Source organism: Iodidimonas gelatinilytica, assembly GCF_008579125.1.
Taxonomy (GTDB): domain Bacteria; phylum Pseudomonadota; class Alphaproteobacteria; order Sphingomonadales; family Rhodothalassiaceae; genus Iodidimonas; species Iodidimonas muriae.
In genome coordinates, this window is record NZ_BKCL01000006.1 from 1 (window position 1) to 115343 (window position 115343).

The 115343-nt window shown below is 54.1% G+C and carries 102 protein-coding genes, 2 tRNA genes and 10 pseudogenes; 43 read left to right on the top strand and 71 right to left on the bottom strand.

Annotation, left to right across the window (positions count from 1 at the left end; translation table 11 throughout):
* Window positions 1–353: pseudogene (locus JCM17844_RS14965) on the top strand (hypothetical protein); the annotation flags it as partial.
* On the opposite strand, the gene JCM17844_RS09170 reads toward JCM17844_RS14965, so the two are convergent.
* Together JCM17844_RS09170 and JCM17844_RS09175 are read right to left on the bottom strand one after the other, a co-directional pair.
* Complete coding sequence (locus tag JCM17844_RS09170; RefSeq protein WP_150000687.1) at window positions 304–1644, bottom strand: hypothetical protein; 1341 nt, start codon at window positions 1642–1644, stop codon at window positions 304–306. The pseudogene JCM17844_RS14965 and the gene JCM17844_RS09170 sit on opposite strands and share 50 nt — an antisense overlap.
* Window positions 1645–2542: 898 nt before the next feature.
* Window positions 2543–3367 (bottom strand): hypothetical protein, encoded by an 825-nt coding sequence (locus tag JCM17844_RS09175; RefSeq protein WP_150000688.1) that lies wholly within the window; start codon window positions 3365–3367, stop codon window positions 2543–2545.
* A gap of 332 nt (window positions 3368–3699) precedes the next feature.
* Here JCM17844_RS09175 and JCM17844_RS09180 point away from each other — a divergent pair, with 332 nt between their 5' ends.
* Together JCM17844_RS09180 and JCM17844_RS09185 are read left to right on the top strand one after the other, a co-directional pair.
* Window positions 3700–4938 (top strand): tyrosine-type recombinase/integrase, encoded by a 1239-nt coding sequence (locus JCM17844_RS09180; protein ID WP_150000689.1) that lies wholly within the window; start codon window positions 3700–3702, stop codon window positions 4936–4938.
* A 611-nt stretch (window positions 4939–5549) separates the two neighbouring features.
* Window positions 5550–5957 (top strand): hypothetical protein, encoded by a 408-nt coding sequence (locus JCM17844_RS09185; RefSeq protein WP_150000690.1) that lies wholly within the window; start codon window positions 5550–5552, stop codon window positions 5955–5957.
* On the opposite strand, the gene JCM17844_RS09190 is transcribed toward JCM17844_RS09185, so the two are convergent.
* From JCM17844_RS09190 to JCM17844_RS09215, 7 genes and pseudogenes are all read right to left on the bottom strand, one after another.
* Window positions 5958–6881, bottom strand: a complete 924-nt coding sequence (locus tag JCM17844_RS09190; protein WP_210431705.1) for a nucleotidyl transferase AbiEii/AbiGii toxin family protein — start codon at window positions 6879–6881, stop codon at window positions 5958–5960.
* Window positions 6874–7137 (bottom strand): type IV toxin-antitoxin system AbiEi family antitoxin domain-containing protein, encoded by a 264-nt coding sequence (locus JCM17844_RS14970; protein WP_235898967.1) that lies wholly within the window; start codon window positions 7135–7137, stop codon window positions 6874–6876. The genes JCM17844_RS09190 and JCM17844_RS14970 overlap by 8 nt, the downstream gene beginning before the upstream one ends.
* Window positions 7110–7703: an AbiEi antitoxin N-terminal domain-containing protein gene (locus JCM17844_RS09195; protein ID WP_210431707.1), complete on the bottom strand. Its 594-nt coding sequence runs from the start codon at window positions 7701–7703 to the stop codon at window positions 7110–7112. The genes JCM17844_RS14970 and JCM17844_RS09195 overlap by 28 nt, the downstream gene beginning before the upstream one ends.
* A 142-nt stretch (window positions 7704–7845) precedes the next feature.
* Complete coding sequence (locus tag JCM17844_RS09200; protein ID WP_150000692.1) at window positions 7846–10158, bottom strand: AAA family ATPase; 2313 nt, start codon at window positions 10156–10158, stop codon at window positions 7846–7848.
* A 2-nt stretch (window positions 10159–10160) separates the two neighbouring features.
* Window positions 10161–10760, bottom strand: a pseudogene (locus JCM17844_RS09205) (GIY-YIG nuclease family protein); the annotation flags it as partial.
* A gap of 530 nt (window positions 10761–11290) precedes the next feature.
* Window positions 11291–11380 (bottom strand) — tRNA-Ser (locus JCM17844_RS09210).
* Between the two features lie 112 nt (window positions 11381–11492).
* Window positions 11493–14072, bottom strand: a complete 2580-nt coding sequence (locus tag JCM17844_RS09215; RefSeq protein WP_150000694.1) for a TonB-dependent receptor plug domain-containing protein — start codon at window positions 14070–14072, stop codon at window positions 11493–11495.
* Window positions 14073–14525: 453 nt separating this feature from the next.
* On the opposite strand from JCM17844_RS09215, the gene rplU reads away from it, so the two are divergent.
* The 7 genes from rplU (at window position 14526) to JCM17844_RS09250 (ending at window position 19532) form a co-directional block, all read left to right on the top strand.
* Window positions 14526–14933, top strand: a complete 408-nt coding sequence (gene rplU / locus JCM17844_RS09220) for a 50S ribosomal protein L21 (RefSeq protein WP_371864754.1) — start codon at window positions 14526–14528, stop codon at window positions 14931–14933.
* Between the two features lie 28 nt (window positions 14934–14961).
* Complete coding sequence (gene rpmA, locus JCM17844_RS09225; RefSeq protein ID WP_150000695.1) at window positions 14962–15222, top strand: 50S ribosomal protein L27; 261 nt, start codon at window positions 14962–14964, stop codon at window positions 15220–15222.
* 94 nt (window positions 15223–15316) lie between these two features.
* Window positions 15317–16399: a GTPase ObgE gene (gene obgE / locus JCM17844_RS09230; protein WP_150000696.1), complete on the top strand. Its 1083-nt coding sequence runs from the start codon at window positions 15317–15319 to the stop codon at window positions 16397–16399.
* Window positions 16399–17115 (top strand): nicotinate-nucleotide adenylyltransferase, encoded by a 717-nt coding sequence (locus JCM17844_RS09235; protein ID WP_210431708.1) that lies wholly within the window; start codon window positions 16399–16401, stop codon window positions 17113–17115. The genes obgE and JCM17844_RS09235 overlap by 1 nt, the downstream gene beginning before the upstream one ends.
* 45 nt (window positions 17116–17160) lie before the next feature.
* Window positions 17161–17514 carry a ribosome silencing factor gene (rsfS, locus tag JCM17844_RS09240; protein WP_150000798.1) on the top strand — a complete coding sequence of 118 codons (354 nt, stop codon included), beginning with the start codon at window positions 17161–17163 and terminating at the stop codon, window positions 17512–17514.
* A 231-nt stretch (window positions 17515–17745) separates the two neighbouring features.
* Complete coding sequence (locus tag JCM17844_RS09245; RefSeq protein ID WP_150000697.1) at window positions 17746–18585, top strand: DMT family transporter; 840 nt, start codon at window positions 17746–17748, stop codon at window positions 18583–18585.
* 188 nt (window positions 18586–18773) lie between these two features.
* Entirely contained in the window at window positions 18774–19532 is a 759-nt protein-coding gene (locus tag JCM17844_RS09250) for an SDR family NAD(P)-dependent oxidoreductase (RefSeq protein ID WP_150000698.1), read from the top strand.
* 23 nt (window positions 19533–19555) lie between these two features.
* Here the strand turns inward: JCM17844_RS09250 and JCM17844_RS09255 are convergent, their stop codons facing one another.
* Both JCM17844_RS09255 and JCM17844_RS09260 read right to left on the bottom strand, forming a co-directional pair.
* On the bottom strand, window positions 19556–20362 hold the full coding sequence (locus JCM17844_RS09255; protein ID WP_150000699.1) for an SDR family oxidoreductase: 807 nt from the start codon (window positions 20360–20362) through the stop codon (window positions 19556–19558).
* A gap of 9 nt (window positions 20363–20371) precedes the next feature.
* A complete protein-coding gene (locus JCM17844_RS09260) occupies window positions 20372–21592 on the bottom strand; it encodes a CaiB/BaiF CoA transferase family protein (RefSeq protein ID WP_150000700.1) in 1221 nt (406 codons plus the stop codon).
* A gap of 213 nt (window positions 21593–21805) precedes the next feature.
* Between JCM17844_RS09260 and JCM17844_RS09265 the strand changes: the two genes are divergently transcribed.
* The 3 genes from JCM17844_RS09265 (at window position 21806) to JCM17844_RS09275 (ending at window position 24917) form a co-directional block, all read left to right on the top strand.
* Entirely contained in the window at window positions 21806–22312 is a 507-nt protein-coding gene (locus tag JCM17844_RS09265; RefSeq protein ID WP_150000701.1) for a MaoC family dehydratase, read from the top strand.
* 88 nt (window positions 22313–22400) lie between these two features.
* Window positions 22401–23111 (top strand): flavodoxin family protein, encoded by a 711-nt coding sequence (locus tag JCM17844_RS09270; RefSeq protein ID WP_210431709.1) that lies wholly within the window; start codon window positions 22401–22403, stop codon window positions 23109–23111.
* 93 nt (window positions 23112–23204) lie between these two features.
* On the top strand, window positions 23205–24917 hold the full coding sequence (locus JCM17844_RS09275) for a Na/Pi cotransporter family protein (protein ID WP_150000703.1): 1713 nt from the start codon (window positions 23205–23207) through the stop codon (window positions 24915–24917).
* A gap of 10 nt (window positions 24918–24927) precedes the next feature.
* Here JCM17844_RS09275 and msrA read toward each other — a convergent pair whose 3' ends face one another.
* The 11 genes and pseudogenes from msrA to flgB form a co-directional block, all read right to left on the bottom strand.
* Window positions 24928–25458, bottom strand: coding sequence for a peptide-methionine (S)-S-oxide reductase MsrA (gene msrA, locus JCM17844_RS09280; protein WP_210431710.1), 531 nt, complete (start codon window positions 25456–25458; stop codon window positions 24928–24930).
* 26 nt (window positions 25459–25484) lie between these two features.
* Window positions 25485–28159, bottom strand: a pseudogene (gene alaS, locus JCM17844_RS09285) (alanine--tRNA ligase).
* Window positions 28160–28325: 166 nt separating this feature from the next.
* A pseudogene (recA, locus tag JCM17844_RS09290) lies at window positions 28326–29389 on the bottom strand (recombinase RecA).
* A gap of 133 nt (window positions 29390–29522) precedes the next feature.
* Window positions 29523–30701: an ATP-binding protein gene (locus JCM17844_RS09295; RefSeq protein ID WP_210431711.1), complete on the bottom strand. Its 1179-nt coding sequence runs from the start codon at window positions 30699–30701 to the stop codon at window positions 29523–29525.
* Window positions 30698–31852 (bottom strand): PAS domain-containing protein, encoded by a 1155-nt coding sequence (locus JCM17844_RS09300; protein WP_210431712.1) that lies wholly within the window; start codon window positions 31850–31852, stop codon window positions 30698–30700. Before JCM17844_RS09300 ends, JCM17844_RS09295 begins: the two co-directional genes overlap by 4 nt.
* A gap of 48 nt (window positions 31853–31900) precedes the next feature.
* Complete coding sequence (gene flhB, locus JCM17844_RS09305; protein WP_150000706.1) at window positions 31901–32995, bottom strand: flagellar biosynthesis protein FlhB; 1095 nt, start codon at window positions 32993–32995, stop codon at window positions 31901–31903.
* Window positions 32996–33005: 10 nt separating this feature from the next.
* A complete protein-coding gene (gene fliR, locus JCM17844_RS09310; RefSeq protein ID WP_150000707.1) occupies window positions 33006–33764 on the bottom strand; it encodes a flagellar biosynthetic protein FliR in 759 nt (252 codons plus the stop codon).
* Window positions 33765–33770: 6 nt separating this feature from the next.
* Window positions 33771–34037: a flagellar biosynthesis protein FliQ gene (gene fliQ, locus JCM17844_RS09315; protein WP_150000708.1), complete on the bottom strand. Its 267-nt coding sequence runs from the start codon at window positions 34035–34037 to the stop codon at window positions 33771–33773.
* Between the two features lie 98 nt (window positions 34038–34135).
* On the bottom strand, window positions 34136–34441 hold the full coding sequence (fliE, locus tag JCM17844_RS09320) for a flagellar hook-basal body complex protein FliE (RefSeq protein ID WP_150000800.1): 306 nt from the start codon (window positions 34439–34441) through the stop codon (window positions 34136–34138).
* A 22-nt stretch (window positions 34442–34463) separates the two neighbouring features.
* Window positions 34464–34862 carry a flagellar basal body rod protein FlgC gene (gene flgC, locus JCM17844_RS09325; protein WP_150000801.1) on the bottom strand — a complete coding sequence of 133 codons (399 nt, stop codon included), beginning with the start codon at window positions 34860–34862 and terminating at the stop codon, window positions 34464–34466.
* A 35-nt stretch (window positions 34863–34897) separates the two neighbouring features.
* Complete coding sequence (flgB, locus tag JCM17844_RS09330) at window positions 34898–35329, bottom strand: flagellar basal body rod protein FlgB (protein WP_150000709.1); 432 nt, start codon at window positions 35327–35329, stop codon at window positions 34898–34900.
* Between the two features lie 231 nt (window positions 35330–35560).
* Between flgB and JCM17844_RS09335 the strand changes: the two genes are divergently transcribed.
* Complete coding sequence (locus JCM17844_RS09335; RefSeq protein WP_150000710.1) at window positions 35561–35911, top strand: flagellar biosynthetic protein FliO; 351 nt, start codon at window positions 35561–35563, stop codon at window positions 35909–35911.
* A 71-nt stretch (window positions 35912–35982) separates the two neighbouring features.
* Window positions 35983–36681: a flagellar type III secretion system pore protein FliP gene (gene fliP, locus JCM17844_RS09340; RefSeq protein ID WP_150000802.1), complete on the top strand. Its 699-nt coding sequence runs from the start codon at window positions 35983–35985 to the stop codon at window positions 36679–36681.
* Here the strand turns inward: fliP and JCM17844_RS09345 are convergent.
* The 4 genes from JCM17844_RS09345 to JCM17844_RS09360 form a co-directional block, all read right to left on the bottom strand.
* Window positions 36678–37700, bottom strand: a complete 1023-nt coding sequence (locus JCM17844_RS09345) for an adenosine deaminase (protein WP_150000711.1) — start codon at window positions 37698–37700, stop codon at window positions 36678–36680. The genes fliP and JCM17844_RS09345 overlap by 4 nt on opposite strands.
* 189 nt (window positions 37701–37889) lie before the next feature.
* Window positions 37890–40157 (bottom strand): TonB-dependent receptor, encoded by a 2268-nt coding sequence (locus JCM17844_RS09350; RefSeq protein ID WP_210431715.1) that lies wholly within the window; start codon window positions 40155–40157, stop codon window positions 37890–37892.
* Between the two features lie 241 nt (window positions 40158–40398).
* Entirely contained in the window at window positions 40399–41433 is a 1035-nt protein-coding gene (gene add / locus JCM17844_RS09355; protein WP_210431716.1) for an adenosine deaminase, read from the bottom strand.
* Entirely contained in the window at window positions 41423–42841 is a 1419-nt protein-coding gene (locus JCM17844_RS09360; protein WP_150000713.1) for an amidohydrolase family protein, read from the bottom strand. Before JCM17844_RS09360 ends, add begins: the two co-directional genes overlap by 11 nt.
* Before the next feature lie 111 nt (window positions 42842–42952).
* Between JCM17844_RS09360 and JCM17844_RS09365 the strand changes: the two genes are divergently transcribed.
* Window positions 42953–43780, top strand: coding sequence for a phytanoyl-CoA dioxygenase family protein (locus JCM17844_RS09365; RefSeq protein ID WP_150000714.1), 828 nt, complete (start codon window positions 42953–42955; stop codon window positions 43778–43780).
* Here the strand turns inward: JCM17844_RS09365 and guaD are convergent.
* The 7 genes and pseudogenes from guaD to uraH all read right to left on the bottom strand — a co-directional run bounded on the left by guaD (window position 43762) and on the right by uraH (window position 52009).
* Window positions 43762–45082 (bottom strand): annotated as a pseudogene (guaD, locus tag JCM17844_RS09370) (guanine deaminase). The gene JCM17844_RS09365 and the pseudogene guaD sit on opposite strands and share 19 nt — an antisense overlap.
* Complete coding sequence (locus tag JCM17844_RS09375; RefSeq protein ID WP_150000715.1) at window positions 45079–45603, bottom strand: ureidoglycolate lyase; 525 nt, start codon at window positions 45601–45603, stop codon at window positions 45079–45081. The pseudogene guaD and the gene JCM17844_RS09375 overlap by 4 nt, the downstream one beginning before the upstream one ends.
* On the bottom strand, window positions 45603–46808 hold the full coding sequence (locus JCM17844_RS09380; protein WP_210431719.1) for a urate hydroxylase PuuD: 1206 nt from the start codon (window positions 46806–46808) through the stop codon (window positions 45603–45605). The genes JCM17844_RS09375 and JCM17844_RS09380 overlap by 1 nt, the downstream gene beginning before the upstream one ends.
* Before the next feature lie 10 nt (window positions 46809–46818).
* Window positions 46819–47835 carry a xanthine dehydrogenase accessory protein XdhC gene (xdhC, locus tag JCM17844_RS09385; RefSeq protein WP_210431720.1) on the bottom strand — a complete coding sequence of 339 codons (1017 nt, stop codon included), beginning with the start codon at window positions 47833–47835 and terminating at the stop codon, window positions 46819–46821.
* Window positions 47828–50187, bottom strand: a pseudogene (gene xdhB / locus JCM17844_RS17280) (xanthine dehydrogenase molybdopterin binding subunit). The gene xdhC and the pseudogene xdhB overlap by 8 nt, the downstream one beginning before the upstream one ends.
* The gene (gene xdhA / locus JCM17844_RS09395) at window positions 50180–51652 is read right to left on the bottom strand and encodes a xanthine dehydrogenase small subunit (RefSeq protein WP_150000717.1); all 1473 of its coding nucleotides are present in this window, start codon (window positions 51650–51652) and stop codon (window positions 50180–50182) included. Before xdhA ends, xdhB begins: the two are co-directional and overlap by 8 nt.
* A 3-nt stretch (window positions 51653–51655) precedes the next feature.
* Window positions 51656–52009 (bottom strand): hydroxyisourate hydrolase, encoded by a 354-nt coding sequence (gene uraH, locus JCM17844_RS09400; RefSeq protein ID WP_150000718.1) that lies wholly within the window; start codon window positions 52007–52009, stop codon window positions 51656–51658.
* Window positions 52010–52217: 208 nt separating this feature from the next.
* Here uraH and puuE point away from each other — a divergent pair, with 208 nt between their 5' ends.
* Genes puuE through alc form a run of 3 tightly spaced genes read left to right on the top strand, consistent with a single transcriptional unit; the run spans window position 52218 to window position 54672 of the window.
* Window positions 52218–53126, top strand: coding sequence for an allantoinase PuuE (gene puuE / locus JCM17844_RS09405; protein WP_150000804.1), 909 nt, complete (start codon window positions 52218–52220; stop codon window positions 53124–53126).
* A complete protein-coding gene (uraD, locus tag JCM17844_RS09410) occupies window positions 53123–53641 on the top strand; it encodes a 2-oxo-4-hydroxy-4-carboxy-5-ureidoimidazoline decarboxylase (RefSeq protein ID WP_150000719.1) in 519 nt (172 codons plus the stop codon). The genes puuE and uraD overlap by 4 nt, the downstream gene beginning before the upstream one ends.
* Before the next feature lie 20 nt (window positions 53642–53661).
* Window positions 53662–54672, top strand: coding sequence for an allantoicase (gene alc, locus JCM17844_RS09415; protein WP_150000720.1), 1011 nt, complete (start codon window positions 53662–53664; stop codon window positions 54670–54672).
* Between the two features lie 11 nt (window positions 54673–54683).
* On the opposite strand, the gene leuD is transcribed toward alc, so the two are convergent.
* From leuD to JCM17844_RS09440, 5 genes and pseudogenes are all read right to left on the bottom strand, one after another.
* The gene (gene leuD / locus JCM17844_RS09420; RefSeq protein ID WP_150000721.1) at window positions 54684–55295 is read right to left on the bottom strand and encodes a 3-isopropylmalate dehydratase small subunit; all 612 of its coding nucleotides are present in this window, start codon (window positions 55293–55295) and stop codon (window positions 54684–54686) included.
* Window positions 55295–56724, bottom strand: a pseudogene (gene leuC / locus JCM17844_RS09425) (3-isopropylmalate dehydratase large subunit). Before leuC ends, leuD begins: the two are co-directional and overlap by 1 nt.
* A gap of 136 nt (window positions 56725–56860) precedes the next feature.
* Entirely contained in the window at window positions 56861–57610 is a 750-nt protein-coding gene (locus tag JCM17844_RS09430) for a glycosyltransferase family 2 protein (RefSeq protein WP_150000722.1), read from the bottom strand.
* Window positions 57607–58533, bottom strand: coding sequence for a hypothetical protein (locus JCM17844_RS09435; protein WP_150000723.1), 927 nt, complete (start codon window positions 58531–58533; stop codon window positions 57607–57609). Before JCM17844_RS09435 ends, JCM17844_RS09430 begins: the two co-directional genes overlap by 4 nt.
* On the bottom strand, window positions 58472–58786 hold the full coding sequence (locus JCM17844_RS09440; RefSeq protein WP_150000724.1) for a hypothetical protein: 315 nt from the start codon (window positions 58784–58786) through the stop codon (window positions 58472–58474). Before JCM17844_RS09440 ends, JCM17844_RS09435 begins: the two co-directional genes overlap by 62 nt.
* 258 nt (window positions 58787–59044) lie before the next feature.
* Here JCM17844_RS09440 and JCM17844_RS09445 point away from each other — a divergent pair, with 258 nt between their 5' ends.
* A complete protein-coding gene (locus tag JCM17844_RS09445; protein WP_150000725.1) occupies window positions 59045–59869 on the top strand; it encodes a nucleotidyltransferase family protein in 825 nt (274 codons plus the stop codon).
* Window positions 59870–59915: 46 nt separating this feature from the next.
* On the opposite strand, the pseudogene queF reads toward JCM17844_RS09445, so the two are convergent.
* A pseudogene (queF, locus tag JCM17844_RS09450) lies at window positions 59916–60379 on the bottom strand (preQ(1) synthase).
* A gap of 216 nt (window positions 60380–60595) precedes the next feature.
* Between queF and hspQ the strand changes: the two are divergent.
* The 3 genes from hspQ to metC all read left to right on the top strand — a co-directional run bounded on the left by hspQ (window position 60596) and on the right by metC (window position 63144).
* Complete coding sequence (gene hspQ, locus JCM17844_RS09455) at window positions 60596–60940, top strand: heat shock protein HspQ (protein ID WP_210431724.1); 345 nt, start codon at window positions 60596–60598, stop codon at window positions 60938–60940.
* A gap of 121 nt (window positions 60941–61061) precedes the next feature.
* Window positions 61062–61919: a 3-mercaptopyruvate sulfurtransferase gene (sseA, locus tag JCM17844_RS09460; protein WP_150000727.1), complete on the top strand. Its 858-nt coding sequence runs from the start codon at window positions 61062–61064 to the stop codon at window positions 61917–61919.
* Window positions 61920–61971: 52 nt separating this feature from the next.
* Window positions 61972–63144 (top strand): cystathionine beta-lyase, encoded by a 1173-nt coding sequence (gene metC, locus JCM17844_RS09465; protein ID WP_150000728.1) that lies wholly within the window; start codon window positions 61972–61974, stop codon window positions 63142–63144.
* Here the strand turns inward: metC and JCM17844_RS09470 are convergent.
* From JCM17844_RS09470 to JCM17844_RS09495, 6 genes are read right to left on the bottom strand one after another with little or no spacing between them, the layout of a single operon-like run.
* Window positions 63141–63830, bottom strand: a complete 690-nt coding sequence (locus tag JCM17844_RS09470) for a DUF502 domain-containing protein (protein WP_150000729.1) — start codon at window positions 63828–63830, stop codon at window positions 63141–63143. The genes metC and JCM17844_RS09470 overlap by 4 nt on opposite strands.
* 53 nt (window positions 63831–63883) lie before the next feature.
* Window positions 63884–65032, bottom strand: a complete 1149-nt coding sequence (locus JCM17844_RS09475; protein ID WP_150000730.1) for a GNAT family N-acetyltransferase — start codon at window positions 65030–65032, stop codon at window positions 63884–63886.
* A gap of 60 nt (window positions 65033–65092) precedes the next feature.
* Window positions 65093–65299 (bottom strand): hypothetical protein, encoded by a 207-nt coding sequence (locus JCM17844_RS09480; RefSeq protein ID WP_150000731.1) that lies wholly within the window; start codon window positions 65297–65299, stop codon window positions 65093–65095.
* Window positions 65296–66642, bottom strand: coding sequence for a lipopolysaccharide biosynthesis protein (locus JCM17844_RS09485; protein ID WP_150000732.1), 1347 nt, complete (start codon window positions 66640–66642; stop codon window positions 65296–65298). Before JCM17844_RS09485 ends, JCM17844_RS09480 begins: the two co-directional genes overlap by 4 nt.
* A 2-nt stretch (window positions 66643–66644) precedes the next feature.
* Entirely contained in the window at window positions 66645–67763 is a 1119-nt protein-coding gene (gene lptG, locus JCM17844_RS09490) for an LPS export ABC transporter permease LptG (RefSeq protein ID WP_150000733.1), read from the bottom strand.
* On the bottom strand, window positions 67760–68965 hold the full coding sequence (locus JCM17844_RS09495; RefSeq protein ID WP_150000734.1) for an LptF/LptG family permease: 1206 nt from the start codon (window positions 68963–68965) through the stop codon (window positions 67760–67762). Before JCM17844_RS09495 ends, lptG begins: the two co-directional genes overlap by 4 nt.
* A gap of 250 nt (window positions 68966–69215) precedes the next feature.
* On the opposite strand from JCM17844_RS09495, the gene JCM17844_RS09500 reads away from it, so the two are divergent.
* The 3 genes from JCM17844_RS09500 to JCM17844_RS09510 are packed head-to-tail and all read left to right on the top strand — an operon-like array spanning window position 69216 to window position 70803.
* Window positions 69216–69809 (top strand): DUF2141 domain-containing protein, encoded by a 594-nt coding sequence (locus JCM17844_RS09500; protein WP_150000735.1) that lies wholly within the window; start codon window positions 69216–69218, stop codon window positions 69807–69809.
* Window positions 69809–70531, top strand: coding sequence for a diacylglycerol kinase family protein (locus tag JCM17844_RS09505; protein ID WP_150000736.1), 723 nt, complete (start codon window positions 69809–69811; stop codon window positions 70529–70531). Before JCM17844_RS09500 ends, JCM17844_RS09505 begins: the two co-directional genes overlap by 1 nt.
* Window positions 70531–70803 (top strand): hypothetical protein, encoded by a 273-nt coding sequence (locus tag JCM17844_RS09510; RefSeq protein WP_150000737.1) that lies wholly within the window; start codon window positions 70531–70533, stop codon window positions 70801–70803. The genes JCM17844_RS09505 and JCM17844_RS09510 overlap by 1 nt, the downstream gene beginning before the upstream one ends.
* A 65-nt stretch (window positions 70804–70868) precedes the next feature.
* On the opposite strand, the gene JCM17844_RS14990 is transcribed toward JCM17844_RS09510, so the two are convergent.
* On the bottom strand, window positions 70869–71036 hold the full coding sequence (locus tag JCM17844_RS14990; protein WP_210431725.1) for a hypothetical protein: 168 nt from the start codon (window positions 71034–71036) through the stop codon (window positions 70869–70871).
* Window positions 71037–71056: 20 nt separating this feature from the next.
* Here JCM17844_RS14990 and JCM17844_RS09515 point away from each other — a divergent pair, with 20 nt between their 5' ends.
* Complete coding sequence (locus JCM17844_RS09515) at window positions 71057–71782, top strand: hypothetical protein (RefSeq protein WP_150000738.1); 726 nt, start codon at window positions 71057–71059, stop codon at window positions 71780–71782.
* A 16-nt stretch (window positions 71783–71798) separates the two neighbouring features.
* Here the strand turns inward: JCM17844_RS09515 and spt are convergent.
* The 4 genes and pseudogenes from spt to JCM17844_RS17290 all read right to left on the bottom strand — a co-directional run.
* Window positions 71799–72967: pseudogene (gene spt / locus JCM17844_RS17285) on the bottom strand (serine palmitoyltransferase); the annotation flags it as partial.
* 6 nt (window positions 72968–72973) lie between these two features.
* On the bottom strand, window positions 72974–73222 hold the full coding sequence (locus JCM17844_RS09525) for an acyl carrier protein (protein WP_371863781.1): 249 nt from the start codon (window positions 73220–73222) through the stop codon (window positions 72974–72976).
* Window positions 73223–73370: 148 nt separating this feature from the next.
* Window positions 73371–74324 (bottom strand): NAD-dependent epimerase/dehydratase family protein, encoded by a 954-nt coding sequence (locus tag JCM17844_RS09530; protein ID WP_150000740.1) that lies wholly within the window; start codon window positions 74322–74324, stop codon window positions 73371–73373.
* 30 nt (window positions 74325–74354) lie between these two features.
* Window positions 74355–76152, bottom strand: a pseudogene (locus tag JCM17844_RS17290) (fatty acyl-AMP ligase).
* A 282-nt stretch (window positions 76153–76434) separates the two neighbouring features.
* Here JCM17844_RS17290 and JCM17844_RS09540 point away from each other — a divergent pair.
* Window positions 76435–77637, top strand: coding sequence for an aminotransferase class V-fold PLP-dependent enzyme (locus JCM17844_RS09540; RefSeq protein ID WP_210431730.1), 1203 nt, complete (start codon window positions 76435–76437; stop codon window positions 77635–77637).
* Window positions 77638–77660: 23 nt separating this feature from the next.
* On the opposite strand, the gene JCM17844_RS09545 is transcribed toward JCM17844_RS09540, so the two are convergent.
* Window positions 77661–78002 carry an EamA family transporter gene (locus JCM17844_RS09545; protein WP_210431731.1) on the bottom strand — a complete coding sequence of 114 codons (342 nt, stop codon included), beginning with the start codon at window positions 78000–78002 and terminating at the stop codon, window positions 77661–77663.
* 8 nt (window positions 78003–78010) lie between these two features.
* Window positions 78011–78613 carry a DMT family transporter gene (locus JCM17844_RS09550; RefSeq protein ID WP_210431732.1) on the bottom strand — a complete coding sequence of 201 codons (603 nt, stop codon included), beginning with the start codon at window positions 78611–78613 and terminating at the stop codon, window positions 78011–78013.
* 58 nt (window positions 78614–78671) lie between these two features.
* Here JCM17844_RS09550 and JCM17844_RS09555 point away from each other — a divergent pair, with 58 nt between their 5' ends.
* A complete protein-coding gene (locus tag JCM17844_RS09555) occupies window positions 78672–79346 on the top strand; it encodes a regulatory protein RecX (RefSeq protein ID WP_210431733.1) in 675 nt (224 codons plus the stop codon).
* A gap of 229 nt (window positions 79347–79575) precedes the next feature.
* Window positions 79576–80664: a fatty acid desaturase family protein gene (locus JCM17844_RS09560; protein ID WP_210431734.1), complete on the top strand. Its 1089-nt coding sequence runs from the start codon at window positions 79576–79578 to the stop codon at window positions 80662–80664.
* On the opposite strand, the gene JCM17844_RS09565 is transcribed toward JCM17844_RS09560, so the two are convergent.
* From JCM17844_RS09565 to JCM17844_RS09575, 3 genes are read right to left on the bottom strand one after another with little or no spacing between them, the layout of a single operon-like run.
* Window positions 80640–81290, bottom strand: coding sequence for a nucleotidyltransferase family protein (locus tag JCM17844_RS09565; RefSeq protein WP_150000746.1), 651 nt, complete (start codon window positions 81288–81290; stop codon window positions 80640–80642). The genes JCM17844_RS09560 and JCM17844_RS09565 overlap by 25 nt on opposite strands.
* Window positions 81291–81309: 19 nt before the next feature.
* Window positions 81310–82392, bottom strand: a complete 1083-nt coding sequence (locus JCM17844_RS09570) for an XdhC family protein (RefSeq protein ID WP_150000747.1) — start codon at window positions 82390–82392, stop codon at window positions 81310–81312.
* Window positions 82393–82396: 4 nt separating this feature from the next.
* A complete protein-coding gene (locus tag JCM17844_RS09575; RefSeq protein ID WP_150000748.1) occupies window positions 82397–83065 on the bottom strand; it encodes an SRPBCC family protein in 669 nt (222 codons plus the stop codon).
* Between the two features lie 203 nt (window positions 83066–83268).
* On the opposite strand from JCM17844_RS09575, the gene JCM17844_RS09580 reads away from it, so the two are divergent.
* Window positions 83269–83820, top strand: a complete 552-nt coding sequence (locus JCM17844_RS09580; protein WP_150000749.1) for a cold-shock protein — start codon at window positions 83269–83271, stop codon at window positions 83818–83820.
* A 39-nt stretch (window positions 83821–83859) separates the two neighbouring features.
* On the top strand, window positions 83860–84396 hold the full coding sequence (locus JCM17844_RS09585) for a DUF192 domain-containing protein (RefSeq protein WP_210431735.1): 537 nt from the start codon (window positions 83860–83862) through the stop codon (window positions 84394–84396).
* A 51-nt stretch (window positions 84397–84447) separates the two neighbouring features.
* On the opposite strand, the gene JCM17844_RS09590 is transcribed toward JCM17844_RS09585, so the two are convergent.
* The 4 genes from JCM17844_RS09590 to JCM17844_RS09600 all read right to left on the bottom strand — a co-directional run bounded on the left by JCM17844_RS09590 (window position 84448) and on the right by JCM17844_RS09600 (window position 90215).
* A complete protein-coding gene (locus tag JCM17844_RS09590) occupies window positions 84448–85467 on the bottom strand; it encodes a serine hydrolase domain-containing protein (protein ID WP_210431736.1) in 1020 nt (339 codons plus the stop codon).
* Window positions 85425–85907 carry a hypothetical protein gene (locus JCM17844_RS15010; protein WP_210431737.1) on the bottom strand — a complete coding sequence of 161 codons (483 nt, stop codon included), beginning with the start codon at window positions 85905–85907 and terminating at the stop codon, window positions 85425–85427. Before JCM17844_RS15010 ends, JCM17844_RS09590 begins: the two co-directional genes overlap by 43 nt.
* Before the next feature lie 40 nt (window positions 85908–85947).
* On the bottom strand, window positions 85948–87951 hold the full coding sequence (locus JCM17844_RS09595) for a TonB-dependent receptor (protein WP_210431738.1): 2004 nt from the start codon (window positions 87949–87951) through the stop codon (window positions 85948–85950).
* A gap of 80 nt (window positions 87952–88031) precedes the next feature.
* Entirely contained in the window at window positions 88032–90215 is a 2184-nt protein-coding gene (locus JCM17844_RS09600) for a malate synthase G (protein WP_150000752.1), read from the bottom strand.
* Between the two features lie 205 nt (window positions 90216–90420).
* Here JCM17844_RS09600 and JCM17844_RS09605 point away from each other — a divergent pair.
* The 3 genes from JCM17844_RS09605 (at window position 90421) to JCM17844_RS09615 (ending at window position 93594) form a co-directional block, all read left to right on the top strand.
* Window positions 90421–90494: transfer RNA gene (locus tag JCM17844_RS09605), tRNA-Pro, on the top strand.
* Window positions 90495–90797: 303 nt separating this feature from the next.
* Entirely contained in the window at window positions 90798–92237 is a 1440-nt protein-coding gene (locus tag JCM17844_RS09610) for a sigma-54 interaction domain-containing protein (protein ID WP_150000753.1), read from the top strand.
* Window positions 92215–93594: a transporter gene (locus JCM17844_RS09615; RefSeq protein WP_210431739.1), complete on the top strand. Its 1380-nt coding sequence runs from the start codon at window positions 92215–92217 to the stop codon at window positions 93592–93594. Before JCM17844_RS09610 ends, JCM17844_RS09615 begins: the two co-directional genes overlap by 23 nt.
* Window positions 93595–93650: 56 nt before the next feature.
* Here the strand turns inward: JCM17844_RS09615 and JCM17844_RS09620 are convergent, their stop codons facing one another.
* From JCM17844_RS09620 to JCM17844_RS09635, 4 genes are all read right to left on the bottom strand, one after another.
* Window positions 93651–94241: a hypothetical protein gene (locus JCM17844_RS09620; RefSeq protein ID WP_150000755.1), complete on the bottom strand. Its 591-nt coding sequence runs from the start codon at window positions 94239–94241 to the stop codon at window positions 93651–93653.
* A gap of 12 nt (window positions 94242–94253) precedes the next feature.
* The gene (locus JCM17844_RS09625; protein ID WP_210431740.1) at window positions 94254–94967 is read right to left on the bottom strand and encodes a C39 family peptidase; all 714 of its coding nucleotides are present in this window, start codon (window positions 94965–94967) and stop codon (window positions 94254–94256) included.
* A gap of 12 nt (window positions 94968–94979) precedes the next feature.
* On the bottom strand, window positions 94980–95435 hold the full coding sequence (locus JCM17844_RS09630) for a hypothetical protein (protein WP_150000756.1): 456 nt from the start codon (window positions 95433–95435) through the stop codon (window positions 94980–94982).
* A 73-nt stretch (window positions 95436–95508) separates the two neighbouring features.
* Window positions 95509–96786, bottom strand: coding sequence for a hypothetical protein (locus JCM17844_RS09635; RefSeq protein WP_150000757.1), 1278 nt, complete (start codon window positions 96784–96786; stop codon window positions 95509–95511).
* Between the two features lie 229 nt (window positions 96787–97015).
* Here JCM17844_RS09635 and JCM17844_RS09640 point away from each other — a divergent pair, with 229 nt between their 5' ends.
* Window positions 97016–97861, top strand: coding sequence for a hypothetical protein (locus JCM17844_RS09640; RefSeq protein ID WP_150000758.1), 846 nt, complete (start codon window positions 97016–97018; stop codon window positions 97859–97861).
* A 285-nt stretch (window positions 97862–98146) separates the two neighbouring features.
* Window positions 98147–101356 carry a TonB-dependent receptor domain-containing protein gene (locus JCM17844_RS09645; protein ID WP_150000759.1) on the top strand — a complete coding sequence of 1070 codons (3210 nt, stop codon included), beginning with the start codon at window positions 98147–98149 and terminating at the stop codon, window positions 101354–101356.
* A 316-nt stretch (window positions 101357–101672) separates the two neighbouring features.
* On the opposite strand, the gene JCM17844_RS15015 is transcribed toward JCM17844_RS09645, so the two are convergent.
* Entirely contained in the window at window positions 101673–101843 is a 171-nt protein-coding gene (locus JCM17844_RS15015) for a hypothetical protein (protein WP_210431741.1), read from the bottom strand.
* A gap of 173 nt (window positions 101844–102016) precedes the next feature.
* Window positions 102017–105199 (bottom strand): TonB-dependent receptor, encoded by a 3183-nt coding sequence (locus JCM17844_RS09650; RefSeq protein WP_210431742.1) that lies wholly within the window; start codon window positions 105197–105199, stop codon window positions 102017–102019.
* A 445-nt stretch (window positions 105200–105644) separates the two neighbouring features.
* Here JCM17844_RS09650 and JCM17844_RS09655 point away from each other — a divergent pair, with 445 nt between their 5' ends.
* Complete coding sequence (locus JCM17844_RS09655; RefSeq protein ID WP_371864755.1) at window positions 105645–107852, top strand: copper-transporting P-type ATPase; 2208 nt, start codon at window positions 105645–105647, stop codon at window positions 107850–107852.
* A gap of 6 nt (window positions 107853–107858) precedes the next feature.
* Here JCM17844_RS09655 and JCM17844_RS09660 read toward each other — a convergent pair whose 3' ends face one another.
* Genes JCM17844_RS09660 through JCM17844_RS09675 form a run of 4 tightly spaced genes read right to left on the bottom strand, consistent with a single transcriptional unit; the run spans window position 107859 to window position 109707 of the window.
* Window positions 107859–108272, bottom strand: coding sequence for a hypothetical protein (locus JCM17844_RS09660; RefSeq protein WP_210431743.1), 414 nt, complete (start codon window positions 108270–108272; stop codon window positions 107859–107861).
* On the bottom strand, window positions 108259–108474 hold the full coding sequence (locus JCM17844_RS16900; RefSeq protein WP_150000761.1) for a GDCCVxC domain-containing (seleno)protein: 216 nt from the start codon (window positions 108472–108474) through the stop codon (window positions 108259–108261). The genes JCM17844_RS09660 and JCM17844_RS16900 overlap by 14 nt, the downstream gene beginning before the upstream one ends.
* Window positions 108471–108776, bottom strand: a complete 306-nt coding sequence (locus JCM17844_RS09670; RefSeq protein ID WP_210431744.1) for a heavy-metal-associated domain-containing protein — start codon at window positions 108774–108776, stop codon at window positions 108471–108473. The genes JCM17844_RS16900 and JCM17844_RS09670 overlap by 4 nt, the downstream gene beginning before the upstream one ends.
* A gap of 16 nt (window positions 108777–108792) precedes the next feature.
* A complete protein-coding gene (locus JCM17844_RS09675) occupies window positions 108793–109707 on the bottom strand; it encodes a transporter (protein ID WP_150000763.1) in 915 nt (304 codons plus the stop codon).
* 100 nt (window positions 109708–109807) lie between these two features.
* On the opposite strand from JCM17844_RS09675, the gene JCM17844_RS09680 reads away from it, so the two are divergent.
* The 4 genes from JCM17844_RS09680 (at window position 109808) to JCM17844_RS09695 (ending at window position 111997) form a co-directional block, all read left to right on the top strand.
* Window positions 109808–110209 carry a MerR family transcriptional regulator gene (locus tag JCM17844_RS09680; protein ID WP_150000764.1) on the top strand — a complete coding sequence of 134 codons (402 nt, stop codon included), beginning with the start codon at window positions 109808–109810 and terminating at the stop codon, window positions 110207–110209.
* A 125-nt stretch (window positions 110210–110334) separates the two neighbouring features.
* Complete coding sequence (locus JCM17844_RS09685; RefSeq protein WP_150000765.1) at window positions 110335–110760, top strand: DUF5602 domain-containing protein; 426 nt, start codon at window positions 110335–110337, stop codon at window positions 110758–110760.
* On the top strand, window positions 110757–111278 hold the full coding sequence (locus JCM17844_RS09690) for a plastocyanin/azurin family copper-binding protein (protein WP_150000766.1): 522 nt from the start codon (window positions 110757–110759) through the stop codon (window positions 111276–111278). The genes JCM17844_RS09685 and JCM17844_RS09690 overlap by 4 nt, the downstream gene beginning before the upstream one ends.
* A complete protein-coding gene (locus JCM17844_RS09695) occupies window positions 111275–111997 on the top strand; it encodes an RNA polymerase sigma factor (RefSeq protein ID WP_150000767.1) in 723 nt (240 codons plus the stop codon). The genes JCM17844_RS09690 and JCM17844_RS09695 overlap by 4 nt, the downstream gene beginning before the upstream one ends.
* A 56-nt stretch (window positions 111998–112053) precedes the next feature.
* Here JCM17844_RS09695 and JCM17844_RS09700 read toward each other — a convergent pair whose 3' ends face one another.
* Window positions 112054–112593: a hypothetical protein gene (locus tag JCM17844_RS09700; RefSeq protein WP_150000768.1), complete on the bottom strand. Its 540-nt coding sequence runs from the start codon at window positions 112591–112593 to the stop codon at window positions 112054–112056.
* A gap of 244 nt (window positions 112594–112837) precedes the next feature.
* On the opposite strand from JCM17844_RS09700, the gene JCM17844_RS09705 reads away from it, so the two are divergent.
* Window positions 112838–113467 carry a glutathione S-transferase family protein gene (locus JCM17844_RS09705; RefSeq protein ID WP_150000769.1) on the top strand — a complete coding sequence of 210 codons (630 nt, stop codon included), beginning with the start codon at window positions 112838–112840 and terminating at the stop codon, window positions 113465–113467.
* A gap of 9 nt (window positions 113468–113476) precedes the next feature.
* On the opposite strand, the gene JCM17844_RS09710 is transcribed toward JCM17844_RS09705, so the two are convergent.
* Window positions 113477–115339, bottom strand: coding sequence for a hydantoinase B/oxoprolinase family protein (locus JCM17844_RS09710; RefSeq protein WP_150000770.1), 1863 nt, complete (start codon window positions 115337–115339; stop codon window positions 113477–113479).
* Between the last annotated feature and the right edge of the window lie 4 nt (window positions 115340–115343).

The following is a 115343-nucleotide window of genomic DNA, read 5'->3' on the forward strand; positions in this document are numbered from 1 at the left end:
CACTATTGCCATCCACTTGCGGCGGCTGGGAGCGCGGCGAGGTGACCACCATCGCCGATCTCGCCGCTGAGGAGGGCCTCTCCAATCGCTATGTCAGCCGTCTCCTGCGCCTCGCCTGGCTGGCGCCCGAAATGCTGGAACACCTCGTCGTCGTCCACCGCGAACCCTGCGCGATCACCATCTACCAGCTGTACCTCATCGCCTTGATGCCGTGGGAGGAACAGGTGGATATGGTGTTTGATGCCTGCCTTGATAAAAAGGCTGACTGGTTGCGTCCTCCGTGCTCGTCGACGTACAGGAACTTCATTCAGCGGACCTCTTGCTATCGTCGGCCGTATCGGACGCATGCTTGATGGCAATGGTGACGGTCTTGCCTGTTTCCAGCACCTTCCGAACAAGCTCCCCGAGCACGGCGGATTGCTCTATCGTGGTGCCCACCCACGATCCAGCGACGAGCCCCACAAACTCCGAGTTATTGATGCGACGACCCACATTGTCGAATGTGAGGACTTTGCCCCCACGCTTGCCGGTGAACCAGCCTGCTGCATCCGCACGTTTCCACAGGTCAAGCGGCAGGTAGATACCCTTGAAGAGGCCTTTGTCGTCGGGGTTGAAGACGACGCGGGGGCAGAACTTCAGAAAGAAGGGATTGTCCGAGAAACGGAAGCCGTCGGGTTGTTGGCCGCTCGGAAGTTTCCTGAGCTCTGCGAGCAGGCTCTCCATGCGATCGATCTCATCGCAGAACTGGTCCTTCGCCTGCCAGCGAAATTCCGTCTCACTGTCGCGCTTTTCCATGGCCTTGTATTGGACCAGCACGAAACTGCGGTAGGCTTCATTAAAGTAAACGAGGTCAGCGCCAGTTTGTTGTTCTAGGGGCAGACGGTTGGCCATGATCACGGTCAGCCGTTTCGACGGATCCCGCTCGCTTACGAAAACCTTCGAACCATAGTGAGTGGTTTCGCCGATCGCTTCAAATCCTGGGAGAGTCGAGAAGTCCGCCAGCAGCATTGCGTCTTCGCGGACCCGCGCGCCTGGCAGGCCATCAAGGAATGATTGCGGTTGATCATCGGTCGGAGTCCACGCCAGCAGTTCGTCCCGCGAAATGCCTGCGATCTCAAGCGCGAGGCCGAGCGACTCTTTCTGATAGGCGAGGTTTTCGCGCACACGGGGCTCAAGGCGCCGCAGCGCCTGCGCGCGATGCCCAGAGTAACGCGCGAGACGTGGGCTAATACTCGTGTCCAACTCGGTAATGCAGTCAACAAAGGCGTCCAGCGACTTCGAAGGGAGTAGACCGCCCGCTTTCAGGCGTTGCTCGACGTGCCACGCAACGCGAGCACTGATGCCTGCAAGGATTTCGTCGAAGCTCACGGGGCGTTTCAGAGGCTGGAGGTCTTCGAGATTGAGACGGACGAGACCGGTGGCGGCAAACTGGCCTTTCCTTCCGTCAGCGATATGGGTGATGAAGCCATCCTTGAATGATGCAAAGACGGCTAGCGGTGCGCGGCGGCTGTGATCGAAAGGCGAAACTGGCTCCGAGACGAGGGGCTTTGAACGATAGAACGAGCCACCGTGCTCGGCTTCCTGGAGAAGCAACTCCCTTCTGTCCTTCGGCACCTGAAGAATGTAACCGCCAGCCGCTACCAATATCAGCCCCCATCTTCACACTTGAACGACCGTCAAATCAAATAGTGTTCTGCCGTGTGGTGCAGTCGAGTTGCACAGCAGAATACCATCCTATCGCACCTACACGAAACTGCCTCGAATTTCACGGGAAAACGCCTACCGCGTGTTTCCCCGGCGGCCACGCCAACCGGAGGAACGCCCTCTGAATCCATTGTCGAGCGACCTACGAAAACCGTTGGAAACGCAGGCTTTCGCGACGCCGAACCGCTCGGCATGAGGTTCGTTCGATTAGAGACGGAGGACTGTTCAGAGACGGAAATTGGACCTAGCGCCAATCTCCGAGGTTCGGATGCATTGGCTAAACGACTTTGAGATAAAAAGAAAAAGGCCCGCGGATGGGGCCTCGTCTCGGGTTCGCGACAGGAAAATGGCGGAGGGAGAGGGCTCATCCTCTAACTCTCTGATAAGTCATAACGAATCGTCCATAACACCCGCCCACCTCTAAGCATTTCCTCGTATGCGCAGCTTTACGCAGTTCGCAAATGCGAGTGGCCTGCCGCGCTCATGCGGACATTTCACTTAGCCCTGCTCACCATTGCGCCACAATCTGACTGGTTTGTGCAAAGAATAGCGCTCACGAGTGAATCTAGGAAAATCATGGCGAATTGCTTCGAAAATCTGGAGAAAGAGGAACTGCGGTCAAACCCTTTCCGAGCCGGAGCCACTACGGAGGAGTTTAGTGGCCTTATCCCTCAGATTTTTGCAGTCTGTCGCGATGGCCGTTGCGTCAGAATCTTCGTAGGCCCAATTCGAAAGTGTCAAGACTGAGTCAAAAGAACTCAGCGCAATCTGAAGCGCGATATCCCCATTTATCTCGTAAAGCGCGACCAACCGATCACCCGGCTTGAGACCCTTTCTTTCAAATGGAGTCGTATGATGGATCGCATCTCGATAGTGTTTTCCGAAATCGATAAAGTATTTTGAAAGGCTCGTCGTTTACTGTTGCTCGATTCGCCGAAGCGAATTTTATTAGGTTATCAAGGCGATCTTTCAGTGGGGCGCTTTCCCTCTTTTCTGCGTACGATAAAAATTCTTTTGTGCAGGCTAGTTGGCCGAACGAACGTTTTTCTTTCGCCGTAAAGAAAATGCCGCTAAGAAAAGCCTCGACCAAACTAAAGCTGGCGCTAATGATGCTTCTGCTCAGAAATTTTTCTCGTGACATCAGATCAGCAGCATCACCGCGGCGCTCCTTTGGGGCGGTCTGACCGGACGGGTATTGAAATTTCAGTGACTTGATTTCATCCAGTTGGGTGAACGCTGATTCCAAATCTCTAAGGAAGTGGTGCTCGGGGAATTCGAACTTGAGACCATACGGCGATATCAAAACATGCGCGTAAAATGGACAGCAGATCTTGACTCTCGTTGCCAAGAGGAAAAACTTTTCCTCAAATTCATCGAGCCTCATATAGATGCCGCGTCCGCTCGGGACTTCGTCGCATAGTCTTGCTAGTTCGTCATAGTCGCAGCGGTCAAAATTTTTTGAAATAAAACTTTGCGTCTCTCTGGATAGGTCGCCGTACTTTCGATTTATTTGCGCGGATACGCTCCGGGCAATTCGGCGGTTGACAATCTGCCTCGCAATCTTGCGATCCTTCTCAAAGTCTTCCCAAGTGTCGAAGTCACCCATGAGAAGACGAGCCGCGACCATTGCCTTCATTTTCACTTGGGCGTTTTGCTTGACCATCTGCCGATAATCCCCACAGTTACTTCGTGCAAAGACTTTGCCGTCGCAGAGTAATCGAAAAGGCCAGCCCAGAACAGTTCAATCTTGGTATCTCTCGGGTGTAGTGGGAGACAGAACAGAAAGGTACAGCGGATGTCCGCGAGGTGCGGAGATCTTTCACGCACTTCTGCAAAATGGCGGAGAGACAGTCTGCATTTTTGGCATCCATATATGTCCATAAATGTTTATATTTTTAATTATTTTCAATGGCTTATTAATTTTTCTGGTTTATCGACATCCATAATGATCCACAGTAATCTGGCCCATATTAATGGGTAGATTTATGGGTATATATGGCGCGACCTATTCACAAACTCTCTGCGAGAAAAGCAGCATCAGAATCGAAACCCGGTCTCTATTCAGACGGGGGCGGCCTTTACCTGCAGGTGAGCAAGTCTGGCTCAAAGAGCTGGATTTACCGTTTCATGATGAACCGGAAAGTCCGGGACATGGGTCTGGGGTCGTTACGGGATTTCTCACTTTCCGAGGTTAGAGATAAGGTCCGGGAATGCAGACAATTGGTGCATGACGGAATCGACCCTATCGAACAAAGAAAGTCCGCTCGAAGCGCCCGCATGGCGGAAAACCGGAAGAGCCAATCGTTCAAAGACTGCGCGAACGACTATCTGAAGACCCATTCATCTGCCTGGAAGAACCCGAAGCATCGCCAGCAGTGGGAAAATACACTTTCCACTTATGTGTATCCGATCATCGGCAAACTGTCGGTGAAGGACATCAATACGCATCTCGTCAAAAAGGTTCTCGATCCTATCTGGACGACAAAGACAGAAACCGCAACGCGCGTGCGTGGTCGTATCGAGAGAATTCTGGATTGGGCAACCGTGCAAGAGTTGCGGCAAGGAGAAAACCCGGCGCGCTGGAAAGGACATCTGGACCATCTACTGCCAGCCCCCACCAAATTGAAACGCGTACAGCATCACAAGGCACTGCCTTACCAAGACATGTATGACCTGATGCAAGAACTGGCATCTGCCGATGGCACAAGTGCTCTTGGCCTGCGCTTTCTTATTCTAACGGCGGCCCGCAGCGGTGAAGTGCGGCTCGCCACCTGGAATGAGATCGACCTCGAGAAAAAGACCTGGACCATTCCTGCCGAACGGATGAAGGCCGGAAAGGAACACATTGTCCCGCTGTGTTCTCAGGCAATCGACATTCTCAAGACTATGGAGAAATATCGCGAAAGCGATCTGATATTCCCCGGCACCAAAAAAGACCGGCCCCTTTCAGACATGGCGTTCACGCAATTACTACGCCGCCTGGACAAAACGGACATCACCGCTCACGGTTTCCGTTCCAGCTTCCGTGACTGGGCAGGTGAAACAACTGCATTTCCCAGAGAAGTTATTGAAGCGGCCCTCGCGCATCAACTCAAGGATAAGACTGAGGCCGCTTATTTCAGAAGCAACTTGCTGGAAAAACGCCGCAAGCTAATGGACGCCTGGGATAAGCATTGCCGGACCATTTCCGGCAAAGCCATGAACATTATAAAGTTCGACACTGCAAAACTCTAGGGCCATGAACCAGAAGATGACGGTAGCTGCAATTACGATGTCGGACATGAAGACAGTGCGCACCGAACATTGAACATTTTCAAGAAATGGATAATATGCTGCCTACTTTATATATATTGGCAAAGCCATTCAGGATTATAAACTGCTATGATATTTAACTTTTCCTGATCATTAAGTTCAATTTTTTGATCTGTTTCGGCCAGAGCCTGAGCGCAACGGAAGTCCACAAAACCCAGGAACAGGAAATTGCACCGGTCCCGGATCAAGAGTCATTCCTTGAGCACGAGAAACAAGGACATAAACACGAGCCAGAATACGAACTGGAAAGAGTTATTGAGAAGACCATAGACTTCGAGCTGGAACTGTAACGGTGCCGGAATTGGTGGGAGCAACGCGCTATCTACGCTGCCACCAATCACCAGAAAACCCAAGCATATCAACAGTTAGCCAAATGATATCAGCTTTTTTTCATGCTCCCAATTTTGCATGTCATTGAAAAGAAAGAAGAACACCCGGTCGCTAGCCCTCTAGCATCGGGTGTGAAACTTTAACGACGCAGACGTAAAAAATATCTATCCGATATCCGGCATCAAACGCCATGATCGACGTTGTTGAAAAGAGCAAAGCTGGAACGCGAAGCCCTAAACAAGCAACGCAAACAGCGGAGCGGAGAGCACTGCAAGAACGTCACCGCAAGCGCACGATTATTGAAGCCCAAAGATGGCAAGGTCGCTGGCGTGTGGAATATGCTGCGCGGTGAGATGCGCCGGATTAGAAAGCAAAATGAATTTAAGGCTTGGCAGTGTCAGATTCGCGATCTTTCCGAACTGGATGCGCTCATCTTTGGGCACTTGGACCAGCGCCGCGAACTGAGCCACGAGCAAAAGCAACAGCATCAACGCCAGACCGACTTGAAACTTACTCTCACCGATGAGCAACGCAAATACGAGCAAATACGCAAACACCTGCAATGCTTCGCGAAATCACGGCCTTCGCGAAATTTGGATCGGGAACGGTAATCACTGCGCCGATGAGAATAACTCTTTGAGAGCCTTAAACTGTTCGGCATGGCGCTCTGGATCATTTACTTTGAACTTCTTCAGATTGAGAAGCTTCCAGCGCACGGCTGGTAAGTGAGCGGCTTGAGGCAGGCCAATCAGATCAAAATCCGGCTCACAGTTGTGGACACCTTCCAGAAAGGCGGCCGCATCGCCGGTTAACTTACGGCGTAGCTCCGAAACCAGCCTATCGCGTGCCTCATAGAGTGTTTCCAACGGCAAGGGTTTGGCGGTCATCCCTTCAAATTCTCGGGCGTAGATATCGTCGAGATCAATCTGGCCGGGATCGAGTAATTCATGAATCGGCCTGTTCGAGCTGATCAGATAGATCAGCGTCACTTGGAAGAGCGCGTCTGATATTCCCTCACCATGAAGAAGATGATGAACATCAAAAAGATCGCGTGGGTGCGATCGATCAAGTGCCGCGATGATCTTACCTGCGAAGAGTTCCTCGAAATCTATCACGAACATCTCCGCGAAGCCGAACGCCTCTTCGACTGACTCATGCACCATCATCGGCTTCGGCGGAAACAATGTGCCGCGCATGACAGGTGAAACCTCGATCTTCACCTGAGCATCTGGAGTCTGTGCAATGATACGCGTTTCCTGATTGCCGCCACCAGACACGATGGTTGCGCGGGCACCAGCAACGCTCTTTTCGATCTTCTTCGCTAACCGCTCCAACCCAGATGCGATTGCCCCCAAGCTCTTATCACGGTCTTCGATCGGTAGATAAATGAGATCAATATCGACGGAATAGCGCGGTAGTTCGCGATAAAAGAGGTTGATCGCCGTACCGCCCTTGAGGGCGAAGTCTGTTTCTTCCGCCACAAAGGGGATGAGGCGAACCAATAACCGGATCTGAGCGGCATAGCGTTCACGCATCATCGCTCCCTTGCCCCATGGTCACAAACTCGGTCGGCACCGTTATCCGATAGGTTGGGTGTATCTTGCCGCCTTTAACCAACTGACGATCGCCTTTGCCGAAATCAAGTTTACTCTTGTCGAGATGTTTCAGCCAAGCATGGCCATGGCGATCCGCGAACACGAAGAACAAGCGGATAACCTTCACCTTCCGGCAGTTTGATAGAAGAGCCATGAGCTTGCGCGGGCTTAGGCTCGCAAGCCCCTGGAACACCATATCGAGCTGATCAAATCCTGCACCTTCCGGCAATTCATCGAACGCTCCAAGATCGCACGCTCCGGGCTTGATACCGGGAACGACAAATCGCCCCCAAAGCTGAAGCCGGTGTTTTTCAGCGGCTCGACGCCAAGCTTGGGATCGGAGAATAGCTTCAAGCTCCTTTCCGAAAATTTGCCATCGACCTTGATCTTGAAAAGCCAGCTGGGAAGTTTTTCCGCATAAAGCGTGATATGCCCCGCACCACTCATTTGCGCATAATGACCTTGGCCATGAAGGCTGAGCGCAGTCATACTCCCGACATGGAATGGTATCTCCATGATCATGTGCATGGACACAGCGACAGCTTGCCAGCTCAGCGGCTGATCAGGATCATATGTGCTTGCCGGTCTCAGATAGACTCCGTGTGCAAGGCGCTTCAGCCAGCCGCGCTTCACATAGCCGTGTACAGTTGGCCGGGCCATGTTGTGGCGCGTCAACCACGCTGAATCGACGAGCCCGCCAGACGGCACTGAGGAAAGCAAGGCCTTTATTTTTGTAGATTTTTGTTCTATCATAGCAAACATTATTATATTTTTTTAAAGAGATGTCAAGATTACTCTTTAGATATCTCACAATACGTTCGCTATTATGAAATATTTTCGAGTTATCTTAAAGATCCGCTAAGGAGAACGAAAGTAATAGCTTTGGAAACAATCACCCTTACGGCTAAGATTGAATAATAGAGATTTGTCCAGAGGCATATTTCTCGACGACTGAGAGCGCTTCTTGGCAAGCCAGCTTTAGGTCATCGTCCGTCGGACACCCGTCATAATAGGTCCCATGACAAAGCGAGTTAATCATTATGCTTTTAATACTGAAGCCATCCTCTCCAGCAAGATAGGAAACAAAGTCCTCAAGGCTCTGGGATTTGTCAGGCCTGCAAAAACGCCCAACCGCTTCCAGTACAGACCGGATCGCATTGCCGGTGCCGTGATCGGGATTATTGCCATTCGCAACCTGGTAGACGTGCGCAAGCTGTTGCTCAAACGGAGCCACATAGCTCCTCAGGTGCGAAAGTTTATGCGTGACGCCATCAGTGGAAAGAGAGAACGTCGCTTCGTCTTTGACAACCCTGTTCGTCCGCGAAATATTGAAGAAATAGCTGCTGTGGGTGAGGATCAGAAGCTCAGGCCGTACACATCTGTTGCCGTCTATCTTGCTGGGCTTGATGGAAACCTCGCCCTTGTCTGAAATGCCAAGGTGCTTAAGCGTTTGCGCGATAGCAAACACAAAATCATACGACATCGAAGTCACCGGGTCGTCAAACACTAGAAACAGCTTCCTGTAATCGCTGTTCGAGGTCACTTTCCGATGAACGCAGGCTATGAAGTAGCAGAAGGCAATGGCTGCTTTCTCTCCATCACTTAACGTGCGGTGCGGACCGCGCATCATCTCGTGATCGCCGCGTTTGAGAACGAAATTGTCTTTGTCAAAGACATACTTGTTCGCAAAGAATTCCTTGAGAAGAAGCTCGAAGGTTTCCGCGACACGAACACGAGCGTCGGTAGACGGGCTTGATTTCTCAAGTGCCGTCAATTCGTCCTGCCTGCTTTTGGTGGCATCCCTGAGGGCCTTCAAGGCTGCAATATCCGACCAGTGGCTGATTGCAAACTCACGATCAAACACCCCGCACGCTTTACGTTGCAAAGCTTTGCGCTCCCCGTCGGATTTTTCGACAGCCCTGTTAAGCTCCGAGACCTTGGTGTTGTTTTCTTCGATGACCTTGTTGAGGTTGGCAATGCAGGCAGTTAGCTCACCACTTGGCAGCGAGTGCGGAGCGGACAGTGCGCCCGCCTTCTTCTGGATGGCGCTCTTAATAGAAGTGATGATCGTCCGAACCTCCTTGAACTCCAACTCTCCATCATTGATTTCGGTATCTTTCCTGGACGGAATAAAGCGTTTAAGCGCATCAAATCGCGACTTCTGTCTCGCGATCTGCGTTTCGACCTTTTGCAGCTCGGCCTCTTTTTGGTTAAGCTTACGGAAGAACTCTCGAAGCTCCGCTTTGTGCTTTTCCTCTTCGTCTTCAAAATATGCGATATAGGCATCGATTATTGCCTTGGGGCCGGGAGATGTAATTCCTTGCTCGCAAAGCGGACATGTCGTGCGGTGCTCGTCCTGAATGATTGTTGCACCGGTTTCATAGAAGTCGTGATGGGTATCGATCTTCTTCTTGATCTCTTCGGAGACACTTGACGGGGAAGTCACCCGTTGGAGCGAGGCTTCCAATGACCCAAGCTCTATATCGTCACTTTTGATCAAGCTCAGAATATCTGGATATACCGGTTCCGCCGGAATCGCTTTGAGGCGGTCCAAATCCTTGAGGATATCGGCAAAGCATTGCTCGGGAGGCTTCGGCTTCTCGGCAAAGCGCTCAAGCAGGCTGTCGAGGCTTAGAGCTTTATATTCCCTGAGCTGTTTGTTGATGCCCGCTTTCTCGCGAAGCTCAGCTAGCTTTTCCTTATCGTATTTTTCGCGAAGCGCTGAAATAGCATCCTGCTCTTCTGCTGCGGCCTTTTCCAGAGAGTCCTGGGCATCCTTGAGCTTAATGTTCTCGCTATCGACAGAGATCTGATTTTCGATTTTTCCATTAATTTTATATTCGTGCTCTCTCAGCTCTTCCTGCACGAAATCTTCGGAAAACACATGAAAGATAGTATCGGTCACGCTAGCAGATACGCTATCCGCTTGCTTTTCGAGGCATAGGGAACCCAATGCACTCTCTCCACGCGAGAATGAGAATATCCCTTTACCATCAGAAGCTTCATCTGAAACTAGATTTTTAGCAGCATCAGAGATGTCGCGGCCCTGCGCTTCTAAGTCCAAATAGCGCAGCGCGCGTGACAGGAAGGACTTGCCGGTCCCATTCCGGGCAAATATTAGATTTTGATTATGCTTTGTGAGGTCACCGCTAAGCGTGAATATCGGACCTAAGTAACTTGCTTGAATTGAAAAAGCGGGTTTGGGTGGTGTGGTCATATCTACCGCCTGTAAGTATTATTCGTCTGGACCAAGCGCGCCGCGTCAGGAGAGTAAAGATACTCACCAACTGTGCCGTCTTTGAATTTTTCGATCGCCTCGTCGATCACAAAGAGCGGGACCAGGAGCCACTCACGCGGCTCGACGGGGTTTCCAAAGCGGTCTTTGATGTCGATTTGCAATCTCGCGGGCTCAAAGACGCGGTGCATCAGCTGCTCGAACTTCTTTCGATTGATATTGAACAACTCGTAGGTTGCGACGACCTCGGCATCGGCCAGGAGATAGGTCACGTCCTTTGCTGCGTTGGCGATACGCTTCTCAACGCTGCCGCCTGTAACGCCGATTTTGTGCAGCACCTCACGATTTTCAGCTACGACCGGATGGCTGGATTTGCTCCTCAGCACGTAAATTGTGCCACTGGCCAGGTCTTTCTCTTCCTGTTCTCCGCCGAATAATGGTCCGGTGGAGAGTTCTAAGACGCTTCGACTTGTCTCGTCCTTATAGAGAGCGCGTTGAAGCGACCTCAGCAACAAGTTGCTTTCTGTTCCATTCGGCGCTTTGATCCGTTCTCTGACCGACCACAAGCGTTTCTCGATTTCTCCTACGTGCTCCATCATTCCTTCTCGAAGAATTCATCATCGACTCGCTTCGGTGCAGGACTTCTTCGTCCCGACACCCAATGTTGTAGCGGATCATAGGCTTAGAAAGCTGCACGCCATCAATCAAAGCAATGCACATGCTCACTAGCATTGCAATCTACAATTGATACTTTTTGCATTTTTCAACATATTGACCTGCGGGGCAGCGAAGTTTCAGACAGCCAAGCTGTTGCTGACTTGCTGGCCTTGCCTGTTCCCAGCCTCAGGGGCTTCCGACCGATAGGACTATGATGGGAGCCTGGGTGCGCTAAAAGCTTCTACTGCGCGGCATTCTGGCGGCGGCTGTAGCCACACCTGAGTGTAGGTTCGGCCTACACAAAAGCTCACACCACAAGACTCTGGACAAGAAATTTACTAATAGAACCCAATGCTAACACCCAATTTTTCATTGGCGCAAAGCAAAGCACATCTATGGGTAAATTAATGGGAAGATATCTCATCCTCCCTACAACTTATTGATTTTATTAAAATAATGGCGGAGAGACAGGGATTCGAACCCTGGGTACCCTTGCGGGCACAACGGTTTTCGAGACCGCCCCGTTCGACCACTCCGGCACCTCTCCACGGGCGGGGCGGAACCTAATCGAAGTTTTGCCCAAGGGCAAGATGCTATCTGGGAATTATTTTAGCCGGAAGGGCGCCCCCTTCCGGCCTGTCTTTTTTCTAGCGGCGCTCTTACCAGCTCAGGGTTGCCCGGCCATAAACATAGCGGCCGTTAAAACCAAAGGGAGAGAAGCTGGAGAAGGGCAGAATCTCGTTGAAAATCGAGAAATTTCCGCTGCCATCGGGAAGCGCGCCCGTGGGCGATGCATCGGGATAGACATCGAACAGATTGTTCGCACCGGCGGAAAGCTGCAGCCAATCATTGAAATCATAGCGCAGTTCCACATCGGTGACCCATTTCGCACCCAAAACCTCATCTGTGAGGGCCGTGGTGCCCGGATCCAGCACTTTGCCATACCGGTTGAAGCGCACCGTTGCGCCCACCTGCTCCATCAGCCAGTTCACGCCGAGATTGGTTTTGGTTTTGGGCTGGCCTTTTTCAAAGCGCAATTGCTCAAGCCGTCCAAACAGATCTTCACCGGTGAGATTGGCTTCCGCCAACGGGCCGGGAGCCGCTTTCAGCGATGTCACATCGGTTTCATTATAATTGAAACCTGCGGTAAAGCGGAACAAGCCGTAATCATCGGTGTCATAGCTATAGGTAGCCACCACATCAACGCCGCGGGTGCGTGTATCAACGCCATTGATGAAGAACCGTGCCCGCTGCACTCCGGTGATCCCGATCCCTTCAAGCAAGGGAACCACAACATCCGACGGCAGGTTTTCTGTCAAAACGATGCGGTCGTCGATCTTGATGCGGTAAAAATCCACCGCAATGTTCAAGCCCGGCAGCGGATCGATCACAAAACCCGCGGAAAGGTTGAAAGACTCTTCCGCATCCAGAGGTATTGCGCCAAGGGCCACCGCCACATCGCTTTCCACCGGGAATGTTCCCACTTCATTGGGAATACCGTCGATGAAGTTCGTCGCCGTCGAGGTGAAGAATTGCTGCGACAAAGACGGAGCGCGGAACCCTGAAGAAACAGCGCCGCGCAACGCCAAGCCTTGCATCACTTCATAACGGGTAGCCAGCTTGCCGTTCAATGTGCTGCCGAAATCGGAGAAATCCTCATAACGGCCCGCAATGGCCACATTCCACTTGCTGGTGATATCTGTATCCAGCTCCGCATAAAGCGCCCAGCTATTGCGGTCGCCTGTCACTTCATTGGAAGGCTGAAAGCCGGGGAAAACCTGCGAGCCGGCGGCGCCGGGGAAATCGCCCTGAAGGAAAGAGGCTGGCTCCCCTGCCCGCACCTGATAGCGCTCGTCACGATATTCCGCACCAAACGCCACAGACAGCGGATTATCAAGGAATCCCACATCCACAAGGCGCTGGACATCCGCATTGGCCACCATATGGCGGAACCGCAAAGAACCGGCGTCAAACTCTGTCGGGCTGGTCGGCCCAAGCGAGGTGTTGAGGCTATTTTCCACGCCGAAATTGAATTCGTCCATCCCCCAGACAAAGCTGGTGTCGAACTGCCATTCCCCCATAGAGCCGCGCACGCCCGCCGCCGCCGATTTATCGTTAATATCGGTCACGATAAACGGCAAAAAGCCATTGGGTTGCACTTCAGGGGTATTGCGGCTGTCATTGGGCCGCCGGAAAAAGCCGGCGCTTTCCCCTTGTCGGTCGCCAAGACTGGCAAAGGAATAGAACTCGATCTCGTCGCTCAGATCATAGCCCATATTATAAAAGAGAGAGATGTCTTCCACATCCGCATTGCCGAACCGATGGTTCAAGCGGTTCGCCGTAAGCTCACGCGGGTCATCCACCGAGAATTGCACCCGCGGATCAAAGCCCTGACGGTTGGTGGGATTGCGGTCACGATATTCACCGCTGACATTGAAAAAGCCACGCTCGCCAATGGAAAGGCCCAGATTGCCCTGAATGGTAAGCGTTTCCCCATCGTTCACCGAGCGATTCTTGCCCGTGGGGATCAACTGGACATTGCCATTGCCATCCAGCAAGGGCTGCCCGTTCGATCCCGTGGCAACGCCGGAAAATTCAGGAATACCGGGCAAGGTGGTCACATGCTGGCCATATGTCGCGGTGAGCGATCCCCCTTCCGGGCGGGATTTCAACACCACATTGATCACCCCTGCAATGGCATCCGAACCATATTGGGCGGCCGCGCCATCACGCAGGACCTCGATGCGTTCAATGGCGCTGGCGGGCACCATGTTCAAATCCACGGCACTGGAACCGCGCCCCACAGACCCGTTCACATTCAGCAATGCGCTGGTATGACGGCGCTTGCCATTCACCAGAACAAGCGTGTGATCCGGTGCCAATCCGCGCAGAGTGGCTGGGCGAGTGGTATCGGTGCCATCGGTGATGGAGGGCTGCGGAAAGTTGAAGCTGGGCAGCAAATTGCTCAACATCTGATTGGTTTCCGTAAAGCCTTGCTTGCTCAAATCCGACGCGCTCAACACATCGATGGGAACCGGGCTATCGGCAATGGTACGGTCAAGGCGGCGGGTGCCCGTAACCACAATCTGTTCCAAAGCCGGACGCGCCTCGTCAGCCGTTTCCGTTTGTGCCAAGGCGGCGCTTCCGGACAAGCCCTCAAGCCCAAGAGCCGGGCCAACAGCCAAAAGCGCACCAAGAGCCGTCGTACGGCTCAGTTTTGCCAATCTTGACGGTGTCATTTTTCTCTCCCTTTTTTGGCAGTCCCGATTTTCGACAAGATTGCCATCGGGTTTTACCTATCTTAACGTGTAACTGAAACAACCGGACATATTACATATTTGTGCAACGCACAATCTCTTAATTCAAAAAAACGACATATAAATGAAGTCTAGGCCATAAAAGGAAACATATTCCACTTAAATAGATCGGGTTTTTGAAATAAAACTCTTTTTATCGGAATTTTTTGCCTCCGCCCCCATCGGAAAGCATCGTGGGCTCCCAACAATTCTTGACATTGCGCCCCCCGATGGATACACACGCCCAACCGTGAGACATTCCCGTTGGGCTTGGCTCGCGGCTATTGTGCTTTATCAAAAGCTATTCGGTAACAGCCTGCGGACATCGACCTCCAAGCGCGAGACCCGGTTTCGGGAACAGCTCGCCCGGTGATTTGCGGCGTACAAGATGAGAGAATGATTATGTTCGCAGTCGTGAAAACCGGCGGCAAGCAATACAAGGTGTCGGAAGGTGACGTTGTCATCATCGAACGCCTTGAGGGCTCGGCCGGCGATACCATCACCCTTGACCATGTGTTGATGCTTGGTGATGGCAAGGATCTCAAAGTCGGAACGCCCACCCTTGAAGGGACGGTCGTGACCGCTGAGATCATTGAACAAGGTCGCGGTGACAAGGTCATCGTGTTCAAGAAAAAGCGCCGCCACAACTATCGCCGCAAGCGCGGCCATCGGCAGGATCTGACCGTTCTGCGTGTGAAGGCCATCGGCGCAGGGTCCGCTAAAAAGGCTGCGTCAACGGGCGCATCAAAGTCGGAGGCCAAAAAGCCTGCCGCCAAGAAAGCAGCCCCCAAGAAGGCCGAATAAGGCCTGCAGCCCTTAGGAGTAAGACAAAATGGCACATAAAAAAGCTGGCGGTTCCTCCCGCAACGGTCGCGATACCATTGGCAAACGCCTTGGTGTGAAGAAATTTGGTGGCCAGCATGTGGTCCCCGGCAATATCATCGTGCGTCAGCGCGGCACAAAATGGCATCCCGGCACCGGCGTTGGCCTTGGCAAGGATTACACCATTTTCGCCATTGTTGAAGGCGAAGTAGTTTTCCGCAAAACCCGCGGAAAAACCCTTGTGAATGTGGCTCCTGCCGCACAAAAATAACGAAACCTGCGTCATTTGGCGTAACGGCTTCGATGGAAAACATGCAAAAAGGGGATGGAATACCATTCCCTTTTTTCGTTGAAAGAATTGGACGATGAAGTTTCTCGATCAGGTAAAAATTCACGTTCTTTCCGGCGCCGGTGGACATGGTTGTATGTCGTTCCGTCGGGAGAAATATGTGGAATTCGGCGGCCCCGATGGCGGTGACGGCGGACGCGGCGGGCATGTGATCGTGGAAGCTGTGGAAGGCCTCAACACCCTGATCGATTATCGTTATCAGCCCCATATCAAGGCACAGCGCGGCGAACATGGTATGGGCAAAAACATGACCGGCGCCTCCGGCAAGGATATTGTACTAAGCGTGCCCGTAGGCACACAGATTTTCGATGGCGACGGGGCGTTCATGATCGCCGATCTGAAAAATTTGGGCGACCGCATCCTGTTGGCACGCGGCGGTCAGGGCGGCTTGGGAAACACTCATTTCAAATCCTCCACCAACCAGGCACCCCGGCGGATCACCAAAGGCGGCGAAGCGGAAGAACTTGAAGTCATTCTGCGGTTGAAGCTGTTGGCCGATGCGGGGCTCGTCGGGCTTCCCAATGCCGGAAAATCCACCTTTTTGGCGGCCACCACCCGCGCCAAACCGAAAATTGCCGATTATCCTTTCACCACTTTGGCACCACAGCTTGGCGTTGTCGGCCTGAATGATCGGGAATTTGTACTGGCCGACATCCCCGGCCTGATCGAAGGCGCCAGCGAAGGCCTTGGGCTTGGTGATCGCTTTTTGGGCCATGTGGAACGCTGCGGCGTGTTGCTTCATCTGGTGGATAGCACGTCAGAAACCGCTGCCGAAGATTACCAGACCATCCGGGCCGAGCTGGAAGCTTATGGCAATGGTCTGGCTGAAAAGTCTGAAATTCTTGCGCTCAGCAAATGCGATGCCCTTACCGATGAGGCCCGCGAAGAAAAACGCGCCGCTTTGGAAGCTGTCGCCCAAAAGCCGGTTACCATGCTGTCCAGCGCCAGTGGCGAAGGTGTGACCGATCTTCTGTCGCAGCTTTTGGCCCGTATCGATGCGGTACGCGATCCACACTCCGTAGATCCGGAAAAAATGGAAACACCGGATACTGAACCGCAAACTGCAACCGATAACTGGTCGCCTTTGGGAGACGACTGATGCCCATGACGGGGCCGACAGTTCGTACATCCAAGCCACCGCTCCAAGGGCGGTCAACGCCGCCCGCCCTCCGTTGCTTTCCGCAATTACCGGGGATGGATTTGTGGCGCGGCCAGCGGATCGGCTTGCTTGGCGGCTCTTTCAACCCCGCCCATGAAGGGCATCTTCATATCAGCCTCGAAGCCATAAAGCGCTTGGGCCTGGATCATGTCTGGTGGCTTGTTTCACCGCAAAACCCTTTAAAAAGCAGCAAAGACATGGCGCCACTTCAAGATCGGTTGCGCTATGCCAGATCACTGGTGCGCCATCCGCGAATCCATGTGAGCGATATCGAGCAACGCCTTGGCACAACCTACACAGCCAACACGCTTGAACGACTTAAAAGTTTATTGCCCAACAGCCGCCTTATCTGGCTGATGGGGGCCGATAATCTCCAGCAATTTCCGCATTGGAACCGCTGGACCGATATTGTGGCCTCCGTACCGCTTGCGGTTTTCGACCGTAATCACTATTCTTTAAGAGGTCTGACGGGGAAAATGGCAACCCGATTTCGTCATAGCCGCCTGTCCGTTCAAGCTGCGAAAGCGCTTGCAACCAAAACAGCACCGGCTTGGGTTTTCATTCCCCTTCGCAGACACCCTGCGTCTGCCACTGAAATCCGTGAAGCGCAAATCGCGAATTCGCCGTTTTCTGTGGCTGTGAAACCAAAGGAGTAAGGTTTGCACGCCAGTGAACCGACGCCCAGCGTCACATCCAAATCCATGCCGGCGGTATCCGGTAAGCTTTTGGAAACGGTTCTCGCCACGCTCGATGATAATAAAGCGGAAGAGATCGTCTCGATCCCGTTATCGGGCAAATCCAGCATCGCCGATCATATGGTCGTAGCAAATGGACGGTCTGGCCGTCAGGTTGCCGCGCTTGCCGATCACATTGTGCGCACACTGCGCGAGCAAGGCCTTGGCCATGCCCGTGTTGAGGGGTTGCCGCAAGCCGATTGGGTGTTGATCGATGCCGGCGATGTGATTGTCCATCTGTTCCGTCCGGAAGTCCGCAGCTTCTACAATCTCGAGAAGATGTGGGCAGCGGATTTGGGTGCGGAACCTGTGGCGCACTAAGTCCAGTTTGTGGCAGATCACTTTGAACCGGTGATCGCCCGACATTTTATATGCGCTTTGCTTATGCTTGTGCGCCATGCCATCATTATGACCGGCGTGGCGTTTCTTGTGCTTTTTCTTCCGGGCGATAGTGACTAAATACCGCTTTGATGGAAATGCCCAAGGCAATGCCCTCTCCCAGCAGGGGCAGGGACGGCCCCACCCATATCACCAATAAAAGAACCCCAAGGCATGCACGCCATTTCTCGCTTCAATCTTTTGCCGGGCCGGGTACGTGCCGTATGGTGGATGTTTGCAGCGGCCCTTTTGGTGACGATGATGGGGGCCATTGTCAAAGATATGGGCCAAACCATGCCGGTGTCCCAGATCGCCGCCATTCGGTCGGTCTTTCTGGTAGCCGCGATTTTACCCTTCATGTTGCGACAAAGCCGTCGGGTGTTTCACCCCGGCAATGTGGGGCTTTTGCTGGCCCGTTCCTCGACATTGGTGATCGTCAATGTGGTCGGTTTCTGGACGCTGACACGCCTACCCTTGGTGTATGTCACCGCCATTTCCTTTTCCAAACCCTTGTTCATTGCCCTTTTGGCGGTGATGTTTTTGGGGGAAGCCATGCGCTTGCGGCGCACCATCGCCACCCTGATCGGTTTTGCCGGTGTGCTGGTGATGCTCAACCCCACCGGTGTTGCCTTGGCCCAAGGTGAAATGTTGACCGCATTGGCGGCACTTGGCGTGGCCTTTACCATGGCTGTCGGTGTGATTCTGGTAAAGCAACTGGCCGCCAGCGATCATCCCAACACCATTATTTTTTACGGCAACCTTGCGGTTCTGATTTTGCTTACCGGTCCGGCCATTGTGTTTTGGGTTCCACCTACGTCAGAGCAATGGATCGCGCTGGTTGCTCTGGGCCTGATCGGTTTGGCCTCCCAAAGCAGCTTCATCCGCGCCTATCAAGCCGCAGATGCCAGTTTCGTTGCCCCCTTTGAATATATCCGGCTGCTGTCTGCCGCCGCTGTCGGCTATGTGATATTTGGCGAAAGCCCGATATCTGGACCGCCGTGGGAGCCTTGTTGATCGTTGGCTCCACCCTTTATATCGCCAGACGCGAAGCCCAGCTTGCGCGGCGCGAGGCCATAGAGAAAACACAAGCCACCCCGGCCCAGCCCCCGGCCCCCTTTGCCGATTGATGGCTGCTGGCTTGATCCCATGCGCCAGAAGTGGCATTGAGCAAGGCAATCAAATTCCATAGCAAAGAGGCTCCTATGCAGCTCAAGGATACAGCCGTCATCGTTACAGGAGGGGCATCCGGTTTGGGTGGTGCCACCAGCCGCCATTTCGCCGCCAAAGGTGCAAAGATCGCTATTTTCGATCTGAATGCTGAAAAAGGGGCCGCTTTGGCCGCAGAAATCGGCGGGCTTTATGCGCAGGTGGATGTAACGGATGAAGCCTCCGTCAGTGCGGCTCTCGATATGGCACAAAACGCCCATGGTACGGCGCGCATTCTGGTCAATTGCGCAGGCATTGGCGCGGCAGCCAAAACCGTCAGCCGCGGCGAACCGCATCCGCTGGATAGCTTCAAAAAGGTGATCGAGGTCAATCTGATCGGCACCTTCAACTGCATCCGGCTTGTGGCCGCCCGCATGATCTCCGCCGAGCTTATGGGGGAAGAACGGGGCGTTATCATCAATACTGCCTCCATCGCCGCCTTCGACGGTCAAATCGGACAAGTGGCCTATGCCGCATCGAAAGGCGGCATTGCCGGGCTGACATTGCCCGTGGCCCGCGATTTGGCGGACAAACAGATCCGTTGCACCACCATTGCACCGGGGCTGTTTCTCACCCCCTTGCTGATGGGTTTGCCAGAAGATGCACGCATCAGCCTTGGCAAATCAGTGCCCCACCCGGCCCGCTTGGGCGATCCTTCGGAATATGCCCTGCTTGCGGAACAGATTGTGCAAAACCCCATGCTGAATGGCGAAACCATCCGGCTCGACGGGGCATTGCGCATGGCTCCGCGCTAGAATCCGGCGGCAAAAGACGGGCGCTATTCAGCGCGTACGGATGCCATCATCTTAAACAGCAAATGGGGCGCGAGACGCTTGAGCCACAAAGCCTGCATCTCGCGGCCCTTCCCCACCGAAATCTCCGGCTTGCCGCGTTCAAATCCCCGCGCGATCACCTCAGCGGCAGCCATAACGTCCATGCCCCCTGCAATCGATTCCGTCTGGCGGCCAAAAGGGGTCGCATCCCCTTTCAAGGCGTATTTTGAAATATTGGTCTGGATGAAGCCCGGCACGATGGTGGTCACGGCGATATTCTCGGCAGCCAGTTCAGCCCGAAGCGCATCGAAATAGCCCATCACCGCATGTTTGGCAGCACAATAGCCGGTCCGCAATTGAACGCCGATCTTGCCCGCCACCGAAGCGGTTACCGCCACATGCCCGCTACCTTGCGCCAGCATGATGGGCAGCACCTTTTGCGTTAGCGCAATAGGCGCGAAAAAATCCAGCTCCATAACCTTGCGATAAACCGCCATATCGGTATCCACAGCCATAGAGCGCTGGCTGATCCCCGCATTATTCACCAGCAAATCAATATGCCCGAAAGCATCCTTGGCGCGGGCCACCACATCATCCAGAGCCGCTTCATCCAGGGCATCAAAAGGCAGCACCACATATTGGTCCCCGTCCCCGCCCGCCTTGATGATCTCGGTCCGCACGCGGTTCAGTTCATCTTCCCGCCGTGCCGACAAGATAAGCCGTGCTCCGCGCTTGGCCAAAACCTTGGCCAAAGCCTCGCCAATGCCCGATGATGCCCCGGTAATCCAGACGACTTTCTTCTCGAACTGCATATGCTGCCCTTATCCTATGGCGCCACTGTCTTTCAAACGCGCTCTATCTTCTGGATCTATTCCCAATTCATCAAGGATTTCATCGCCATGCTCCCCCAATAATGGCGGGGGACGGCGATAGCTGACGGGGGTTTTCGACAGATGGATGGGATTGGCCACAGTGGGAACAGAAACGCCCAAAGGGTGATCCATATCCACCCGCATTCCCCGATGGATGGCCTGCGGATCTGCAAAGGCTTCCCCCACAGAATTGATGGGGCCATGTGGAATATTCACATGGCTTAATATTTCAAGCCAGTGGGCCGTTGTGTGAAGCCGCATCCTGGCTGCGATGGCAGGCACCAGAACATCCCGATGGCGCACCCTTAAGGCATTGGTTTCATAACTGCGGTTTCGCGCCAGCTCCGGCGCTCCGATCGCTTCACAAAAACGCTGGAACTGACGATCATTGCCCACACAGACGATCACATGACCATCTTGCGTTTCAAAATCCTGATAGGGAACGATATTGAGATGCGCATTGCCAATGCGTTTGGGGCTTTCGCCACCGATCAGATAGTTCATATTCTGATTGGCCAGCCAGCTCATTTGCGTATCCAGCAAGGCCATATCCACATATTGCCCCTCACCGGTTTTTTCCCGGTGGCTCAAAGCGGCCAAAATCCCGATGACCCCATACATGGCGGTGGTGAGATCGGCCACCGCGGTTCCCACCTTTATGGGCGGTCCACCGGCCTCGCCGGTGATGCTCATCAGCCCCGAAAGCCCCTGCACGATAAAATCATAGCCTGCCTGTTTTGCACTGGGCCCGTCTTGGCCAAACCCGGTGATCGAGCAGTAAATCAGGCCCGGATGGTCCTTCGAGAGACTGGGATAATCCAGCCCGTATTTCGCCAGTCCACCCACCTTGAAATTCTCGATCACCACATCGCTTTGGGCCGCCAGCTTGCGAATGATCTTTTGCCCCTCCGCATGTGACAAATCCACGGCAATGGAGCGCTTATTGCGATTGGCCCCCAGATAATAGGCCGCTTCTTGGTCCACACCGTCCGCATCTTTCAAATAAGGCGGGCCCCAGGCGCGGGTGTCATCGCCAGTGCCGGGGCGTTCCACCTTGATTACATCGGCTCCCAGATCGCCCAATATCTGGCCCGCCCATGGCCCTGCCAATACCCGCGACAGATCCAGAACCCTGAGATGACTTAATGGCCCCCCGCTTGTTATCGCCATAACCGTTCCTTTTCATGCGTCCTGTTGGCGCCTCATTGGTCGATCACCTGATGGTACAGGTCAAGGATCGGAGCCTAACGAATAAGGGCAATTTTTCCAGAACTGCTTTTGCCTGCCCTCTGGATCAAGGCAAAGCCCCCGCAAAAAGCCGCCTTGCCGCACTGCAACAAGAGCGCTAGGCTGATTGTCTTATGTCAAAGTGGGAGAAAGTCCATGGTGCAAACACATGAAACGGTTGGCGAGCATCGGTATCGGGAAAGTTTCGGCCGTTGGTTTGATGAATTCCATGTAGGCGATATTTACGAACACCGCCCCGGACGCACCATCACCGAAAGTGACAATACGTGGTTTTCTTTGCTCACCATGAACACCCACCCGCTGCATTTCGATGCCGAATATGCCAGCAAAACTGAATTCAAACGGCCCTTGGTGGTGTCCTCTCTCACCGTTTCCCTTTTGTTGGGCATGAGCGTTTCGGATGTATCGCAAAAGGCCATTGCCAATTTGGGCTGGAAAGAAATCCGCATGACAGCCCCGGTGTTCGTGGGAGATACCCTTTATGCGGAAAGCGAAGTGTTGGAATGTCGCGAATCCAAATCACGCCCCGGTCAGGGGATTGTCACGGTGAAAACACGGGGTAAAAACCAGAATGGCACCATCGTGTGCGAATTCGAGCGTTCTGTGCTCATTCCCAAGAAGGGTTATGGATTGGAAGGATAACTATTAAGTTTGACGCACAAAAACCTTATTGACGGGAACTTTCCTGGCACCAGAGCATTTATTGAAGAGCAACCTTCAGGAGATGCTTGTGCCAAACCCAACCTATTCCGACCTTCATGCGCTGTTTTTGAACTGTACGCTAAAGACTAGCCCCAACACCTCCCATACCGAGGGGCTGATCCATGTGTCCCAGCACATCATGGAAGCGCAAGGGGTAAAGACCGAGATCTTGCGGCCGGTGGATTATCATCTGGCCCCCGGCGTTTATCCCGATATGCGTGAACACGGATTTGATCGCGACGATTGGCCCGCCATTCAAGACAAGGTTATGGCTGCCGATATTCTGGTGCTCTGTTCACCTATCTGGCTGGGCGATAAATCCAGCGTTTGCGCCCACAGCATCGAACGGCTTTATGGCTTTTCCGGCGAATTGAATGAGCAAGGGCAATATGCCTATTATGGCCGGGTTGGGGGATGTTTGATTACCGGCAATGAAGATGGCATCAAACATTGTGCCATGAATATTCTCTATTCATTGCAACATCTTGGCTACACAATCCCGCCACAGGCCGATGCCGGATGGATTGGCGAAGCGGGCCCCGGACCATCTTATCTGGACAAAGGCTCACACGGGCCGGACAATGATTTCACCAACCGCAACACCACCTTCATGACATGGAATCTGCTCCATCTGGCGCGGATGCTGAAAGATGCGGGCGGTATTCCGGCTCATGGCAATCAGCGCTCCAAATGGGAAGCCGGTTGCCGCTTTGATTTCGAAAATCCGGACTATCGGTGAATCATAATCTTCCTGCGCCCTGATTGCTTGGCCCGGTTATCGCTTTCACAGGCCGTAACAGCTGTTCCATAATCCGGCGTAAAGGACAGCCTCATGATGATATTGACATTAGAAACATTGGGCGGACTGGGGCTGTTCTTGCTCGCCATGACCATGCTGACCGATGGGCTAAAGGCCATGGCTGGCACCGGATTGCGCAACATGCTCAAAGAAGGTACCCACTCGAACCTGCGCGGGGCGTCCTTGGGAGCAATGATTACCGCCATCGTACAATCTTCCAGTGCCGTGACCGTTGCGACCATCGGCTTTGTCAATGCTGGTATTCTGGCAATGCCGCAAGCCCTGAGCATTGTTTTCGGGGCGAATTTGGGTACCACCATGACCGGCTGGTTGGTCAGTCTCACCGGCTTTGATTTCAGGATCGAAGCCCTTGCCTTGCCTCTTGTGGCCTTGGGGACGGCTTTTCGCATGCTGGCCGGGCGCAGCAGATTTCAGGGCCTTGGCACCGCTTTGATCGGCTTTGGCCTGTTTTTTCTTGGCCTGTCCATTTTGAAAGACAGCTTCACAGGCTTTGGCAGCCAGCTTGATCTGGCCGCCTTTGGCTCAGGAGATGTGCGCGGCATCGCAATCATGCTGGGCATCGGATTTGCGATCACGGCCATCACCCAATCATCCAGCGCCTCCATCGCCTTGATCATCACCGCTGCCAGTCAGGGGGCGCTGTCTTTGCCTGTTGCTGCGGCGGCCATTATCGGCGCAAATCTGGGCACCACCAGCACTGCATTTCTTGCCAGCTTTGGTGCCACCTCTGCCGCGCGGCGTGTTGCCGCCGGACATATTGTCTTTAACGGTATCACGGCTATTTTAGCACTGGCGATCCTGCCCTTGCTTATTTTGATGGTGCGTCATGCAGGGGACCTTTTAGGTCTGGGGGAAAGTACCGCCGCAACTTTGGCATTGTTCCACAGCCTTTTCAATTTGCTGGGGATCATCGTGCTTTTGCCCTTCACAAACCAGATAGCGCGGTTCCTCGATCGATTTTTCAAAACCGCAGAAGATGATGTGTCGCGCCCAAAATATTTGGACAACACGCTGATTTCCATGCCGGTTCTGGCACTTGATGCCCTTTATCAAGAAGTCACACGCATGCACATATTGACAGCAAAGCTTGCTCTTGCCGCCTTCACGCCCGGCGCTCAAAAGCCGGCAGGGCTCGTGGGGATGGCCCATGCCGTGACCACCCTTGGCGACAATATTTCCTATTATACCATCGAGATCAGCACCGGCAGCATGTCCAGAGCATCGGCACTGGAGTTTCCTTTGGTCTTGCGCACCATCCGCTATCTGGCGGAAACGGCTAATTTAACCCCCAGTGCCAGCCAATTGCGGGTTCTTTTGGATAATTTGGAAGATCCCCATGCAAAAATGGCTTTGCGGACCGTCCTGCAATCCGGGCATTACTGCGTCTCGTTAAGTGCAGAAAAGGCAGTTTTTGACCCTCAAGAGCTAGATCAGGCCCTAAGCCGTTTTCAAGGGGACTATGCGGCGGCCAAATCGGCCCTTTTAATATCAGGAAGCAACCGCACCATCGACATTGCAAAATTGGATCTTTTGCTAAACGATTTGAGCCAAATGCGCCGCATGATAGAGCAAATCACCAAGGCGGCGCGTACATTGCGCGATATGCTGGCCCGCGCCTCTACCCAATCACAAGATCAAGGCAAAGAACCGAAAAGTACCGGAACAACGCCGGATAGCACCGGAGAACCATCTCCGATGCCCGCATCCGGCCCGGCCCCGCAATAGGGGCGTTTCCTTAGCGCTTTGGTTTCATTTTGGACGCCCACATTTTGCGTGCTTTGACCACTTTCGGGGCCACCACTGCTGCGCAATAGGGTTGGTCCGGATTGTTGGCGAAATAATCCACATGATAATTTTCCGCTGCCCAAAAAGGCCCGGCGGGAACAATCTGTGTCACCACGGTCCCGTCCCAGATATCGGCGGCACGTTTGGCGGCGGCAAGAGCATCGCGTTCTTGTTCCGCATCATAGAAGAACACAGCGGAGCGATAATGTTCGCCCACATCATTGCCTTGGCGATTGATCTGGGTGGGGTCATGCATGGTGAAAAATACATCCAGAATATCGGAAAAGCTGATCAATGCCGGATCATAGGAAAAATGCGCCACCTCCGCATGCCCGGTACCGCCCGCACACACTTCTTGATAGCTGGGCCGTTCCACATGCCCACCCATAAAGCCGGGCTGCACACCCTCTACGCCAATCAGATCCTTGAACACCGCTTCTGTGCACCAGAAGCAGCCGCCCGCCAGTGTCGCCTTTTTCATGACCATGTCTCCAGCCGCCAAACCAATTATTCGGCAGGCGCGTTCACGCGTAAAATCATCTCACGGATATGTTCAAGGGCCGTTTCAGCCTTTGCCCCATCCGGTCCACCGGCCTGGGCCATATCGGCCCGACCGCCACCACCTTTTCCGCCCAAAGCCTTTGCAGCAACCTTCACCAGCTCGACCGCGCTTAGCTGATCGGTAAGATCATCGGTTACGCCAACCAGAACTGCGGCCTTGCCGTCATTCACCGCCACAAAAGCTGTCACACCGCTGCCCAGTTTTTTCTTGGCATCATCAGCCAGCCCCCGCAGATCCTTGGGGTTCACCCCATCCAGAACCTGCCCAAGGAACACCACATCCCCCAATGTTTCGGTATCCGCGCCCTTGGCCGTGCCGCCCCCCAAAGCCAGCGCCTTTTTAGCGTCCGACAACGCACGCTCCAGCTTTTTCACCTGATCCGCCAATTGGGAAACCCGTTCGGGCAAATCGGCTGGTGCCACTTTCAACTGTGCCGCAGCCGAACGCAAAAGAGCCTCTTCATCCAAAAGATAACGCCGGGCGGCCTCGCCGGTCAGGGCCTCGATCCGCCGCACCCCGGAGGCCACAGCGCCTTCGGAAACGATCTTGAACAGCGCGATATCGCCCAAACGATGCACATGGGTGCCGCCGCATAATTCCACGGAATATGCGGCATCATCCTGCGTGTCATTGCCCATGGACAGCACACGCACCTCATCGCCATATTTTTCGCCGAACAAAGCCACAGCCCCCGCTTCCAAGGCATCGTCATAGGACATCAGCCGGGTGGAAACATCGCCATTTTGCCGAATAAGCGCATTCACCTGCGCTTCAATCTGTGCAAGATCGTCAGCATCAAGGGCTTTGGGATGGGTGAAATCGAACCGCAGCCGGTCATCGCTGACCAACGATCCTTTTTGCGCCACATGTGGTCCCAAATGCTTGCGTAAGGCGGCATGCAGCAAATGGGTGGCGGAATGATTGGCGCGAATACGATTGCGCCGGTCGGCATCCACATGCAAATGCACCACATCACCAACACGCAGGCTGCCTGCGGTCACCTCAAGCTCATGGACCCAAAGAGCGCCGATCTGCTTTCGCGTGTCTAAAACCTTGCCTTCAAACCCGTTGTCACCGGAGACGGTGCCCCGGTCACCTGCCTGACCACCGGACTCCGCATAAAAGGGCGTTTGATTGACCACCAGTTGCACAACGGCGCCTGCATCAACGCCGTCAATCCGTTCGCCATCTTTCACCAGCGCCAGTGTTTTGCCTTCGGCATCAAGTGCGCTATAGCCCAAAAATTCCGTTCCGCCCGCTTCGTCGCGCAGGTCGAACCACAGTTTTTCCGTGGACTTCTGCCCAGAGCCGGACCAGGCAGCCCGCGCCTTCGCACGCTGTTCAGCCATGGCCGTTTCAAAGCCCGCACTATCCACCACGCGCCCGTCTTCGCGCAACGCATCTTGCGTCAAATCAAGGGGAAAGCCAAAGGTGTCATAAAGGCGGAATGCCACATCGCCGGGCAAAGCCTGGGAGGGGGACAATTTCCCCACCTCTTCGTCCAATAGCCGCAAGCCACGCTCCAGCATGGACCGGAAACGCTCCTCCTCGAGCTTCAAGGTTTCAGTGATCAAAGGCTGAGCCCGCCGCAGTTCGCCAAATGCTGTGCCCATTTCATCCACCAGTGCGGGCACCAAACGGTGCATCAAAGGCGCACGGGTTCCCAGCATATGGGCATGGCGCATGGCCCGGCGCATGATCCGCCGCAGCACATAGCCACGCCCTTCATTGGACGGCAAAACACCATCGGCAATCAAAAAGCTCATGGCGCGTAAATGGTCAGCAATAACCCGATGCGATGCCCGTTCTTTGCCTTCGGCTTTCACCCCCGTAAGATCGACCGAAGCGGCAATCAGCTTTTTAAACAGGTCGATATCATAATTATCATGCACGCCTTGCAGAACGGCTGCGATACGCTCCAGGCCCATGCCCGTATCGATAGAGGGTTTGGGCAGCGCATGGCGGGTTCCATCGCCCGGCTGTTCAAATTGCATGAACACCAGATTCCAGATTTCGATAAAGCGGTCGCCATCTTCATCAGGGCTGCCCGGCGGGCCACCCGGAATATCCGCCCCATGATCAAAGAAAATCTCGGAGCATGGCCCACAGGGCCCAGTATCGCCCATGGACCAGAAATTGTCCGACGTAGCGATGCGGATGATTCGCTCTTCCGGAAGGCCGGCGATTTTCCGCCAAAGATCGAAGGCTTCATCATCATCATGATAAACGGTGACCAGCAAACGATCACGATCAAGGCCGAAGGTGCCGGTTACCAGATCCCATGCAAAGCCAATGGCCTGATCCTTGAAATAATCCCCGAAGGAAAAATTCCCCAACATCTCGAAAAAAGTGTGATGCCGCGCCGTATAGCCCACATTATCGAGATCATTATGCTTGCCGCCCGCCCGCAAACATTTTTGCGATGAAACCGCCCGGCTATAATCGCGTGTTTCCGCACCGGTGAACACATTCTTGAAAGGCACCATCCCGGCATTGGTAAAAAGCAGGTCGGGTCGTTATTGGGCACCAGTGGCGCGGATGGCACCGGCTGATGCCCCCGCGCACCAAAAAATTCAAGAAAACTTTGACGGACAGAATTTGTATCTGAAGGACGGCTCATAACGGGATTCATTCTCAAACAGGCTGGCTAAGGAAATGACGGCATCAATACGCACATCATGTCTTTCATCACGGGGCTGCCGTCAAGGCCCACCCGCAGCGAAATTCCGGCCCACCTGTAAAAGAACGATCCAGACAGCCCCGCCAAAGAACGGGAAACGCACGAATTACGCCTCTGGCTTACCGTCTTCCGTCAGCATCTTTTGCGACACAAGACCCGATGCTTTTCTCACGGCTTGTTCAATGGTATCGGCGATTTCAGGATGCTCACGCAGGAAAGTCTTGGCATTTTCACGCCCCTGCCCGATGCGCTGGCTGTCATAAGAATACCATGAGCCGGATTTTTCAACCACGCCGGCCTTCACCCCCAGATCCAACACTTCCCCCATTTTGGAAATGCCAAGCCCGTACATGATATCGAATTCGACCTGTTTGAACGGCGGAGCCATCTTGTTTTTTACCACTTTCACCCGCGTGGCGTTGCCCACAATATCGTCTTTGTCTTTGATCTGGCCGGTGCGGCGAATATCCAGCCGGACAGAGGCATAGAATTTCAAGGCATTACCGCCAGTGGTGGTTTCGGGATTGCCATACATCACACCGATTTTCATACGAATTTGGTTGATGAAAATCACCATGCAGTGGGATTTGGAAATGGAGCCTGTCAGCTTACGCAAAGCCTGACTCATCAACCGCGCCTGCAGCCCCACATGGCTGTCGCCCATTTCTCCTTCCAGCTCGGCCCGTGGGGTAAGGGCGGCAACGGAATCCACCACCAGAACATCCACAGCCCCCGACCGCACCAATGTATCGGCGATTTCAAGCGCCTGCTCGCCGGTATCAGGCTGGGAAATCAGCAATTCATTCACATCCACACCCAGCTTTTTGGCATAGGATGGATCAAGCGCATGTTCGGCATCCACGAATGCCGCCACACCACCTGTTTTCTGAATTTCCGCAACGGTGTGAAGGGCCAATGTGGTTTTACCGGAGCTTTCCGGCCCATAGATTTCGATGATTCGGCCTTTTGGCAAACCACCAATCCCCAAGCAATATCAAGCCCCAAAGACCCCGTGGACACCACATCCGCTTCCATGCTGGGGCCGCGCTGCCCCAATTTCATCACCGAACCCTTACCGAATGCCCGATCAATCTGAGCCAAGGCGGCATCGAGCGCTTTTTGTTTATCCACGGATTGCTCCCCAACAACTTTCAAGGTGGCACCAGCCATTTCTTCGCTCCTTATTTCATGCCTTGGCATATGGATCAATCATGAGCGAATGTACCGTCTTTGTTCTTTTTCGGCAAGACAAAATATTCTACTTTTGTTCTCACCCCGCTTTTGAAGAAAATCCCAAGAAATTTCAGCTCAAAGCGGTCTTGACCGTTTCTGCCAACTGTTTGAGAGAAAAGGGCTTTGGCAAGAAATGAAAATCCTCACTGCCTTCGCCAACCCCTTTACGGAACACATCTTCCGCATAGCCGGAGATGAACACCACGCGCAAATCGGCGCGCAATTCCCGCGCCTTTGAAACCAGGGTGGGGCCATCCATATTGGGCATCACCACATCGGAAATCAGCAGATCAATATTGCCCACTTCTTCACGAACGATGGCCAGCCCTTCCTCACCAGAGGCCGCTTGCAACACTGTATATCCCTTATTGCCAAGGGCACGCGATGCAAACATCCGCACGGCATCTTCATCTTCCACCAGCAAGATGGTGCCTTTGCCTGTCAGGTCACGGGCAGCGGCGGAAACTTGCGGTTGCGATTCTGCCGGAACATGATCATGTACCGGCAAATAAACGCGGAAGGTGGAGCCTTCCCCTTCAGAGCTTTCCACGAAAATAAAGCCGCCAGTCTGCTTGATAATCCCATAAACCGTGGACAACCCCAAGCCCGTGCCCTTCCCCACATCCTTGGTCGTGAAGAACGGTTCGAAAATCTTGTTCACGATTTCAGACGGAATGCCGTGGCCATTATCTGACACTTCGATCAAGACATAATGCCCCAATGGCATCACCGAATAATTCTGAACCAGCGTATCATCTGGCCCGACGGCTTTAGTGCGAATGGTCAAGGTGCCGCCACCATCCATGGCATCGCGGGCATTAACCGCCAGATTCATAATCACTTGCTCGAACTGGCCTTGATCAACCCGCACCGCACCCACATCACGGCCATGGATCATATTCAGTTGGACTGTTTCACCGATCAAGCGCCGCAGGAGATTGGAAAGATCCGCCAGCACATCGGTGATCATCAAAACCTTTGGCCGCATGGTTTGCTGGCGTGAAAAAGCCAAAAGCTGCCGCACCAGATTCGAGGCCCGATTGGCATTTTGCTTGATCTGCATAATATCGGAGAACGAATGGTCCCCCGGCCCGTGGCGCACCAAAAGCAGATCACAAAATCCGATGATCGCCGTAAGAAGATTATTGAAATCATGGGCCACACCGCCCGCAAGCTGCCCCACAGCCTGCATTTTCTGAGCCTGTACAAATTGCCGTTCCAGGCTTTTCTGCTGGGTTGTATCGATCAAATGCACAAGGGCCGCCCGCCCTTCCACCGATCCAGCGGTGAAATAAACACCTGTCCGGTTCTGGGGGGCTGGGTATTGAACGCCACCTCTCGCGGGGAGGCAACGACAGCTTGATGAACAGTTTGGGCGATGTCACTTCTTAGGGACTCACGATCATCGGCGGCCAGATAATCGATCAGCATATCGCCGCGGCGTGGCATGCGGTTTGGTGCAAAGCGTTTGAAAGATTTATTGAATTCCGACAAACGCCCGTCACCATCCACAATCGCCAGCCCCACAGGGGCTGCATCGAACAGCGATTTCAGCAAGGAAGTATCGGCCTCGGCGGCAGCCCCCGTCGCCGCACCGGGTCGATGTACAAGGATCACCCGTCCAGAGGGCGTTTCATTGGAAGAAGGCGCGTCCGGCGGAAAATCGCCTTCCGAGAAGACTTTTTTCAACAAAGTACCGCCACCACCGGTTTTCAACTCGGCACGTTTGGGGTCAATCAGCAAACGTGCGGTCAGTAATGGTATTTCCGACGCATCGGCAATCCCCAGCCACAAAGCCAGTTGTTCATTGATATAGATCACCTTCCCCGAAGCATCGGCGCGGGCGCACCCAATCTCGATCTCGCTCAATCCTTGCCCTATGGAACCGACTGTCAGGTCGATATCCTTATTCCTATCGGGGGCCTGATCGGCAAAAGACCACAGGCGATATCCGCAACATATGGTGCCTGCGATGTCGCAGATATAAGAGCCATCATCCGCAGCCTTGTTCATGGCCTCTTCCGGCCCCAAAGCCCCGAACATGGCCCGATAGGCCACATTGGCAACAACCAGATCACCATGTGCATCGCCCAAAGCAGCAGGCTGCGGCAAAGCACCGATCAATTCCGATAATTGATCCAGATCCGGCATAGATTGGGTACGGCGCAATCCACGCAACAGAATCAGGATTCCGCCGCCCGCCGCAAACAACACGGTGGCCCCGATCGTCAGCCCTTTGGACCAATCCCCCTGCGCGCCAAATAACAAAACGCAGGCCAAAGACAAGGTGAAGGCCGCAATGGAAATAATCAGGATAGGACGCTGGCCGGTTTCATAAGGATCGGCCATATCGGTGAAAGGCATCGCCCGCGCCTCGTCTTTGATTGTCCCCTTTGCCAAGTGACGAAACCCCTTCATAAGCCACCCAATTCCCCCGCAGAGGCCCCCTTAATTGGTCGGACGATAGCTTGCCCGCCCGCTCTTTTTCAGGCGTAGCACGTAGCTGATGATCTGCGCCACTGCCTGATAATGATCGGGCGGAATATCATCATCAATTTCAACTGTGGCATAAAGAGCCCGTGCAAGGGGCGGATTTTCCACCATCGGGATATTATGCTCTTCCGCCACTTTGCGAATACGCATGGCCACATCGTCCACGCCTTTCGCCAACACTTTGGGAACTTCCATTTGCCCATGGCTGTATTTCAAGGCAATGGCATAATGGGTCGGGTTGGTTACCACCACGCTGGCTTCGGGCACCGCGGCCATCATCCGCTTACGGGATTTTTCCAGACGGATCTGGCGCAAGCGCTGCTTGACCATGGGATCGCCTTCCATCTGCTTGTGTTCGTCTTTCACTTCCTGTTTGGACATGCGCATTTTCTTGGTGTGCTGCATGCGTTGAAAGACCACATCGATCCCGGCCACCACTGTCATCGCCCCGATCACGCCGAACATCACTTTCAAGGATAAGGCGACCGTTGTTTCTGTCATGGATTGAACCGGCTGGCTGACCAGGGCCACAAGCAAGCCCCGTTCCGGCCAGACGATCATTCCCACCACAAGAGAGACAATCAGCAATTTCGCCAGACTTTTAAGGAAATCCGCGGCCCGCTGTGCGGAAAACATCCGCTTTGCCCCGGCCAAAGGGGAAATTTTATCCAGCTTGGGCATCAGCTTTTCGGTGGTGAACATGATCTTGTTCTGCACCAGATTTCCCGCCAAAGCCCCCAGCAGCAAAATTCCCATAGGCAGCAGCAAAACCAGAAGGATTTTGCCCCCCACCTCGCGCATCAGGCTCAAAATCGCATAGCCATCCATGGGAATGTCATAGGCGTGGGATAAAAACCCCGCCGTTTGCGTGCGCACCGTTGTCGTCGTGATATCCGCAGTAAGCAAAAAGGCGAACGCGCCAGCTACCAGCATCATCCAATGCTTCAGCTCCTGACTTTGTGGCACATCCCCTTTCTTCGCCGCTTCCTCCAGCTTTCGCGCAGAGGGGTCTTCCGTTTTTTGGGCGTCGTCTTCATTGCCCTCCGCCATGCGCCCCTCCTCAGGTCAGGAATACTGCCAATTGCTCTTCAAACGCGCTCAGGAACCACATCATCATCGCCGGAAAAGCGATCAGCAAAATCAGAAACCCCATAAAAATATTCAAAGGCATCGCAACAAAAAAGACGGGAAGCTGCGGCATCAGCCGGGCCGTCAGCCCAAGGCCGATATTAAACACCACACCGAATACGATAAATGGCGCAGAAATTTGCACACCCAGCAAGAATGTATCCGCCACTACATCCAGAACCGCTTGGGCAAAGCCCGACAGTACCGGCATTTGCCCCACGGGGAACAGGCTGTAACTGTCCACCATGGCATTCAGCATAAGCAAATGCAGATCGGTGGCGAACAAAAGCGCCACCCCCGTTACGGAAAAGAAGCTGGCGAAAATGGCGCTTTGCTGGCCCTGGGTCGGATCAAACTGCTGCGAGGCCGCCAAGCTGGTCTGAAACGCAACGATGGTCCCCGCCACATTAAGCGCATTCAGGATCAGCCGGGCGGTCATGGCGATCATCAAGCCAATCAGGAATTCAAGGATCAAAAGCGCCGCCAACAGGATCGGGCTGGATGGAATTTGCGGCATGTCGGCGCGGACCAGACCATAGACCATCCCAGCAACCCCGACCGCTGCGGCGATCCGGATGCGTGGCGGGATTTGCTGTTCGCCAAAGGCCGGCGCAAAACCAAACAAGGCTCCAATGCGGACCAGCACCAACAAGAATCCAAAGATTTCAACGGGCAGGATCTCTTGCAACACGGCCGGTTATCCTCCGCTGGCCACCCGATCCATCAACCGCATCATCAAATCCCCCATCTGCGCCCCCATAAGAGGAAGGAACAACAGCAGGGACAAAAAGATGGCGATAATTTTCGGAACGAAAGTCAGGGTCATTTCCTGAATTTGGGTCAGCGCCTGAAACAGCGCGATGATCAGCCCCACCCCAAGGCCCACCGCCATCACCGGACCGGACACGATCAACAGCGTGTAAATTGCATCCCGCGCCACATCCAGAATATCCGCACCGTTCACCGGGCCGCCCCTCTATGGTTAACGTGGTTGATTAAAAGAAAAGCCGCAGTCTTGAGCCTGCGGCACAAAAAATACGGCTAACCCATTCAGGTTCCCCGTTAAATCGGCATACGCATGATTTCCTGATACGCGGAAATTACCCGATCCCGTACCGTTGTCACCGTTTCAAGCACCATTTCCGCATTGGAAATGGCCGTTACCACATCCACCATATCCGCCTGACCTGCTACCGCCTGTGCGCTAACACTTTCCGCAGCCGATACGGCGTTTGTCGTCTCGGAAACCATGTTTTCCACCATGGCACCAAAACCGCTGCCTGTGCTGGCAACCTCGGCAGCGCCACCGCCCATACGGCCAAGAGACGCCCCATAAGCATTTGCAGCATCAAGCATTTTGGTATCCATCACATATCGCTCCGGTATAAATTTAACGCAGAATCTCTAAGGTACGCACGCTCATGGATTTAATGGCATCAATGACATTCAGATTGGCCTGATAGGTGCGCTGCGCCTGCCCCATATCCATGGCTTCCACCATGCCATTCACATTGGTCGTTTTCACATAGCCATTGGCATCGGCACCGGGATGGCCGGGGTCAAAGCGGGTTCCGAAATCGGCCTTGTCGAATTCCACTTTCTTTACTTCCACCATTTCCACATCCAGCGTGCGGTCCAGAACATTGGCGAAGGTAACGGTTTTGCGGCGATAAGGATCTTCATTGGGGCTCGATGCTTCCGACGCGGAATTGGCCAGATTTTCCGCGATGACACGCATCCGCGTGGTTTGGGCTTTCAAGCCCGATGCGGAAACCTGCATCGCCTTCATCAGATCATTGTCCACAGCCCTGTCTCCCCGTCCAATCAATTACCATTCGATCCGCGCAAGGCCGACCGCAAAAACCCGACCTGTTTGCGATAAAGTTCAACCATCATGCCGTGATCCATCTGGTTTTGGGCCACAGCAAGAAGTTGCTCTTCCAAATCCACCGCATTGCCATCCGGCGCCACTTCCGTGACCGGCGCATCCACCACGCGAAGCCCGTCAGAGCCATCACCGGCACCAGCAAAATGCCCGGCCTGGGTTGCCCGCAATCCCACAGAGCGCGGCCCCACCGTCCGGGAAGCGGACGTACTATCCACCAAAGCGCTGAAATCCTGTGCCGCAAGCGCCTGCGGCTTATATCCCGGCGTATCAGAATTGGCGATATTCTTGGCCAGCACAGTCTGATTGCGATTCAGCCACTGCATCCGGTCTTTGATCGCCGCCATCAATGGGATCTTCGAGAGATCCATGCTCTCAGTCCTTCCCGTCACATCATGGTGTCTTGGCCGTCAAACCGACCATGGGCCATGATTGCTCACACCAGAAACACAGGACATAATCAAACAAATCCGGTTAAGAGCAAGTTAAGATTTTCGCGCAGCCTGCCTTATTGCCAAGCCTTTGGCAAGTTTAAGGATATTTTTACCATAAAGGCGTTCCATGGCGCTTTACCTCTTGGCGTTTTTGTCGCAGAAAGCTTTATGACCAGCCTTGATGTCGCCAATGCCATATTCTCTTTGCTGATCGTCATCGGCCTGATTGCGGCGCTTGCCTTTTTGGTGCGCCGTTTGGGCAGGACGGACAGCATGGCCATCCTTGGGAAAAAGCGCGCCTCGCGGCGGCTGGTTATCAGGGAAAAGCTCAATGTGGATGCCCGTAATTACCTGGTTCTGGTCGCCTGCGACGATCAGGAACATCTTGTGATGGTCAATCAGTCCGGCGGCTTTGTGGTGGAAAAAAATATCCCGCAAAATCCTGTGCAAGCCAGCGACACACAGCCCAGTTCCGCACCCTATAACCAATCCGAAAGCCATCAAGGAGCCTCCCATTGAGCCAGGCAGCGCGCACATGGCCCCATAAATGGCTTCTGCCCTTTGCAGCGGTCAGTATCGCAGTGCTGCTCATGCTGGTTTGGCAAGCCCCGGCTTTCGCCCAGTCCCTGTCGATTGATATGGGGCAAGACGGCACCTTGACGGGCCGTGTGGTGCAATTATTGCTGCTGGTTACCGTTCTTACCCTTGCGCCCTCGATCCTTATTGTCATGACATCCTTCACCCGCATGGTGGTGGTGTTGTCGCTTTTGCGCTCGGCTTTGGGCACCCAGCAAACCCCGCCCAATGTGGTCTTGATCAGCCTCGCCTTGTTTCTGACCGGCTTTATCATGGCACCCACCTTGCAAGCCGCATGGCAACAAGGGGTTCAGCCGATGATCGACGAAGAAATCACCCCTGCAGAGGCGTTCCCCGCGGCCACCGGACCGTTCAAGGATTTCATGCTTGCCAATGTGCGTGAAAAGGATCTGGAGCTTTTCCTTGATGCGGCAGACACCGAACGCCCCGAAACACCACAAGCCGTGCCGCTGACCAGCCTGATCCCGGCCTTTGTAATCAGCGAATTGAAACGGGCCTTCGAGATCGGGTTTTTGATTTACATCCCGTTTATCGTGATCGATTTGGTAATTGCGTCGATCCTGATGTCCATGGGGATGATGATGCTGCCGCCGGTGCTGATCAGCCTGCCGTTCAAGCTGATCTTTTTCGTGTTGGTGGATGGCTGGCATCTGGTGGCCGGCAGCCTTCTCAAAAGTTTCAATGGCGGTTAGCCGGGATAAGCCGCCACATAGTCGTCAATGGCTGCCATATGGCGGGCTTTTGCCGTCCCGTCCAGAAATGACCCACGAAAGCTGTTTTTTGCCAACACCGCCAGATCATCGCGGCTGAGGTTCAAAGCTTGCGCCACTGCCAGATAATTGTCTGTCAGATAGCCGCCAAAATAAGCCGGATCGTCGGAATTCACCATCACATGAAGGCCACTCTCCATCATGCTTTTCAAAGGATGGTGGGCCATATCGTCGATCACACAAAGCTTCAGATTGGACAGCGGGCACAGGGTCAGTGTCATGCCGGAGCGGGCAAGCCGTGCGACCAATTCCGGATCATCAAGGCAGCGATTGCCGTGATCGATGCGGTCCACATGCAAAATATCCAGCGCTTCATGGATATAGGGCGCCGGGCCTTCTTCCCCCGCATGGGCAACGCGTTTCAGCCCCCGCGCGCCTGCCTCTTTGAATATCCGTGCGAATTTGGAAGGAGGATGGCCCAGTTCCGATGAATCCAGCCCCACGCCTAAAATGCGGTCCAGATAAGGATCGGCCATGGCCAAGACATCAAAGGCGGCTTCTTCGCTTAGATGCCGCAAAAAACACAGGATCAAGCCGGATGTGATGCCAAAATCGCGTTCGCCATCATCTAAAGCCGCCAATATCCCATCTGCCACGGCTTCAAAGGCAATGCCCCTGTCGGTATGGGTTTGCGGATCGAAAAACACTTCCACATGCTGCACATTTTCCTGAGCCATGCGCTTGAGATACGCCATGGTCAGATCATAAAAATCCCGTTCATCGCGCAGCACATCGGCGCCCGCATAATAAATATCCAGAAAATCCTGCAAATTGGAAAAGTCATAGGCAGCCCGAACGGCGTCCACAGTCTCATAAGGAATGGCGACAGCGTTTCGCTGTGCCAGTGCAAACATCAACTCCGGCTCCAAAGAGCCTTCCAGATGCAAATGCAACTCGGCCTTTGGCAGGCCTTTGACAAAATCTCTTAGCGCATCGTCCACGGCATGTCGCTCCTTGTTGAGCGAAAACCATAACCGCCCCGCCCTGCGCTTTCAATGGATGCGCCGCGCACCGCACGACGCCCGTTCGACCGCTAACGAACCATATGGCGTTTTCTATGAAGGCAAGCACGCAACAAAAAACCCGGGGACAAAATCCCCGGGCCTTTTTCCGAAACTTGGAAAGCTGCCTTAGAATTTGGCAGACAGTTCAACACCCCAAATCGGAGGTTCATTGACGAAACCGGTGAGATTGTTGAAATCAATCCCGCCCTTCAGTTCCGTTTCGTCGGTGATGTTGCGGCCATAAAGGGCAAAGTCATATTTGCCGTTTTCCAGAGCATAACCAACCCGCAGGCCACCGATCAGCTCTTTACCGCTGCGGAATTCCACCGAGTCATACAAGAAGAAGTTCTTTTCACTGGTGAAAGCCCAGTCGGTATAGGCATAAAGCTCACCATCATTCCCAACAGTGATGCCATAGCGTGCTGTCCAGTTGGCGATCCAACGTGGAGCCTGCGGCAGATCGTTGCCGTCAAGAGCTGCCAAACCATCGACAATGGGATCCAGCACCGTGCAGGCAGCACAGAACTGCGTCCGCAAATCAGGATCGTTGATTTCCGTGAAGTTATAGCTGGTACCGGCTGTCACGAACAGATTGCTCGTTACCGCCCATTCCAGATCCAGTTCCACACCGGCCAGATCGGTATCCGCCGCATTCACCAGACGGTTGAAATTGGCATCACCGCCCACGGCTGTCAGTTGTTGGCCATCCATGTCGCTGACATAGGCCGACAAATTGACACGGGCACGGCGTTCAAACAGTTCTGCCTTCACACCGGCTTCCACGGAGAAAATTTCTTCCGTATCGGCAACGGTCACTTCATCGCCGAACAGCAAACGGCCCTGAATGGACGGGGCGCGGAAGCCCTTGGCTGCACGGGTATAAACGCTCACATCATCATTGATGGTATAGGTTGCGCTCACATCCCAGCTCAGCACTTCGTCCGAAGGATTGGCTTCCAAAGGCCCGATAGGACCGACGCCAAGGAACGACAAAGGCGACAAGTCACGGGACGCCGTGAAATCCTTGTCGTCTTCGGTGTAGCGCACGCCGCCTTCGATCACCAGATCGGGGGTCACTTCGATATTCACATTGGCAAAAATGGCCCAGGATTCAGACTTCTGACGCTGCGCGGCAAAGCCGTTGGGAGCATTATTGTCCAGTGAATTGAAATTGGTGCTCTCGATTTTCAGATCTTCATTGAAATAGAAGAATCCGGCCTGGAAATCGACCATCCCCAGATCATTGCTGGCGATACGCAGTTCTTGCGTCCATTGATCCAGATCGGGCACGGCATCAGCAGTTGCCGCATTGAACGGAATAAAGCCGGGAGTGGAAGGCACGCCTTCAAACTCGCCACCAAAGCCGCCATCCACATCGCCCACAGAGAACACTTCGCCATGCTCAAAGCCGGTGATGGAGGTGATGGTGAAATCCCCCATATCATATTCCAGCTTGGCGGTAAGGCCGCGCTGATCCAACTCCTGATTGTTGACGCCATCCTGGGTGACGCTGCGGCGGTCGAAATCGTCCACCAGCCCACCAACGCCCGGCTCGATGATATTGGCACGGAACACACGCGACGAACCATCAAGCGAACGCGCATGGAAGTTCACCAAAGCACTGAAGCGATCCGTGGGCGTATAAAGCAACTGTACCCGGCCCGCGAAATCATCATAGCCTTCGGTCTGATCACGGTTTGCAAGGAAACCCGGGGCTTCATTGGTGACATAATCATCGCGGTGCTGATGGCGTACCGATGCACGAATGGCCAGCACGTCCTGAACGATCGGGCCACCAACGGCGCCTTCAAATTCGATGGTATCAAAGCGGCCATAATTGAACTTGGCATAGGCATCGAATTCTTGCGTGGGCTTTTTGGCGTCCAGCTTGACGATCCCGGCCGGGGTATTGCGGCCAAACAGTGTACCTTGCGGTCCGCGCAACACTTCCACACGGTCCAGATCGAAAGCGGGCATGCCTTTCAGGATCGGATTTTCCATGACGATTTCATCATAGATCAGCGATACCGGTTGCGACGCATTCAGATCGAAATCCGTATTCCCAAGACCGCGAATATAAAAGCGCGGAAAGGTGCGGCCAAAAGACGATTCAATAGTCAGGCTGGGGATACGGCCAGACAAAAAGCGGATATCGGACCCTGCGGAGTTCAGCACATCAAGCTTTTCCCCGGCAAGCGCCGCCACGGAACTGGGAACGTCTTGCAGGCTCTGCTCGCGCTTTTGCGCCGTCACAATAATTTCTTCCAGAACAAAGCCGCCGCTTTCGTCACGGCTTTGAGCGAAAGCAGGCACGGCAACACTGCTTGCAGCAATGGTGGCAAGGCTGGCACAAGCAAGCCATTTGGTCCGCATGGATGTCATTTCGAAACTCATGTCTTTCTCCACTCTGTCTGGTGGGATTTCATTGAAACGGCTGCCCAAATACGCACGATGGGATTTGCCAGCCTCATATCGGCGGATGTTGTGCACCATCCGCTCGGTGCTGTTAACAAGAATCCTGACTCTACGGTCCATTTTATGGCAATTTGTTGCAGCACGGCACCAGTATGGGATGGACAAACCATAACGGCCTCCCATGGCTCCAGACACAAATCGCCTCCCAAAAGAAAAATTTTCAGGCGTTCAATCTGCTCAACAGCTTTTCCTTGGTGTCTGCATCGCAAAAAGCACCTTCGATTGCCGTTCGCGTAAACCGCAGCAGATCCGCATCCTTGAAACCATGAACGCTTTGCGCCTGTTCATATTCCTGCTGCATATGCGTATGGAAAAAGGGCGGATCATCGGAACTGAGCGTCACCCGCAAACCATTGTCCACCAACGCCCGCAAGGGATGGGCCGCCAGATCGGGATGAACGCCCAATGCAATATTGGAACCGGGGCAGACCTCCAGAATAATCTCCCGATCACGCAGTTCAGCCATCAATGCGTCATCTTCGATGGCCCGCACCCCATGGCCAATACGCGACACCTTCAATGACTCAAGCGTATCGCGGATACTTTCAGGCCCGCACACCTCTCCGGCATGGGCGGTCAACCCCAGGCCCGCATCAGAGGCCATGGCATAGGCTTTGGCAAAATCATGGGGCCACAAAAACTGTTCATCCCCCCCCATCCCGAAGCCGGTGACAAAGGGATGCGGATGTTTATGGGCCAGATCCGCCAGCTTTTCCGCCTTTTCCACCCCATAATGGCGCACGGCAATCAGGATAATTCTGCAGACAATACCAAAATCGCGCTCGGCCTGCTGCATCGCCCGAGACACGCTATCAATCAATGTTTGATAGGAAATGCCATGCTGTATGGCATGATCGGGCGAGACGAAACTCTCCCCATAGATGACCCCGGATTGCGCCACCTTGCTGTAATAATCATAGGTGATGTCATAATAATCTTCCGGCGTGCAAATGGCCGCTGCCATCCGATCATAAATATCCAGGAATTCTGCAAAATTCGCCCAGCGATAATGGCCATCCCCATCAATCACATCCCCAAGATCAAGGCCATGCCGCGCCCCGATCCGCATCGCCATAACTGGCGATACGGTTCCTTCCAAATGGCAGTGCAATTCCGCCATCGGCACAGAGGATTTCGGTCGTTTTCGGGCGTTTTCCGGCGTGAACTCTGATCTCATCTGCGGATCAGCGCTCATTGCGAATGCCGCCCTCCAGGGTTTCGGCGAAGGCTTTTACCCGGTCTTTCACCGCTTTCCACTCGGCATCATGGCTTTCCACATCGATGGTAAGAATCTTCCGGTCTTCCATCACCCGCTGGCCATTGACGATGGTGGTCAGCACATTGCCCGGATAAGCGCCAAAAGCAATGGCGGCATATACATCATAGCCCGGCTGCATATTGGGGGCATCCCGGTCGATAATGATCAGATCGGCGCGTTTTCCGGCCTCCAAAGACCCGATATCATCTTGTTTATCAAGGGCGCGCGCGCCGCCAATGGTGGCCATTTCCACAAGTTCAAGGGGCGTATAAGGGCGGGCATCATGAAGCCGCAATCGCGCGACAGAAGCCACATAATGCATCACCGTCAGGATATCCATCTGGTTCGAGCTCATGGGACCATCGGTACCAAGGCCGATATCGACGCCTTTTTTCATCATTTCCCATGCGGGAGAAATGCCGCTGGCAGCCTTGGAATTGGCCTTGGGATTATGGGCAACGCCCACGCCGCGCTCTTTCAAAAGATCCATATCCGCATCATCCAGATGGATCACATGCTTGGCCAAAAGGCGCGGGCTCAAAAAGCCGATCTCGTCCAGATAAGCAATTTCGGAACGGGCATTTGCCATATCGGGATGGCGCTCAAGCACCATCTCATATTCATCGGGGAACTCGACCATGTGCATCAACATCGGCACTTCATATTTGTCGGAAATGGCCCTTGCCGCCAACAGATGCTCTTTATCCACCGTATAAGGCGCATGGGGGGCAATGGCCGGTGTAATCAGATCATCATCCTTGAAATCTTGGATGAATTTTTCCGCATAAGCCAAGCCACCATAAGGCTTTTTTGAATCAACAACGGGGAAGCCGATCACCGTTTCGCCCAGCACGCCGCGCAAGCCCACTTCTTTGGTCGCCCGCGCCACTTCATCCTCGTGATAATACATATCGGCAAATGTGGTCACACCACCCATGGCCAGTTCAATGGCCGATTGGCGGGCGGACACATGAATCAGATTGCGGTTCAACAGCTCTTTCTCGAGCGGGAACATCACATCGAACAGCAGATTTTCCACCTCATATTCACCAAGCCCGCGAAAGGCCACCATGGAAATATGATTGTGCAGATTGATCATGCCCGGCATCACAATGTCGCCCCCGGCATCAATCACATGATCCGCTTCATAAGACGCTGCCAGATCAGCCCCGCCAATGGCCACGATGTCACGCCCCTTGATGGCCAGCGCTCCCTTTTCAATCACCTGCCGTTCGGCATCCATGGTTACGATGGTGGCATCGGTAATCAGGATATCGACAGGCTCTGCCATGACAGGGGCAGCGATCGAGAGACACAGTCCAATGAGGCTTAAACGTCGCGACATATTTTTCATCCTTTTTTTTCAATTGTTGTCGGTGAAGCCGGTGGGATAGGCTTTGATATATGGCAGAGAAAAGGCCGTCATGGCTTTTTTCTTTAAAAACAGAGAGTCCCCATGCCTGAATTGACAGTAGACCCGCGCGCCTATGGCTTTGGATGGCAAAACAGACCCGCAAGCGACCTTCGCATAGCTTCGCCCGCCCAGATTGCACAGTTCAATCAGGATGGCTATTTTCTTTTGGAAAAAGCCATCAGCCCGCAATGGATAGAGAAACTTCTCGCCCAGATCGACCCCATTGAGGCCGGCATTACGGACACTACCCTCACTTTGGAAGGCGAGCGTTCCTTTACCTACAAGGCCGATGCCATCACCTTTGTGCGCAATCTGGTGGCCCATAGCGATATGGTGCGGGATTTGGTAAAAAGCCCGGTCTTTCGTGGCATTGGCCATGATCTTATCGGCCCGGATGTGCGGCTTTATTGGGATCAGGCGGTTTATAAAAAGCCGGAAAAGGCGCGCACATTTCCGTGGCATCAGGATAACGGCTATACGCTGACAGATCCGCAAGCCTATCTCACCTGCTGGCTGGCGCTGACCGATGCCACCATGGAAAATGGCTGTCCATGGGTGCTGCCGGGCCTTCATAAACACGGCACCCTGATCCATGACAGCACGCCCGATGGCATCCAGTTGCGTGGGGCCACGGCCCCGCTTATGGAAAAAACAGCGGTCTGTGTTCCGGCGAAAGCGGGGGACATGGTGGTGTTTTCCTCGCTTACCCCGCATAAAACCGGAGCCAATACCACATCCAGCATCCGGAAAGCGTTGATCATTCAACTGATGCCAGACGGACTGGCCTTCATCAATGAAGTCGGCACGCGCAGCATCAAGAACGATCCCGTGCTGAATATGCCAATCCTGTCTCATGGCGCCGCCTGTTGAGTTGCCGCAAAGGCATGGCCCGCAACGGGCTTGCCCGCCAGATAGGCATGACGCACGGCCCGATCATCACCCAGCATCATCAAAACGAACAAACGTTCCATGACATCACGGGCCACGGCCATGCGTCCGGCAATCACCGGCGTTGCCGCATAATCAAGCACCAGAAAATCCGCTTCCATGCCGGGCTTCAAACTGCCCACCCGATCCGCCATGTGAAGGGCGCGCGCGCCGCCCAATGTGGCATGATAAAAGGCCTGTTCAGCGGCAATCACCGTGCCTTTTATATGGGCAACCTTATAAGCCTCGGACATGGTGGCAAGCAGTGACAGGCTGGTTCCCGCGCCCACATCGCTGCCCAAGCCGATTTCAATCCCTGCCTTGCGTGCGGCTTCATAATCCATCAGCCGCTGCCCAAAACAGGTTCGAGCTTGGGCAAAAGGCAATGCTGGAACGGGCCTTGGCCAGCCGCGATAAAGCCCCCTCTTCCAGATGCACGCAATGGGCAAAGACCGAACGGTCCCCCACCATGCCGCTTTGCTCATAAACATCCAGATAATCATCCGCATCGGGGAATAATTCAGCAACCCTAGCGATTTCCGCATGGTTTTCCGACAGATGCGTTTGCAAAAGAATATCGGGATATTCAGCTAATAAACGGCCTGCGCTTTGCAGGCTTTCCTTGCTGCAAGTCGGCGCAAAACGCGGTGTCACCGCATAGCCAAGCCGTCCTTTGCCGTGCCAGCGCTCGATCAGCGCCTTGCTTTTCCGGTAGCCTTCCTCTGCTGGCTCCAACAAGGCATCCGGCGCATCCCGATCCATCAACACCTTGCCCGCCACCAAGCGCATATTGCGGGCGTGGGCGGCTTCAAACAAAGCCTCTACCGATTGTTCATGCACACTGGCAAAAACCAGAGCCGAGGTGGTGCCATGCGCCAATAACGCATCCAAAAACACCGGCGCAGCCGCCTTGCAATATTCCGGGTCGGCAAAGGCTTCTTCTGCAGGGAATGTATAGCTTTTCAGCCAATCCATCAGTTGCTTGCCGGGGCTGGCGATCATCGACAATTGCGGGAAATGCACATGCGCATCCACAAAGCCCGGCACCATCACGCCGTTTTTGTGATGGGTAACCGGTATATCGGGCGATAATGTCGGCCCCAGAATGTCCCACGCACCGCAAGCGGTGATGAGACCGTCTTCAATGACCATCACACCATCGGCATGATAGACCGTAGCCTCGGCCCCCTTGGCCGGATCATCTGTCAGGGTGAAAATCTCACCACGATGGGCGGATGCACTCATAGCTCTGCCTCTTCCAGATCAATGGTCATAGCCGGGTCAAGGCGCACTTCGTCCAGATTGGCACCGGCAGCGTCTTTTGGTCCTCCCCGATCGATCACCAGAAAATCGCTCACGCCGCCCAAGGCCAGCGAATAATGATGCCATGTGCCCGCATGATAATTCACGCCTTGGTCCGGGCGGGCCAAAAAGGCCACCATCGCCTTTTGGTCGAACGGCCCTTTGGGGGCCACCACCACCAGATATGGATTGCCGCTCAAGGGATAAAACGCCTGACTGCCAAGGGGATGACGTTCCATCAGCTCCAAGCGCAAGGGTCGGGCTTTTGGTGTGGACCGAAAAATACTGATCAAAGGATGCCCGCCTTCACGCCCCAGATCCAAAGCCGCCAGATCATGAAAGCGTGTGGTATGGCCTTCATTGATCGAGAGCGCCTCCTTGGCCGACGCACAGTCGATCACATCGCCATAAGGGGCGAAGGCCGCCGCTGTCAGCGGTTGCAGGGGAAGAATGCGGCTTGACATCACTGCCCTGCCCCATTGGCCGCTTTTTCCGCATCAAGGCTATTGATCCATGCCCCCAATATCGCGCGCTCTTCCATTGTCATGCCGGTTTCATTCCCCAAGGGCATCATATCTGCATCCACGGCCTGGGCCCGCACCCGGTCCGCATATTGCTGGATCTGCGCCTTTGTTTCCAGCATCACACCGGATGGCGCCACATCGAAATATTCATGTGTGGGCTGTGCCGCATGACAGGCCGTACAATGCTTCGAGATAAGCGGAGCCACATCCGCATAGGTTACCGCATTTTTCGGTGCCAGCGCCTGCGATTGACGATGCTGCATATCGGCAGCGAAGATCATGGTCAGCACAAAGATCAGCACTCCCAGAAAGATCAGCCCGGTCTTTACCTCGCCCCGATGACGCAGATTGAAGAAATGCCGGATCGTAATGCCTGAAAGTGCAATGCCCGCCAAAACCGCCCAGCCATAAGGGTTGGAAAAGGTCATGGGATAATGGTTGGATACCATGATGAACAACACCGGCAGCGTCATGTAATTATTGTGCAGGGATCGCTGCTTGGCGGCGATGCCCAAAGCCGGATCGGGACGTTTACCCGCCAGCATGGCTTTCACGGCTTTTTTCTGATTGGGAATGATGATGAAGAACACATTGGCCACCATGGCCGACCCCACCATCGCCCCCACATGGATATAGGCACCCCGGCCCGAAAAAATCTGGGACAAGCCATAGGCGGCGCCCGTCAAAATCCCAAACCACAAAATGCCCAAAAGCCGGTTGTTCCTGCCTACCGGAGATTTGCACAAGCCATCATAGACCAGCCAGCTTACCGCCAACGACCCAAGGCCAAGGCCAATGGCTTCCATTTGGCTAAGATCGGCTTTGGTGCGGTCGATCAAATAAAGCTCCGCCCCATAATAATAGACCACACCCAAAAGCAGAAACCCGCTGATCCAGGTGAAATAGGCTTCATATTTGAACCAGTGCAGATGATCGGGAAGATCGTCCGGTGCCACCAGATATTTCTTGTTGTGGTAAAATCCACCACCATGCACGGCCCATAATTCGCCCGCCTCGCCTTCTTTGGTGGCGGGGCCTTTGCGCAAATTATTATCCAGCCACACGAAATAAAAAGACGATCCGATCCAGCGATGCCCGTAATCAAGTGCAGCCACCTGATGGCAAGGCCGATCCAGCTTGCCCAATCAATACTCATCACAGCGCATTTTCCTCAGTTATCGGGCTCAAAGACCGAACCATATCCAAAAGTTCGGCCGCCACGGCAATGGCAATCACTTCCGGTTCTTTGCCTTGAGGGCCGCCCAATCCTATGGGGCAGGTCAGGCGTCCGATTTGTGTTTCATCAAGGCCCACATCATCGCGGAACCTTTTTAGAAATCTGGATCGTTTCGTTTCCGAACCGATCAATCCGCAATAGGCGGCATCGCCCCGTTTCAAGATGGCGGCGGTAATATCGAAATCCAATGGATGAGAATGTGTGAACACCAGATACAAAGCATTTTTCGGGGCGCTTTCTACCACAGCCACAAGATCTTCCATCACCAAGCGCCTGACCCCTTCGATGGGATTGGAGGGGAATGCCTCGGCCCGGCTGTCGATCCATGTCACATCAAAAGGCAAGGTGCTCAATATTCGTGCCACCGCCCGGCCCACATGGCCCGCACCAAACATATAAAGCGGCGCATAAGGCGACCCCAATACCTGCACCACAGCCCCCACATCGGCGACATCCACCCGCATGTCCCCATGCGGTTTACCTGCCTTATCCAGCAAGGCCACCACCTTGCCAGCCTTCAACAGTGCCTTGGCATCATCGGGCTGGCAATAAATATGGGGGGCATCACTGCCCAGTTTCGTAATCAGATGGGTAGAGCCATCCCCCTGCGTGGCCTTTATAGTGTGTGCTTCATCGGGTGTGAAAAGGTCGAACAGCAGCATCACACGGCCGCCGCAACACTGATCCAGCTTCGGCCCCAAGGCATAATCGCGGACAAAAGCAGCGCCGCCCGATTGCAACAAAGCCTTTGCATCGGCAATGGCTTGATATTCCAATGCGCCACCGCCAATGGTGCCACTCACGGCCTGCATCGTCACAACCATCCGCGCTCCGGGTTCACGCGGGGCAGAGCCGTAACTTGCCACCACGCTTACCATCACCGCCCGGTGCTGCACCAAATGCTGTGCAGCCAATGCGGTCAGCCACTCAGCCATCGCCTCTCTCATTTTGTGCGGTAACCGCCTCTACCGCCCGCAGGATCGCTTCCGGCGTTGCGGGCGCATCCAATGGCGGAAGCTGCGTTCCATCGCCAAGGCTTGCCACCGCATCCAAAAGAGCGGAATGCACCGATACCGCCAGCATGAAGGGCGGTTCCCCTACAGCTTTGGACCGATGAATGGTGGCTTCCCGATTGGCATTGGAAAACAGCGTGATACGAAAAGCGTCGGGGCGATCGCTGGCCACCGGAATTTTATAGGTCGAAGGCGCATGGGTGCGCAGCCGCCCCTCAGCATCGCTGACCAGTTCTTCCGTGGTCAGCCATCCCATGCCCTGAATAAAGCCGCCTTCGATTTGCCCCAGATCCACCGCCGGATTGAGCGACCGGCCCACATCATGCAAAATATCCACCGCCAGAACCCGGCTTTCGCCCGTGAGCACATCAATCACCACTTCAGACAGTGCCGCGCCATAAGCGAAATAATAAAAAGGTCTGCCCGTATGGCTGTCGCGGTCATAATGGATGTCGGGGGTTTTATAAAATCCGGTGGACGACAAGGAGATGCGCGCCAAATAGGCCTCATGAACCAGATCATCAAATGTCACGAAATCATTGCCAATAAACACTTTATTGGATTGAAAGCGAATTTGATCCTTGGGAAGCCCGCGGCTTTCGGCAACAAAATCAAGCAACCGTTCCTTGATGGTACGGGCCGCCGCCTGCGCGGCCATACCGTTCAGATCCGAGCCCGATGATGCCGCCGTGGCCGAGGTATTGGGCACCTTGCCGGTATGGGTGGCCGTTACCTTTACCCGATCCACATCGATCTGGAACTCTTCGGCCACCACTTGCGCCACCTTGACCATCAGGCCCTGGCCCATTTCCGTGCCGCCATGGTTAAGATGCACCGATCCATCGCTATAAACATGGACCAGCGCACCCGCTTGATTGAGATGCTTGGTGGTAAAAGAAATGCCGAACTTCACTGGCGTCAGGGCAAGGCCCTTTTTCTGCCAGCGATGGGCCGCATTGAACGCCTTGACCGCCGCCCGACGCTTTGCATAGTTCGTCTCTTTTTCCAGAGCCCCAATAATTTCAGGGATCACATTGTCGGTAACCTGCTGATGATAAGGCGTCACATCCCGGCCCGAACCGCCATAAAGATTGGCTTTCCGCACCTGCAAGGCATCAAGGCCCAAATGCAGGGCAATGGCATCCATCACCCGTTCAATACCGATCACCCTTGCGGGCCACCAAATCCGCGAAAAGCCGTGTTAGACACTGTATTGGTACGGCAGCGGAACGATTTGATATCCACATTCGGCAGATAATAGGCATTGTCCGCATGGAACATGGCGCGGTCCGATACCGCCAGCGACAGATCCGTCGCATAGCCGCATTTGATGAACTGTTCAAAGCGGATACCATCAATCCGGCCATCGGCATCGAAGCTTACATCATAAGCGATTTCCGCCTCGTGCCGTTTGCCGGTGATGATCATATCGTCATCCCGGTCGAGACGGAATTTCGCCGCCCGCCCGGTGCGCTTGGATACCACCGCGGCCAGTGCTGCGAAAATCGCCGCCTGGCTTTCCTTGCCGCCAAAACCGCCACCCATACGGCGCACTTCCACCGTCACAGAATGGCTGGCCACGCCCAACACCTCCGCAACCAGATGCTGAAGCTCGCTGGGATGCTGGGTGCTGGAATATACATGCACATCCCCATCTTCACCGGGAATGGCCAAAGATACATGGCCTTCCAGATAAAAATGATCCTGCCCATTGACCGACAAACGCCCCGACAAACGGTGCGGCGCACGGTTTAACGCGGTTTCCACATTGCCGCGCCCCATGCTTTGCGGCGGCTCCAGATAGGATTGGGCCTCATGGGCATCCTTGATGCCAAGGATCGCGGGCAGCACCTCATAATCGATCTTGGCAAGGGCAGCTGCGGCCCGAGCCTGCTCGATACTCTTTGCGGCCACCACGAACATCGGATGGCCGTTATAAAATACCTCGCCGTCGGCCAGCAAAGGTTCATCCTTGAACACCGCACCAATCTGGTTATGGCCGGGAATATCCGCCGCCCTGATCACAGCGACAACACCGGAGGCTTGGCGCACGGCATCCAGATTCATGGATGTGATGCGGGCATGGGCATGGGGGCTTTGCGCCGCATAAAGATGCAGCATGTCCTGTGGTTCGGGCAGATCATCCACATAAAAAGCCGCACCGGCCACATGCTTATGGGCGCTGTCATGGGTGATCGGCTGCGCCACGCCGCCATGGATCGGGTCACACAAGGATGCGGATGCAGTATCGGATGCCATGCTTTGATCAGACATGTGCGGCCTCCTTCCCCACAAGCCGCAATGGCCCTTCATCCCCTGCACTTTCAAGCCATGCCTTTAACAAAAGATTTTGCGCCACCTTCAAGCGATAGTCCGCACTGGCACGCATATCTGTGATGGGTGCAAAATCATCGGCCAGTTTTTTCATGGCTTGACGCATGGTCGCCTCTGTAAATTTTTGCCCCATCAAAGCGGATTCTGCGCGGCTGGCACGTTTGGGCGTTGCCGCCATGCCACCAAAGGCAATGCGCGCCTCGCACACCCGGTCCCCTTCAAGGCGGATAGAAAGGGCGGCACAAACGGCGGAAATATCCTGATCGAAGCGTTTGGAGATTTTATAGCATTTGAAGATCCGGTCCGCGATCGGCAAAGGCACATGCACGCTTTCCAGAAATTCACCGGCCTGGCGGTCTTGCTTGCCATAATCGATGAAGAAATCTTCCAAGGCCAATTCACGGCGCACATCGCCCCGCCGCAGCACAATTCTTGCGCCCAAGGCAATCAGCGGGGGTGGGCTATCGCCAATGGGAGAGCCATTGGCAATATTCCCCCCCAAAGTACCGGAATTGCGCACCTGCACCGAACCAAAGCGCCGCAGCAGCTCCCCGAAATCGGGATAAAGCGCTCCAAGCCGATCCATGGCGTCACTATGGCGCACGCCCGCGCCGATTTCCAGCCACCCATCACGCTCCTGCATGAACCGCAGATCCTCCACCGCGGTAAGCGAGATGACATGATCCAGCCGCTTATGCTGTTTGGTGACCCACAAGCCCACATCGGTGCCGCCCGCCAACAGCACGGCATCAGGCGCTTCCACCAGCATATGTGCCAGTTCATCGCTGCTGCGCGGGGCCTGATAGCGCTTGGGTTTGCCGTTTATCGGGCATGTGGCCACAATATCCAGGGGAATATCCCGCTTCAAAGCGGACAAACGCTTCACAGCGCCTTGATGGTCATGGTCGCTTGGCGCTTCTTTGCCGATGCGCTCTCCAGCGTCCAGAATCGGCCCATAGCCGGTACAGCGGCACAAATTACCCGCCACAACATCTTTCAGCACCGCACGCTCGAACGAGCCGCCATTCAAATAATGCGCATAAAGCGCCATCACGAAGCCGGGGGTGCAAAAGCCGCATTGCGAGGCATGAAGGTCCACCATGGCCTGCTGCACAGGATGCAAGGTCCCATCCGCACGACGCAAGCCTTCCACCGTATAAACATCTTTGCCATCCAGTTCAGGCAAGAACAAAATGCAGGCATTGACCGCCCGATAGCACAGCTTGCCACCTTCCAAAGAGCCCAGCACCAATGTACAGGCCCCGCAATCGCCTTCAGCGCAGCCTTCTTTGGTGCCTGTCAGACGCAGGTCATAACGCAAAGCGGACAAAACACTTTGGGTGCTATCGCTCACCGGCCGCTCGATCAAGGTGCCGTTGAGATAAAATCGTATAGAATCGGACATATATCAGCTTCCGCGATAGGTGCTGTAGCCAAAGGGCGACACAAGCAAAGGCACATGATAATGGGCCGTGCTGTCGGATACACCGAAATCGATGCACACCACATCCAGAAATGGCGGATCGGCCAGCACAACACCGCGTGCCTTGAAATAAGCCGCCACATCGAACGTCAATCGATAACGCCCGGATGTCATATCTTGCGCCGAAAGCAACGGTGCATCGGTGCGACCATCGGAATTGGTGCGCGTTTCAACAAGCAGCGTATCACCGACATCCGAGCGGCGATATAGGCGAAGCGCTACATCCGCTGCAGGTTGGCCGTGGCTGGTATCCAGAATATGAGTCGTCAAGCCGGCCATAAGCCGCCCTTTCTTCGGTCTGATTGTCGGTTTTTTCCTTATGACTTGCCAGTTTCGGGTGTGTCGAGGATGAATGCAAGGCAAATTGTTAGCAATTTTGCGTCGAGAAGTTTACAACTTGGCACAATATCGTAAACGGATATAGTAATCACAACCAAATCCAACCCTTGAGGCACCCACAGTGACGCACGCGCCCTATCCTCGTGACATGATCGGCTATGGCCCCACACCCCCCCAGGCAAACTGGCCGGGAAAAGCCCGTTTGGCGGTGCAGTTCGTGCTCAATTATGAAGAAGGCGGCGAACGCACCATATTGCATGGCGACCAGGAAGCAGAAATGTTTCTATCGGAAATCGTATCGGCCCCACATATCGAAAACGCCCGCCATATGAGCATGGAATCGCTTTATGAATATGGCAGCCGTGTCGGTGTCTGGCGTCTTTTTGATCTGTTTCGCAGCTACGACATCCCCCTCACGCTGTTTGCGGTGGCCATGGCCATGGAGCGCAATCCCGCCGTGGTAGAAGCCGCATTAAAAGATGGGCACGAGCTGTGCTCTCATGGCTATCGCTGGATCGATTATCAAACGATGCCCGAAGAGCAAGAACGCGAGCATCTGGAGCGGGCCATCGAAATCCACCGCCGTCTCACAGGGGCCCGGCCACTTGGCTGGTATACCGGACGCACCGGCCCCAATACCCGCCGTTTGGTCGCGGAAAATGGCGGTTTTTTATATGATGCCGATGATTATAACGACGACCTGCCTTTCTGGACCTATCCCGTGAGAAAACCGCATCTGGTTGTTCCTTATACGCTGGATGTGAATGATATGCGCTTTGCAACGGTGCAGGGCTTCAACTGTGGCGATCAGTTTTTCAGCTATCTGAAAGACAGCTTCGATACGCTTTATGCAGAAGGTGCGCACACCCCACGCATGTTGTCGGTGGGGCTACATTGCCGGATCGCTGGCAAGCCCGGACGCATAGCCGCCTTGCGCCGTTTTCTGGATTATATTCGCGGATTTGACGATATCTGGCTGTGCCGCCGCATTGATATCGCCCGTCATTGGAGACAGATGCACCCCGCCCCGAACCCCACCGGGGAGACAGCCCCATGAGCGTTCTTTCGCCCCGCCCTTCGGCATTAACCACCGACGCATTCATAGAGGCTTTTGGCGGCATTTATGAACATTCCCCATGGGTGGCCCAAGGCGTGGCACCCAAGGCGGCCAGCGGCGCACTGGATGCACCTGCCGATCTCCATAAAGCCATGCACGCCATTGTAGAAGCCGCAAGCGACGCGCAAAAGCTGGCGCTTATCAAAGCGCATCCCGATCTGGCCGGACGTGCCGCCCTTGCGGGAAATTTATCCAAGGAGTCCACAACGGAACAAACGGGCGCGGGGCTGGACCGTTTGACGCCGACACAGTTCGCGCGCTTTCAAAAGCTGAATGATGCCTATCAATCCCGCTTTGGCTTTCCTTTTGTGATTGCCGTTCGGGGCCTTGTGGCCGATGACATTCTCGCCGCCTTTGAAACCCGCCTGCAACAAGACAGTGCGGCCGAATTCAAAACCGCCCTTGCGGAAATTCACAAAATCGCCCGCCTGCGCCTCGATGCCATGGCGGCTTGACCCTTGAATGGATCTTAGCAATGACAGACACGCTTTCCATAAATCCTCGCTGGACCGATCTTGCAAGCCCGCGCCTTGGCAGTGACGTCATCTTTGCCAGTGACGATTTCTTCGCCGACAAGGCCCGCCTGATCGATCCCGATGACCCGGTGTTCATTCCCGGAAAATATGACGACAATGGCAAATGGATGGACGGATGGGAAACGCGGCGGCGACGTGCGGCGGGCCATGATCTGTGCATTATCCGCCTTGGTCACAAAGGCATCGTCAAAGCCTTTGAAATCGACACCCGCCATTTCACCGGCAATTTTCCGCCAGCTGCCTCCATTGATCTATGTGTGCGGGAAAGTGGCGATCCTGATGCCAATACCCTGTGGCGCGAAGCGGTTCCCATCACGGCCCTGAAAGGCAATGACCGCCTGCTGGTCACCCTGCCCGATGCCATGGAAGCCAGCCATATACGGCTCAATATCTATCCCGATGGCGGGGTGGCACGCTTGCGGGTTTATGGTCATGTAGCATTTGATCCCCAAAGCCTGACAGCCGGAGAAACCATCGACCTTCTGGCACTTGCACATGGCGGACGGGCCATCGCAGCCAATGATGCGCATTTCGGCAAGCCCGACAATCTGATCGCACCGGGGCGCGGCATCAATATGGGCGATGGATGGGAAACACGGCGCCGGCGCGAACCGGGCCATGACTGGGCCATTCTTGCCCTTGGCTGCCCCGGAATCGTGGACGAAGTGCTGATCGACACCGCCCATTTCAAGGGCAATTTCCCCGACCGTTTCTCCCTGCAGGCGGCTTATTGCCCCGACAGCCCCGATGAACTGGCCATTGTGCAATCGCAATTCTGGCCGGTTTTGCTAGAGGAGCAGACATTAAAAGCCGACGCGGAATTGCATATCCGCGATGGTCTGGCAGCACTTGGCCCCATCAGCCATGTGCGGTTGAACATCATCCCCGATGGCGGGGTCAGCCGCTTGCGTTTGTTCGGAAAGCCCGCTCAAGGCCAGACAAAGGGTTAAACAAAAACGCTTCAGCCCCGATAAAGCCAAGGCATTTCCAGCTTTTGCCGCTCTTCAAAGGCGGCAATGGCTGGGCCATGGTTTTGCAAGGTCAGCCCCACTTCATCCAACCCTTCCAGCAGGCACCGCCTGCGGAACGGATCAAGGGTGAAAGGATGGCATTGCCCATCAGCACGGGTAACGGTTTGCGCGTCCAGATCCACAACAAGCGCCCGGCCCGCTTCACCTTCGGCGGCCAGTTCCGCCACGATATCGGCATCCAGACTGATGGTAAGAATTCCGTTCTTGAAGGCATTGGACGCAAAAATATCCGCGAAATCCGGTGCGATGACACAGCGATAGCCCAAATCCGCCAAAGCCCATGCCGCATGTTCACGGCTGGAGCCGCAGCCAAAATTATCCCCGGCCACCAGAATTTGGCTGTCTTTATAGGCCCGCTGGTTAAACACGCTTTCCGGATCGGGATCGCCATTTTCCAATGTGCGTATGCTGGAAAATGCCCCCTTGCCCAAGCCACTGCGCGACACGGTTTTCAACCATTCAGCCGGAATGATCACATCCGTATCCACATTATCGCGCAAAAACGGCGTGGGGATCGACATTATACGTTGAAACGGCTCCATCAGGCGGCCCCTTCTTCTAAACGAGCAATGGTTCGAATATCGGTCAAATGGCCGGTAATGGCCGCTGCCGCTGCCATAGCAGGGGACAATAAATGCGTGCGCGATCCCGGCCCTTGCCGTCCGACAAAATTACGGTTCGAGGTGGAGGCACAACGGGCCCCCGGCGGCACTTTATCGGGATTCATGCCAAGGCACATGGAACAGCCCGGCTCCCGCCATTCGAACCCCGCATCCAGAAAGACTTTATCCAGCCCTTCCGCTTCTGCCTGATGCTTCACAAGGCCCGATCCCGGCACCACCAATGCCTGCTTGATGCCAGATGCGATCTTTTTACCGCGCAACACCGAGGCCGCCTCACGCAGATCCTCGATCCGGCTATTGGTGCATGATCCGATGAACACATGATCCACGGCAATGCTCTCAAGCGGCATACCGGGCCGAAGCCCCATATAGGCCAGCGCACGGCTGGCAGCCTCTTGTTTACCCGCATCTTCGAATGTGGCCGGATCAGGGACCACCGCGCCGATGGGGGCCACCTGTTCAGGACTGGTACCCCATGTGACCTGCGGTTCGATCTCGCTCGCATCCAGTGTCACATCTTTATCGAATACGGCATCATCATCGCTATACAGCGTTTTCCATACCGACAGCGCTTGCTCCCACTGGCCGGCTTTCGGGGTAAAGGCACGGCCCTTGAGATAGGCAAAAGTGGTCTCGTCAGGGGCAATCAACCGGCCCGCCCTCCAGCCTCGATGGACATATTGCACAGGGTCATGCGCCCTTCCATGCTTAGGCTGCGCACGGCATCACCCGTGAATTCGATCACATGCCCGGTGGCCCCTGCCGTTCCGATCTTGCCGATAATGGCCAGCGCCATATCTTTCGCCGTCACACCTTTCGGCAAGATGCCATTGACCGTCACCCGCATATTTCTGGATTTCTTCAAGGTCAGCGTCTGGGTGACCAGCACATGCTCCACCTCCGACGTTCCAATGCCAAACGCCAAGGCACCGAACGCCCCATGGGTAGAGGTATGGCTGTCGCCGCACACCAGTGTCAGCCCGGGCTGGGTAAAACCCTGCTCCGGCCCGATCACATGCACAATGCCTTGGCGGCTATCCAGCATGTCATAGAGTTCGATGTTCCAGCGTTTCACATTGTCACGCAAAAGATCGATCTGCTTTTTCGACAAGGGATCGGCAATCTTTTGCGACCGGTCCGTAGTGGGGACATTATGATCGGGAACCGCCAAAGTCGCATCGGGGCGGCGCACCTTGCGCCCATCCAGTTCCAGCTTTTCAAAAGCTTGTGGGCTGGTTACCTCATGCACCAGATGACGGTCGATATAAATCAGCGCCGACCCGTCATCCGATTTCGCCACTTCATGTCTGCGCCATATTTTATCATAAAGCGTCTCGGGGTTTGACATGAACATACTCCGCATTCAGCATTGAAGATATTATCTTTCCCTAAAGAGTGGGAAATTCTTTTGCAATGCAAAAAAGGCGAGCCCTTATAAGCGCCCGCCTTAATCATAGATCTGTTCGTCCAATAAGGATCATGCGTTACCGGGTCTGGGTTGGCCAATAGCCCGATAGAAGACGCTCGCCCGTATGGCCGCCACCAATTTCATCAATCACACGGCTGCCGATGCCGGACAAATTCTGGCCATGCATGCGGTAAGAGAACAAAGGTTCGGCAATATGTTTGCCGCGCCAACCATTCTCGATAATGCGCCGCCATTTATGATGCTTGGTCCCTTTGCGGATCGTTTCATCATAGGGGCTGGCTTCCATCACCGCAGCCATCAGCGTCACCGCGGGTTCAGGGATGAAGCTGAAACGTTCGATCAGGCTGGGATCAAAGGCTGTGGATTTACCGCGGCCAATATCAGCCCCATTTTCATCCACAAGCTGGCAATTGGAATAGATGAAGCCGAGCTGCGGATCGTCCTTGCGGCCTTCATTCAGTTCGTGAATGCACCGGCTGGCATAGCTATCCGTCAGCAGATCATCCGCATCGAGCACGATCACATATTCACCAACACAATATTTCAAGCCCGCATTCATCGCCGCCAACTTGCCCGAATTGGTGGGCATTTCCACCACTTCGATCCGGGACAATGAATTCGGGCGCTTTATGGCATCACGGATGGCCTCCAAAGAATGGTCCGTGCTCCCATCGTCAACGACCACCAGCTCGATAGAGCCATAGTCCTGACGGAACACACTTGCGATCGTTTCAGCGATGAAGCGACCGTAATTGTAATTAGGGATAATAACGGACAAGAGGCCCGGCGATGATAAAGATTTCATTGGTGCTGTCTCGCAAAAGTCTTCTGAGAATCTTCCCCCCCAAACGGGGCGTTTTTAGCGAAAAGATTTCGCTTCGAATGGTCGAGTCGTGCGATCAAGTCTGCGCAGGTTTCTTCAATCCGCGCACGCTCGTCTTCAGAGAGCGCAGCCTGCTTGGCCGCACGGTCATCTGAAAAAGTGCTGGAATTACTATCGTCTTTAGAGTGATAGCGGAACTGTTCAAGCATGGCTAGACGGTCGTCTTCCTTTAAACATAAATCTAACCCCTGTTCAGCAACTCTCGTGAAGCTGTGTGGACCCAAATCCCTATAATTCACAAGAGAAAGATTGCATTTTGCATCTTTAGCCACTTCAAAATATCGTGCATAGCACGCTGTCAGATAGTCCACATCACTCAATTCTGCGCCTTTTTCACGGGGTAAACCGGTTAAAAAAGCGCCTTGATCTGTGCCCCTTGTCAGAAGGGCGGCGGTGGTATCGCGTTTAACGGAAGCAATCACCTCAACGGGATCACGATACAGAAAAAGCGCCGGGACATCAGGAAAGGCCGCGGCGATCAGATCCACATAAACCACATTCCAGCTGATAAACTTCACAAAGGCACGGTGCTCGTCGCCACATCTGGGGCGTGTCATGGCCAAGACAAGTGTGCGCAATCGCCGCAGGGTTTTTTCGTCCGGTTCGGCGGGTCGGGTCCAGTCTTTGGTGATATGCGCCCAAAAACCACGCTGCAACGGCCCACCCTGGCTGATCATCATATGGCCATTGGGCCGTGCCAATGCTTTGGCGGTCAGCGTTGATCCGCAACGAGAGATATGGTGAATAAAGCCGGAAGGATAAAGACTGTCAGCAAACAGCTCCTCATGGTCGAGAATGTCTATCGGCGTTGAGAATGCGTCGCCAATGCTTTCCTGCGCTGCCAAATGCTGGATGGTGAAGATATATTGCCATTCCCGGAAGATGGACACCCAGATCGCCCCATATCACCCGGCCTTCCCCACGCGGATCAATGGCCAGTGGCACAAGACCGGTATGTGTGCGGATCAGACGCGCGGCCTCTTCCACCGCCACATGCCGTTCCACGGCACGGGGCAGCAATGCCTCCACCACCTCATGGTCCGGCAAGGCATAAAGCGCATGCTTTTGCGTGGTGTTATGGTGCGTGCGCATCGTCATCCGGTTTCAGACACCTCTTAATGATACAGGGACGCGTAGCCCCCATCGAGGCGCATCAGCAAATACGCCCATTCATATTGTCTCCAAGAATGAAGGACAACAGCCACCCAAACATGGCGGAAAAAGGGCAATGCGCCCAATTCTATGTGAGCGCCCCTTCCGATCTTGGAGAATCATCATGACAAATATCTGTTGACAGAGCGACAAGCAAGCAGCAGTTCAAAGCCCAGCCAAATCAATCGCCACGGAAAGCCTGACATGCCTCACAAAACCGCGCACGCCCAGCCTTTTACTGCTCTTGTTCTGGCCGCCAGCCGCCGCGGCCCGGATGATCCCGTTGCCCGCCTTCAACAAAAGTCACATAAATGTTTCGTGGACATTGCAGGCCAGGTAATGCTGGAACGGGTGATCGACACCTTGCTCGAAAGTCAACAATTCCGCACGGTTCTGGTCTCCATCGAACAAGAAGAACTGTTACATTCTACGGCGCGTTTGAAAGCGTGGATGGACGAAGGCCGCATTGCCTTTGTTCAAAGTGAAGGCACATTGGCCGACAGTGTTATGGCCGCAGCCAAGGCGATGGATGCGCCCTTCCCCATGGTGATCACCACCGGCGACAATTCCTTGCACACGCCGCAATTATTGCGCGATTTTTGCGAAAGCTGCCGCGATGGTACAAGCAGCATCGGCGTTGGCATCACCCCTGAAAAAATGGTGAAAGACGATTATCCCGATGCCCCCCTTGCCTATCATCGCTTTAGCGAAGGGGCCTATTCCAACTGCAATTTGTATATGCTGCGCGACAAACAGGCACTGGCGTCGGCAGAGGCCTTTCGGGGCGGCGGCCAATTTGGCAAAAAACATGCGCGGCTGATTAAAGCGTTCGGTTTTGCTTCTTTCCTTTATTACAAAATGCGGCTCAAAACCGCCGCGGACTTTCTGATGCATGTGGGCCGCCGCTTTGGCACCACTGCCGAGCCGATTATCGTGCCTTATGCCTTTGCGCCCATCGATGTGGATAATGCCGCCAGCTTCAAACTCAGCGAAGACATTCTGTTAAAACGCCAAAAGGCCGCCCGATAAGCGGCCTTTTCCTTCAAGGAACGTCAATCCGACAGCAACAGATGCCCTAACCTCGGCCGCGATAGGCTGAACGCCGTGATCGGGAATCCATAAATTTTGCGGCGGTTTTCCGCTTTGGAAAAACACATCAATGGGAATGCCGCCACGCGGATACCAATAACCGCCCAAACGCAACCATTTGGGCTGCAATTCCTCGATCAACCGCTCGGCAATGCCCACCGTGCAGTCTTCATGGAACCCCGGATGGTTACGAAAGCTGTGCAGATAAAGTTTGAGCGACTTGCTTTCCACCAATAACCGCGCAGGCACATAATCCAGCACAAGATGCGCAAAATCGGGCTGGCCTGTCACCGGGCATAAGCTGGTGAATTCAGGACAGGTGAAACGAACCAGATAATCCGAGCCGGGGCGCGGATTGGGAACAGTCTCAAGAGTTGCCTCTTCGGGGCTGGCGGGCATCGGGGAAGAGCCGCCAAGCTGAGACAGATTTTCATATATATCGTTGCTCATAAGAATGGCTTATGATGCGCTATCGGTCATTTGTCAAAAGCATATGGCGTTCGGGCTTTCCAGATGTTCAGATTCCGTTCAGCTTGGGTCCGATATAATTTCTATGTGGCGATTAGCTGTGAGCGTACTTTTTTCGATTTTCGCAAACGGCACATTTCACAAAGCTTGCTTCCAACCGACCAGATGCAGGGATTCCTGCCACCAAAGGAGTTTTCCATGGCCATGGCCGAACTACCAAAAGCACGCTTCTCGATCGGACAGGTCGTGCGCCACAGGGTGTTCGGATATCGCGGTCTGATTTTCGATGTGGACCCGTTTTTTTCCAGTAGCGCCGATTGGTATGAAGACGCGATGGCCGCCCGGCATCAAGATTGCGGACCGCAGAAAAACAGCCCCTGGTATCATGTTATGGTGGATGGGGCAGACCATGTGATTTATGTTGCGGAACGCAATTTGATGGTCAGTGAAAAATCGGACGATCCCATCCAGCATCCGCTGGTGCCAGAATTTTTCACATCCCGCCAGCCCGGCCAATATAGCCGCCGTTCTCCGCACAACTGAGCCGGTATGGCGCCGCCTTTGATGCGCTGCGACAAACAATCCCTTTCAAACGGTTTCGATTAATCCAAAAATGTCCTAGTCTGCGCCAAAGAACATCCATGGCAGGCGAAGGACCATCATTATGAACAGACATGCCCCCTCACCGCTTGTCTCGACCGATTGGCTGGCGCGGCATCTTTCGGCTCCCGATGTGCGTATTCTGGATGCTTCCTGGCATTTGCCCGATAGTGGCCGCAACGCCCATGCCGATTATGACAGCGCCCATATTCCGGGAGCCGTTTTTTTCGATATCGACGAGATTTGCGATGCCGACAGCCCCTTCCCCCATATGTTGCCATCCCCGGAAGCGTTTTCTTCACAAATGCGCAGGCTGGGCATTGGCGATGGCTCTACCATCATTGTTTATGATACCGGCGGCGTACATGGGGCAGCGCGGGCTTGGTGGATGTTGCGGGTATTTGGCCAGCGCGATGTAAAGGTTCTGGATGGCGGATTGGGCAAATGGCGTCACGAAGGGCGCCCCTTGGCCGATCTTCCCCCCGGCCCTCGTCTGCGGCATTTTTCAGCCCGCCGCCACGATCTGCTGGTGGCCGATCTGGATCATGTACGCGCCGCCTCGGAAAGTGGCAAAGCGCAAATTGTCGATGCCCGCGGCACGGCGCGGTTTCGCGGCGATGAGCCAGAACCCCGCGAAGGGGTGGAAGCGGGCCATATTCCCGGTGCCATCTCGGTTCCTTATAGCACGCTTTATGACCAACAAGAGTGCCTGAAACCCAAAGAGGCCCTGATCGCCCTGTTCCAAGAAGCCGGTGTCGATCTGTCAAAACCGGTCATCGCCAGTTGCGGTTCGGGAATTTCCGCCTGCTCTCTGGCTTTGGCGCTTGATGTTGTGGGCCATAATGACTGGTCGGTCTATGATGGCTCATGGGCGCAATGGGGCAATCTGCCCGATCTTCCCAAACGCAAGGGAACGGCCTAGAACATTTTTCACCTGCCCCCCACAGACTCTCCAGTGAGGACAATTTGATCTTATGAAGCGCGATACCACGATCATCGAAGCCGGCCGCCGCCCCGAGTGGACCCAAGGCATTGTCAACCCCCCGGTTTATCGAGCATCCACCTGCATATTCGAGCGCTATCAAGATCTGCGCGATGGTGTGAAAGATCCCGATGCCGGGCTGTTTTATGGCCGCCGGGGAACACCGACCCATTGGGCATTGCGGGAAGCCATCACCGAGCTGGAAGGGGGCGCAGGAACATGGCTTTATCCTTCGGGCATGGCCGCCGTGGCAGGGGCCATTCTGGCTTGCGTCCGCACAGGCGATCATATTCTGGTAACAGACAGTGTCTATGAACCCACGCGCTTCTTATGTCAGGGCATGTTGCGCGATTTCGGCGTCGAAACCACCTTCTATGATCCGGAAATCGGTGCGGGTATCGAGGCATTGTTCCAAGAGAACACACGGTTGGTGATCACGGAATCTCCCGGCTCGTTGACCTTGGAAGTGCAAGACCTGCCTGCCATTTCAAAGGTCGCCCATGCCCATGATGCCTTGGTGCTGTTGGACAATACATGGGCGACACCGCTTCATATGCGGGCCTTTGATTTAGGCGTTGATATTTCTGTGCATGCCGCCACCAAATATATCGTTGGCCATTCCGATGTGATGCTCGGCACCGCCACCGCCAATGCCCGCGCATGGCCAAAGCTGAAGCATGGGGCCACCCAAATGGGCCATACTGCCAGCCCTGATGATGTCTGGCTGGCGCTGCGGGGCCTGCGAACCCTGCCGGTGCGCTTGAAACAGCATGAAGCCAGCGCCCTGAAAATCGCCCAATGGCTACAAGAGCGCGAAGACGTGGATCAGGTGCTGCATCCGGCCCTTCCCACCGCTCCCGGCCATGATCTGTTCAAGCGCGATTTTTCCGGTGCGTGCGGATTGTTTTCCTTCACACTCAATCGCGGGTCATATGACATGATCGACGCTTTTGTCGATGATATGCGGTTGTTTAAAATCGGGTTTTCCTGGGGTGGCTTTGAAAGCCTGATCCTGCCCACAGACCCTGCGCGTGTGCGCAGCGCCACCAAATGGCAGGCTCCCGGCCCCTTGTTGCGGCTGCATGTGGGATTGGAAGACCCCGATGATCTGATCGACGATCTAGCAAAGGCCTTTGACCGCTATAATCGCCTTTTGAACGCCTAAGCCCGGCCCTTAGGGTCGCCATCCTTGCCGGTTTTATCGCCCAAAGCGACGATCGTGTCGCGGCGGGCTTTATCCGCATCATTCGGGGTCACCAGACCGGCTGAAATGATATATTTGATCGCCTGCTCGATCGTCATATCCAGATAGACGCAATCCCGCTTGCGCACGAACAGCAAAAACCCCGATGTCGGATTGGGCGTTGTAGGCAAAAACACATTCAGCATTTCTTCGCGGCTGGTTTTATCCTGAATTTCCTGTGTGGCGGTGGAAGAAACAAAAGCAATCGCCCACAGCCCCGGCCGCGGATATTCGACCATCACCACATCGCGGAAGGTGGTCGAACTTTGCGCCATCACCGTTTCGGCAATCTGTTTGACGGTGGTGTAAATCCCGCGCACCACCGGCATCCGGTTTACCAGCGCTTCGCCCATACGGATCATTGTGCGCCCAAAAAAATTGGCCGCCAAAGCCCCCATCAGGGTCAGCACCACAAAGGTAATCAGCAAGCCGATACCCGGTACATCCACCGGCAGATAGGTTTGCGGATTATAGCTTTGGGGCAACAGATTAAGGACAATCCGGTCAATTCCGCCAATCACTTTCCAGGTCAGAAAAATGGTGATGGAAATCGGCGCGAAAATAACCAGTCCGGCAAGGAAATAGGTTCTCAGCTTCAACCACATCATCGCGCCTCATTTATCCAAAATCGGGAATCGGCAAAAGCGATCAGGCCATAAGATCAGGCAAGCGCCTTTTCATAAATCCGGTACGTCTTGTAGACATTACAGCCAATTTCCTCGAGAATTTTGCGCATCCCGAAATTATCTTCCAAAATCCACGAAAGCTCGCTCCAATCGGCTCCACGGCGCACCACTTCGCGCCGTGTATGTTCGATCATCATCATCGACATTGCGGCGGAATAGCGGCTTTTTTGAAACTCTTTACGAACCCCCATCAATGGGGTGCGCATCCGCTTAGGATAAGACAAAAACAACTGCCGGATCAAACGCAGCCAGCCAAAGGGAAGCAGATTTCCATTAATGGACCGGATACTGGCATTGATATCGGGCAAGGTGACAAACATCCCCATGGGTTTCCCCTTCACCTCGCAGATACGGACCCGATGCGGCGATACAATGGGTTTGATTTCCTTCGCCAAATAAGCCGCTTCTTCCGTGGTGAGTGGCACAAAGCCCCAGTTTTCCGACCAGGCATCATTGAAGATATCAATGATGGTGCGCAGTTCTTCATCATAGCGCGACATATCGATTTCCCGCAGATGATAATCGTCATTGCGGTCGACCATATTCACAAAGCGCTCCAGACGCGGCGGCAACGGCTTTTTCAGGTCCAGTTCATAAGCCAGCAGATCCTTGGCCTTTTCATAGCCTTTGGCTTCCAGATGGTCCTGAAAATATGGGCGTGCATGGCCCATCATCAATGCCGGCGGCGTATGGAAGCCATCCACCAACAAGCCACATTCCCCATTGCTGGACAAATTATACGGCCCCTGGACATGGGTGCAGCCATTCTCGCGCAACCATTCTTCAGCGCGATTCAGCAAAGCCTGCGCCACATTGGCATCATCAATGGTTTCAAACAGGCCAAAATGCCCAAGCTGTCTGCCGGTCGTCTCATAAACAAAGCGGTCGATCTGGGCGCTGATCCGCCCCACTGGCCGGCCTTTGTGACAAGCAATCCAATAAGCGGCATGGGCATGGCGGAAATAGGGATTTTTCTCCCTGTCCAGCAAAGCCAGACGTTCGGCCATCAAGGGGCGAACCCAATGGGGGTCGCCGGAAAAGATGTGATCGGAAACCCTGACGAAACGCTTGAGATCCTTTTTGGTCTGAACCTCACGCACCTCGATTTCCATATGATCAATCATATCCCTTATCCCCTACCGCATTTTCATATCTCATTCCCTTATAAGGGACTGGCCTTTTTGTCATTTATGGCCAAGCCCTTTCCGGGCGAACCGCGCCAGCCCGCCAAGGGCGGTCGCATCCGCGGCTGACATGCCATATCGGAGCAATCCCAGAACAGACAAGCCCATTGACGCAATCAGCACAAGAAGTTGAAGAAAAGCAGGGGATTCCTTGAGCAACAAACTGACGCCAAAAAGCAAGACACTGGCGCAAAGGGCCGCAATCAAAGGCCGCCACATTTCACGCTATAAGGCCAAAGCCGTGAAAGCACCGCCACCTCGAACAAGGGCAAGCCGCGGCTGATAATCAATCCGGCGGAAGCCGCAATGGCCGCCCCCGCAGGGCCATAATCATCCACAAGGAAATATAGCAACGCTCCCATGGCCAATAAGCCGAGAATACCATTGGCCAAGGTCCAATAGGTGGATGCCAAAATCCGGACCATGGCCGGAGCCTGCCCGAAAAAGAAGGTAGAAAGCCGCCCCAGAACCAAAATCACCAGCGCCACCGCCGCAGGCTTGGCTTCGGGCCCCAAAAGATCGAGCAAAGCATGGCGCGCCCCGATCATGCCACCGGCCAGCACAAGACCAAAGGCTATCATCAGCCGCGTGGAATACGCATACATATCGGCAATGGCATCGCGCCCGCCCCGACCTTTTTGAAAGGCGGTCAAAGGCGCAATCACATAATCGAAGCTGTTATGGATCACCTGCATCACGCTGGAAAGTTTGCGGGCGATAGAATACAGCCCCGCCGCTGTGGCCCCGGCCGCACCGGGAATGATCACATTGAGCAAAACCACCGGCAATTCCGAAAAAAAGCGCTGGATAAGCGTTGCCGGCATCATCGGCAGCGCATAATGCAGCATTGTTCCGGCCAGTTTTGGATCAAAGCCGATCGTGGGCAGTTTCTTGAGATCGAAATAGCGCGATACCAATGCCATCGATAAAATGGCGGCAATGGCCATGGAAACGATATGAGCAAGAAACAGGCCGTAAGCTGTCATTCCCGCCACCGCCAGAATCACGGCAAACAGAATACGCAAAACCTGTTCATAGAAAAACCGGATGCGGATTTCCGGCCCAAATTTCCGCCGCGCCCTGACACAGGCGGTCAAAACCTCGACGCCGGTCCATAAAGGCAAGGTCCACGCATAAACGCGGATAATCCCCACCACATGGGTAATGTCTTGCCCTTCACCATTGATCAAGCGGGCAATATCCGGCGCAAAAACAATCAGTGCCAGCGCCCCTAAAATTCCCGCGCCTAATGTTGTCACCAAAGCCACAAGCAGCGCCCGCAGCACATCCACTTCATTATCATAGGACGGGACAAACCGTTGCAGCGCCACATCCATGCCCATTTGCGTGACCCCGCTGGCGATGCGCACAAAGGCATAAAGCGTGGCAAACAAGCCAAAGGTGACAGAGCCATAAAGCCACAAAAAGATAGGGAACCCCGCGGCTTCCACCAGCGCGCCCAAACGGGCCAAAAGCGCAAGGCTGGCGCCACGCGTCATTTCCTTGCGCGCCGATTGATGCGCCGCAAGGCCGCCCTGCTCTCCCTTCATTCCTATTCCTCAATCCTGAAAATGACCGCAAGGCCGACAGCAGCAAAAAAGATCATCGCCCCAAAGGCCGACAAAAAAGGCGGCGCCGCACCAAATTTGCCCATGGCCAGCATGAAATTGTCGGCCACGAAAAAAGCAAAGCCCAAGCCCATTCCCATCGCGATGCGGGCAAAGATCTTCCCGCGTCTTTGTGCGCCAAATCCGGCAATGGCCCCTAAAATCGGCATCAAAAGCGTTGCCGCAGGCCCGGCGATCTTGTGCAACAGCGCCGCTTTCAAAGCGGTGACTTTCTGACCTTCTTTTTCAAGCTGCGCGATGGAATCGCTCAGCGCTCCAAACGAACTTTGCTCCGGCACCACGCTTAACGAAAAAAACCGTTCCGGCGGGGCCGTTAAAGCCCAAAGCATGCTTTCTGCCGTCGTGATGGCATGGGTTGCCACATCAAATCTACGCACGGCATAAAGTGTCCAGACCCCATCGGAATGCCACGCAAAGCCCGCCCGCAAAATGCCCGACAGCATGCCTTGCTCGTCCCGTTCATAAACGGTCACCTTGTCCAGAATCACCAGATTCCGCGATCGGCTAACGGCTTTCACCTGAACCAAAGAATTGCCTTCGGTCAGCCATAGATCATCCAGAACATCCGGTGGTGGCGGCAGGTCTGCGGCATAATCAAAGCGTTTCCAATAGTCCAGTTCCGCCGTTGCCGGTGCCACCAGCTTCTGATCCAGAAAGAAATGGAAAAGGGCGATGGCGCCACAGGTTAAAACCAATGGCAGCAAGATGCGATGCGCCGACATGCCCGATGCCTTCATCACCACGATTTCGCTATGCTGGGCCAGGGTGGCAAGGGTGAGCAATACCGCAAGCAAGGCGCTAAAGGGAATGAAGCGGCTCAAAAGATCGGGAAAACGCAGAAAAATATAACGCCACAGGGCTTCGTTTCCATTGCCCTGAGCGGCCAGAATTGCATCCGATTGGGTGAGCAGATCAAGCATCTGCAAAATCACCGCCACCCCGATTGCAAGGCTGAAAAACCTCAGCAAAAACACCCGGGCAATATAATAGCCCATGGTGCGCGATGGCAGAAAATACCGCCGGAGGGGCCGAAAAACGCTCATGTGCCATCCCCCTTCAGCATTCTCACCAACACCCGCAAAGGCATCACAACAAAATCCACAACGCGGTCAATGGCCCCGGCAACACCGCGTCCGGGCCGCAACACGGATGTGGCGAACAACACCGCCCCGATGGCCGCATATAAAAATAACAAAACCCACAAGGCCATCAAAGGAGACGTTCCATCAAAGGCGACTTTGCGTTCACCGGCCTCCAGCAGTTCATTGAACACGATCAGACCAGCCAGACCGGCCACAAGCCCACCGGCAGCCCCCGTGCGCTTATTGGCCAATCCCAAGGGCACCGCCACAAAGGGAATTACCAGCAGCGTTAAAATATTAACGATCCGCCAGTGATAGCTCGACCGAAAACGCGCCAGCATCACCGGATCGCTTTCTCCGCCATTCAGCGCCTGATGCAGCTCTGTAAGGGTGGTTTCCAGTTCTTCCCCGCCCCGGCGCCGGAATTCTTCAACCGCTGGCAAATTGATCACGATATCCTGCGCTTCAAACGACAAAACCCGCGGCTTGATTTTATCCGTATCGAAATCAATCAAGCGCCCGTCAAAAAGCCGCAGCAACACGGTCTGGTCATTATCAGTGGCATAAAAAGCGCCGCGCTTTGCGGTGGCGGAAATTTCCTCCGCCGTCCCCACATTGCGCTTTAAAAAAATATCCAGCAATTCCCGCCCGCCATCGCGCGTGCTGCCCACCCGCAGCAGCAAGCCATCAGAAAGCGTCACAAAATCCCCGACATCGATGCTGGCGCCAAGCGCACCGGAGCGCAGCTCGAAATCCAGTTGGCGATATTCATATCGGCTATAGGGTTGCAAATAGCCTAACAGGCCAAATTCGACGATGCTCAGAAAAAACGCCAAAATCATAATCGGACGAATCAAACGCGTCAGCCCGGCACCGCTGGCCATCATGCCATCCAGTTCGCTGGACAAAGACAGGCCGCGAAACGCCAATAACGCCCCTAAAAACAAACCGACAGGGATCGCCATCCCCATATAATGCGGCACCAGATGCGCCAACATTTGCCACACAATATCGATGGGGCCATTTTCATTCACCACGAAATCGAACAGCCGCAGCATGCGTTCAAGCAAAAGCAACGCAGCCGTAATCACCACCGTGGACAGCAGCGGAACGGCGGCCTTGCGAAGAATGTAAATATCAATGCGGCTTAAAAGCGGTGCCATTCACTCACCAAACATTCTCTTTCAACAAATTGCCCAAGTTTCGCCATCAGAAGAACGTGAAATATCGTCAAGATCACGTGTTTTGGATAAGAAATCTCTGGAATCGTCCCCATTTCTTTTGGCAAGACAGAGTGAGTCATATTTCTGACACGATATTTTTATCTCTGACGCATCATTGAATACTGGTCGAAACCTTTGTTCACGCTCAGGGAAATGGCTATATCAGACGACTGAAAGCAAAGCGAACAGAATGCGGACTTTGATTTCATATATGAGTGCCTTATGTGCCTTGCTTGGCTTTTGGACGCAAGGGGCGTCGGCAAGGGGCACCTGCTCCGAGACACCCGCAAAAAGCTGGGTCGAGGTGGTGGTGCATGGCGTACGCTCCAATGAAGGCAATATGCGCGCCCAGATCTATAGCGATGATCCTGCCGATTTTTTAAAAAAGGGAAAGCAGATAATCCGGGTTGAAGCGCCCAGCCAGAAAGGCATTACCCACTTATGTGTGCCTCTCCCCCATGAAGGAAAATACTCGCTGGTGGTGATGCATGATCGCAATGCCAATGGGCGGGCCGATTTCTATACGGAAGGATTCGGTTTTTCCAACAATCCGCGCGTGAGTGTCTCTGCGCCAGATCATGCCGATACCGTCTTTACCGCTCTTTTGGGTGGCAAAACACTTGACGTCTTCCTTGGCTATATGCTCTTCGGTCGTTTGTCTCCTCAAGATCCACAGATGAATCCCGGTGCTGGGGCGCAAGCGGTGCACGAATCCGCCGCTCCTGTGTCAAGCATTCAGCCGACCGGCACTGATATCAACATCAGGGAAGTGAAGAAAAATTAATGCTGCACGCGCCTTTGAAAGCTGCACAAAACAGTTCCTCTCAAGCCCTGATCGGGGTGTTGTCCAATTGTGCCAGCACCACAAACCGCGTGCATCTGTCTCAGGTTCGGGCGCTTGTTTCCGCCAATCCGCATGTGTTTCATTTCGAATTTGAAAATATCGACGATATCGCGGAAGGCTTAGCCATGATGGCCGATGCCGGCGTGGCGCTTTTGATTATCAATGGCGGCGACGGGACCATTCAAGCCACACTATCCCGGATCATTAACGACAAACCTTTTACGGTCGTTCCACCACTTGCCATTCTCCCCGGCGGCAAAACCAATATGATTGCCGATGACCTGCGCGCCAAAGGCAAACCCGACAAAGTGTTGAGCCGCTTGATACGATTGGTTCGCACAGGAAAGCTTGCCCGCCATCTCACCCGACGCCATTTGATCGGGCTGGAAATGTCCGATGGCCACCCCACGCGCTATGGGATGTTTTTCGGGGGCGCGGCTATCGTCAATGGTATTTTGTGGAGCCGCAACCATATCCATACGGGGAATTTACCCACCGTTTGGGGCATGCCGTGGCCATTGTTAAGCTGGTATTGGAAACGGCTTTCAGCGCGAAACCCTCCCCCATGCGGTCGTCCCATACAAAAATCACCCTGGGCGACGATCAAAGCCATGAGGGCGAATTCAATGTTATTCTGGCAACAACGCTTTCGCGGCTGCTGATGCGGCTACGGCCTTTTGGGCGCAAAGGCGATGGACCCCTGCAGATTTCGCTGATCCAATCGCGCCCCGGTGTGATGTGCCGCGCGCTGTTTGCCTTGCTGACAGGCCGCTTCGATAAAGGCACTGTCAAAGGATTACACACAGCCCGTGTAGATGACATCACCATCCACGGCCCCGATCCTGTCACCCTTGATGGCGAGATTTATTATCCCAATGACGGACGCCCGATTATCCTTCAGGGAAACAAAGCATTGAATTTCGTGCGCTTATAAGCGCATATCCGGCCATGTCCAAATCTCATGACCCAAAGGCGCTTGAAGCACTTGTCGCCGCCGAATTATTGAAAGCCCAACCGGATGCGGTGGTAAAAGCCGCCGAACATGCCGCCGCACGCCATAAAGGCGCTGTTCTGGGGGTCTTGTTTTACGGCTCGTGCCTGCGCACCGGAGAATTGGACGACAAGATCCTCGATTTCTACCTGATCGTGCCGTCTTATAAGGTGCATATGAAAGCCGGGGGCTGGCCTTGGCCAACCAGCTGTTGCCCCCCAATGTGTTTTATGACGAATTCGAGCATGATGGCCGCACACTGCGCACAAAATATAATGTCATCAGTCTGGACGATATGCATCGCCGCGTCCAACATGATTGCCGCAATGTCTCTCTGTGGGCGCGGTTCTCGCAGCCCATGGCGCTGCTGATTGCCCAAGACGAAACGGCCATCAAAACTGTGGTGGCAGCCGTGTCGCAGGCGGTGCAGACGATGATCGATGCGGCCCTGCCCCTATGTGCGCCAAAAGAGAGCGCGGCACAGATTTGGACCCGTGCTTTCGGGCTGACCTATGGGGCCGAATTGCGTTCGGAACCGCCGGGCAAGGGAGCTGAAATCTATCAGATGGATCAGGCAAGATATGACCGCTTCTTTGGTCCGGCCATCGAAGCCTTGGGGGTGGCCCATCTGTTCGACAATGAAGGCGATGGCCTGCCCGGCCTTAAAGCGCTGCCCTGCCGGAAAGACCGCCACCGCGCCCAGCGCCAGTGGCGGGTGCGGCGGCTGAATGGCAAGGTCATCAGTTTCTTACGGCTGATAAAGGCCAGCACCACCTTTGATGGTGGCATTGATTATCTGGCTTGGAAAATCCAGCGACATTCTGGCGTCGAAATTGAAATCAGCCCGTGGCAACGGCGGCATCCGGTGATTGCCGGTCTGCTGCATTTTTATCGCCTGCGGCGTCGCGGAGCGTTTCGCTAGCGCTAAATTTTTCCTGCGCCGCTTTGAAGGCGGCCAGAATCTGATCCACCTGCTCGACACTATGACCCGCACCAAGGCTGCAGCGGAGCAGATAAATGCCCATGGGCGTTGCCGGTGGGCGCGCCACATTCACATACACACCTTCCGCCAGCAACAATTGGCACATGCCGAACAGCTCTTCCTGGCTGTCAAAGCACACGGCAACGATAGGGCTTTCAACGCTTTTCGTCCCCAGCTTGAAGCCCAAATCCTTCAGGCCGCTATGCAGCCGTTCCACATTGGCCCATAAATGCGCCCGCTTATTGTGGGCGTTCTTGAGCGACCGGATCGAACTGATGGCCGAAGCCACCACCGATGGCGGCAAAGAGGCGGTGAACATATAAGGGCGACACGCAAAGCGCAAAACGTCAAATTTCGGATGGTTGGACAAGCAAAAGCCGCCCACGGTTCCAACACTTTTAGAAAAGGTGCCGACAATGAAATCCACTTGATCTTCAACACCCAGTTCTTGCGCAACACCGCGTCCTGTCTCACCACAAAATCCCATGGAATGGGCTTCATCCACCAGCACTTGCGCACCGGCAGCCTTGGAAACGGCGATCAATTCAGCCAAGGGGGCGCGATCGCCCAACATGGAATAGACGCCTTCCAGAACCACCAGCTTTGCCGCATTCTCAGGCAAGCGTTTGAGACGTTTTTCCAAGTCTTCCACGCTGTTGTGGCGAAAGCGCAATATATCCGCATTGCCCATGGCGCAGGCATCATAAATGGACGCATGGCTGTCCGCATCGATGATTACATAATCACCGCGCCCCGCCAGCGTTGAAATCATGCCCAAATTGGCTGATAACCGGTGGAAAACACCATGGCATGATCCATGCCGTAAAAATCTTCCAGCTCCCGCTCCAGCGCTTTATGGCCCTGATAGGTGCCGTTCAGAATGCGGCTGCCAGTGGTGCCGGTCCCGAATTTGTCCAACGCTTCTTTCGCCGCAGAAATGGCATCGGGATCAAAGGTCATCCCCATATAATTATTGGTGCCCGCCAAGATGATCTTGCGGCCATTGATCATGGCTTCGGTGGCCGACAACACTTCATCCATCACGATATTCAAAGGGTCCGGATCGCGATAGCCCATGCGATCACGTTCGGCGATCAATGGATCGAATTTATCCAGCAAATCCATGATGCATTATCCCTTTATGATTTTTTCAACGGCATCCGTTACTTGCTGGATCGTTTCCAGATCCGGCAACATATTCAACGGCAACACAATATCGAATTCATCTTCGATGGCGGCCACAAGGTCCATCACGGTCAAGGAATCGAAATCCAGATCATTGGCAAAGGTGGTCTGTGGGGTTAAGGGCACAGATTTTTTATTGAACGGCTCGATCAACTGGCAAATACGATCGTAGATCACGTCCTTGCTCAACCCCATATCGCTCATGACAGCACTTCCTTCACAAATGTTTTCGATCCGCTTTCAAGCGAAAGACCGGATATAGCGGGCTCAAAGTCGAAACAACAGCGTTAAATGCCTTTGCATTTTTCACAGATTTTTTCCGGATAGCCATAACAATCCGTTTTTAAAACTGCCCCGTCTTTTCTGCCCAGTCCAAAGTCTCGACCAGACCCTTTTCAAAACCAGTTCGGGGCGACCAAAACGCCTCGAAACCATCAACGCTCGGCCCCACCACCCAATCGGGGTGAGAAAGCTCCCGCGCTTTGGCCGCTGTCAGCATAGCCGGGCGGCCCGTAATCTTTGCCACGGCAGATCCCATATGGCCCACCGCAGATAAAAGCGGCAAAGGCACAGGCACAGGCCGCACAGGCCGCTCAAGCCCGCGCGACAAGATACGCGCCAAATCGAGATAGGAATATCCCCCCCGACAGCCATCATCCACTTCCAAAACAGTCCCATGGCACAGGCCATGAACCGATCCGTCCATCAGCGCAAGATCGCGCAACAATGTGGCAAGATCCGGCCCGAAAAGCAAAGACACCTTATTTTTTACCGCCCCGGGGGCTGGCAAAAAGCCGCGCTTTGCCGCCTTGATCAATTTCAGGATTTCCTGGTCGCCGGGCCCATAGATCCCCGGTGGGCGCACGATCGCCCAATCGTGCAACTGAACACGGGCGGCTTCGGCAACCACTTGTTCAGCGGCAAATTTGCTGGCGGCATAGGGAGAAAGCTGCGGTTCACGCGCCGCCAAAGACGAGACATACACAAAACGGGCATACGGCGCATGGTTTTGAATGGCTGCCAAAAGACGCCCGGTGCCATCGCGATTGGCGGCGAAAAACTGGTGCGGTGTCAGGGCTTTAATCAGGCCCGCCAAATGAATGACCGCATCCGCCCCCGAAACAAGACGGTCCAGCGCCTTCTGGTCTTCCAGCGCACCCGGCACCCAAACAAGGCCCTTTTCATTTTCTTGTGGGCGGCGCGCAAGGGCGCGAACGGAATGTCCCGCATCGCGCACGGCAGCGATCACATGGCGTCCAACAAAGCCCGTTCCGCCTGTGATCGCAATTGTTTTCATAGGTCAAAGCCTAAACGGCACGGGCCGTTTTCAATAATCCAGCGCTGTAATCTTGCCCGATAAAAATTGCTGGCGTGCCTTTGACCGGCTGAGTTTCCCCGACGATGTGCGCGGCAAAGACCGTGGCAACACCAATTCGATCCGGCATTGAACCCCGGTGACCGCATGATCTGGCGCTTGATCGCATCGGCAAATGCCTGCCGCTCGGCCATATCGCGGACACGGCACTGAACAAGCACCGTTGGTACTTCGCCATGATCGCGGCTGGGCAAGGACAAGGCGGCAATATCGCCACTGCGCACGCCGTCCACCTGTTCGGCAGCCCATTCGATATCCTGCGGCCAGTGATTGCGACCATTGATGATGATCATATCTTTGGCGCGGCCGATCACGAACAGCGATCCCGCGCTCAGATAGCCCATATCGCCGGTATCCAGCCAACCATCAGAGGACAACACAGCCGCCGTGGTTTCCGGATCGTTGAAATATTCACTCATCACGCTGGCGCCGCGCACGAAAATCCGGCCGATTTCGCGGTCTGCAACGCTGGCCCCATCCTCATCGCGGATCTCAAGCTCATATTCCGGCAAGGGAACACCGCAATTCACCACCTCGCGCAGCCGCACCCCTTCATCGGATGCGGTTTTCAGCATCACATCGCCATCGGCCAGATCAGCGCTTTGCGGCACAGCCTGTTCTACCCGGCCCATCATTTCGCCGGATAAAATACGCTCATCCACCAGATCCACTTCCATGCCCCGGCCAATGGGCGCAAAACTCACGGCAAGGTACATTCCGCAAGGCCGTAGCTGGGAACGAAAGTGGTCGGCTTAAAGCCGGCTTCGGCAAAAGTTTCGGCAAAATTATTGATCACATCGGGGCGGATCATATCGCCGCCAATGCCGGCCACGCGCCATGCGGACAGATCCAGTTCTTTCAGCAAGCTGGCGCTCACGCGTCGGGCGCAAATATCGTAACCGAAAGTGGGGCTATAGGTGATGGTGCCACGATTGCGCGACATCAGGCTGAGCCATTGCATGGGCCGACGGGCAAAATCTTCGGTGGCCAGAAAATCCACCGACACCTGATTGGCAATGGGCGTCAGCAATGTGCCCACAAGGCCCATATCATGATAAAAAGGCAGCCAGGAAATACAGCGGTCCGTATCAACAAGCTGCACACCATCGCGCCCTTGCCCACCACAATTGGCCATTAAAGCCTTATGGGTGATGGCAATACCATGGGGAAACCGTGTCGAGCCTGACGAATATTGCAAATAGGCAAGGCTATCCGTTTCAGGGCGCACAAGCGTCCCGTCCGGGCAGTCCAGCGCTTCGAATTCTGCAAAAGTTCCAGCGAATTTCAGCCCCAGGCCTTCGCCCGCTTCTTCGCCAAATTCCACCATGCTATCAGGACCGATCATCGCAGTCGCACGGCAGCTTTCCACCTGCAGGCGGAGCTGGCTCACATAGCCGTCACGCCCACCAAAGGATGTTGGCAATGGCAAGGGCACCGGCAAAACGGAAGCATATTGGCACCCAAGAAAGAAAACCACGAAATCCAGATGTGTTCCGGCGATCAGGGCCACTCGGTCCCCGCGCTCGAACCCCATCCCCGCCAGTTTTCGCCCGACGCGCTCTGCACGGCTGCGCAGGGTCGCATAAGATGCCGACACATCAAGGACACCGCGGGCGGAATAGAAATTCACACCGCGTTCACCTTGGGCGGCATATTCCAATGCATCGATCAGAGTTGGGAAATCCCCAAAGCGCCGCGGCAAATGGTCTTGCGTCGGCGTTGGCTCTGTCGTGTCAAAGGTGTTTTTCACAGCCGTCAAACTCAATGAAACGCCTCAAGCTATATCGAATAAAAGACAGGAAAGAGTAAGGACGGCAAAGCCGCTTTTTCCCTGAAGCCAGAATGAACTGGAAAGATATTCAGGTACATCCCACTCTTTCAACGAAAGTTATGCAACAAGCACGCCCCGACCGCATCGGCCCCTTCACATGCCCCTTGGGGTCAATTACAGGAGATGGAAGATAATTCGCAAGCATTTTGTCTTGGAAGACCGATCCGAGGTCGCCGCTTAAAAGGGAAATATGACCAAACCATGACCAAAGCCCCCGCCGCCCTTCCCCTTTCCGTCCTTGAACGCTTGCGTGCCGATACCCCCGCAACCGGACATCGTGTGCATCTTGATAATGCCGGGGCCTCTTTGATGCCCGCCCCTGTGGTGGACACAATCCAGCGCACTGTAGCATTGGAAGCTGCCGTGGGCGGCTATGTGGCCCATGAACGCATGGCAGATCAATTGGAACGAAGTTACGGCGCTTTGGCTCGCTTGATTGGCGCAAATCAAAGCGAAATCGCCTTTCTGCAAAGCGCCACAGAGGCATGGAATCGCGCCTTTTACAGCCTCCCTTTACAAAAGGGGGACCGGATCATTACCGGGTTTAACGAATATTGCTCGAATTATGTGGCCATGCTGGATCGCGCCGAAAAAACCGGCGCCCGGATTGTGGTTATCGGCCCCGATGCACAGGGCAATCTGGATCTTGCGGCCTTGAACGACGCACTTGATGATCGCGCGAAAGTGATTGCCATCAGCCATGTCCCGTCCTCATCGGGGCAAATCAATCCTGTCAAGGCCGTGGGTGAAATCGCCCGCAAACACGCCGTGCCCTTTTTGCTGGATGCCTGCCAAAGCATGGGGCAACTGCCGGTGGATGTGGAAGATATCGGCTGCCATATGCTGACAGGCACAGCCCGGAAATTCCTGCGCGGCCCGCGCGGCGTTGGATTTTTGTATATCCGCGACAGCTTTCAGGCCCAGTTGCGTCCGGTGATGCTAACCAATCAAGCCGCCACATGGACATCGGCGACCAGCTATGAATTGAGGGGCGATGCAAAAGTGATGGAAGCATGGGAGCGCAATTTGGCAGCCCAACTGGGCTTTGGCGCGGCTCTGGACTATCTGTTGTCTTTTGACATTGATGCCTTATTCCAGCGCTCCAATGCCTTGGCGGCCCGATTGCGGACCTTGCTGGAGCAGCATCCTCCGATCCGGATCACCGATCCCGGCACCCGTCATTCGGCCATTGTCACATTCCGCCACGCCACGCTGTCCCCTGCGACAATCAAGGCGGAAATGGAAAAGAAGGGCATTGCGGTGCAGGTGGCGTCGGTGGTGCACACAAGACTGGATCTGGAAGCCCGCGGCATAGACAGCGCGGTGCGGGTTTCCCCCCATTATTACAATACCGAAGAGGAACTGGAGCGTTTCATGCACGTCCTTGAAAGCCTCGGCTCTTGAGGCAACAGACCGCGCATAAACACTCAGCCCTTTTGGGTGGCATCCGCGGCGCTGCTTTTTTCCGCCATCATATGGATCTGGCGGCGCTGCACATATTGCGTAATCAGCACACCGACCAAAATCAGGAGCAAGCCAAACACCCGCGACAGGCCAAAGGATTCCCCCAAAATGAACACCCCCAATAAACTGCCCACCACCGGCACGAGATAATTGTTCAGGGCCACAAATGTAGCGCCCACCCGGGCAATCACCGCCACCAGCACCAAAACGGCAATGGCCGAGGGCCAAACGCCCAACCAGATCACCGCCAATATGCTGCGGAAACTGGCAGATGTGCTGAGCGGATTGTCAAAAATCAGCGCCACCGGCACAATCAGGGAGCACTGGCCAATAACACCCCTGCCGCCCCGACAAAAGTGGGCATGCGGCTGGCCCGGCGCAGCAACAAAGCCGAGGCCCCATAACCCATGGCTGCCATCAAGACGGCCAGCTTTCCCGCAATGCTCATGACACCGGATGAAGAATCGCCCGCAGCGCCGCCGCCCACAAGAACCAAAACACCAAGAAGCCCAACCACAAGGCCGGCAATTTTACCGCCGGTTATTTTTTCATCATCGGTCATCCAATGGGCGAAGAAAAGCGTCGCCAAAGGTGTGAAGGACATCAGAATCGCCGCTTCCGAACTGCTGATATAAGATTGCCCCCAAGCAATCAGCGAAAACGGGATCGCCGTCCCGATGGCCCCGGCAAGAAACAGCAGCTTCCAGTCCCGCGCATTATCGGGCAATCGGTGGCCTTTCAGGCGGGCGACGATGGTTAGAAACACGGCGGCAATGGCAATGCGGCTGCCCGCGATGGCCAAAGGACCAAAGCTTTCCAGGGCGATTTCCACAAAAAAGAAGGACGAGCCCCATGTCAGGGCCAAAACGGCAAGGCCCAGAAAATCGACCAAAGATGGCGCTGCAATGGGTTTCAAAGTCTTCCTCATGATTAAGGGCTTGCGAAACGCTGCGCTTGAGCGGCATTTTCAGCCTATGACCAAGCGCCCTTATGAAAAATCGGCAGCCAAGCCCATGACACCCGACAGGCTGGAGCGGGCTGCCTATCATTATCTGGAACGCTTTGCCACAAGCGCGGGAAATCTCCGCCGTGTTTTGGAACAAAAAATTCGTCGGCGCAATGCGTCCTTTGCCCCCCCATCCGCCGAGCAGGAACAATGGATCGACACGCTGATCGAAAAATTGCTCCGCCTGCAATTATTGGACGATCGCGCCTATGCCGAAGCCATGGCCAGAAGCCAGCATTTGCGCGGAAAACCCAAACGGAGCATCCAGCATTGGTTAAAAGCGCGGGCTGTCAGCGAAGCGGATATTGATGCCGCCCTCAATGCCTTGGCAGACGATATCGGCCCCATGACAGATCCCGATCATCTGGCCGCCATGCGCTTTGCCCGCAAACGCCGCCTCGGTCCGTGGAAGCGCGATATGAAAGACCGCGCCCCCGAAACGCCGGATCGACGCGCCATGCACGCCCGGCAAAATAAAGAGATTGCCGCTTTTGCCAGAGCGGGCTTTTCCTATGATATTGCCCGCAAGATTCTGGCCGCAGACACGGAAGAAGAACTGGAGGCACTGTTTGGCGATGGCGATGCCCCGATCATTGATGCAGTCGATTTTCCTGCCGACCCCGATGATGGGGGATTGTCCTGATTTGCCCTCACTTTCTCGGACTTTTCCCAAGCGACGATGAAAAGGCCATGTCCATGAAATCCGGTGCCACACAGGCCTTTCTTTTGTAATTTGGGGATATCTCCCCATATCTGGCAGCATGGATGATCCATTGCGGCCTTGCGGTCCCTTGATTTCCCTTTAAAAGGGTGCCACTGCCAAATGTGCACTGACAGTTTCGTGCCACCTGAGACAAAGATGGATGACAGATATGGCGCGCCCCAACGCCGAAAATTTTCCGCTGAAAGAAGCCCGTGCCATTGTAAAAAGTCTGGCGCGCCCCAATCCGTGGATCTATTGGCCTGATTTTCTTATCAGTGCCGCCCTTGGCTGGGGGGCCTTTGTGTTGGCCGTGATCAGCCCGAATTTCGGGGCTGTGCAACTGGCCGCGCTGTTTGTCGCTACCTTCGCCCTTTATCGGGCCGTGATCTTCATCCATGAATTGTCGCATTTAAAACGCGGCACCTTCAAACTGTTCCGGCTGGCCTGGAATCTGATTTGCGGTTTTCCCATGCTGGTGCCGTCCTTTACCTATGCCGGTGTGCACACCGACCACCATTTGCGCAAAATATATGGCACCCATGAAGATGGGGAATATGTACCTTTTGCCACAGGCTCGCCATTGGGGCTTGTGGGCTATGTTCTGTTGTCGTTTTTCCTGCCCTTGTTGTTTGTGGGGCGGTTTTTGCTGCTTACCCCCATCAGCTATGTGGTGCCGCCGGTGCGCCGTTGGGCATGGGAACGGGCCTCATCCCTTACCATCGACATGAATTATCGCCGCCCGCCCCCCGCCAAGCGCGACGATAAAAGCTGGCGCTGGCAAGAAGCCGCCACCTGTCTTTATGCCTTCGGGTTTTTGGCGCTGTTTGTCACCGGTGTCCTGCCCTTGAAGGTGCTGGCCATCTGGTATCTGGTCACCGTGCTGATTTTCCTGTTCAATTCCTTGCGCACCTTGTGCGCCCATGCTTATCGCAATCCCGGCGATGCCCCCATGACCACGGCGGAAGAATTTCTCGATTCCGTGAATGTGCCGGGCAACCGGTTCTGGACCCCTTTATGGGCGCCGGTGGGCTTGCGCTTTCATGCCACCCACCATCTGTTCCCGTCGCTGCCCTATCATGCTTTGGGAAAGGCCCACCGCAAACTGGTGCAGGAACTGCCCGATAACAGCCTTTATCTGGAGGCCAGCCGCGCCAGCATGTTCGATGCCCTGAAACGTATCTGGCAAGAAACCCGCGAAGGCCAAAACAACCGCGCCAAAGAGGCACAGGCGGATCAATCGCGCTCGAAAGCCGCGTGAAGCCGGGCAAGGCTTGCGGGATCATCGGCGTCTTGCAAAATCCCTTGATCCTCCACATCCAGCGCCCGGATTTTTGATCCAAACGCTTTCAAAAGCCCCCGTGCCCCCTGATCGCCTTGAAGAGCCGCCAAAGCAGAGAACTGCGAACGGTCCCATAAAACCGGATTGCCCCGCTTGCCATGATAATATGGCACCACTGCCGGCGGCTTTTCTGCGGCCCAATAGCTTTGGGCAAGAGAGCGCAGAGTTTCCGGCGCTACCCTTGGCATATCCCCCAGCATGAAAAGCGCCGCCGCGCAATGTTCCGGCACCGCCTGCACGCCGGCCTTCACCGATGCAGACAGCCCACATTCATAATCTGGATTTTCGACAATCCGGACCATTTCTCCCGCAAGGCATTGGCGCACGGCCGCCGCCTGATGCCCCACCACCACAAGGACCGGACCGATCTGGGCCTTTTGCGCGGCTCGCACGCTATGCACGATCATGGGCACGCCCTGTAAAGAAGCCAGCATTTTGCTTCCCCCGCCCATACGCCGCGATAAACCCGCTGCCAAAATCACGCAGGCAATATTTTGGCCATCTGGCCGGGATCTGTGCGACTCAGGATGTGCTAAAGCAGACATCACTCCCTCAAAGGCGGTTTCAGGCTGCAGAATCGGGTTTTATCGCGCCTTGCCGCAAAACTTGGGTGATCTGCGCCATGATTGACAAGGCGATTTCCGCCGGACTTCTCGCTCCGATTGCAAACCCAACGGGCCCATATATTCGTAAAAGTGTATGTTGTGAAAAACCGAGGGAAAAAAGTCTGTCAAGCCGTGCTTTATGGGTCTTTCGGCTTCCTAGTGATCCGATGTAAAAGGCTTTGGAGCCGAGCGCTTCCTTGAGCGCCGCATCATCCAGTTTCGGATCGTGGGTCAGCGTAACCACGGCGGATCGTTCATCGAGGTGCTCGGCCACCAATGCCGTATCGGGCCAGTCTTCTATCAGGCGCACTGATCCAAAGCGGGCGCTGGTGGCAAAGGCTCCGCGCGGATCGATCACCGCCACATCATAGCCCAGGCCCTGCGCCATTGGCACCAGCGCTTGGGCGATATGCACCGCGCCAATCACAAACAAGCGCAAGGGCGGATTGAACACATGCATAAACAAGCGCCGCCCATCGATTTCGACCAGACCCGACCGATCCAGACGCAAAGCATCCGCTAAGGCATGCCCGGGAAACGCCACATTGAACCGGCGGGATATCTGGCCCGCCACATCTTGTTCCTGTGTCTGAAACAGGGCTGTATCGCCCCCGTCGAGATCGGTAATGCGCGCCACCGCTTTTCGGGCACTGCGGGCATCGACCAAATCCCGAAGCATATCCAAAGCAGCAGGAGGAGCCTGAGACCCGCTCACCGGCTCCAGATAAACGGAAATACGCCCACCGCAGGCAAGCCCCACCTCCCATGCTTTGGCATCGGCCACACCGAAAGACATTTCCTGTGTGCCCCCCGATGCGATCACATCCAGCGCTTCCACAATCACCGCGCCTTCCACGCAACCGCCGGAAACAGAGCCTTCAAAACGCTCGTCGGTGCGGATCACAAGCTGGCTTCCCACAGGACGCGGCGCAGAGCCCCATGTGGATATCACCGTTGCCAAGGCCACACCATGCCCCGCCTCGGCCCATGCCAAAGCCGTTTCAAGCGGATCGAGCGCGCCGGATGTTTCGTTATGCCCCATCTTCTTATCGGGCCAGAAAATAAAGCAGGCCCAAAACCAGTGCGATCAGGGCAAAAACCCATAGAACAGGCTTAAGTCCGGGCCGATCTTCACCAATCGGAACATCATGGGTCGGCGGGGTTGGTGCAGGCGCTGCACTTGGTTCTGTCTGGGCGTCCTCAATGGGTTCTGCCGCAGGGATGGGCTGCTCTGTCGTCGGAGCCGTGGGGCCTGAAGGGGTCTCTTTCGCCATCCGTTCCACAATCAGGTCCGAAAAACAGGTAAAAAAGTCTTCGGCATATTTTTTCGCAGTGCTGTCAATCAGCCGCGCTCCCATCTGCGCCAGCTTGCCCCCCACATTGGCTTCTACGGACCATGCCAGCCGGGTTTTATCCCCTTCCACATCATGCAGGGCCACATCCGCCCGCCCGCGGGCAAATCCGGCAGCCCCCTTGCCTTGTCCAACCAAGGTATAGGCATGGGGCGGCGACACATTCTCCAGCATCACCTCGCCTTTAAATTTTGCCTTCACCGGCCCCACCTTGGCCGTCACCGATGCGGCCAGCTGGTTGTCTGCCAACCGCTCCAGCGCTTCGCAACCGGGAATACATTCGATCAACAGGGTTTCGTCGTTCAAGGCGTCCCACACGATCTGACGCGGTGCCGGTATGATGGTTTCGCTTTCAAGTTTCATCGTCTGCTCTCCAATGTTCCATCGACCGCAGGGACGCATGGTGCGCTATCTTTTGTATATGATACGGGCCGCTCTCTCTTCCATCCCATTTCATCGAAGCAAGATCAAATACAAAGGCTTGGCAATGACCACCTGTTTGCGGCATGATTTTGCTTCGCTATAGAGCCGTGTTAATATGGTATGTGCGTAATGGGGAGCAGTCGATGATGGCACTTGGGGAAGCGTCCGAACCTATGGCCGAAGAACAAACCGTTGAGGTGCATGGGGTCGTCAAATGGTTTGATGCGGTGAAAGGCTACGGCTTTGTGATCGCAGACGATGGCGGAAGCGATGTTCTTTTGCATTTTTCCGTCCTGCGCGAGGTGGGGCGACGGTCCGTTCCCGAAGGAACAACCGTTCATTGTGAAGCAGTGACACGCCCGCGCGGGCGACAAGCAACCCGTGTAATCACCCTGGATTTTTCCACCGTAACGGCACCCGATGTCGAACAAGCGCCCGAAAAGGCCAATGGCTTTGCCCGCCATTCCGGCGATCAATCCGGCGCCTATAGCGAAGGCGTCGTGAAATGGTTCAACCGCATCAAAGGCTATGGTTTCGTGTCGCAGGGGGAAGGCACGCAGGATGTATTTATCCATATGGAAACCCTTAGAAAAGCAGGGATCGACGATATACAACCGGGGCAAAGAGTGCGGATCGCCATCGGCAAGGGAGAACGCGGCCCCCTTGCATCCGAGATCATATTATTGGATGGATAAGGCTTCCGTTCCTTTCCAACCGTTTCAATGGACAGTGTCATGCCAGCCCAATTTTCGGCCAAGCCTTCCCCCATGCTTTTGGTCAAGTTTCTTGTAAGCCTCGCTCTTACATGGCTTTGGGCCGGGCTTTTGGCCCCTATGGGGGCGGCACAAACACCGCAATCCCTGGAAACCATGCCGTTAATCGTTGAAAGCGAAAATGGCACCCATCATTTCACCGTTGAATTCGCCAATGATCCGGAAGAACGCAGCATCGGCTTGATGTTCCGCAAGGAAATGCCCGAAGATCATGGCATGCTCTTCGATATGGGCATGCCGGTACGCGCCAGCTTCTGGATGAAAAACACCGATTTGCCGCTGGATCTTATTTTCATCAAGACCGATGGAACCATTGCCAATATCGGCACGGGCGTTCCCCATCAAATCAGCCCGCCGGTGCAATCACGGGGTCGGGTTCTGGGCGTACTGGAACTGAATGAAGGCACTGCGAAAAAACTGGGCATCAAACCCGGTGATCGGGTGCTGCATCCCATATTCAACAATTGGGACAGCGAAAAAGAGACGCAGCCCAAATAAGGACAGGACCTCACGTCCTTTGCGTCTCTTTCTTGTTGATAAACCGGTAGCTTAGTTTTCTTTCAAGGCCGCCACAATCTGCGACGCGAAATCCACATAGGAAAAGCCGCTTCCGCCCACCATGTCATAGCCCCGCCGCACGATCACCAAATCCAGCGACGGGATCACCACCAGATATTGCCCGCGATTGCCGGCCGCAACAATGCTGTCTTTGGGAAGCGCCGGGTCATAAGCGTTCAGCAACCACCATTGCGCCCCATAACCGGGGCGGGGGCTGCCATCGCTGTTTTGTAAAGGCGGCTGCGCAGGTGCGGGCGTTGAAACATAATCAACCCAGCCTTTTGCCAAAATGCGCTTGCCGTCCCACAGACCATCTTGCAAATGCAGCACGCCAAGCCGTGCCAGATCGCGCGCGGTGGTCCAAACTTGGCTCGACATAATAAAGTCCCCCGCCCAATCCGTCTCGAGGCGGGTATGTGTCATGCCAATGGGATGCAGCAAGGCTTCAAAGGGAAAGCGCAGATAGGCATCTTCACTTTCAAAAGCGCTCCGCACGGCGCGCATGGCCAGCATGGTATCGTTATTGGCATATTTCCAGCGCATCCCCGGCATGGCTTCCAATGCATTGGTGGCCGCTTCATCGGCCATCAAACCGCCCCCCATATACACGCGGTCGGTGCGGTTCCCGGCGATATTGCTGTCCAGACCGGACGCCATATGCAGCAGATTTTCCAATGTAATGGCCCGGCGCGGGTCGGCCAAACGCTGCCATTGGGGAATTTGGGCGGGTGCTTTTACATCAATCAGGCCCTGTTCAACCGCTGCGCCGATCACACTGGCGCCTATGCTTTTGGCCACAGACCATGTGCGCTGTGCGGTGACAGGGCTGTGACCTTCCTTATAGCGCTCGGCCAAAATGGCAGTAGGGGTGGCAATCAGCACCGCACTGGTGCGGCTATCGGAACCAAACTGCGTGGTGAACGCCTTGTCGATCACCTTATCCAGCCGATCATTGCCTGAAGGGCCGTTCACCGGTGCATGATCGGTCCACGGCAAGCCGGTGTCGGGCATATTGCTTCATCCGCGGTGGAAAGTGTTACCGAAAGCACCTGATCCAAAGCTGCCACCCTTGCCCCCGGCGGCAAATCCACACAGCCCAAATGCGGTCGCCATGCAGAAATGCGCGGCGGCATATTCATGTCATAAGCCACACGGACCCGCTTGGCCTGATAATCGATCTCCGCCTGCAATTGCCGTGCTTGATCCTCGACCAATGGATAGATGCCGGTCAGTTCATCTGCTTCGATTTGGTCCAGTGTTTTGCCACCATTAAACAAGGCGCTACACAGGAAACCGGCCTTATATCCAGCAGCATAGGCGCCGATTGTCGCTTCTGTATTGCGCTCCGCCGATTTGGGGGCTGTGCGCAATTGCTCCAGCGTTTGGGCGTGAACTGCCCCGCTTGTTAACATCAGCGTTGTGGCCATCAATATGGATCGGATGGGATTCATTCTTCTCTCCCCAATATATTTCGTGCCGCGTGCATGATTGTTATAAAGACAATTCCACACCAAGGGAAAAAAGCTGCGGCTGGGCGCGCAGAATGTCCCCGTCACCGGTGGTTTGGCTTTCCACCGTTTCACCAAAAATATTCTCTGCAGCAAGAAACATCTGCACATCCGCGCTCAGCCTATAGCGGATGGCCATATCAAGCGTGAAAGCCGACGACAAAAAGCGGCTGTTCCCGTCATCATCAAATTGTGCGCCGAGATAACGGCCATCGAAATTGATCGACCATTTGGGGGTGGGTGTCCAGTCTGCGCCCATTGTCAGGCTGTGTTTGGGGCTTTGTGCCACCCGTTTGCCCGCAAGATCCGCAATCTCGCCCGCATCTGTGATCCGGGCATTCACATAAAGATAGCGCAGCACCATTGAAAGCTGCCCGCCCACCGCCACACGGCCTTCCATCTCTATTCCATCGGCGGTGATCCGGTCGATATTTTGCCTTTGCCTCAAAGACCCGCCGGCAGGCACAAAGCCGGTGGGCGGAAATATGCCGGGGCCAAGGGCCACTGTGATATTTCCCACTCCGTCATGCAGCCAGTTCCGGAAATATGTGGCCCCCAGACTGATGCTATTCAGCGGCTGAAACTGTACGCCCAAATCAAAGCCATAAAGCCGCTCCGGCTCTAAATCCGGATTGGCTTCGGTGATATCATTGCCCACACGGAAAGGCCGGAAAAATTCATTGAGACTGGGCAAACGAAAGCCGCTATAGCCTGAAATACGGGCCGATAACGCATCGGTCAGGCGATAGCGCGCCCCCAATCTGCCATTCAGCAAAAGCCCGTCGCGGTCCAAAATGGCATCGTCACGCACCAGCGTTCCATCGGCCAAATCGCTTTCCGTAAGAACGCCGTTGAATGTGCGCCAATAATCCAGTCGTATTCCACCCGAAAGACCCAAATGATCAAACACCGTGCCCGCATAATCCGCATAAAGCCCGGCCAACCATTGGTCGCCGCCCGCCCGACGCACCCGGGTAAAGCCGTCGCCTAGATTGCGAAAAGCTTCATTGGTTTCCCCTTCAAGCCGCCGCACATCCCCGCCCAGATCAAGGCTTTGGCCATCCGCCAAAGGCACCCGCAACACCGCCAGCAGCCCCGCCCCGCGCGACGGAACATTGAATTGATCCAGCACAGGGCTTTCCGAGGCACGCCCTGCATCAACTGCACTGAAGCGGCTGGAAAAATCCCGTTCCGTTATAAAGGCGGTCAGCTCATATCTCAGGTCCGACGGCCCGGCATCGCGTACCAGACGCAAGGACCCATCCAGCACCTCCGTATCATTACCGGTGAGTATTGTGCCATTGGAGCGGTTTTCCTCAAACCACCCCACTTTCCCGCTTAGGGTGACACTATCGGAAAGGGCGGTTTCCACCACACCGGAAATCCGTGCCACATCGCTTTTTGCGGGCACGTCCACAGCGCCCCGGCTTTGCTTGTCGCGTAAAATAAAGCCATCGCTTTTTCTATAATGCCCGGAAAGCGCATAGCTCATCTTGTCGTGGCGATCGCCTATTCCCAAGGACAAAAGCCTTGTGCCGCGGGTGCCGATCTCCGCCATACCGTCCAGCGTAAAATCGGCGGGCATTTTGCTCTCAAGGCGGATCACGCCGGTCAGCGCCTGATTGCCATAAGGCCCTGCCCCGCTGCCGCGCACCACGCTTGCTTGCGCAATCCGCTGAGGATCAAGCGCCGACCAGAACACCCAGCCACCGAAGGGATCGTTTAGCGGCACGCCATCCAACAAAACCAGCGCCCGCCCGGCCCCATTGGGGCCAATACCGCGCAGGCTGACCCCTTGGGTTGTGGGATTAGCCAATAAAGACGATGCCCGGCGAAACAGCGAAAGCCCCGGAATTTGCCCCAGAATTTCATCCACATGAACCGTGGGGGCCTTGGCGAAATCATCGGCCAAAAGCACGCTTTCCCCGTAAACCCGCCGGGCTTCAGGATCGGAAAGGCGCGTAGCCGTGACACGAATTTCGTCCACTATCTGGGCAGAAAGCGGGGGACAGGGGGGCGTAGCCAAGCACAAAGCCCCCAATATCACGCCACTTTTCCGCATGGGCTTTAACAGCCCAGAGCGCGGGCTTTCGCCTCTTGCCGCCGCTGGTGCAAAATGGGCTCCGTATAGCCATTGGGCTGATTAAGGCCCAAAAACACCAGATCGCACGCCGCTTGAAAGGCGATGGACTTGTCAAAATCCGGGGCCATGGGATGATAAGCGGGATCGCCTTCATTTTGCTTGTCAACGATCCGGGCAATCCGCTTCATGGTCTCGACCACCTGCTGTTTTGTGCACAAGCCATGATGCAGCCAATTGGCCATATGCTGGCTGGAAATCCGTAAAGTCGCACGGTCTTCCATCAAGCCCACATCATTGATATCCGGCACTTTCGAGCAACCGACCCCCTGTTCCACCCAGCGCACCACATAACCAAGAATGCCCTGCGCATTATTGTCCAGTTCTTGCTGGATTTGCTGCGGCGAATAACGTGCATCACACTCCACCGGAGGGGTCAATAAAGGTCCAAGCCCGGCTTTGGGACGGTCTTTCAAAACTTTTTGCCACTCTGTCACATCCACCTTATGATAGTGCAAGGCGTGCAATGTGGCAGCCGTAGGAGACGGCACCCAAGCGGTACTCGCACCGGACTGGGGATGGCCTATTTTTTCCTTCAGCATATCCGCCATACGGTCCGGCTTTGCCCACATGCCCTTACCGATCTGGGCATGACCAGGCAAACCGCATTGAAGGCCGATATCCACATTGCGGTCTTCATAAGCCTTAAGCCAAACGGCATCCTTCATCTGTGCTTTCGGGATCATGGGACCGGCTTCCATAGCGCTATGGATTTCATCGCCGGTGCGATCCAGAAAGCCCGTATTGATGAAGAACACCCGATCGCGCACGGCAGCAATACATCTGGCCAGATTGGCGCTGGTGCGACGCTCTTCATCCATGATGCCGATTTTCACAGTGTTCGGGGCCAAGCCCAATGCGGCTTCCACATGGCTGAAAACATCATTGGTAAACGCCACTTCATCAGGCCCGTGCATCTTGGGCTTAACGATATAAATCGAGCCTTCCCGACTGTTGCGATAAAGGCCCGTACCGGCCACATCACGCATGCTGATCAGCACCGTTATCATGGCATCCAGAAGGCCTTCAAATACCTCATGGCCTTCGCTGTCCAGCACTGCGGATGTGGTCATCAAATGCCCCACATTGCGCAAAAGCATCAGGCTGCGGCCCGGCAAGGTAAAAGCCGATCCATCGGGCGCATGATAGCTGCGATCCGCCTTTAATCTGCGTTCTATGGTGCGACCGCCTTTTTCAAAGCGTTCGGCCAGATCACCGTTTATCAAGCCGAGCCAATTGCCATAGGCCGCCGCTTTGTCTTCGGCATCCACTGCCGCGATGGAATCTTCCAGATCCATGATGGTGCTGAGCGCCGACTCCATCACCACATCCGCCACGCCGGCGGAATCATTGCGGCCAATGGAATGGGACCGGTCAATCACGATATCTGCGTGTAAGCCATGATGGCGCAGCAAAATGCCTTCAGGCCCAGTTGCTTCGCCGCGATAGCCCGCAAAGCGCTCCGGATGGACAAGTTTTGTGGATGCTGCGCCAGAAAGCCGAACCACCAACGCACCATCCTCAACCACATAACCCGTGGCGTCCTTATGGCTTTTGCCGTCCATAAGGGGGGCGATCTCGTCCAGAAACCCTTTGGCAAAAGCGATAACTTTTTCCCCGCGCTTGGGATTATAGCTGCTGCCGCGCGCGCAACCATCCGCTTCGGGCAGCACATCTGTGCCATAAAGCGCATCATAAAGGCTGCCCCAACGCGCATTGGCGGCATTGATGGCAAAACGGGCATTCATCACCGGAACCACAAGCTGCGGCCCGGCAATCTTTGCAATTTCGGGGTCTATATGATCGGTACTGACCGCGAATGGCTCCGGTTCGGGCAGCACATAGCCGATCTCTTCCAGAAATGCCTGATAAGCCGCAAGATCGAACCCGTCGCCCTTGTGATTGCGGTGCCACTCATCAAGCTGCGCTTGCATGGCATCACGGGTTTTCAACAAAGCGCGGTTGCGGGGAGCCAAAGCGGTGTGCATGGCTTCAAACGCCGCCCAGAAACCGGCCACATCCAGGCCATCCGATCCATGAAGGGCGCGTGCCACCAGATCATCAAGGCCCAAGGCCACTTGTAAACCGCCATATTGCCTGCGCTGTGTCATCTACACCCCTTCTTTCTGTGGAGTCGTCTATCGTTTCAAACGGATCAATTGATAAATCACGAGAGGGGTAGCGCCACAACCCGCCTCTGTCTAGGCCGATCCTTGTGATGGGCAGAGCGTGGCCGCAAACACATTCGAAAGAAAGAGGCAAACATGCAAGATGCCTCTTGCGCAAGACGGCGGCATTCCTTAAACACTCAGCCGTCGGGGAGTAGCGCAGCCTGGTAGCGCATCTGCTTTGGGAGCAGAGGGTCGCAGGTTCGAATCCTGTCTCCCCGACCCATTCCCCCCCCTTCCCTTTCAAAGACCACCCTTTGCAGCAGCCTTTCCGGAACAAAACGGAAAGACGCCCGTTTCTATTGGAAGTGCTATAAAAGCAGATCAATCAGATCGGCAAACATCATCCTTAAAAAAGAATAAATGCAGATCCATTCATATATTTGACTTAGTCTAATTAAATACATTTATTTTTATTGTAACAATTAAATACTATATACTCTGCAATCATTATTTTTATTTATATTTTTTCTTATATGTTATGATTAACGTAGCAAGTGAAATACTGTGGTGGGAGATTTTTCAATGCACGAAGTACGCAAGGAAGCAGCGTGCGATCGTGGCGATAGATCCAAACGCCTTTTAATCATCGACCCTGCGCGAGAAGACGCCTCCGGTGCTGCCCATCAGGTTCATCGCCTGATGCCTTTGTCCGATATTGCTTACACCATCCCGGACAAACCCATCTCCAAACTTCACCACACCTATTTCTGCGCCGTGATCTCGCTTACGGCACATGTGCACATCTCTGACCGCCTGTATCAGCAATTGCTTCGTCTTGCCCGGGCCATGCGCGTTATCGCCTTGATTGATAAAAGCTCGCAAGGCCGTAACCGGGTCTGCCGGCTGCTGCGCGATGGCGTGCTTTACGATTTTCATACCTTGCCCATCGATCACGAACGGCTGTGTTTTACCATTGGGCATCTGCGCGGTATTTTCGAGCATGAATCGCGCCCAAAAGGCATCCGGCGCACCACGGCCATGCCGTGCCAAAATCAGCTTTTGGGGAAATGCCCGGCGATGGACAACATTCGCAAGCAGATTTCCCAATATGCCAAAACCGATTTGCCTGTACTGATCGCCGGAGAAAGCGGAACAGGAAAAGAACTGGTCGCGCGCGACATTCATCAACATTCCAGCCGTGCCGATCAGGCTTTTCTGGCTATCAATTGCGCGACCATCCCTCCGCAATTGGCAGCTTCTGAACTATTCGGCCATGAAAAAGGGGCTTTTACCAATGCCATCAGCGCCCGACCGGGCCGCTTTGAACAGGCATCGGGGGGCACATTGTTTCTTGATGAAATCGCAGATCTGTCGCTTGATATTCAATCGCAGCTTTTGCGCGTTTTGGAAGATGGTCGGATATACCGTTTGGGGGCGCACCAACCACGCCAAACCAATGTGCGGATCATTGTCGCCTCCAATATAAATCTGGAAGAAGCGGTTCGGAAAAAACACTTTCGGCTTGACCTGTTCCACCGCTTGAACGTTTTGCCCTTGATGATGCCGCCACTGCGCGAACGTGAAGGCGATGCCATTTTGCTTGCCAAATATTTCATCGCCATGGCCGTACAAAACCACGGATTAAAACCCGCCAGCTTAACGGAAGAAGCAGAACGCGCTATTCTCGCCTATTCTTGGCCCGGCAATGTGCGCCAGCTTCAAAATTGCATCCAAAGGGCCATGGCCCTGAACAGCAGCGGAAAAATTGACCGGCAGCATTTAGGATTATCGCGGACTACAGCGTCTGATCCATCGATGCAAACCTTGGCAGGGGCACGAGCCGAGGCAGAAAGCGCCCTTTTATCAAAGGCTATCCGAACATTCGACGGCAATATCAGCCGCGCAGCAACGGAATTAGGCGTTTCAAGGGTGGGGTTGTATCGCCTGCTCAAGCGCCATGATCTGGATCATAAGCAACTGGTCAACGGGGGAAAAGACCATGACAGGGATACTCAAGTCTGAACCATTTCATAAATCCAACACGTCCATTTCCATACTCGTCATCGGCGGGGCATTTTTGCTTCCCTGCACCATGGCTTTGGCGCAGGACCAAATCCAAAGCACAGGCGAACCGGATAGCAGCCTTGAAGCGGCAGATCGCACCGAGTTGCAACAGCTAAAGCAGCAGATCGACCGGCAAAGACAGCAGCTTTCCCAGCAAGCGCAGCAGCTTGAACAACAACGACAAGTCATTGAAATGCAGGCCAATCGCATTGAGCAGGTTCTCTCCCGACAATCTGCATCAGCCTCGCCATCAACTCAAACAACACCATTGGAAGAAACCAAGCCATCGGTTCGGCAACAGGCACAAAATCAGCCCCGCCCCGCCCCGGCTCCCGCAACAACCGAAACCGTCGGACAACAAGCGGAAGCGGATAATGCAGCGCAATCCCAAACCAACGCCCGCGCGACAGAGGTGTCAATTTTCGCCGATGTGGGAGGTGTGCTTACCCCCAAAGGGCATTTTTCGCTGGAACCGCGTATTGATTACACCCAATCAGGCGTAAACCGCTTTTTCTTCCAAGGGGTGGAAATTGTCGATGTGGTGCTTGTGGGTCTGTTTGAACTGACCGATGCGGACCGTGATACCGTTACCTCTTCGCTCACCGCCCGTTACGGGATCACCGATCGGTGGGAAATCGACGCACAAATTCCCTATCTTTACCGCAATGACCGCATCACCAATGAGGTGGTCGGCCTTGATAACCGACGCCAGATCCGCGAGCTCAGCGGCAATGGCGTTGGCGATGCGGAAATCGGGTTGCATTACCAGATCAACCGCGCCGGGAAAGGCCATCCGGTGTTCATTGCCAATGTGCGCGGAAAATCCGATCTGGGAAAAGGTCCATTCGCTGTGGAACGCGATGAAGACGGGCTTGAACTTGATCTGCCAGTGGGATCCGGTTTCTGGACCGTTGAACCCTCTCTCACCATGATCCATAGCCTTGATCCAGCTGTGTTATTTGTGAATGCGGGCTATTTGTTCAATCTGTCGAAATCGGTGAATGCCCTGATTGGCGATACCCTGATCGACCGCGTCAATCCCGGCGATAGCATTCGCGCCGGTTTTGGTTTGGGCGTGGGATTGAACGACACACTGTCTTTCAGTTTGGGATATGAGCATAACCATGTGTTCGGCACAAAAACCTTCATCGCCGATACTCGACAAAAAACCAGCAGTCTGGAAGTGGGAAGCTTTCTCTTTGGCTTGTCCATGGGATTAACGGATCATATCGGGTTGAATCTGAATACCCAATTGGGGGTCACCGATGATGCCCCCGATGTGCGCATCAGCTTGCGTATTCCCTTTAGATTTTAGGTTGATGTGCCGTTTCCAAATATTGGCTGAGTTTGAGGCCGGCATCGGGGGAACAGTCAGTTCCCCATCTGCTCCATCGCGGCGCGGCGGGCGATATCCCCCAATTGCATGGATAGACGTCCGGTGCGGCTGACCTCTTGCATATTTTCCATCACCACGGTCAGTTCAAACACCTGAACAATGCCGACACCGTCCAAGGTATTTTCGATGATCCGGGTTCCCAGCGGCAAGGACGACGCCTCATCTGTCTGGCCAGAACCATTGAGGCGGGCAATATTCACCCCATCAGACCCGATCACAATGCGGTCGGCGCCCACAACCACCGGAGCACCCTCATTGATGGCCTGAATCCGCGATGCCAGAACAGGTACGAACTGTCCATTATCATTCAATGAAAAATTTGAAATCGCTACCGGCTGGCCATCCACAAGACTGCTAATGGCAAACCCCAAGGCAATATCAAACGCCCCCAAGCGCATACCGCCGCGCGCCTCTTCCAATTCTTCGTCTCCCATCGGCGTCAATGCAGCAAAGGGATCATCTTCCGCCTGACCGTTCAAAGGTATGGCGGCAAAAAGCATCAACCCCACAACCAATCCCGATTGTAAAGGCCGAGCCATCGAACCCAATGTGCGTGCATGACGCATCGAAGAATCCTTTTAAAAGCTATTGGCACCGCGCCAAAGCTGCACGGTGAAATCGGACAAAGCCGTTTGGGACAAGGAATTCCCCAAAGGCGCTTTCACCCGAACGGACCAATCATCGAGACTATTGAAATTCTTGCGCCCCAAAGACACCCGATCCCGGATCACAAACGCAATGCCGTCCCAGATGCCTTCAAATTCTGTGCGGCTTAGAACCCGCATACCCAAAGCCGGATCGCCCAGCATAACCTCGTCGCCCATAATGCCCTTCAAGACGATGAAATGGCGATATCCAAAGGTGTTCACCAGCACGATGGCAGGAACAGCCGCTTTTTCCAGACGGTCCAATGTCAGCCGGAAGCCATCGGCGCGCAATCCAAGGGTTTTGAGATAGCTTTGCATATCCAGCAAAGAAAACCCCACCTGCCGGATACGGTCCTGATCGCCAACTTCAAACATTTTCTTAAAAACATCCGTTTCGCTGACGGCTATATCATAGTGATAACTCAGCAAGGTGGCGGTGGCGGCCGATCCGCAACTGAAATCATATTGTTGGGGAACAAGATTGCGAAAGCGCGCTTCCTTCAGCGATTCCACCGGAACACGGAAATATCCACCAAAGCCCGGCATATCCACAGATCCGGCCACGGCCACCGCATTATTGGCAAAAGAAAAAGCTGCACAGACCCCGGTCATGAGCCAAAAGCGCCGCATTTTGTGCGATCGCATAACAAGCCCCCCTTATTTCACAAAGACATTAACCTGAATTGTGCTTTGAAAATTCACATTATTCCCGGTGTTGAACATCAGGGAATTGATCCCCGAAAGCTGCTCGATGCTGTTTTGCCCGATAGCACCATTGGTGAATTGGCCGGACATATTGGTATCGGAGATCCCAGCGGTTTGATCCGATAAATTTACCGCAATATCACCCAGATCGAGAGAGGCTCCCCCTTCAAGACCGGCCAATTGGCCTTCATCAAGGGTTTGGAAATCCGAAAACGGATCGGGCGTATTGTCTAATAACACCTGTGCTGTTTTTGAGGCATCTACGGTCGCGGACAAAACTGGCCTATCGGCCTTATGCGCTTCATCGGACGCAGACCAAGCCTGCTGTGCCAAAGCCATCGAGCTGGTGGTCGCAAAAGCAAGCCCGGTAAGCACAAAAAAGACGCGACTGCTGATCCTGATAGCCATGATGTACCCTTTCGCAGCCAGACTGGAAAAGAGGGCGGGCCGAAGCCCGCCCGAGTTTGCCGGGGTAGAACCCTTATTGGCCACCAAAGGAATTGGTCACATTGGCATTCACATTGATCACAGCGTTCTGGTTGGCAAAACCTGTGTTGAATTGCTGTTGGGACAATCCGTTAAGGCCGCTGACACTGTTATTGCTGATATTACCGGTGGAGATTGATCCACCAGCGCCTTGGCCATCATCCGGGAAAGCAGTTGTCAGATTGATCCCGCTGACGGTGGTGCTCAGCGTGGTGCTGCTGACCATGATATCACCGGTGGTGATGTCCAGATCCAGGCCATCGTCATCGCTTTGATCGTTGAACGATCCGTTCAGAGAATTGTCCAGATCGACGCCATCATCATCGGAGTTATCGTCCGTTGTTGAATTGTCGTTGTTGGAATTGTCGGTATCCGTGCCGTCAGCATCCGAACGATCGGAATTGTCATTGTTGGAATTGTCCGTATCGGTGCCGTCATCATCGGAGTTATCGTCCGTGGTGGAATTGTCGTTGAAGGAATTATCGCTATCCATTCCATCATCGTCGGAATTGTCGTCCGTGGTGGAATTGTTCGAGTCTGTCGTGTTGTTCGAATTGTCTGTATCCGTGCCGTCGTCATCCGAATTGTCATCGACCGTGGAATTGTCGTCATTGGATGAGTTGTCATTGAAGGAATTGTCGCTATCCATCCCGTCATCATCCGAATTATCGTCGACCGTGGAATTGTCATCGTTCGACGAATTGTCGTCATTGGATGAATTGTCGTTGAAGGAATTGTCGCTATCCATCCCGTCATCGTCGGAATTGTCGTCTGTGGTGGAATTGTCATCGTTCGACGAGTTGTCATCATTGGATGAATTATCATCATTGGATGAACTGTCGTTGAAGGAATTATCGCTATCCATCATATCGTCATCGGAATTATCGTCGGTGGTGGAGTTGTCATCATTCGACGAATTGTCGTCATTGGATGAGTTGTCGTTATTGGAGTCATTCGACGAGTTATTGTCGTTTGACGAGTTGTTGTCTGCCGACGAATTGTCATCGTTTGACGAATTGTTGTCATTAGATGAGTTGTTGTTGCCGGAATCGGAATTATTGCCGCCATCCCCTTGCTGTGATCCGTTATTTGAACTGCCGGTCCCGGAGCCTTGGTTGGTTGACGCGTCATCAGCGCCTTGCGAACCATTGTCTGCCTGGAAAGCAATATCTGGATTTTCGTCTTCATCCACTTCTTGCGCAACAGCCCCGTAGGAAAATGCGATCCCAAGACCAATGGCCGAAACTGTTTTCAAAAAAGAAGAGCGTGTCATTGCATGTCTCCGTTCAATTTCATTGCAAATCGCCGGATTGGCGGTGCATCACACGGCCCTTGGGGTCATTCATCGCGTTTAAGGATTTTGCCAGCCCCCGGCACCGTCCCCCCAACACAGCAAAAGCCGGGCCAAGTCAGGAAAATTCCATAACAAACTGTTTTATAACGAATAATTTTTCGAAAAATCTCTCTGCCGCTTGAAAGGCTCAGCCAGACGTATCACTGGCGTGACACCAAAAGGATACAAACCGTTAAAAACCACAGAAATATGCGACTATCCATTTGTTCTGATAGCATATTTAAGGATAATTCACAGTGTAACATTGTTGTTACAGGCGACAGAAAATATCTCTTGGATACTCGCCTATAAAATTATCATGATCATAGATTGTCCTTTTGATTGCAGAATGACCATTGTAAAAAGAACGGCACTGGCTTTTGAAAAAGCAAAAAAACAAATTCGGGGAACACGCGCCATGAAATACAAATATCGCCTTTATTCCAAATCACTTATTCCCCTTGGCATCATAGGCAGCACCTTTGGCACTCCCGCATTAAGCCAAACCGTTGGGCTGGATGAATTACAAGTCTGCATGGCGATTGAAAGCCAGTCGCAACGGCTGTCCTGTTTTGAAAATCTCGTTCAAAACGCACAGACACAAGCCATCACAGCCCCGATGCCTGCGCCAGAATCTTCGGCACCTTCCATCACCGCACCAAAGGTGCCGTCCGTTGCTTCCCCGCCCACGCCTGCAGCCCCTTCAGCGGCTCCCATTACATCATCAACGTCTGGCGCTAAAAGCTTGGTAGATGATCAATTTGGTTTACCGGAAAAGCCTGTTCGCAAGCCGGTTGAAGATCAATCCCGCAGCATGGTGCTTGCCTCTGCGGATAAAAACCATAAAGGCCGGTGGGCCTTCACCATGGAAAACGGGCAACTATGGCTCCAAACAGATAGCGCACAAATTCCTCCGCCTGCAGCAGGAACCACCGTTCATATCGAAGAAGGCCTTTGGGGATCTTTCAAAATGCGGATCGCCAAACGAACCGTGCGGGTTAAACGACAAAAATAAGCAATTCGTTCAAGAAACGTCGCTCAAATACCCATAAGAAGGTGGGGTTTTGGCTCAAGATTTTGGGTTGCTCCAAATTTTGGCAAGGCACCCCTCGTTTGTTTATCTCACCCCGAACAACCTGAAATAGGTGATCCAGCAGCATCCTCTATGTATTATGCTATAGAACTTTATACATAAAATTACGGTATTTATTTCTTCTTCTGCTGCTGTTATTTCTTTACGTATAAGTCTGAATTTCATAGACTTATGACATAAATATAAACTCCACACAGGGAAGAAACCATGATACACAGCACAAAACGGCAATGCCAAAGGGCATTGTGGCTTCGCTCTGTGGGCGCGATCGCGCTTTCCACAGTTATCTTTGGTGCAAATGCCCAGCATGTTTTTGCCCAAGAAGCCGATAGTGACGAAAATATCGGAGGCGAAGTCGAGCAAATCGTCGTCACTGGGTCCCGTATTCGCCGCGACGCCTTTTCGGCAAACACGCCAACGCAGGTGCTGGATGCCTCTGAAAATCGCAAGCTGGGCGTCAGCACCTTGAACGAGATGCTTCAGCGTTCAACCACAGCAAGCGGTCAGCAAATTGATGGCACCTTCAACTCCAATGCTGGCAATTCCAATGCCACAGAAGCGCCGCCCGATGGCGGCATTGGATCTTCCAATATTGATCTGCGTGGCTTGGGAGCAGAACGCACGCTGGTATTGGTGAATGGGCGTCGCCTTGGTGTGGCCGGCGCGCGCGGTGCACCGGCACAGCCCGATATTGGCCTGATTCCCCTTGGAATGGTGGAAGCGGCTGATGTGCTGACCGGCGGTTACTCCACCATTTATGGTGCCGATGCGGTGGCCGGCGTTGTCAATGTGCGCCTGAAATCTGATTTTGAAGGGCTGGAAGTTTTCGGCAATGTCGAACTGCCCGAAGCAGGGGGCGGTGAGCTGTATCAAACGTCTCTTGTGGGCGGCGTTGCCAGTGATCGCGGCAATATCACCTTTGGCTTTGAATATCGCAAACAAGAACGCGCATCCACCGGCAGCCGCGATTTCAGCAGTTGCCTGCGTAGTATTGAGGTATCCGAAGACGGTGAACGATTTGACCCGTGCCGCAGCGGATTTTTCGATAATGTCATAGTGATCAGCGACGACTTTCTGCCCGGCTTTGAACCCGGTGCACAAATCCCAGGTACCGGACCTGATGGCTTAACATTCTTCGACTCACTGTTCTTTTTCTATACTCCGGGTCAATCGGATACTGGGGTTCCAAATTTCTCCACCGGCTTTGGCCTTCCCGCTGCAGGTGATCCGCAAGTAGGGACTTTCCCCGGGGAAGATCCGGATGCCGGTTCCGTATTCCCCTTCCTTGATTTCTTCAACGATCAGGACGAACGCCGTGCCGCAGATCTGATCCGTCCGGCGGAAACCTTCTCTTTTGTGACCAATGGCCATCTCAATATGGATTGGGGAAATAACGAAGAGCTTTATTACGAATCTTATTATTTCAATCGCAAAAACAATGTGATTGCATCAAAGGAACAGATATTCCCCGACATTGCAGGAATGATCCCGCAAGAGGACGCCAATGGCAATATCATCGTCGATGCCGATGGTACACCCATTCTCGTGGATAATCCACTTAACCCCTTCCCTATGTCGGTCGCGCCCATCATCACCCTTGATGATAACCCACAGGACTTCAATGTGAATGTGGAACAGGTCCGCTTTGTTGGTGGACTGCGCGGCGATATCGGTGCGGGCTGGTTCAAGGAAAAGAACTGGTCTTATGACATGTTCTTTTCTTATGATCGCGGCACGGGACACCAGAGCCAAAGCATCCTGTTTGAACCCAATCTGATTTTGGCCACACAAACACTCCGGATGAACGCAGATGGCGAAGTGATCTGCGGTGTGCCTTTGACAAACAACCAGAACGGCCTTTTGACCCCCAATGAGTGCGTGCCGGTCAATTTCTTCGCGCCCTCGATTTTCGAAGATGGCGAAGGACGTTTCTCCTCCGATGCGGAACGGGACTTTTTGATCGGCTTGCGTACAAACCGCACCGTCACCAAGCAATATAATGCATCCGCATTCTTCACCGGCGACCTGTTCGACATTCCGGGCGGCGATACTGTGGGAACGGCCGTCGGCTTTGAATGGCGTAAGGACACCATCAATTCACAAAACGACATTGGCGGTGTTCAGGGCCTGAATGTTGCGGAAAATCCACTGCAAGAAGGCATCACGCAAGGGCAGCGCTGGATCTATGACATTTACGGCGAGTTCACAGCTCCGCTCATGCGCGACAAAAGCTTTGTAGAGCTGCTGCAATTGGATGGGTCCGTTCGCTATACCGAAGAACAAAATTTCGGATCGGAAGTCACATGGCGCATCATGGGCACCTATCGTCCAGTGGACTATCTTACCTTCATCGGCTCACGTAGTACGTCTTTCCGCGCCCCCAATCTGCGCGAACAATTCCTTGCCGATCAGGGGCAAGGGGTGTCGGGTGCTCTGGATCCATGCCGCGCCCAGGCCATTTCACAGTTGGACCCCTCAGATCCACAAACCCAATTGCTGATCAACAATTGTGAACTCAGTGGCGCAGACACCACACAATTGGGCAATTCCGGCGTGGTAACCATTCCTGTCAAGGTAGGCGGGTCTGACGACCTGATCGCTGAAACATCCACATCGGTCACCGGAACGGTGCAGTTCTCCCAGCCTTGGTTCAACAGCTTTGATTGGGATCTGGCCGCTACCTATTACGACATTGAAATCAAAAACACTGTCTCGGAACTGGATGCAGGTGTCATCATTTCCCGCTGCTTCAATGATGACCCCAATCTGGCCAGCCCGTTCTGTGATCGCGTAACCCGTGCCGATACCGGTAATCGCGCAAACAACGCCCTGTCCCTCGTGGATGCCTCGTTCATCAATGTGGGCCTTGAAACCGTGACCGGCATCGATATCGAATCCCGGTTCCACAAAAATTTCGATGATGTGATGGGCCAGTCTCTGGATCTCACATGGTCGGTCGGTGCCAACCGGCTCTTCGAGCAAAATCGCCTGACCTTTACCCGCGATGATCTGGTGGATAATGCCGGGCGCATCGGCAATCCCAAATGGCAGTTCAATTCCACCGTCTCACTGCTCTGGGATCGCTATCAATTGTTGTGGCAAGCCCGCTATATTGGCCAGACCGAGTTCGACGAGGACATCCAAAATCCTGAAGAAGCTCCTCGTGACAGCACGGACTTTGTCGGATCTGCCCTGACATTCGATGATGCTGTGGCAGATCGTCGTCTCTATAACGATCTCAGCCTGTCTGCAGATTTCGATCTGTTCGCCCTGACATTCGGCGTCAGCAACATCACCGATCAGGACCCGCCGCTGATCGATTCAACAGAAGGCCCCAACCGTAACAATGCGGTGACGTCCTCTGGTTTCGATCTGTTTGGTCGCACCTTCTTCATGAATGCCACCATGCGTTTCTGATCATCTGATAACAGCAAACAAGAAGGCGCTTTCCCAATATGGGAGAGCGCCTTTTTTATGCCTCCACTGATATAGCTTCTATTAAAGAATTGATCGTTCGCCGTGGAAAACATGGCTCCACGCCTTGTCCATCAACACAAGAGTGAACCAGACATATTATGAAGCCAGCACATAGCCGTCCTCCTCATGGTTGGCGACACAAGGCCTCATCAAACAGTCGCCACACAGCACCATTGAGGTGCGAACGACAAAGTCGTCTGCGGCATGGTGCAGAATACGGCACTATTCTAGCGCCAGCGCAGAACCCTATGCGAGATTAGCTCCGACAGATATCCGAGATATTCCAGCCATCATGCTTGCTCTTCCATTCAGAAAAGATGCTTTCCTCGATACCGCAAGTAGCATCCGGCACCGGCAGCACCTCGTCACTTGCCCCTCCCAGCGGCACCCGGATGACCTGTTCCTCGCCGAACCTGCTCTTCTTCACAGAATCACACTCTTTCCAGCTAAACTTATTTCCACATAGTGAAAATCGCCTCCGGCAACTCACCGCCTAACATCCACAAAATTACCACATAAAAAAACGGACCAACCTCTCGGTCAGTCCGTCTTTTCTCATTTATCTCAACGAGTATTCACTCGTCCATTCAAGTCCGAATTTTAGAATTCGATACGGGCACTCAAGCGAACAGTACGTGCCTGAATGAAGCCCGTCGGATCACCGAATGTCGAACGCACCTGACCGGAATCGAACTCACCAAACTCTTGCAAGTCGGTAACATCGTTCGAGTCAAAGATATTGAACACGTCAATACGGAACTCAGGCGCAACGCCATTGGGGAGGAAATCCACATCAGGCTTGAACACTGCAGATACATCGAGTTGCTTGGTCCAGCCGCTCTCAAGAACAGAACCACGCGGGGTTAAGCGCGACTCTACATCTGCATTGGGCCGGTTATTTTCGTCCAACTTACAGAAGAACGAGGCCGCACCGAACTGAGCAGCAATTCCATCTGTCGGATGGACACCCTGACAGCCAAATCCACGTCCGGATTGGACGGTAAGATTCGCACCGAATGTCAATTGCTCCGTCGCAGCATAACTACCGAATGCTTTGATCGTATGTCGACGATCATTTGGCAGGCGCCCTTTTGCGCCATCCGTCAAACCGGTGGTGTCAAAGTCCTGAGTCAGGCCGGTATCACCTTGGCCATTATCAGATTTGACGCCGCCCTCGGTATTACCGCTAGACCGAGCAAGCACATAAGACCCCTGGAAGGACCAGCCGTCAACAAACGCACGTTCCCAGGTCAATTCAAGAGCTTTGTACTTACGGGAGATTTTCGGAACACCGATCTGCTCTGCCGTCAAAGTGGCTTCGACCAGGCCATCACCATCGGCATCACCGCCAAGGAAAGCGACCATGTCTGCAGGTGCAAGATCCGTCCGGACGTCAAGCGTGACATCACTGCCGGGATTGAAAAGTGCGAAAGTCTGGAAGCCAGTGAAGGCAGCTGCCGCTGCATCAACATCAAGACCATTGTCCGCAGCAAACTGACGGAACCCGGCATCCATTGACCCATCTTCAAGGCCCTGACCAAGATCGCGATACACCCCACGCACACCAAAGGTCCAGTTGCTACCGACCGAGAAGTCGTAACCAAGGGAGTATTCAATCTGGCGTTGGTTTTCCAGATCTTTATCGACCAGCGTTGATGCTGGCTGAACACCCGGAGGTGAAACGATGTCACGACCGATGAATTCACCGATTGCAGCATCCACATTTGCCGGATCGATCGTATCGGATACGAGACGGAAGAAGTCTTCGTTAAAGATTTCCTCACCAGCAAGGCGAATATTCGTGTTGTTGGCAATGGCAAAGTGGGTCTTACCAACAAAGCCATATACACGGCTCCGGCCTTCATCCAGTTCATAAGTAAAGCCGGTACGGAAATCGAACCCACCGTTGAACTCAGCGAACGGTTCCCCATTCACATTCTTGGATGTCTGGTCTTCGAGACGGAAACCGACATTCAATGTCAGGTTTTCGATCGGAGTCTGCCAACGATCCTGAATGTAGTAACCTTTCAGAACCGATTCAAACGATCCACCAGTCGTTCTGAAGTCCTGACGAATAACAGGAGCACTCAGATCCACTCCGGTGTCGCTGATCCCGTCGCCATTGGCGTCGAAACGGCCAAGGCCGCTTCCGTCAGCGAAAACAACATATCGGAAACCACCAGAGAATGACGTCTGTTCCGCAGATTTACGAACTTCCCGGTCGAATCCAATCCGGAATTGGTGATCACCGAAGAAGTCATTGACGGTGATATCCGCATCGGCACGCCACATACGACGATTATCATTGTTAATGGCATCAACAATCGAACCACCGGTATTACCTGTAACGATATTCGTGCCGGACCGCAGGTCGTTGATCTGAGGGATGTCGGAAACGTTCGACAAATCACGTCCGCGGCTGTCACTTTCACCGAACAAGCCGGAAATGCTCAACCAGTCGCGGATCACGCCGGTATATTTGAGAATATCCGTTGTACCACCACGTTCGAAAGTCTGGGTAACGGTATCGGCTTCGCGATCGATTGTCCCGGTATCACGATCAAACGGCTGAATGGAGTCAACGATATCCCGTTTGTCATCAATATGGGTATAGGTGAAGGTATGATACCCGAACATATCGTTGTCTAACAATATGCCGTCGATATTGATCCCCCAGACCGGATCATCATCCTTGCGATCTGTGAAAGCACTATTGGAGAAATCTTCCAGATCATTATCGCGGAAGCTCACAAGACCATAGAACCAGAGACGGTCTTTGATAAGCGGACCGCTAATCCATGTATTGATTTCGGTTTCTGTCAATTTATCGCTTGAGCGGAACCCGTCCGTGGTGTCTCTTTTCTTGGAATTGCTTCTCAGCCCTTCCGGCGTATAGAAAGCATTCGCACCCACATGGAAGTCGTTGGTCCCCTTACGTGTAACGAGGTTAACAACACTCCCGGTCGTGCGACCGAATTCAGCCTGGAAGCCAGTGGTTTTGATATCAACTTGCTGGAAGAACTCGAACGGAATGGTGTTCATCAGGCCGATGAAATCACGGGTATCCGTTGCGTTATAACCGTTCACATAGAAAAGGTTTTCAGCAACCGAGGAACCAGCAAGAGACGGCTGATTACCAAAGGCCGAGTCACCAGAGCTCGCTCCGGGAGCCAGCAGCGCGATATCAGAAACGGTGCGCTGCAAAGGAACACGAGCGACGAGATCATCGGTATTAACAACGATGCCGCCTTCTTGCCCAAGAAAGTCTTTCCGGCTCGATGTTGCACGCGTTCCGACAACAATAATTTCTTCAAGACCTGCAGCCTCGACCTCGGATGTGGCAACGGTGAAGTTCAGCCGCTGAACCGAACCAGCCGGGATCCGGATTTCATCAGACGGATCTTCGCCAAAAGGCGCATCGACCACCACTTTATATTGGGCGATCGGCAAGCGGGCGAAATTAAACCGGCCCTCTGCATCGGTCGTGCTGGTCGAGTCAAAACCGGTTTGGTCGTTTGAAATGGTCACAGCGATACCTGAAACGGGATTACCCGCTGTATCAGTAACCACACCAACAAGCTGACCAGTCGTAAAATCCTGCGCGACCGCCGCTGGCGTCATCACAGTTGAAGCGAGCAATGCCGTCAGAGTTGCGGCCGGCGCAAAAGAGCCGAGCGCCACCAGACCGGTCACCCCAGCAGCAGAGATAGCACGTGCACGCTGGCGAAAAACCGATGGCTTACGCGACTGCAGAGAGCCACGCCCTTTGGATTTTGTGATCATAGTCCGATCCCCATTTCGCATTTGTTCCCTTTCAGTCTGAAATGATAGTTATTCAGAGAGGTTTTCATTCTTGCGGGCCGTTAGGCTGCCTAGCGTCACTAAATCTTAGCGATGGGCAAGAGCAAGGAATAAATGGGAAGTTATATAACTGCGCTCGATAAATAGAATTATATGTTGCGGAAAAAACACACTTGGAATGCCTTCGTTCATGCAATCTGATAATTACACATCTTTTGCGCGCAATTCTACTCAAAGCACTAAACTTATGTGCATATCAGAAACGTATTTTTACAGACTCATGAAGAATATTTTCAAAACCAAATGGTCTTTCCAAAACGGCTTGCCCTCACACAAAAATCCAAAAAAATATGTAAATACAAACGGCATCACGGCCGCCACGTTGTATTTGTCACTGAAAGAACGCATATGACGTGTGATCCGCACGATGTACCATCACCGGGAGCATTTCATGGCCCAAGATTGCTGTTCATCCCACACCTCCTCGAAAAGTGTTGCAAAGGCGTCTCCCGGCGCGGTGCACACCTGCCCCATGCATCCGGAAATCGAACAGATTGGCCCCGGCGACTGCCCCATTTGCGGCATGGCGCTGGAGCCAAAGGATGCGACAACCATCAGCGATGAACCGAACCCGGAACTGGTCGATTTCAAGCACCGTTTTCTTCTTGGCCTTGTCTTGATTATCCCCTTGATGATCCTGTCCATGGGACCGATGCTGGGGCTGCCCGTGCACCATTGGATCGGCGCACGCACGGCTTTATGGGGGGAACTGGTCCTAAGCACACCGGTGATCTTGTATTCCGGATGCCCCTTTCTGGTGCGCGGCGTAAAATCCTTTAAAACCTTTAATCTCAATATGTTCAGTCTGATTGGCATGGGGGTTTTGGCGGCCTATCTGTTCAGTCTGGTGGCGGTCATTGCCCCGCAGATTTTCCCCGAAGGCTTCCGCAATGCCAAGGGCGCTGTGGGGGTTTATTTTGAAGCCGGGGCAACCATCGTGGTGCTGGTGCTTTTGGGGCAAATATTGGAGCTTCAAGCCCGCGACCGCACGGGCGATGCCATCCGCTCACTTTTGGGTCTGGCCGCAAAAACAGCACGGATCATTTACTCCAATGGCCAGGAAGGGGATGTGCCCATTGAGGACGTCGCGGTAGGACACCATATCCGCGTGCGTCCCGGCGAGAAAATCCCGGTGGATGGTGTTGTGACCGAAGGCCGCTCGTCGGTGGATGAGTCGATGATTTCCGGTGAACCGATTCCGGTGGAAAAAACCGTAGGGGATCAGGTTACCGGAGCCACGCTGAATGGCACCGGCACTTTGGTGATCGAGGCAAAACGGGTTGGTGCCGATACCACCTTGAGCCACATCGTGGAAATGGTGGCCTCGGCGCAGCGGTCCCGCGCCCCCATCCAAAAGCTGGCAGATGCAGTGGCCGGAAAATTCGTGCCCACCGTGATCGCCATAGCCATTCTTTCCTTCATCGTCTGGGCGATCTGGGGGCCGGAACCGTCTTATGCCTATGCACTGGTGTCGGCCATTGCGGTGTTGATCATCGCCTGCCCTTGTGCACTTGGTCTTGCAACCCCCATGTCGATCATGACCGCCACCGGACGCGGCGCGCAAATGGGCGTGCTTATCAAAAATGCTGAGGCATTGGAGCGTTTTGCCAAGGTAGACACACTGATTGTGGACAAAACCGGCACCCTGACAGAAGGCAAGCCCAAGCTGGCCAGCATCACAACGGCAAAGGCTTGGCAGAAAAATGACGTGTTGTGCCTTGCCGCCAGTCTTGAGCGGGGGTCAGAGCATCCCCTTGCCGAAGCCATTTTGGCAGGTGCAACAGAGCGTGGACTTGATACATCACCCGTCAGCGATTTCGAGGCGATTACCGGGAAAGGCGTGCGGGGCATGGTGAACGGAAAGGCTGTAGCTCTGGGCAATGCGGCTCTGATGGCCGAGCTCGGGCTTCGCTCCGAGTCTTTGGAACAGGCCGCCAATAAACACCGCGACAATGGTGAAACGGTGATGTTCTTGGCGGTTGAAGAAACCATTGTCGGGCTGGTTTCCGTGGCAGACCCCATCAAGGAAACCACCTCGGAAGCGCTCAAGGCTCTTCGTAAATTGGGGTTTCGCATTGTCATGGCCACAGGCGATAATGACCGCACGGCAAGGGCTGTGGCTTCAAAGCTGGATATTGATGAAATTCGCGCCGATGTTCTGCCCGCTGACAAGGCGCAGATCATCAAGGACATGCAGGCCCACGGGCACCGCGTTGCCATGGCGGGTGATGGGGTAAACGATGCTCCGGCTTTGGCACAGGCAGATGTGGGGATCGCCATGGGTACAGGCGCCGATGTAGCCATTGAAAGCGCCGGATTCACGCTGGTGAAGGGCGATCTGGGCGGCATCGTTCGGGCGCGCAGGCTTTCCTTGGCCACCATGCGCAATATCAAGCAGAACCTGTTCTTTGCGTTAATTTATAATGGTGCTGGCATTCCCCTTGCAGCCGGGCTGTTATATCCATTATTCGGATTTTTGCTGTCACCGATTTTTGCCGCAGCGGCCATGAGCCTGTCTTCGGTATCGGTGATCGGCAATGCCTTGCGGCTACGCACCGTGCGCCTTGATACGTGAAGAATGCTAAAAAACACCAAGCCATAGGGCAATGGGAAGCAACAGATAGGCTGTAAAGAAGCTGATGCCCCACAAAGCGACCGAGCCGAAAAACAATCGCCGGTTCCACTTATCAGCGGACTGACAAGCCTTGGCCAGATCCGGATCGGCAGGGCACGCCCGGCCAGGCCGAAACAACGCCCAGGCCGCCGCCAACAGCACCAGCGCCGTTAGCGCGAAGGTCCATTCCTTGTGCAGCCCCAAGGAAGAAAGAAATGGTACAGTGCTGTATAGGCTGGCAACCGTTGCCCCCAAACCAAGGCTCACCAGAACAATGGGGATCACACAACACACCAATGTAGTGGTGCTGCTGAGCAGGATCAGCCAGCCCCATTTTCGCGGCCTTGCCATTTTGCCGGCGTCCATATCAGGCGCACCCATTGGTACACTCCTTCTCTTGCTGGATTGGTGGGCATGCCACCGATCCATAAGAGCAAAACACGCAGCAATCACCTGCTTTCGGACGCAACAAACTATTGCAATTGCTGCACTCATAAAAGAACAGGCAGGCATCTTCCGGCATCGGTTCCGCTTTTTCAAAACCGCACGCCGGGCAAGTGAGCACAGACTGCCGTTCGATCATGCCGTACAGGCTCCGGTTTCTTCCTTGCCGCGATAGGTAAAGCCTTTTTCCTTGAACAATTCGAGCAGTTGTTCATCGGTGAAGGTTACTTTTTCATCATCGGCGCACACGGTGATCGTGCCATCGCGCAGGCTGGATTTCACCGATTTCACCCCGTCGATTTTCTTCAGGGCCTTTTCAGATGTCGCTACACAAAACGGGCAGGTAATCCCGTCGATATGCAGCACATATTGCGCGTCCTTGGCAACGGCAGGGATGGCGGCCAATAAAAGCGCACCCAACACAAATCCAAATTTTCTCATCTGTTTTTTCCTTGTTTCAAAGATTGATCCGAATACCGATGCGCACAGAAAAATCTTGCCTGAGATTGCTGCCATTGGTGCTTTGGGCCACGGGGATTTGCACCGCCCCTTCCAGCATCCAAAGCCTGCGGGCATATTGCAGCCCCGGCGTTAGAAAAAGCGTTTCACCGCCGCTATCGGGGTCGATCACCCCGTTCATCCGGGTGCGCCCCTCATGGCGGTAATTCACTTCCAGCCCGCCGAACAAAAAGCCCTTGGTATAGGCCGATAGCTCTCGTGGATAAACGCGGCGATAAAAGGCCGCATCGGCTTTGAACACATCGCCTTTGTTGATGCCATTGGCCTTGGTGTTTTCCTGCCAGAAAATCTGGCCATCGATATTCATATCCAAAGATGCCCAGGAAACAACGGCCCCCGCCAACCCATCCACAGAGCCGGACCCGGGCTGAAGACCCGGTGGAAGTTGTCCCAAACTATCGCGTTTGCGGTTTTCCCCGGTGGGAAACTCTATCCCAAAAAACGGAGCAACCCGAAAAGCCCCACCGGAAAAATCATGGCGATAGGCGGTATAACGGGCAAATACCTGCACATCGCCCAAGCCATCGGCCTCTCTGCCGAGGCCAGATGCCGTGTCAACATCACGCCGCAACCAGGATGCAGAGCCAAATAACGCCAAATCCGGCGACAGGCCATACCCCAGCAAAGCCACATCCCGAAGGTCCGAAAGCCCGGTCCCGTTCCGGCTCGCCTCGCTGTATATAAGCTGATTGCGTAAAACAAACGCCCCTTTGCCAACGGGCAAAGCCGTATTGAACGTAACGGGCGCGGCAAAAGCAGCGCCGCAGCCGAACAGCACAAGGCCGCCCGCGAAACCGAAGAGACGGTGCGGCAATCGCTTGATTTTAAACGCAGAAGAAACAGCAATGGCCACGAACGATACCCTTTTGAACGACTCATTGAAGAGGCAGCCTAATCCCTGTAGTAACTACAGGTTCAAGACTTAAATTCGTATAAGGGAAAAGGATCGGCAAATGGCAGCGCAGCGAGCAACCATTGGTGCCTTGGCCAAAGCCACCGGCATAAAAATCGAAACCATCCGTTATTATGAACGGATCAAGCTGATCCCCTCACCGCCGCGCAGTGAAGGCGGGCAGCGGATCTATGAAGAAGATGACCGAAAGCGACTGGCCTTTATAAAACGGTGCCGAGAATTGGGATTTTCATTGGATGATGTACGGACATTATTGGACCTTCGGCAAAATGACAATCGCACCTGCCGCGAGGTCAAAGAAAAAACCACCACGCATCTTCGGACCGTCCGCACAAAAATCGCCGATCTCAAACGCATGGAACGGGCGTTAAACACCCTCGCCCAAAGCTGCGAGGGTGGCGACGACACCCATTGCCCAATTCTGGAACAGCTTTTTGCATGAGCGGAACAATCGCCACACGACCCGCCCTTTTCTCTTTTTCTTAAAAATCGGGAACATTTTCGGCTGTCCGGCATCCAATGAATATCCCGCGCCCAAAAGCGCTTTATGGAACCGGAGGACTGGAGATGAAAAAAGCCTTATCGTTAGCCAGCGCATTGTTGGCGAGTGTCAGTCTGACAGCATTCGCTGGAAGTGCTGATAAATCCATTGTGAAATCCCCTCCCGCCTCGCCTTATCAGCAGGTAAGCAAATTGGTGCCGTTGCCCGATTTTCTGCCAGGTATGGGGCAGTTGTTTGTTGATCCGGCCACCCTTCCCGCCGGGCCATTTCTTGCTTATGACCATGATAAAAAGCTGGTCAGCACGATTTATATGGTGCCTTTGAAAGACATCAATCCAGACAACAGCTTCGACAATCTTAGTGCCCCCGGCGGCAATGTGGACCACGTAGATGTGTATTACAATGCCGGGCATCCCGGTGTTGGCGAACCTCACGCGCATATCGTGATGTGGCATATCCCTGCCGACAAAGAATCTCGCGTGGCGAAATGAGCATTCCCCGGCGCACAGTGCTTTTGGCGGCAGGGGTCATCGCTCCCGTCCTCATCGTGCCGTCTCGGCTTTTGCGCGCTGGGGCCGCCATTGAGGTTGCCATGCAAGGTAACCTCAATGGCGGATATGTCTGGTTTGATCCCATTGGCCTTCACATAATGCCGGGCCAAACCGTTCGCTGGATCAACCACGACCCGGGCAATGCCCACACCGCAACGGCCTATCACCCGACAAATTTCCAACGTCCGCAGCGCATCCCTGAAACCGCGCAGCCATGGGATTCCGACTATCTCATGCCTGGCGAGACATTCTCTTTCACTTTCGAAAAAGAAGGCGTCTACGATTATTTCTGCGTTCCCCATGAACAAGCTGGAATGGTGGGGCGCATTGTCGTTGGTACACCGAAAGACGTGACTTGGAAGAATGATGCGGACCTTCCAAAAGCCGCCCTTGATGCCTTCCCTAGCGTGCACGATATTTTGGCGCGAGGAAGAATCCATGCGGAATCTGCGCAATGAGATTAGCCAAGCGCAGTGGATTGGGTGCAGCGCAAAGTACTTCGGATGATGCACTTTTAGCCCGAGTGCAACATGGTGATGAACGGGCCGTTCGGACTCTTATCACTCGGTATAATCAGCAACTTTTTCGCGTTGCACGCGGTATTTTGCGCAACGATTCGGAAGCCGAAGACATTGTACAAGAAACCTATTTACGTGCTTTTACACGACTTGAAGACTTCCGCCATGAGTCTGCTTTTTCCACATGGTTAACCCATATCGCCCTCAATCAAGCTTCAAATCGTTTACGAAAAAATCGCCGTCGCAAAGCTCAGTTATCACAATTGGCAGAAGAAACCCGTACCCCTTCAGGAGCGACACTGGTCGTGTTTCCCACGTCCCCTCCTCCTACCAGCCCCGAAGCACAGGCTGTCCGTCATGAAATCCAGAAAATTCTAGAAACGGCCGTAGACAATTTACGCACGCCCCTACGGATGGTTTTCATTTTGCGCGACATTGAGGGGATGAGTACAAATGAGACCGCCGAGCTGCTTTCAATTCGCCCAGAAACAGTAAAAACACGGCTATATCGCGCTCGGCAATGGATGCGTAGCACTTTGGAACGCTCCTTTGCACCCTGCTTTCAAGATATGCTCCCCTTTGAGGATGAACAATGCCTTGGCATGGCGGATCGCGTTATAATCACCCTTGCTCAGCGCCTGAGTAACGCGAAAAATTAGTCGGCAATCTAATCGCATTTAATACCTGACTAAGTAGAATAAACGGCGACCAAGTCTTATTCCGTGCTCAAAATACGCGCAATAAAGGTCTTGATATTTTCCCTGATAGATCCTTCATTTGCCAATCTCAAGCGTTTAACCCCATAAATGGACTCCCCTAAAGATGCCGTATAGGGGGTTGAAATCTCTTCTTCAAAGATCAAATTTCCAGAGCTTTTTTCGGTGATGAGATAGCTTATATCTGATGTAACGGTATAATTGAATCCGATAGACGGTTGTTTCACTTTCGCAAGAATCGCGCGTAATTCATATTTTGCTTGTTCCGGTGTTTCCGCTATTAATCCGCTATGCTTTAGCGAATCCGTCAACGCTCCATGAAAGGCATCTGAATCAATTTCAGACGTCCAAAGCGGGTTTGTCTCTTCGCCCCCGGAAACGGAAGTGATCATCAGGGATTGTGAAAAGCGGCTGTTTTCTGCCTCTTTCACAAGCGCGCTTTGGTCGACAATCATATTTTGTTTTTGCGCGGGGGACGCGCAGCCTGCCATTAGAAAAACGAAGAAACTAAAGACAAGCCTTGAAGCATATTCACGCATTTTATGTCCCCATGCCCACACTGCTTTGCAGCGTTTTTGCTTCGCGCAGATTTCAATTTATTCAAAAATAATAGTCTCCTCCAATTATTAGAATATTTTTTAGAGCATCTTCAATCTTCTTTTATTTGCCGCGCCACGCCCCCTCAATTCCTACCGAACGGCACCAGAGAAAAGAGCTTGTTATAAACATGAATATAATCTGTGATGAAAGTCCGCACTTAGAAGAAAGGAGCCCCAGCCTGCTATGCTTGTTCTTCATGCTCATCCCTCATCTTCCCTAGCGCTTAAATTGCGCAAAATTCTCGCGCTGAAAGGCTGCGCTTATGGATTGACCGAGAATGGAGACCCCTTCGACAAGGGCGAAGCTGGCATTTATATCCAATGGGGTCGGCGTTTTTTTAGCGGGGCGCAATTGGCCACGCTGGCTTTAGAAGCTGCCAGTCCGGAGCCGACATTGTTCCCCAATGGTAATAACGGCATGCCTTTGGCGCTTGGCTTTTGGAGCGCCCATGCGATACGGGCTAGCAAACAAAACTCTGAAACTCTTTTGGCCCATGCTCAACTTTTGGCGCGACAACTTGCCGATGGCCGACCCTTTTTACAAGGTACCCGCCCCGGCCTTGCCGACGTGGAGGGGTGGTTTTTTCTCACATCCTGTCCAGCTATAAGAAGGCCAGACGCGCACTTGGCTGCGTGGCATCGAAGAGTTCATGCACTCGGACTTGGCGCGGCGCAAACAATGACTCTCACCGATTGCGCCGCGATACCGGAAGAAAAGGCCGCCCAAACACTAAAGCTTGGCCCATTGGCACGCGATGAACGCTTTGATCACCCGGTTCTAGGAACGGGAAATCTCGCCTATCCGCTATTATAATCCCCTTCCCTAAAGGCTTTTCTGGCGGGGTGGCCGGGGGGCAGCAAGCCCGGTTTCCTCAAGTGCATTCTTCCTCAGCTCTTCGATGGGCGGACCAAAGTCGAACACCGGAATGTCTTCACGGTTGGCTTGCATATCAGCGCGCAACGCATTGGTAGCCGCTTCATCCACTTTACCGGCATCATCCAACACCACACCATAACGCTTGGCCCCTTCACGACTTACCAGTCCGCGCTTGTATTCAAGGGCCAGAAGGTCCGCATCCCGCTCCAGAGGGTCGCCCCAACCGCCACCGCCCCAGGTGATATAGTGGAGTTGGTCGCCATCATGAACCTTTAGATCGTCGATCTTATTTCCGATCACCGTGCGGGTGCCCTCGGCACGTTCAAGGATCTTGCGGGCACGCTTGCCCGGTGTTCCGCCATTGACGCCCCAAGGATGAATGAACCAGCGATCATCATGAATAGAAATGGTGCCTTCGCTCAGGAAACAATAGGTCATGATGATACCATTTCCTCCCCGGTGCTTGCCTGCACCACCGCTGTCGATCTCGGTTTCATAACGCTCGATACGCATAGGGTAATAACGTTCCAGAAATTCGTTCGGAACATTGGTGAAGCCCGGCCATAAAGAATGTCCATCAGGACCATCACCAAAGGGCCGCCCCGGAATACCGCCAAAGCCAATCTGGAAAAGCTGAAACCAGCTCCCATCGGGATTATACCCGGAAAACATCAGATGCGGGCTGGAGGAAAAGCCCGCAGCATTAAGAAACTGCGGCTGTCTTTGCCCCAAAAGTCCGCCCAAAATATCAAAAATCCGGCCCAAGGCATGCGTGCGGCAAGACAGCGCCGCGGGGAATTTCGGTTTTAAAAGCGAGCCATCAGGGATCCGCACATCCACCAGTGGATAAAAGCCATCGTTGAACAGGATCTGCGGATCGAACACCATGATCATATAGATGCCAAAAAACATCTTGAACATGTTTTCATTCATATAAAAGTTGATCGAACTTTCCGATTGTGGGTCGGTGCCATCAAAATCGAGGATCACCCGATTTCCTTCACGCCACATGGTGCAATGAATCTTATAGGGACCAAATCCCCTGCCATCGTCGCAAATATAATCGGTAAAGCTCAGCTTCTCTTCCGAAACCGTCGTCTGGATAAGCTGCTCCATGGCCCGATAATTGCGCGCCAGCAATTCCTCATTGGCGGCAACAAACACATCATCGCCAAACCGCGCGCACATTTCATGCACCCGCCGTTCAGCAGCGCGACAAGCCGCCAAAAGAGCGTTCAAATCCGATCGGCACCATTCGGGCATACGCACCTGATGCAGAACCAGATTGAGAATTTCCTCTTGAAATTCGCCTTTTTTATAAAGCTTCACAGGCGGAATACGGATGCCTTCTTGAAAGATCGATCCACCATCCGTAGGGAGCGATCCAGGCACCTTCCCCCCCACATCGGTTTGATGTCCGAAATGAGAGGCCCATGCGACCAACCGTCCATCGCGGAAAATAGGCAGCAAAATCAACCAGTCATTATTATGGCTCACCGCCCCTTCACAAGAATAGGGATCCGAGAGCCAGATCACATCGCCATCTTCAATATCCCCCTCAAAGCCATTGAGGAATCCCTGAATAAAGCTGCCAAACTGCCCAACCACCATGCGGCCTTTACGGTCCGCAATCAGCGGAAAGGAATCGCCCTGTTCACGGATGCCGGGGCTCATGGCCGTGCGATACACCGTCGCGTCCATTTCGTTACGCGCATTTTTGAGCGCATTTTCAACGATATCCAATGTGATGGGATCCACCTCACAGGGATTGAAAGGCGTCAGATTGGTTTCCACGATACGTGCTGTCATAAAA

Excerpts from the sequence above, each read along its gene's own strand:
- JCM17844_RS09175 (WP_150000688.1), bottom strand. The coding sequence starts at position 3,367 with ATGGTCAAGCAAAACGCCCAAGTGAAAATGAAGGCAATGGTCGCGGCT.
- JCM17844_RS09180 (WP_150000689.1), top strand. The coding sequence starts at position 3,700 with ATGGCGCGACCTATTCACAAACTCTCTGCGAGAAAAGCAGCATCAGAA.
- JCM17844_RS09190 (WP_210431705.1), bottom strand. The coding sequence starts at position 6,881 with ATGCGTGAACGCTATGCCGCTCAGATCCGGTTATTGGTTCGCCTCATC.
- JCM17844_RS14970 (WP_235898967.1), bottom strand. The coding sequence starts at position 7,137 with ATGGTGTTCCAGGGGCTTGCGAGCCTAAGCCCGCGCAAGCTCATGGCT.
- JCM17844_RS09195 (WP_210431707.1), bottom strand. The coding sequence starts at position 7,703 with ATGTTTGCTATGATAGAACAAAAATCTACAAAAATAAAGGCCTTGCTT.
- JCM17844_RS09200 (WP_150000692.1), bottom strand. The coding sequence starts at position 10,158 with ATGACCACACCACCCAAACCCGCTTTTTCAATTCAAGCAAGTTACTTA.
- JCM17844_RS09215 (WP_150000694.1), bottom strand. The coding sequence starts at position 14,072 with ATGACACCGTCAAGATTGGCAAAACTGAGCCGTACGACGGCTCTTGGT.
- rplU (WP_371864754.1), top strand. The coding sequence starts at position 14,526 with ATGATTATGTTCGCAGTCGTGAAAACCGGCGGCAAGCAATACAAGGTG.
- rpmA (WP_150000695.1), top strand. The coding sequence starts at position 14,962 with ATGGCACATAAAAAAGCTGGCGGTTCCTCCCGCAACGGTCGCGATACC.
- obgE (WP_150000696.1), top strand. The coding sequence starts at position 15,317 with ATGAAGTTTCTCGATCAGGTAAAAATTCACGTTCTTTCCGGCGCCGGT.
- JCM17844_RS09235 (WP_210431708.1), top strand. The coding sequence starts at position 16,399 with ATGCCCATGACGGGGCCGACAGTTCGTACATCCAAGCCACCGCTCCAA.
- rsfS (WP_150000798.1), top strand. The coding sequence starts at position 17,161 with ATGCCGGCGGTATCCGGTAAGCTTTTGGAAACGGTTCTCGCCACGCTC.
- JCM17844_RS09245 (WP_150000697.1), top strand. The coding sequence starts at position 17,746 with ATGCACGCCATTTCTCGCTTCAATCTTTTGCCGGGCCGGGTACGTGCC.
- JCM17844_RS09250 (WP_150000698.1), top strand. The coding sequence starts at position 18,774 with ATGCAGCTCAAGGATACAGCCGTCATCGTTACAGGAGGGGCATCCGGT.
- JCM17844_RS09255 (WP_150000699.1), bottom strand. The coding sequence starts at position 20,362 with ATGCAGTTCGAGAAGAAAGTCGTCTGGATTACCGGGGCATCATCGGGC.
- JCM17844_RS09260 (WP_150000700.1), bottom strand. The coding sequence starts at position 21,592 with ATGGCGATAACAAGCGGGGGGCCATTAAGTCATCTCAGGGTTCTGGAT.
- JCM17844_RS09265 (WP_150000701.1), top strand. The coding sequence starts at position 21,806 with ATGGTGCAAACACATGAAACGGTTGGCGAGCATCGGTATCGGGAAAGT.
- JCM17844_RS09275 (WP_150000703.1), top strand. The coding sequence starts at position 23,205 with ATGATGATATTGACATTAGAAACATTGGGCGGACTGGGGCTGTTCTTG.
- msrA (WP_210431710.1), bottom strand. The coding sequence starts at position 25,458 with ATGAAAAAGGCGACACTGGCGGGCGGCTGCTTCTGGTGCACAGAAGCG.
- flhB (WP_150000706.1), bottom strand. The coding sequence starts at position 32,995 with ATGGCGGAGGGCAATGAAGACGACGCCCAAAAAACGGAAGACCCCTCT.
- fliE (WP_150000800.1), bottom strand. The coding sequence starts at position 34,441 with ATGGATACCAAAATGCTTGATGCTGCAAATGCTTATGGGGCGTCTCTT.
- flgC (WP_150000801.1), bottom strand. The coding sequence starts at position 34,862 with ATGAAGGCGATGCAGGTTTCCGCATCGGGCTTGAAAGCCCAAACCACG.
- flgB (WP_150000709.1), bottom strand. The coding sequence starts at position 35,329 with ATGGATCTCTCGAAGATCCCATTGATGGCGGCGATCAAAGACCGGATG.
- JCM17844_RS09335 (WP_150000710.1), top strand. The coding sequence starts at position 35,561 with ATGACCAGCCTTGATGTCGCCAATGCCATATTCTCTTTGCTGATCGTC.
- fliP (WP_150000802.1), top strand. The coding sequence starts at position 35,983 with ATGCTGGTTTGGCAAGCCCCGGCTTTCGCCCAGTCCCTGTCGATTGAT.
- JCM17844_RS09350 (WP_210431715.1), bottom strand. The coding sequence starts at position 40,157 with ATGAGTTTCGAAATGACATCCATGCGGACCAAATGGCTTGCTTGTGCC.
- add (WP_210431716.1), bottom strand. The coding sequence starts at position 41,433 with ATGAGCGCTGATCCGCAGATGAGATCAGAGTTCACGCCGGAAAACGCC.
- JCM17844_RS09360 (WP_150000713.1), bottom strand. The coding sequence starts at position 42,841 with ATGTCGCGACGTTTAAGCCTCATTGGACTGTGTCTCTCGATCGCTGCC.
- JCM17844_RS09365 (WP_150000714.1), top strand. The coding sequence starts at position 42,953 with ATGCCTGAATTGACAGTAGACCCGCGCGCCTATGGCTTTGGATGGCAA.
- JCM17844_RS09375 (WP_150000715.1), bottom strand. The coding sequence starts at position 45,603 with ATGTCAAGCCGCATTCTTCCCCTGCAACCGCTGACAGCGGCGGCCTTC.
- xdhC (WP_210431720.1), bottom strand. The coding sequence starts at position 47,835 with ATGGCTGAGTGGCTGACCGCATTGGCTGCACAGCATTTGGTGCAGCAC.
- xdhA (WP_150000717.1), bottom strand. The coding sequence starts at position 51,652 with ATGTCCGATTCTATACGATTTTATCTCAACGGCACCTTGATCGAGCGG.
- uraH (WP_150000718.1), bottom strand. The coding sequence starts at position 52,009 with ATGGCCGGCTTGACGACTCATATTCTGGATACCAGCCACGGCCAACCT.
- puuE (WP_150000804.1), top strand. The coding sequence starts at position 52,218 with ATGATCGGCTATGGCCCCACACCCCCCCAGGCAAACTGGCCGGGAAAA.
- uraD (WP_150000719.1), top strand. The coding sequence starts at position 53,123 with ATGAGCGTTCTTTCGCCCCGCCCTTCGGCATTAACCACCGACGCATTC.
- alc (WP_150000720.1), top strand. The coding sequence starts at position 53,662 with ATGACAGACACGCTTTCCATAAATCCTCGCTGGACCGATCTTGCAAGC.
- leuD (WP_150000721.1), bottom strand. The coding sequence starts at position 55,295 with ATGGAGCCGTTTCAACGTATAATGTCGATCCCCACGCCGTTTTTGCGC.
- JCM17844_RS09430 (WP_150000722.1), bottom strand. The coding sequence starts at position 57,610 with ATGAAATCTTTATCATCGCCGGGCCTCTTGTCCGTTATTATCCCTAAT.
- JCM17844_RS09440 (WP_150000724.1), bottom strand. The coding sequence starts at position 58,786 with ATGACGATGCGCACGCACCATAACACCACGCAAAAGCATGCGCTTTAT.
- JCM17844_RS09445 (WP_150000725.1), top strand. The coding sequence starts at position 59,045 with ATGCCTCACAAAACCGCGCACGCCCAGCCTTTTACTGCTCTTGTTCTG.
- hspQ (WP_210431724.1), top strand. The coding sequence starts at position 60,596 with ATGGCCATGGCCGAACTACCAAAAGCACGCTTCTCGATCGGACAGGTC.
- sseA (WP_150000727.1), top strand. The coding sequence starts at position 61,062 with ATGAACAGACATGCCCCCTCACCGCTTGTCTCGACCGATTGGCTGGCG.
- metC (WP_150000728.1), top strand. The coding sequence starts at position 61,972 with ATGAAGCGCGATACCACGATCATCGAAGCCGGCCGCCGCCCCGAGTGG.
- JCM17844_RS09470 (WP_150000729.1), bottom strand. The coding sequence starts at position 63,830 with ATGATGTGGTTGAAGCTGAGAACCTATTTCCTTGCCGGACTGGTTATT.
- JCM17844_RS09475 (WP_150000730.1), bottom strand. The coding sequence starts at position 65,032 with ATGATTGATCATATGGAAATCGAGGTGCGTGAGGTTCAGACCAAAAAG.
- JCM17844_RS09485 (WP_150000732.1), bottom strand. The coding sequence starts at position 66,642 with ATGAAGGGAGAGCAGGGCGGCCTTGCGGCGCATCAATCGGCGCGCAAG.
- lptG (WP_150000733.1), bottom strand. The coding sequence starts at position 67,763 with ATGAGCGTTTTTCGGCCCCTCCGGCGGTATTTTCTGCCATCGCGCACC.
- JCM17844_RS09495 (WP_150000734.1), bottom strand. The coding sequence starts at position 68,965 with ATGGCACCGCTTTTAAGCCGCATTGATATTTACATTCTTCGCAAGGCC.
- JCM17844_RS09500 (WP_150000735.1), top strand. The coding sequence starts at position 69,216 with ATGCGGACTTTGATTTCATATATGAGTGCCTTATGTGCCTTGCTTGGC.
- JCM17844_RS09505 (WP_150000736.1), top strand. The coding sequence starts at position 69,809 with ATGCTGCACGCGCCTTTGAAAGCTGCACAAAACAGTTCCTCTCAAGCC.
- JCM17844_RS09510 (WP_150000737.1), top strand. The coding sequence starts at position 70,531 with ATGCGGCTACGGCCTTTTGGGCGCAAAGGCGATGGACCCCTGCAGATT.
- JCM17844_RS14990 (WP_210431725.1), bottom strand. The coding sequence starts at position 71,036 with ATGCACCTTATAAGACGGCACGATCAGGTAGAAATCGAGGATCTTGTC.
- JCM17844_RS09525 (WP_371863781.1), bottom strand. The coding sequence starts at position 73,222 with ATGGGGTTGAGCAAGGACGTGATCTACGATCGTATTTGCCAGTTGATC.
- JCM17844_RS09530 (WP_150000740.1), bottom strand. The coding sequence starts at position 74,324 with ATGAAAACAATTGCGATCACAGGCGGAACGGGCTTTGTTGGACGCCAT.
- JCM17844_RS09540 (WP_210431730.1), top strand. The coding sequence starts at position 76,435 with ATGACCAAAGCCCCCGCCGCCCTTCCCCTTTCCGTCCTTGAACGCTTG.
- JCM17844_RS09555 (WP_210431733.1), top strand. The coding sequence starts at position 78,672 with ATGACCAAGCGCCCTTATGAAAAATCGGCAGCCAAGCCCATGACACCC.
- JCM17844_RS09560 (WP_210431734.1), top strand. The coding sequence starts at position 79,576 with ATGGCGCGCCCCAACGCCGAAAATTTTCCGCTGAAAGAAGCCCGTGCC.
- JCM17844_RS09565 (WP_150000746.1), bottom strand. The coding sequence starts at position 81,290 with ATGTCTGCTTTAGCACATCCTGAGTCGCACAGATCCCGGCCAGATGGC.
- JCM17844_RS09570 (WP_150000747.1), bottom strand. The coding sequence starts at position 82,392 with ATGGGGCATAACGAAACATCCGGCGCGCTCGATCCGCTTGAAACGGCT.
- JCM17844_RS09575 (WP_150000748.1), bottom strand. The coding sequence starts at position 83,065 with ATGAAACTTGAAAGCGAAACCATCATACCGGCACCGCGTCAGATCGTG.
- JCM17844_RS09580 (WP_150000749.1), top strand. The coding sequence starts at position 83,269 with ATGATGGCACTTGGGGAAGCGTCCGAACCTATGGCCGAAGAACAAACC.
- JCM17844_RS09585 (WP_210431735.1), top strand. The coding sequence starts at position 83,860 with ATGCCAGCCCAATTTTCGGCCAAGCCTTCCCCCATGCTTTTGGTCAAG.
- JCM17844_RS09590 (WP_210431736.1), bottom strand. The coding sequence starts at position 85,467 with ATGCCCGACACCGGCTTGCCGTGGACCGATCATGCACCGGTGAACGGC.
- JCM17844_RS15010 (WP_210431737.1), bottom strand. The coding sequence starts at position 85,907 with ATGAATCCCATCCGATCCATATTGATGGCCACAACGCTGATGTTAACA.
- JCM17844_RS09600 (WP_150000752.1), bottom strand. The coding sequence starts at position 90,215 with ATGACACAGCGCAGGCAATATGGCGGTTTACAAGTGGCCTTGGGCCTT.
- JCM17844_RS09610 (WP_150000753.1), top strand. The coding sequence starts at position 90,798 with ATGCACGAAGTACGCAAGGAAGCAGCGTGCGATCGTGGCGATAGATCC.
- JCM17844_RS09615 (WP_210431739.1), top strand. The coding sequence starts at position 92,215 with ATGACAGGGATACTCAAGTCTGAACCATTTCATAAATCCAACACGTCC.
- JCM17844_RS09620 (WP_150000755.1), bottom strand. The coding sequence starts at position 94,241 with ATGCGTCATGCACGCACATTGGGTTCGATGGCTCGGCCTTTACAATCG.
- JCM17844_RS09625 (WP_210431740.1), bottom strand. The coding sequence starts at position 94,967 with ATGCGATCGCACAAAATGCGGCGCTTTTGGCTCATGACCGGGGTCTGT.
- JCM17844_RS09630 (WP_150000756.1), bottom strand. The coding sequence starts at position 95,435 with ATGGCTATCAGGATCAGCAGTCGCGTCTTTTTTGTGCTTACCGGGCTT.
- JCM17844_RS09635 (WP_150000757.1), bottom strand. The coding sequence starts at position 96,786 with ATGACACGCTCTTCTTTTTTGAAAACAGTTTCGGCCATTGGTCTTGGG.
- JCM17844_RS09645 (WP_150000759.1), top strand. The coding sequence starts at position 98,147 with ATGATACACAGCACAAAACGGCAATGCCAAAGGGCATTGTGGCTTCGC.
- JCM17844_RS09650 (WP_210431742.1), bottom strand. The coding sequence starts at position 105,199 with ATGATCACAAAATCCAAAGGGCGTGGCTCTCTGCAGTCGCGTAAGCCA.
- JCM17844_RS09655 (WP_371864755.1), top strand. The coding sequence starts at position 105,645 with ATGTACCATCACCGGGAGCATTTCATGGCCCAAGATTGCTGTTCATCC.
- JCM17844_RS09660 (WP_210431743.1), bottom strand. The coding sequence starts at position 108,272 with ATGGGTGCGCCTGATATGGACGCCGGCAAAATGGCAAGGCCGCGAAAA.
- JCM17844_RS16900 (WP_150000761.1), bottom strand. The coding sequence starts at position 108,474 with ATGATCGAACGGCAGTCTGTGCTCACTTGCCCGGCGTGCGGTTTTGAA.
- JCM17844_RS09670 (WP_210431744.1), bottom strand. The coding sequence starts at position 108,776 with ATGAGAAAATTTGGATTTGTGTTGGGTGCGCTTTTATTGGCCGCCATC.
- JCM17844_RS09680 (WP_150000764.1), top strand. The coding sequence starts at position 109,808 with ATGGCAGCGCAGCGAGCAACCATTGGTGCCTTGGCCAAAGCCACCGGC.
- JCM17844_RS09685 (WP_150000765.1), top strand. The coding sequence starts at position 110,335 with ATGAAAAAAGCCTTATCGTTAGCCAGCGCATTGTTGGCGAGTGTCAGT.
- JCM17844_RS09690 (WP_150000766.1), top strand. The coding sequence starts at position 110,757 with ATGAGCATTCCCCGGCGCACAGTGCTTTTGGCGGCAGGGGTCATCGCT.
- JCM17844_RS09695 (WP_150000767.1), top strand. The coding sequence starts at position 111,275 with ATGAGATTAGCCAAGCGCAGTGGATTGGGTGCAGCGCAAAGTACTTCG.
- JCM17844_RS09700 (WP_150000768.1), bottom strand. The coding sequence starts at position 112,593 with ATGCGTGAATATGCTTCAAGGCTTGTCTTTAGTTTCTTCGTTTTTCTA.
- JCM17844_RS09705 (WP_150000769.1), top strand. The coding sequence starts at position 112,838 with ATGCTTGTTCTTCATGCTCATCCCTCATCTTCCCTAGCGCTTAAATTG.
- JCM17844_RS09710 (WP_150000770.1), bottom strand. The coding sequence starts at position 115,339 with ATGACAGCACGTATCGTGGAAACCAATCTGACGCCTTTCAATCCCTGT.